Source organism: Aurantiacibacter rhizosphaerae (genome assembly GCF_009807005.1).
Taxonomy (GTDB): Bacteria; Pseudomonadota; Alphaproteobacteria; order Sphingomonadales; family Sphingomonadaceae; genus Alteraurantiacibacter; species Alteraurantiacibacter rhizosphaerae.
The window spans coordinates 395,055-509,238 of the sequence record NZ_WUBR01000001.1; the positions used below are offsets into that span (position 1 = coordinate 395,055).

The following is a 114,184-nucleotide window of genomic DNA, read 5'->3' on the forward strand; positions in this document are numbered from 1 at the left end:
CACCAGCGGATCATCCTTCATTTCCTGCGGCAGGGCATCATAGGCCTGCTGTGCCGCCTCTGTCTGGCCGGCCGCTACAAGAGCGCGAATGAGGCCCGATTGCACCTCCGGCTTGTCAGGCGCCATTTGCGCCAGCTGCATGAATACCGATGCGGCGCGTTCTGCATCGCCATCGGCCAGAACCTGTTCGCCCATGGCCACCAGCTGGTCGATATCGGGCGCCTGCTGTCCCTCTGCCCCCGGCTGGCCATCGGCGGCCCCGGCCTGCACCGGCAGTTTGGAAAGAATTTCGTCCAGCGCCTGCTTCAGCTGCGATTCGGTGCGTGCGGGCGTCAGGTCGGCAACGGGCTGGCCCTGGAACATGGCGTAGACCGTGGGGATGGACTGCACCTGGAACTGGCTGGCGATGAACTTCTGCTCATCCACATTGATCTTTGCCAGGACCACGCCCTTGTCGGCATATTCGGCAGCAACCTTTTCCAGCACCGGCGTCAGCGCCTTGCAGGGGCCGCACCACTCTGCCCAGAAATCCAGGATGACGAGCTTAGTCTGGCTGGGATCAACCACGTCCTTGCGGAATTGCTCGACTGCTTTTTGCTCATCGATGTTAAGGCCCATGCTTGCCAAGTGTCTGCTCCTGCTTTTCGCTAATCACTGTTGCGCTACAATGTGGCGTTTATGTGCCCATTGTGAAGGGCTAACAGGGTGCGCGGCAAGCTTTCTCGCAGACATGCAATTTTGCTCTTGCCCGGTTACAGACTCGCTGCTAACTGCGCCGCTCCCCACCCGGAACAGCTTTTCGGGTGAGCGCCAGTGAGCGGGCGTAGCTCAGGGGTAGAGCACAACCTTGCCAAGGTTGGGGTCGGGCGTTCGAATCGCCTCGCCCGCTCCATTTTCCATCACAGATATGAATCCGTGCTGGTCTGGTAGACTGCCAGACCGGTGTTATGCGCATGCAATTACGGCCCGATGGCGATGCACCGGGCCGAATCATGGGGCAATTTCAAGACGTGGAAAAAAGGCAGTCAGCTTGCCAGCTGCGTCAGACTTCCAGGCCTTTCTCGATCTGGCGTAGCTTCATCCGCGCCATGCCCAGGTTGGATTTCGCCTTGTCCAGCGCAAGATACACGATCAGGCCCTGGCCGCTTTCGGACGATGCCGGCCGGATCATGTGGATCTGTGTGCCAAGCGTGATCAGGATGTCCTCGATGGGTTCATCAATGCCGAGTTCCTTCATGGTGGCGTATTTTGCACGCAAGACATTGGTGTTGCCGGCAGCTGCCACTTCCAAATCCAGCGACTTGCCGCCACCTTGCTCTGTCGCGATCGGCATTCCGGATTCGTAATCAAACAAGGCAACAGCAATCGCGCCATCAATCGCCATGCATTCTTTCAGCTTGTCTTTGTAATTCATGATTTCTTCCCTTCTTTGTTCACGTTTCTCTTTTGGATGATAGCTAAGAATTTGATTTATAAGGTCGCCGCTATTGCTCAGGTCGATGATCTTTTCCTTGACCTTCTCGGTCAGCGACAGCGGCTTCTTTGCCTTCCCGGCAGACGCTTTCTTCCTGATGGGTGATGACAATTCCTCGTCCTCCTCTGTGATCGCGGCGGGACCATTGGACTTGAACGAAATCACCCCGACGACGGCATCGATCAGCACTCCATCGCTCGAACACGGAAGCGCGATGGTGCGGTACGAAATGTCCATCTCGCGTTCGTCGACGAACTCAGCCTCGAAACCCACCGGCGCGCGGTTTGCCACCGGTTCAAGGATATGATCCGTTAGCCGTGAGACGAGCGATCGGCGCGGCACCTTCTCGACCGACAAGGGAAGCTTGGCGCTTGACGAAGGCAGATTGGCTCCGATGGATGTCACCGCACCCAGCAATTCATCATCGAGTTCGATAATCACGCTGTTGTCGGCAAAGGTGCAATCAGGATGGGTGAGCAATTCCTTGGACGATGGCAGCGAGCCACCATCGTTCAGCGAAGTCCACAGATTGTAGGCCTGCATATGCAGTCGCCGTTCCTCGGCGCCACCGTCATCAACCTGCAGGTCATCGCTTGCAGATGCGGTTTGCGTTGAAGAATTGCTCACTGCCGAAATACCCGTCCGATTTGCCAATAGCCACAGCTTCACAGCGGCAAATTAAGCGGTGGTAAACAGATAGGGGTGGGCGACACTTATCTGCAAGTCTTTGAAAACTTTATGATTTCATGGATTTTTACAATTTAGCAAAGTTAACAAGGCTTTTATCGAAACCAATTGTTCATCGAGTTTTCGTATTTCACGAAATTGGCTTTGAAACATGATCTCATCAAGATTGAGAATCGATCGTTTCGCTGGCGGTAATTGATCTACCGATGAGGCAGCAGGAATTGCTGCATTGTATCGGCCAGACCATTGATGCGGCAGCGAATGACGGATAGCGCAGCGCGCATGAAGATCGTCATCATCTCTCGCGGCTATCCCTCTGCCGAGCGTCTTTACAACCATGGGTTCGTTCACCGCCGCGTGCTGGCCTATCGCGCGCTTGGTCATGATGTGACGGTGATCTGGCGGCATCATCGCCCGCATGTCGAGGCGTATGAATTCGATGGCGTTCCGGTGAAGGTGCTCACCCCGGCAGATGCGCTGGCACTGATCCTGCGTGAGCAGCCCGATACGGTTGCCCTGCACGCCCCGGGCGATGATTTTGCCGAGGTGATAGAGAACGTGCCGCCGCATATCCCCGTGAATGGCTGGATATATGGCGCAGAGATCATGCCCTTCTATCAGGTCACCGAAAGGGAGGGGCATAACCGGGAGCGTTGGAACAAGGCCCGCGCCACGTTCGAGCGGCGCATCGCGTACTGGCGATCGCTGGTGGATCGCTGGCCCGCCAATTTCCGCATGGTTTTCGTATCGCAATTTTCCGCAGACGAGGCTTTTCGCGCAGTTGGCTGCGAACTGCCACGCTGGACTGTCTCGCCAAGCCCGGTGGATACGCAATTGTTCCGCCACGAGGAGCGGACGGCGGACCACCGGTTCGAAGTCCTGTCCATCAGGCCGTTCAGCGACTGGCGCTATGCAAATGACCTTTCGGCAAAGGCGATCTGCATGCTGGCCGAACATGAGCTGTTCGATCGCTTCCGCTTTCGCTTCATGGGTGAAGGGCACCTGTTTGACGAGATGGTGGAGCCTGTTCGCCACTTCGCAAATGTGTCGGTCGAAAAGTCCTTCATGACGCAGCAACGTGTGGCCGAACTGCATCGCACGGCAGGCATTTTTCTGTGCCCTACGCGGAATGACGCACAAGGTGTGAGCCGGGACGAGGCAATGTCTTCCGGCCTTGTGCCCGTAACCAATGCCGTTGGCGCGGTGCCGGAATTCGCCGATACGTCATGCGCGTGGCTCGCGCCGGAAGAAGATCATGTCGCTCTGGCGCAAGGATTGCTCACTCTGGCGCAGAAATCGGAGATGTTTCTTGCCAAGTCGCGCGCCGCGGCCTCGCGTATTCGCGAAACCATTGCATTGGACAAAATCATCCCGCGAGAACTGGCTCTTATGACCCCGGAAACTACGACAGACCACTGAATTGACCGCCATAACTATTGTGATATAGGCTCGCCGCTTGGTTGTGATGGCAGGTGGGCATCGCAAAATAAGCGGCCTTTGATCGCGCCCGCCTTATTGAAACTGAATAGAGGAAATACATTGTCTTTCATGCAGGCGCGTCTGTGCGTGGTGGGCCTCGGCTACGTAGGTTTGCCACTGGCCCACTCCTTCGCCAAGAAACTCGAAAATGTCGTGGGCTTTGATGTATCAGAGGGCCGCATTGCTGAATTGCGAGACGGTTTTGATCGAACGGGCGAACTCACCCGAGAGCAGATGGAGGCCACCACTCTGAAGGTCACCTCTGATCCGGCTGCGATAACCGAGGCGGATGTCGTTATCGTTGCAGTGCCTACGCCGGTGGACAAACAGCGCAGGCCCGACCTCTCCATCCTGAAAAGCGCGTGCCAGACCGTGGGTCAGCACATGAAGCGCGGTGCAACCGTGGTGTTTGAATCGACGGTGTTCCCCGGTGCGACAGAGGAAATCTGCGCCCCGATCCTGGCCGAAGCATCCGGCATGACGTCGGGTGTAGACTTCAAGCTGGCCTACAGCCCTGAGCGGATCAATCCCGGCGACAAGGAGCACCCGGTCGAGAAGATCGTGAAGGTCGTGTCGGGCGAGGATGAAGAGACTGCCGAGGCGATGGCCCAACTTTACGGCATCATCATCGATGCGGGCACGCACAAGGCCACTTCGATCAGGGTTGCAGAAGCTGCAAAGGTGCTGGAAAACACCCAGCGCGACATCAACATTGCGTTGATGAACGAACTGGCGCGGATCTGCCGCAAGGCCGGTATTCGCACTGCCGACGTTCTGGAAGCTGCATCCACCAAGTGGAATTTTCTGCCGTTCAAGCCGGGTCTTGTCGGCGGGCACTGCATCGGCGTTGACCCCTATTACCTTACGTCAAAGGCAGAAGAACTGGGCTATCACCCCGAGGTGATCCTGTCCGGCAGGCGCATCAACGATTCCATGCCGCGCTACGTCGCCACCGAGATGCTGCAGATGATCGCTGCTAGCGGCTCTCCCATCCGGGGCTCGCGGGTCGGAGTTCTGGGGGTCACGTTCAAGGAGAATGTGCCCGACGTCAGAAACAGCAAGGTTCTTGAGCTCGTCGACTTTCTCAAGAGCTTCGGCCTCGAAGTGATCGCATACGATCCGATGGCGAATTCAGACGAGGTAAAGGATGAATACGGTCTGGACCTTTCGCCCAAGGAGGGGCTGACCGATCTCGACGCGCTGGTAATCGCTGTAAGGCACGATGCCTTCATGGATGGCCTCGATGCGTGGATCGGTGAAAATCTGAAAGCGGGTGGCGCGCTTGTTGATCTGAAATCGATCCTGTCGCCGAAGGAATACGAGAAAAATTACAATTACTGGTCACTGTAATCGGTTAGAAACAAGTATGTTGATAATTTGTCCGATAGGCACCTGCCGAATTAACACCCCGCTGCGGCGCGCGCGAACAACGCATGATGTCGCGTGGGAGAAATCGCGGAATTACGGCTTTACGCACACTGCGCACGAAGCGCTCCAGCAGCTGCGTTACATGCTGGGTGAGCTTGATATCCCCGAGCAGGTTCGTCAGGTTTCCTTCCGGCATGGCGGCGCCAATGGCGGCAGGACGGAGGGCACGGACATGCCCGACGAAATGCTGACGGTGCCCGATCACTACCTCGTAGAGATTTCATCTGCCAAGAACATCACCCTTGATGGCTATGCCGTGCAGGTGAACTATTTCTACAAGCGGTTCGACGATTTCTTTTCTGACCGGGGGCGGCAGCTCCGATTCGCGCAGTTGGCATCGGAAGAGACGCTCGACGAATTTCATAGCTGGCTCGAAGCGCAGCCATCTTTCGACAGGCTTCCGGAGGAAGATCAACTGATTCTGAAAAGGATCCGTATTGCGAAGGATACCAAGGAGAACATTCATGCCGCCTTGTCCGCGATGCTGGAGTTGGTTCCGCGCGAACGCCTGATCGTGACCACGCACGTGGACGCGCAGGACGTCGCGGGTCGGCATCTTTCATCGCGCCGGCGCCACATTTCAGATGTCGAAGAATGTTGCTATAATCTCGACATCACTTGCTACAATCCCACCGGTCTTATGCGCCGCATGGGGCAGCGCGTTGCTCTTCAGAACGATGGGCGCGATTTAACCCACTTCACCGAAAAATTTTCCGACGCCCTTTTCCGCGATTGGAATGCGCATTTCTTCGGCGCTGATCCGCTCGTCGAAGAGCATGGTTTCAATCTCAAGAAATACGCTCGCGATATCGAGGCCGGAGACGTGTTCAGGGCATCGCGCGAGTTGCGTGCCGCCGTGCGCCAATATCCGGACAACTATCCTCTGCAACTGGAACTGGCTCGCCTTAAATACAGGCTAGGCGACTATGCATCGGCTCTGGAATTTTACGAAGAGCGCGGAAAGGACGGGGTTTTCTCCGACAGCGATCAGGAAGCCTGGCTGGTTTCGACCTATGAGACAGGCGCTTTCAAAAAGGCCTATGAGCTTGGCGAGATGCTTTTGGCGGATGAGGTGGAAACAGACACCATTCATGCGACTGTCGCGCGTGCTGCGGCAGGTATCGGCGAAATCGATAATGCCATCAGCCGTTGGAAACACCTTTTCTTCGAGGGCCAAGCTCCGTTCGAGGCAGCTAGCGAGGTGCTCGACCTGCTTGACCGTCGTTCCAATTCCGCTGTCCGCAAAGACGAGTGGGTGGCACTGGTTCTTGAACGTTATCCCGAGCACGAAGATGCTTTGGCAGTTCTCTGGCGCAGTGCGATCGCAAAGCGCTCGTTCGAGCGGCTAAACTACCTGCTCGGAAAGTCTCAAAATTTCTCGTCAGAACTGGCCATCGAACTCGCGGCGGAATGCTGCGATGCCGAATTGCATGCGTTGGGCGCGAAATTGCTTGTCTCTCAATCCGAATGGGATGCGGAGATTGAAGAAGGTAGCACGGCAGAAACACTCAGGAGCTGGGCAGACGATCGCCGTTCTCGCTGGCTCATTGAGGGTGGCCAGCTTCTTGAGGCAGGAAAGCTTGGCGAAGCAGCCCAACGCATAAGTGCCGCAGGAATCGCTGGTGATGCACGGGCGCGCCAGCCGATGCGCGAGGTCCAAAAGGCGCTGCTGACTTCGGCGCGCGAGGCCTACAAGGCGGCGGAGTACGAAAAGGTCCTGAAGGTTGTAGAAACCGCTCGCCGAGCGCTGGTCGAATTTCGTGAGATGCATCTTCTTGCGGGTCGCTCGAATTACAATCTCGAGAATTACGAAGCCGCAGTTGAACATCTGTTGGAGGAAGTTGCGGGTAAGCCATTCAACGCCCGCATGGCGTGGATTATCGCCAGGGCGGCCATCAATTCCGACCAGTTCGGCGTCGCCATAGACCAGTTGCTCTTAATCGCCGATGACGAGAGTAGTACTGCCGAGGAGCGCGCTGACGCAGTCTCTAGAGCCGAGCGCCTTGTCGGTCGGACCGTGCGCCAGGTGCGCGACCTCACGGCCCAAGAGCGTTTTGGCGATGCTCACCAATTGGTGGGTAAACTTAGCCGCCTCGAAGCCGGGCAGGAGCGCGCTGAAACTGAGCGTAGGCGCCTCGGTTCCGCTCTCAAGAAGCAGATCGCGGTGCTTCATGAATCGCAAACGGACGAACAGTTGGACCTTGCTCGTCTGTTGCTCGAAATCGATCCGGAAAACGAATTTGCGGCCAAGAACGCCGCGCTGGCCGCGCTGCACTCCGGACAATTCGAAACCGCTATTGGGTTCTTCGAAAAACAGCGTCCGTTGACGGATAATAAGCGCCAGGTTGATCGCAATATTGCCAAGTGCCAAGCTTTGCTCGCTCGAAAGGCGGCTTGAATGTTCCATGATCTGAAGAAAAGCGATTTGTTATGAAGTCTCATGCTCTTCAGTCGAAAGGCGAACTTGGCCTCGATGGCGATACCATCAAGACCCTGAAAGAACTGCTGGGCAGGTGCACCAGCTTGCGGGCATCGCAGATCGCGGCGGAACAGGCCCGCCGATTTGAAGAGGTTGCGCGTTTCGACAACGAGGCCATGATCCTGCTGTTGCAGATCAAGGACAAGGCCAAGCTGATCGATGAGACAGGCGACGCCTGGCAGGCGCTGTATGACGAGGATCCGGGCGTCGACATCGTGGTTCGCAATCTCATCAACTCCCACGCCAAGCATCGGCGCGGGGAAGATGCGCTGCACCTGATCAATCGCCACTTCCCGCAAGACACGGATCAGCGCGCTGTCCTGATTCAGCGGGCCAGCATGCTGGAGGCCATCGGGTTTCCAGAGCAATCATACGAAACCTACGAGCGACTGATTCAGGAAGAGCCTGAGGATGATCGCGCGCGGCTGCATTATGCCATACGCCTGGCGAAAGTCGGCCGGCTTGCCGATGCGGTTCGCATCATCGACCCGGTGGCGGAAAAGCTGGAGCAGGACGAGCGCCACGCCAAGACCTTTGCCGACTGGCGGGCCAAGGTGGATGTGCTGCACCGTCTGGCTCCAGAGCGTGATCTGCAGGGCGTCGATTGCCGCATTCTCTCGCTGGAATGCCTGCTGCGCCAGTTCGAGAATCGCGAGATTACCAAGCCGCGCGGCAGGTACAACATCGCGCTCGTGACAGGCGGGCTCGGCGCAGGCGGTGCGGAGCGGCAGTTGTCACGGCTGGCGCGATTGCTGAAATCAGAGCACGGCGATCTGCACAAGGTCTGCGTTGTCGTGAAGACGCTGCTTCTGAATGAGGTGAAGCCGAACGATTTCTTCCTGCCCGATTTGCAGGCCGACGAAATAGAGGTCGTCGAGATCGAGGCGATGGAACCTGTCGCGGCAGCGCGGCAAGTGGATCTGGACGAAGATACAGCGCTGCTGTTCGCGATGCTGCCGCCGCAGGTACATTACGGCGTCACCCGCCTTGCTCCGTATTACCGGAAAAACAAGTTCAATGTCGCGAGCGTGTGGCAGGACGGTGCTACGCTTTACGGTTGCCTCGCCGCTCTGTTCGCTGGTGTGCCCAACATCCAACTGGTGTTCCGCGGTCTTCCGCCCAGCGTGCGCAAGGAGCGGGATCAGCCGGAGTACGAGGTTCTCTTCAAGGGAATGGCCAGGATTCCGGGTGTCACACTGGTGAGCAACAGCAAGCTGGTGGCAGGCGAGTATGCCCGTTGGCTGGAAATTGAAGAAGACAAGGTCGACATTCTCTACAACGCCGTCACCGCCTACTCGACCGAGAACGAGGCAGAGGACGAGGAGAAGTGGCAAAAGTTCGCCGAGCGGACGTTCGATGCCGATACGACCCTAGGCGGCGTTTTCCGCCTGGAAGGGCTGAAGCAACCCAGCCTGTGGGTCAATTTTGCCGCGCATTATTACGAACGTTTCCCCAAATCGCGTTTCATCCTGCTGGGCGATGGCAGGATGCGGGAGACATTGAAGAAGCAGATCGCCAGCCTTGGATTGACAGACAGGTTCCTGCTGGTTGGCCGCACGCGCAGCGTCGGCTTCTGGTATGAGAAGATGGATGTGAAGCTGCTGCTTTCCCAGTTCGAGGGGCTGCCCAACGTATTGATCGAGGCGCAGGCCGCCGGTGTGCCCGTGCTGGCCACGCCGACGGGTGGATCATCCGAATGCTTCGTCGAAGGCGAGACGGGGTATATTCTTGATGACATCCTGGAGCCGGATCTTAACATGGCCGTGGAAAAAGCGCATGAACTCGCCACGCGTTTTCGTGAAGATGCGGGCGGCCAGCCAGGCCGCGCGCGACTTTGTTGGCCAGAGATTTTCCGATGAACAGTCGCTGCGCACATTTCTCCGCATCTGTGAAGCTTGATTTATCTTGCCGGGTCGCGGATGGTCGGAGCTTCGGGGTAATTCAATGAAACGTCTCATGCGTACCATGCTTGTCGCTCTCAGCGTCGGACTGCTGGGTGCCTGCGCCCTGCCCAGGGGCGGCCCCTCCACTTCCGAGGTGGTTGAGAGCAACCAGACCCAGATACAGCTGGTGCCGATCACGCAGTGGCAGGCAGAGGCCGGGGCTGCCGATGCAATGTCCCGGCTGCCAGATACTTTCCGTGCGGTAGGGTCTACTGATTTCCAGACGCTGAGAACCGGCGATATCCTCAGCGTCACCATCAGCGAAGCTTCCGGGAATGGCAGTTTCCCGCAGACGATCGCATCCCCGATCACGATGGACAGCGTGGAGGTTGCTTCAGACGGTGCCATTACCGTGCCTTTCGCGGGCAGGGTTCAGGCAGAGGGGATGACGACGGCTGAACTCACCACCGCCATTCGCCGCCGACTGGTGCGCCAGCTGTACGGCCCGCAGGTTTTCGTTTCGCGCACCGGCTCCACCAGTCGCAGCGTTACGGTGACGGGCGATGTCGTGGAAGGCGGCGCGCTGGAGCTTACTCCGCAAACCTCTAGCCTTTCGGCCGTGATCGGTGCGGCGGGCCTCGTTCGGGAAGAGGGCGCGGAATATGTGGTTGAAGTCCACCGCAACGGCGCGACAGCCGAGGTTGGCCTCAACACGCTATATTCCGATCCGACCTATGACATCGCGCTGATGCCGGGCGATGTCATTTCGCTTCGCCGCGATAGCCGCTTCTACATCATCATGGGCGCCGTGGGCGAAGCTGCGCGCGTGCCGTTGCCACGCAATGATTACATGTTGATGGATGCGCTGGGCAGTGCGCGCGGCCTGGAAGACGCGACGGCCGATCCCACCGGGGTTTTCGTATTCCGCCGCGGCGCGAATGTGGCGAATGCCACCGGGCAGGACGTGATCTACCGCATGAACATGAGCGACCCGTCCAATATCTTCGCGGCCACCAGCTTCCCGCTGCTACCGGGTGACATCGTTTATGTAAGCTTTGCGCCATTCAACCAGACCCAGAAAGTCCTGCGGGCGATTAGCGGCGTATCCAGCCTGGCCAGTTCAGCGACGCGGATCAGATGAGCCCCGCGCAAAATGCGGGGCCTCTGGATGCTGTCTCGATCTGGCTGCGCAAGACCAAGGCAATAATCCAGCGCGAAATCGGCTCACGCTATACGGGCGATGCCATTGGCTATCTCTGGGCCTACATCGTTCCGCTCGCGTGGATTGCCGTTATCTACGTGTTGTTCATCGCGCTCGATCGCCGGGTTCCGATTGACACCGATCTTGGCAGCTTCATCTGTTCTGGCGTCGTGCCCTATCTGTGCGCGCGCTATGCCGTGAACGCCATATTGCGAGCCAGAACCGCCTATCGGCACATCCTGTCCTTCTCCACTGTCAGCCACAATCTGGTGGCGGGCGCAGTATTCCTGCTGGAACTGGGCAACAGCATCCTGGTGTTTCTGACCTTGCTGCTGCTGAATTACGCCCTCTTCGGATTTTTCGAAATGCACGACCCGCTGCTGGCCTTGTGGGGATTTTCGCTGGCTGTGGGCGTCGGCGGGGCCTTTGGCTATCTGATGATGTCGCTATCCACCATCTGGCCGGCCCTTTCACGCGCCACGCCGATCTTCCTGCGGCCGTTCTTCTATATCTCTGGCGTCTTCTACACTGCCAACGAGTTGACGCCGCGCGTGGTGGAATTGCTTTCGTGGAACCCGCTTTTCCACGGCATTGAAGTGCTGCGTAGCGGCCTTTTCGAAGGTTACACCTCGCCGCTGGCCACCAATGCGATGCCGTTGACGTTCATTGCCATCTGTGTCGCGATTGGCTTCATGGTGCAGCGCCGCCGGTTCTCCGGCGAAGGTGCGGACGAGGATGCATCATGGGCGATCTGATGATTGGCTTCGAGAACTGCACCAAGGAATTTCGCCTGGATAATGACCATCGCGTGATCCTGGATGAAGCGACGCTGATGTTCGATCCGAGTGACCGTGTGTGCGTGCTGGGTCTGCCCAGTTCGGGCAAGACCACGATAGCAAATCTGCTGTCCGGCTTCGGTCGGCCTAACGCGGGGCAGGTGCATCGCAGCGGACGGATTTCCTGGCCACTGGGCTTTGCCGGTGCTTTCCATCCATCCATGAGCGGCGCCCGCAATATCGAGATTATCGCCGACCTGGCCGAAGCTCCCAGAAACTGGGTCAGCGCCTATGTCGCGGAATTTTCGGAGCTGGGTGACGATTATTACCGCCCGCTGGAAACATACTCGTCATCCATGCGATCGCGCCTTGGATTTGCCCTCAGCATGGCCATTCCTGCTGACACCTATGTGGTGGATGGAATTGTCGGAACGGGTTCTCCTTCCTATCGCGCAAAGTGCGAAGTTGCCTTTGAGCAGAAACTCGACAATGCAGGGATGTTCTTCGTCACCCAATCGCCGCGCATTGCAGAAAAGTTCGGTCGACGATTTGCCGTGTTGAAGGATGGGGACTTCGTTCTGACCGAAGATTTTAGCGCAGCCGAAAAGGCATTTGAGGAACAGCTGGCGGCGCAGGATGATCTGCGCCTGCTGGTGGAAGGATTTGCCAATGACTGAGTTTGCGGCACAAGAAGCGAGCGAATGCTATGGATAACAAGGCCCGCCTGGAAGCCTGGAAGAAATCGAAATCCATCGGCCGTGGGAAAGAACCGACCGACAAGGGCGGAACGCCCGGATCTCGCAAGAGCGCGCCCGAAACGGATGTCTCCGATCTGCTGGATAGCCCGGCGGATGACATTGGCTCCGATCTGACGGACGACCAGCGCAAGGCGGAAAAAATCGCGCGCAACCGTGCCGCACGCAAGGAAGAATTGCGTCAGCAGGACGAGGAACGGCGTAGGGAAATCGAATCCCTTCTTCCCACGGACGGAGACGTCACGGCGCGCCTTGACGAGTTGAACCGCCGCGAACGCCGCCGCCATACAAAGCGGCTTCGCTCGCTGGCGCTGTTCGGCTTGCTGCCCGTGCTGCTGGCGCTCGCCTATTTCGCGTTCATCAAGGAGAACTACTTCCAGACCGAAGCCTCCTTCGCGATCCAGACCGTGAACTCATCCCCGCAGTCTCCGGCTGCCAGCATTCTCGGCATCGGCGGCGGCGGTGGCGGCATGACGGATGGTTACCGCGTTCGCGAATATCTGCAGTCCGCCGAAGTGATGCAGATCATGGAGAAAGAGCATGGCTATCTGAGCCATTTTCATGGCGAACCCACCGGCAATCCACGGCTGGACCTAGATTTTTATCGCAATCGCATCGGTATTCAGGCCGATCAGCAGGAAGGTATTCTTACGCTGACTGTAGAGGCCGTATCCGCCGAAGACGCGGTGCGATATGCCGATATCCTGCTGGAACTGGCCCGCGCGAAGGTGCGCGACATCTCCCGGTCGATCGATGAGGATCAACTGGCCGACCTGGTTTCGGTGCAAGAGGATGCGCAGGACCAGTTGAACCTTGCCCAGGCCCGCGTGCAGGAAGTGCAGATCCGGCAGGCGGAGCTTGATCCGCGCGTTTCTGCTGAAGGCATCTACACCATCATCAACAACTTGGAAGTGCAACTGGCAGAAGCCGATGCGCAGCGTCAGGCACTGCTTTCGAATGGCCTGACCGAAAGCCCGTTCCTGCCCCGGCTGAATGCCCGTGTGCAGGCGCTGGAAAACCAGATTGCAGAGCAGCAAAAACGGCTGGGAGGTTCGGGTGGCGACACGTCGCTGGGTCGTTCTGTCGCAGCGTTCGAAACCGCCGTTGCAGAGCGCGATGCAGCAGCCGAAACGCTGGCTTCGGCTCGCAGCACAGTGCAGCAGGCGCGCTTGCGAGGGCTGGAGCAGCGCAAATATCTGGTGGTGATCGCGCAGCCCATGCAGCCCGTCGCCCGCGAAGAGAGCCGCTTGCTGGACATCCTGCTTATCCTGGCGGCGGCACTGGTGGCGATCCTGATCGTTGGCCTGGTAATGCTGAGGCGACCCGAACGAGATAGTTTATGAAAGACGCAAGCATGACCGAGCAAGCCGATCAGACGGAGCGGCTTGTCTCCCAGTTCAAGGAAACTGGCAAAATCACCCCGGCGGAGCTTGGCGCAATCGACCTTGATGACAGGGCGAATTACCAGCTTGTGCGCAAGCAGATCGTCCGCCCCTTGATGGAGCAGGACAGGAATCGCGAAGCTGCGGATATCCTGGCCATGCTGATGAAGAGCAGTGCGGCGAAATTTGCCGAAGTGGTAACGCACGCGCGCCTTGTGTGGGAATTCGATCGAGAGCAAGCGAGGCCGCTGTTCGCCGATATTGTCCGCCATCCGGAGGCCGACGCCCCAGACATCAGCGTCGTCTTGACCAGGCTGCTGAAGGCAAAAGAGTTCGACAACGCTGCAGATATGTCTGAAGGGTTCGCCGACTGGCCACGCGATGACCGGATCACCACGCTGGCATTGAAAGCATTTATCCGTGCCAATCGCACAGAACGTGCCTTCGCGCTGCTGGAGGCGCGTGGTGATGAGGACGATATGGAGCAGCTCGCCCTGTGGCTGCAATTGCTGAACAAGCGGGAGCGTTACGAAGACGTTCTGGCACGCGCTCCGGATCTGGACGATCCCTCCGCCAATAGCGCATTGGTGCACATGGAAGTGGGCGATGCCCTGCTGTCCCTCGCCCGCCGGGATGAGGCAATTGAACGCTATGGCCGTGCCCTGCAGCTGGAGCCTGACGATGTCCGCGCGCTGACCCGGCGCGGCGAGACATTGCTGATCAAGAACGATTACCGCGCCGCCCGTATCGATCTGGCCCGCGCGCTGGAGCTGGCCCCGCATCTCAATCACCTGAACGTGTGGCTGGGCCGCGCGCTGAAGGGCGCGGGCGAATATGATCGCGCGGCGGACCTTATGGTGACGGCCTGCCTCAACCAGCCCGACAGCGTGGAATTGCGCCGTGCGGCTGCATCCGCACTGAACCAGGCGGGACGGCAGGAGGCCGCAATGCGGCTGTATGATCACCTGCTGAAATCGCGCGAGGCGGGATTGCCCAGCGATTTTGAATCCGGGCTGGAAGCCTTGTGGGACAGGGTGGATGATCTGCACATTCCCAAGGCCCGGTTCGACTGGGCGTGGCAGTTCCGCGATGCGGACCGCTTTCCCGACCGGGAAGAGTGGGAGCGCCGCGGCAAGTGGGGCCTGCTGGCGGATCGGCTGATTTACGACTGGCTGGAATGCCGGATGGAAGAAGCCGGGCAAGTGCTGGAAAAGGTCTGCGAACTGGACCCGTTGCAGGAACTGGTGCAGCCGCTGGTGGATCAGGGCCGCGGTGTGATCTTCGCATCCGCCCATATCGGGGCGATGTTCACAGGCCCACTGGCCCTGGAACTGCTGGGTTTCGAAAACCGCTGGATGGCCTCCACCCCCGGATTGCCATCGGTGGCCTTCAACCGCCAGCTCATCAGCACCAGCGACCAGACAGAGGCGCAGGTTGCCCGGCAGGCCATGCGGGCGCTGTCGCAAGGCGCGACGCTTACCATCGCCATAGACGGGGCGATGAATGTGGCGGCCCCGCGCATCGATTTCGAAGGGCAGGAGATAACCTATGCAGGTTTTGCCTCCCGCCTCGCTTACAAGCAGAAGGCACCATCGGTGTTTGCCGTGCCGCAGTGGCGTGAAGGCACGATCGAATATCATCTCGCCAAGCTGCCCTATCCCGCAGAAGGGGAAACGCTGGAAGCCTTCACCGCCCGCTGGCGAGAGGCCTATCTGGGTCAGCTGCGCATCGCGCTGTCGGCAGCGCCAGAGAACCTGCGGCTTGCAGGCGGCATATGGCGCCATATCGTTCCGCAGGGGACGGAGTGACGCGGGCCTTCTCCTTCCGCCTTCTGGGCGTTGCATTGCTGACGCTGGCAGCGCTGGCGATCACTTTTCCGTTGCTGTCGACCGCGCGCAATGCACCGCCGCCACAGGCGGGGCAGGGCTGGTGCAGTGAAGGCCTGACGGTGCGCGATGGCCGGGTTGTGGGTGCAAACTATCTTGGCCGGCAGGATGGCTTTGCCGATGCCGCCGGCACCACCGGCGGGCTGGGCCAGAGGCTGTTGCTGGTAACCTCCACCGCCGATGATGCGCGATCTGCGCATGCCGGCACATTGCGACACGCCGTGGAAACGGCGCGCGCGGCGGGTGGGGGATACATCCTGTTCGATCTGCCGCGCGATGCCCAGCCTATCACCCTGCGCACGCCGCTGAGGCTGGGATCGAACGTTACTTTCGACGGCGGCTGCTCCACGCCGCGCATCATTGATCGCAGCGCGGGCTCCGCCATCTATCTGGACGGCGTGCGCAACGTCGTGATCGTGGGTATCACGCTGACCCAGACCGGGTTTGCCGACCAGGACGAGGGCGGCGATTGCATCACGGTGCGCGATGGGGCGGACCGGGTGTGGGTCGCCTATTCCGCGTTCTCCGCCTGCCGGGATGGCATGATCGATGTAACGGCCAAGCACGGTGATCGCCGCGGGCGGGTGACCATATCAGACAATCTGTTCACCGATCATGACAAGGTCATGCTTGTGACGGCCGCCGCACCAGACGGTGCATCCTGCTTTGCCAACGGGGTTGGCAATGCGCAGTTGCAGGTCAGCCTGCTGCGCAATCGCTTTGTCCGCGTGGCGCAGCGCATTCCGCGGGTTGCGGGTAACAGCTTCGTCCATTCCTACGGCAATGATATCGCCTTTGCGCCGCGTCGGCGCAATTCTGGCGAGATGAGCGGATCCTATGGCGGCCTTGCCCGCGATGGCGGACGGCTGCTGTCGCAGGCCAATCGCTATCGTTCGATGACGAATGACAAGGTTCTGCGCGGGCTGGTGGCCGATGGGCCAAGCCAGAAGGGGCGCGGCATCTGCGCAGGGCAGGGCGCGGCCCTGTCTGTGGATGATAAGTTCGGCCCGCGGCTGGAGCGGCGCGAAGGCAATCGCAACCGTGTCTCCGCCCAATCATACAACCTTTCCAACCGGGCTACCGCCTGGCAGGCGGATCGCCCGGTCGGCCCGGCGCTGCGTTAGGAATTGAAGTCCGCGATCACGCGGCGGCGTTCCTCCACATACCATGGCATGGCTGCTTCCAGCCCGGTGACGATGGTGTGCGTGGGATCATAGCCCAGAAGGTCACGACCCTTGTCGATCGATGCGAGGGAATGGCGCACGTCACCCTTGCGGAAATCGGCATGGATCGGATCCTTGTCATAGCCGATCTGGTAATTCGCCAGCTCTTCACGAATGCGGGTGAACAATTCGTTCAGCGTGGTGCGCTGTCCCACTGCGACATTCACCACCTCGTTCTCGCCGCGAAGCTGCGCCAGGCCAGCGCGCAGGTTCGCCTGCACGGCATTGTCGACAAAGCAGAAATCGCGGCTCGTCTCTCCATCGCCGTTGATCGTGATGGACTGGCCGTCGATCATCAGGTCCGTCCATTTCGGGATCACCGCGGCATAGGCGCCTTGCGGGTCCTGACGCGGGCCGAACACGTTGAAATAGCGCAGGCCGACGGAGGAGAAATCATAGGTGCGGCGATAGATATCGGCATAGATCTCGTCGAACAGCTTCGTGGCGGCATAGGGTGACAGTGGATTGCCGATCCGGTCCTCGATCTTGGGAAGCTGCGGCTCGTCACCATAGGTGGAGCTGGACGCGGCGTAGACGAAGCTCTGCACCCCGCCGAGGCGAGAGGCATCGAGCATGTTGAGAAAGCCGGTGACGTTCACATCATGGCTGGTGCGCGGATCTTCGATCGAACGTGGCACCGATCCCAGCGCGGCCTGGTGCAGAACAACGTCCACATCCTTTACCGCGGCGGCGCAGGTATCGAAATCGCGGATGTCGCCTTCGATTAGCGTGAAATTGGCAAAATCATCGCCAACGCAGGATTCCACATGCTTCAGATTATAGGCATGGCCGGTGGCGAAATTGTCCAGCCCGGTCACCGTCTGGCCAAGCTGCAACAGCGATTCCACGAGGTTGGAGCCAATGAACCCGGCAGCACCGGTTACCAGCCAGTGACGGCGGTTTGCGCGCAGCCTGTCGCGCAGCTCGGTCTGGCCCGGACGGTCAAACCAAAATTCCTTCTGCATATTCAAGTCCTTCAGAAATTGTCGTTCCGGTGACAGCCGAATTTACGAATCGTAATCGTCCAGCTCGTCACCCTGCACGTTCACCACGTGCACCAGATTGGTGGCGCCTGCCTGGCCGAAGGGAACGCCCGCCAGCATGGCGATGCGCGCACCTTCCCCTGCAAAACCGTGGCGCAGGGCCATGCGCTTGCCCTTGGCAATCATCTCTTCAAAGCTGCCGATATCCTTGGTGGCCACGGGGTGGCCGCCCCACAGCAGGCATACCCGGCGGGCAACCTGCATGGACGGGGTCAGCACCATAACAGGCACGGCAGGGCGTTCGCGGGAAACGCGACGCGCGCTGCTGCCGGAACTGGTGAACACGGCAATGGCATTGATATTCACCGTGTCGGCAATGGTCATGCAGGCGTGGGAGAGGGCATCGGCCAGCGTGGCGTCGGGCGGGGTATCCAGCATCCGCACACGCTGTTTGTAACCCTCGTCCTTTTCCACCTGGCGGGCGATGGAATCCATCATCAGCACGGCTTCTTCAGGCCAGTCGCCAGCCGCGGTTTCCGCGCTCAGCATCACGGCATCGGCGCCGTCGTACACGGCATTGGCCACGTCGGACACTTCGGCGCGGGTGGGGGCGGGGCTTTCGATCATGGATTCCAGCATCTGCGTGGCCACGATCACCGGCTTGCCCGTCAGCCGCGTCTTGTTGACGATTTTCTTCTGCAGCGGCGGCACTTCCTGCGGCTCCAGTTCCACGCCCAGATCGCCGCGCGCCACCATGATGCCGTCGGCCATCTCGATAATCTCGTCGAGGCGGCGGATGGCCTGCGGCTTTTCAATCTTGGCGCACAGCGCGCCGCGCCCGTTCATCAGCTTGCGCGCCTCGGCAAGGTCGTCAGGCCGTTGCACGAAGCTGAGGCCGATCCAGTCGACGCCCTGCTCCATGGCGAAAGCAAGATCGCGGCGATCCTTGTCCGTCAGGGCAGGGATGGGAATCTCGGCGTCGGGCACATTCACGCCCTTGCGATCCGAAATCACGCCGCCGACTTCTGCCTTGCAGGTAATCTCTCCATTGCTGACCGATTGCACGCGCAGGCGGATCTTGCCGTCGTTCACGAGCAGGCGCTGGCCTTCTTCCACGACGTGGAAGATCTCCGGATGCGGCAGTTCCACACGGGTGGCATCGCCCGGTTCGCCCACCCGGTCAAACTTGAAGGTGGCGCCGTGAGGGATGGTGGCGCGGCCATCCTTGAACGTACCCACGCGCAGCTTTGGCCCCTGCAGATCGGCAAGGATGGCGATGGGCCGGTAGAATTCCTTTTCCAGCTGGCGGATGTTGCGGATGGTGCGGGCGTGCACTTCATGCTCGCCATGGCTCATATTGACGCGGAAGGCATCGGCCCCGGCCTGGAACAGGCGGCGCAATGTATCGATGTCGCTGCAGGCGGGCCCCGTCGTGGCGAGGATCTTGACCTTGCGGCCACGCGGGCCAAGTCTGCTTGTATCGAGCTTTACCATGGCCCACGCCTATGACAGGCGAAGATGACAACACAAGGATATATGATGAGCGATACGCAAGATCCCCTGGATATGCTGCCCGATGATGTGGCCGCCGATGCCTTCCGCCGGCTGGTGCGGCACCTGCAGCATCGCCACGATGCGCAGAATATCGACCTGATGGGCCTCTCCGGCTTTTGCCGCAATTGCCTGGCGGACTGGATTCGCGATGCCGGATATGATGGCAGCAAGGATCAGGCGCGCGAATTGATCCACGGCATGCCGATGGATGAATGGAAGGCCACCCGCCAGACCGAGGCGACGCCGGAGCAGCTTGATCGCATGAAGGCCAGCGTCGCAAAGAACGCCTGATGCGGGCTTTGCACAAAATGGTCCACAGTCTTGCTTGCGCCGACGCGCGCCTGCGCTAACCAGCGGCCAACCGATTCTCACATTCTTACCGGAGCACTATTCCAATGGCTGAAGCCACCGACGACCGCCTGCGCCTGCTGATCGAGCGTATCGAACGCCTTGAAGAGGAAAAGAAGGGCATCGCCGACGACATTCGCGACGTTTACGCAGAAGCCAAGGCCGTGGGTTACGACCCCAAGATCATGCGCCAGATCGTGCGCCTGCGGAAGATGGAACCCAACGACCGTAGCGAGCAGGAAATGATCCTGGATACCTACAAGGCCGCTCTCGGGATGGGTTGAGCCTTTATGGAGGCGGCGTGCGGAACGCCGCCTCCGTCCGGTCCGTTGATTCTGCAAACCCCCTATTTGCAGGATTACCGAAAATGACCGACACTTTGCACAAATCGCAGGACGCCACCTTCAACCAGCCCATCGCGGAAGAGCCGGATATGCCCGGCCATGAAAGCGCGCTGGATCGCAAGCCCGAATGGGAACCGCGCTATCCCGGTTCCGGCCGCATGAAGGGCAAGGTCGCCATCGTGACGGGCGCGGACAGCGGCATCGGCCGTGCCACCGCCGTGCTGTTCGCCCGCGAAGGCGCGAAGGTGGCCATCGCCTATCTCAGCGAGCATGACGACGCCAGGAAAACGCGCGAATTGTGCGAGGCGGAAGGTGCGGAAGTGCTGCTGTCCGCCGGAGATTTGGGCGATCCGAAACACGCGCAGGGCTTCGTCGATGCGGTGATGGAACGCTTTGGCCAGATCGACAGCCTGATCCAGATCGCGGGCGAGCAGCACCCCGATTACGACGTGACTGACATCACGCCGGAGCAATTGCAGCGCACGTTCCAGTCCAACATCTACTCGATGTTCTATCTGGCGCAGGCCGTGCGGCCCCACCTGAAGCGCGGCGCGACCATCGTGAACTGCACCTCCATCACCATGTACCAGGGCGCGCCGATCCTGCTGGATTACTCCGCCACCAAGGGCGCGATCACGGCGTTTACCCGATCGCTGTCCGGCCAGCTTATCGAAGACGGCATCCGCGTGAACGGCGTGGCGCCCGGCCCGATCTGGACGCCGCTCAACCCCTGCGGCGGCATGCCGGAGGAGGAGATGGACGACTGGGGCACCGACACGCCGATGGGCCGCGCGGGCGAGCCCAATGAAGTGGCGCCAGCCTTCCTGTTCCTTGCCTGCGAGGACAGTTCCTACATGTCCGGCCAAGTGCTGCATCCCAATGGCGGGACCGTAGTGAGCGGATAATCAATGCCATGATGTGTTGAAGCAAAAGCGGGGCTGGGCTAGGCCCCGCTTTTACTTTCAGCACCCGTTAGAAGAACCATCATGGCAGGCCATTCCAAATTCAAGAACATCATGCACCGCAAGGGTGCGCAGGATAAGAAGCGTTCGAACCTGTTTTCCAAGCTCAGCCGCGAAATCACCGTGGCGGCGAAGATGGGCACGCCCGATCCTGACATGAACCCGCGCCTGCGCCTCGCCGTCAACACGGCCAAGGCGCAGTCCATGCCGAAGGACAATATCCAGCGCGCCATCGACAAGGCGACCGCCGGTGATGACGAGAACTACGAAGAGGTGCGTTACGAGGGCTATGGCCCCGGCGGCAGCGCCATCATCGTGGAAACCCTGACCGACAACCGCAACCGCACCGCCACCGCTGTGCGCACCGCCTTCAGCAAGCATGGCGGCAATCTGGGCACCGAGGGCAGCGTGCAGCACGGCTTCGAACGGCTGGGCTTCATCGTCTATCCCGCCGATGTCGGCAGCGAAGACAAGGTGCTGGAAGCGGCCATGGAAGCGGGCGCGGAGGACATCACCTCGACCGAGGACGGCCACGAAATCTGGACCGCGGCGGACGACCTGCACCAGGTGGCAGGCGACCTGGAAAAGTCGCTCGGCGAAGCGGAAACCGTGAAGCTGGCGTGGAAGCCCAACATCACCGTCGACATGGACGAGAAGAACGCCGCCACCCTGCTGAAGCTGATCGACGTGCTGGACGACGATGACGACGTGCAGACCGTGTGGGGCAATTACGATATCTCCGACGAGGTGATGGAGAAGATCGAAGGGTAAGCCAACAGGGTGATTATCCTCGGCCTCGACCCATCGCTCAGTTGCACAGGCTGGGGCGTGATCAGGGTTGAGGGCAGCCGCATCTCGCACATCGCCAACGGGCAGATTCCCACATCGCCCAAGGCACCGATGGTACAGCGGCTGGCTGCCCTCCATTCCGGCATCGCCGAAATCATCGCCGCGCACCGGCCCGATCGCGCTGCGGCAGAGGAGGTGTTCGCCAACAAGAACGCGCAGTCCACCATCAAGCTGGCACAGGCGCGCGGCGCTGTGCTGGCCGCGTGCGGCAGTGCGGGGCTGGAGGTGCGCGAACATGCTGCGCGGCTGGTGAAGAAGGCTGTCGTCGGCACCGGCGGCGCGGACAAGGCCCAGGTGCAGGCGATGCTGAAGGTGCTGTTGCCCGGCGCGATGCTTGCCGGGGCAGACGCCGCCGATGCACTGGCCGTGGCCATTGCCGACGCCAATCTGGGCTAGCGCGCCAGCCAATTATCTCATTGAATTGGAACAAGAGCTTGCGGGCATCGTAGTTCCTATGTCCGGGCGTGAGATGGCGCTTTGCGGATCTAATCAATGGAGATCTTCAGATGCGTAAATCCATTCTTCCTGCCGTTCTGACCTGCACCCTTTTGCTGTGCGGTTGCGCTGCGTCCCCCGGTTATGGCGGCAACCCGCTGGGCGGCTTGCTGGGCGGCATCCTTGGCACCAATGATCCGGGCGATCGCGAACTCAGCCAGTTTGAGCGTGCCGCCGTGAGCGCTTGCGGGCGCGAGGCGGATGACAATTCGCGTGACCGTGTGCGTGTGACGCGCGTGGATCAGATCACCCGCGATACGGTGCGCGTGGATGGCAATCTTGAAACGCGTGACACCAGGCGGGACAATTTCACCTGCACATTCCGCAGCGATGGCCGGATCGTGGACTTCCGCATTTTCTGATCGATGTTGCGCGCCGCATGGCACTTGCGAGAGCTGGCGTGAATTGACACCGGGCGGGCCTTGGCTACTCCGGTGCGATGTATCTCGTCGTCTTTCGCAGCCGCAAACGCGCCGATATCGACCGCGCCGCCTATGATGCGCAGGCGCAGGCGATGGAAACGCTGGCGAGGCAGCAGCCGGGCTATCTATCCTTCAAAAGCTACCTTGCCGATGATGGTGAGACGGTTGCGATCTCCGAATGGAGGGACAAGGGCGCTGCCAAGGCATGGGGCCGGGTGGCCGAGCACAATGTAGCGCAGGCAGACGGGCGCGCCCGCTGGTACGGCGAATACACGATCTTTGCATGCGAGAACCCGTCGATCCACCGCTTTCCCTGAACTGTCCTACACCGTGCCCACTGACAAAAGCAGCCGGATGAAACCTGCTAAACAAATTATTCTCACGCCCTTTGAACAGCGGCGCTGACATCCTCGTGTTTTTCGCCCTAGAACAGTGTTCCAGGTGTTCCACATTAACTGCAAAGGCGCGCAAGCATGACCATCCATCTCTACGGTATTCCCAATTGCGACACGGTGAAGAAGGCGCGCAAATGGATGGATGCGCAGGGGCATGAATACACCTTCCACGATTACAAGAAAGAAGGCGCGGATGCGCAAAAGCTGGAACGCTGGGCCGATCGATGTGGCTGGGAAATCCTGCTGAACCGGCGCGGCACCACTTTTCGCAAGCTGGATGATGCGCAGAAGGCGAATATGGACAGGGCGAAAGCCATCGCCCTGATGCGGGAGCACCCCAGCATTATAAAGCGGCCCGTGCTGGAAACGGACGATGGGGACAGCGTGCTGGTGGGCTTCACCCCCAGCGAATGGGAAAACCTGCTGCGGTGATGCGTCCATGATCGCAGCCTTGCTGAACAACTGGAGAAGCGCGTTTCGCGAAACGCTGGAATCCGCATTGGCGGCGGGCATCGCATGGTGGCTGGGCCTGCTGATTTTCGGCGGGGAGCACACCCCGCTGTTTGCCGCGGTCACCGCCGTCGTCTGCCTGGCGCCGGGGCTGCCCAGCCATTCAAAACAGGCACTGGGCCTGCTGGTGGGCGTGATTGCCGGGATTGTGATCGGTGAGTTGGCGCTGGCCGTGGCGGGCGGCGCGCATCCGGTGATACTGGGCGCGGCGGTGTTCCTTTCGATGATGGCGGCGCTGGCATTTAAGGTGCAGCCAATCGTGGGCATTCAGGCAGGCGTTTCCACGGTAATCGTGCTGGTGGAAGGGCAGGACGTACAAAGCTTTTCGCGGGTGGTGGACGCTATGATTGGCGGCATCGTGGCGCTGATCTTCAGCCAGGTGCTGCTGACGCCCAACCCCTTAGCCATCATCCGCCGCGAAGGGGGCAAGGCCATCGAAGCGTTTGAAAACCTGCGCACCGCCCTGGCGAAGCGAGAAGGTGGAGATTGCAGCCGGGAGAAAGTCGATGGCGCCGTGCGCGACATGCAATCGGCTGTGATGGGTCTGGAAGATAATCTGGAATACGTCAGCCGCGTGGCCACGCGGACCCTGCGCGGTCGCTGGCGCAGGGAAAAGATCGAAACGCGTGTGGGCCAGTGGCGCACATTCTCTCGCCGCGCGCAGCTTGCCTTGGGAGACAGCGCCCACCGCATCCTTGCCTCTTCCCGGACGGAAAGCACGCAAGGCGGGCTGGAGGAGGCGGAACACTGGATCGCCGCAGGGCGCGATCTGGTGAAGGGTGAGGACGCGGCATTCAAGGAAATCGCAACACGGGAAAGCGAGAACGCCGATGGCGAAGACTGATCTGGCGCGCGGGGTATGTTTCGCACTGTTCCTTTCAATAACAACGCTTTGCTGCGCAACATCAGTTGCAGCACAGGAGAGCGAAATACTGGTGATTGCCCATCGCGGCGCAAGCGGGGATCGGCCCGAACACACGCTGGCGGCTTATGAACTGGCGATTGAGCAGGGCGCGGATTTTATCGAGATCGATTTGGTGCCGACGCAGGATGGCGTGCTGGTGGCGCGGCACGAGAACGAGATTTCGGGCACCACCGATGTGGGCGAGCGCCCCGAATTCGCGGCCCGTCTCACCACCCGCACGATTGACGGGCAGGAAATGACCGGCTGGTTCACAGAAGATTTCACGCTGGCCGAACTGCGCACTTTGCGGGCAACCGAGCGTTTGCCGGACATCCGCCCGAAAAACGCCCTGTTCGATGGCCTTTACCAGGTGCCGACGCTGACGGAGATTATCACGCTCGTTCGCGCCAAGGAGGCGGAGACGGGCCGGGTGATCGGCATTTATCCCGAGATCAAACACCCATCATACTTTGCCAGCATCGGGCACGATGTTGTCGCCCTGCTGGTGGAGCAGTTGCACGCTGCCGGATATGTGGGCGAAGGCGGCCCGGTGTTTATCCAGAGCTTTGAGGTGGAGCCGCTGAAGCGGTTGAACAGGATGACCGATCTTCCGCTGGTGCAATTGATCGAAGCTGACGGCGTGACCGCAGACGATCCATCCCGCAGCTATGACGAAATGGTTTCTCCGTCAGGTCTGGCCGCTATCGCCGAATATGCCGACGGGATCGGCGCGGCGATACCGCTGCTGCTGAATGAGACTGGCGCTTCCACGGGCGTTTCCAAAAATGCGCATGCCGCCGGACTCGTGGTGCACGGCTGGAGTGCGCGAAAGGAGAACGCCTTTCTTCCCCAAGTGCTGCGCTCCTCTGACGATGATGCCGAGGCTGGCGATCTGTCAGCGCTGATTGCCATGCTGAAAAGCGCCGGGGTGGACGGCGTCTTCACCGATGACCCCGCAAAGCTTAGCCCGGCCGATCCGGGTGCGATCAAGCAGGGCGATGCCGCGCCGTGACGATGTAATTCAGGCTCATGTCGTCCGACAGATGCAGCCCCTTGCCTACGGAAAAGGCGATGCCTTTGGGTTCGCCCATCGAAAGCCCCGCGTCCTCCAGCAGAGTTTCCAGTTCCTCCGGCGTGACAAAGTCTTCCCAGTGATGCGTACCCTTCGGCACCGCGCCCACAGCCTCGGCCGCGCCGATCAGAAGCGTGCGGCTTTTCAGCGTGCGGTTGGGGGTGGAAAGCACCATCAGGCCTTCGGGCGCCAGATGCGCGGCGAGCTGCACGATGAAGGCCTGCTTGTCCTCCACATGCTCGATCACTTCCATGCTGGTGACAAGATCGAAATGGCCGAGACCGGCAGAGCCGAGTTCGCCGGGGATATAGCGGATATCCAGCCCCGCACCGTCCGCATGAGCAGCGGCGGCCTGCGTGTTCTCGGGCGAGGCGTCGACTCCGGTGACTTCGCCGCCAAGGCGCGCCAGTGGTTCGCACAGCAGGCCCGCGCCGCAGCCGACATCCAGCGCGCGCTTTTCCGCCAGCGGTTTCGCCCCCTCGATATCGCCGCCCCAGTGCATGTCTATCGCATCCCGGATAAAGCCCAGGCGCACGGGGTTCAGCTTGTGCAGCATGGCGGAACTGCCCTTGGGATCCCACCATTCGGCGGCCAGCGCGCCGAAGTGCGCGGCCTCCTCCGGACGGATGGTTGCAGGACTGGTTGCAGATGTGACAGTTGCGTCTGGCATGCATGCTCCCTAACAGCGCGCGAGGGTTTCAACCAGACTAACGCATGAGGCACTAAACTTGGCCCGGATCGTGATGAAATTTGGCGGTACGTCGGTCGCAGGGACCGAACGCATACGCCGCGTTGCCAATATCGTGCGCGCTCAGGCCGCTGGCGGTAACGAGGTTGCCGTGGTGGTGAGCGCAATGGCGGGCGAGACGGATCGCCTCGTCAACTTCTGCCGCGAGGCGAATCCGCTGTATGACCCTGCGGAATATGACGTGGTGGTATCCAGCGGCGAACAGGTAACCGCAGGCCTGCTGGCACTCACCCTGCAGGCGATGGGCTGCAAGGCGCGCAGCTGGCTGGGCTGGCAATTGCCGGTGAAGACATTCTCCGCCCATGCCAACGCCCGTGTGGGTGAAATCCATGCGGAGCGGCTGGGCGATTCGATGGCATCGGGCGAGATCGCCGTGATCCCCGGTTTCCAGGGCGTTTCCGATCTGGAGCGTATCACCACCATGGGCCGCGGCGGGTCCGACACCTCTGCCGTGGCCATTGCGGCCGCCGTGGGTGCCGATCGCTGCGATATCTACACCGATGTGGACGGCGTCTACACCACGGACCCGCGCATCGTAGCGCGTGCGCGCAAGATCAAATATGTCTCCTACGAGGAGATGCTGGAGCTGGCTTCCGTCGGCGCGAAGGTGCTGCAGACGCGTTCTGTCAGCCTGGCCATGAAGCATAACGTGCCCGTGCAGGTCCTGTCCTCCTTCGTGGATGAAGGATCGCCTCCTGCCGATACGCTGCCCGGCACGATGATAGTTTCCGAAGCAGAGATGCAGAAAATTCTCGAGGATACGAATATGGAACGCCAGTCCGTAACGGGCATCGCCCATGACAAGAACGAAGCCCGCGTCGTGCTGACCCGCGTGCCGGACAAGCCGGGCGCCGTGGCCGATATCTTCACCCCGCTGGGCGAAGCGGGCATCAATGTGGATATGATCATCCAGAACGTGGGCCGCGACAAGGGCGAGACCGACGTGACCTTCACCGTGCCCCAGGCCGAACTGGCGCGCGCGCAGGCCCTGCTGGAAGACAAGCAGGAAGCTCTTGGCTTCAACCGCATCATCACCGATGTGCGGGTGGCGAAAATCTCCGTCGTGGGCATGGGCATGAAAAGCCACACGGGCGTTGCTGCCACCATGTTCAAATCGCTGGCCGATCGCGGCATCAACGTGCAGGCCATCTCCACCTCGGAAATCAAGGTCTCGGTCCTGATCGACGAGGATGAGACCGAGCTGGCCGTGCGCGTTCTGCACACCGCCTATGGACTGGATAGCCCGGACGATGTCGTATCCGGCGACGACGGCCCTGATGACATCGGGAAGTCTTCCGCCTAAGGGCAGGCGCATGACAAGCTATTCCAGAACGTCTGCGCTGATGGCGCGCGGCAATGAATTCCTCGGCTCTCAGCACGCCATCATGTGCGGCGCGATGAGCTGGGTGTCGGAACGCAAGCTGGTGTCCGCCATCAGCAATGCGGGCGGTTTCGGCGTGATTGCCTGCGGGGCGATGACGCCCGAACTGCTGGATGCCGAAATCGCCGCGACCAAGGCGCTGACGGACAAGCCCTTCGGCGTGAACCTGATCACCATGCACCCGGACCTGTTCGACCTGATCGATGTGTGCGCAAAGCACGAGGTTACGCATGTGGTGCTGGCAGGCGGCCTGCCGCCCAAGGGCAGTGTGGATGCGATCAAGCAGAAGGGTGCCAAGCTCATCTGCTTTGCCCCGATGCTGGCTCTGGGCAAGAAGCTGCTGCGTTCAGGCGCAGATGCGCTGGTGATAGAGGGGATGGAAGCAGGCGGCCACATCGGCCCTGTGTCCACCAGCGTACTGGCGCAGGAAATCCTGCCCGAACTCGCGGCCGAGAACATCGTGTTCGTAGCCGGCGGCATCGGCAAGGGTGACATGATTGCCGGCTATCTGGAAATGGGCGCAGCGGGCGTGCAGCTGGGCACCCGCTTTGCCTGCGCTACGGAGAGCATTGCCCATCCCGATTTCAAGAAAGCCTTCTTCCGCGCCAGTGCCCGCGATGCCGTGGCATCGGTGCAGGTTGATGCGCGCCTGCCGGTGATCCCCGTGCGCGCCCTGAAGAACAAGGGCACGGAGGAATTCACCGCCAAGCAGCGCGAAGTCGCCTCCGTGCTGGACCGCGAGGAAATCGCGATGGCCGAAGCGCAATTGCAGATCGAGCACTATTGGGCAGGCGCATTGCGCCGCGCGGTGATCGATGGCGACGTTGAAAACGGCTCGCTGATGGCAGGCCAGTCTGTCGGCATGGTAAAAGCGGAAGAGCCTGTGGCAGAGATCATCGCGCAACTGATGCAGGAAAGCGAAGCTGCGCTGACACGGCGCAACCGCCTCTGAAGCCACGGCGGCGCGTAACGCTGCCTTCAGGTCAGCCCGCCAGACCCAGCAGCACCTTCACAGTCGTATCGGGATCGTTCTGCATCACGAAATGGTCCGTTGCCGTCTCATGATACTCCCAACCCAAAGACCGCGCCTTCTCCGCAAAATCGATGAAGGGCGTGGGCTGGTATCCGGTGGCGAAGATATAGCATTTCTTCGGGATCGACTGTTCCTCGCCAGAAAAGGGAATGGCTTCCAGCAGTGTGAGCAAGGGATGGAAGCCCACCTTGCCGGGAACATGGGTGAAATCGATTGAGCCGATCGGCGTCACATAGCCGGGCTGGTGGCGCTGCGTATCGACATACCAGTTATGCTCGAAATCGCCGGTAATGTCCCACAGCGACTGGTCGCTCTCGGGCATGAACGCATCGACATAGCAGATCGCCTCTATCTGCCGGGCAAGGCGGCTGGCGACGGCGGAGATCACCATGCCGCCATAGGAATGGCCAGCAAGGATGAATGTCTCCAGCCCCGCTTCGGCAATCTGGCGGCACACATCGTCCACATGATCGGTGAGGGTGATGCCGGGATGCAGTTCGTCCTGCCGGGTGCCAAGGCCGGGCAGGGTGCAATTGAGCGCGCGGTGCCCCTCTGCCTCCAGCCGGGCGGGTACATCGCCCCAGGTGTGGCTGCCGCCCCAGGCGCCGTGAACGAGGACGTATTTGGCCATGCTTGTTTCTCCCGGACATGAAAAGGCCCGCGCATCGTGGTGATGCGCGGGCCGTTTCTCAAGTGGTTTGCAGGTCTCAGGACTTGCGCGACGTACGCCAGCCGGTGGCGTAGGTGTCGGCTGCCATCTTGCCGTAAGGTACGGGAGAGACGATGGCCTTCACGTTGATCTGCTTGTGCGGCTCGACGGTGGTCTTCTCGGTTCCGCCGTTTTCTTCGCCCCAGACAACTTCGAGTTCGGTGCCCAAAGGGATTTCCGGATCGACGGTTGCGAGCGACAGTGCCTTCTTCTCGTTCCAGCTATAGCCGGTGAACATCGACAGGCCGACCGTGTTGCCGCCTGCATCCACGACCTTGTCGTAGTTGGAGTTGGCATAGTTGGCGAGCGGCAGGTCGAAGAACTTGTACTGCTCACCCTCAGGATCGAACATGGAGCCGACGATCTTCTTCATATCGTCCGCATTCCATTCCAGCGTAACCTTCTTGCGCTGGTCTTCCTTGGCGTTCTCGGCGATTTCCTTCAGCGCGTCTGCACCGTGGAAATCATGGTCGAACTTCACGAACGGGCCATAGCCCAACTCGTACGGGTTGAGGTAGTAGTCCTCGATGGTGTCACCGATGAACGAACCGCCGATGGAGCCGGTGGCTTCATAGCTGTCGGCACCCAGCCACTTGCGATAATCTTCCAGCTTGTCGCCGGTGTAGATCGCGGGCAGCGGGCTGGGGATCCAGCCGGATTCCAGCGTGTTCGACGGGTAAGCGCGGCTGCCGACCGGGATCAGGCCGAATTCTTCGCCAGCCTTCAGGATCTCGTCGCGGATATATTCCTGGTCTTCATACGGACCCCAGAGCTCCAAGCCCGGCGAACCGGCCATGCCGTGACGCAGGGTGCGCACGCGCTTGTTGCCGATCTTCATGTCGGACATGTTGAAGAACTTCAGCTTGTCGAGCTTTTCGCCGTTGAGCTTCTCGATCACGTCCCAGGCGCGCGGGCCCTGGATCTGGAAGCGCCACGAAATGCGCTTCACCGGCTTGCCCATCGGGCGGCTGGGCGAACGCGGATCATTGATGATCTCCACGTTGTAACCGCCCTTTTCGGCCTGGTACATCAGCCAGTTGGCAGCAGGTGCGCGGCCGACATAGACGAATTCTTCTTCGGCCAGCCAGAAGATGATGCCGTCACCGATCACGTGGCCATAAGGCGTGGTGGGGACGTACTGCTTGGCCTTGTCGACCTGCCAGCCCTTGGAGGAGTTGATCATCGTGTCTGACAGCAGCTTGTGCGCGTCCGGACCGTTGATGTAGAGATCGAACATGTGGTGCGACTGGTCGAACAGCACGGCGCCGTGCTGCCAAGCCCACTGCTCATCACGCCAGTTGGAAAATTCCGGGGCGACGACGGGGTACACATAGGCACCGATTTGATTGTTGCGCAGCTGACCGACGATATCGCCGTTAGCTTTTGCCAGCACTTGTTCCAGATTGTCGGCCATGATTGGCTCCTCTCCATGGTTGTGAATGAATCACGTATGCGAAATTAGTATGTGTTGCATACAATATTCGGCTACAGGTGCAAGGCGAAACCGCAGCGAAAAGGCAGGAGGTGCATCATGCAGGTGGAAGCGCTTGATCATATCAACATCATTACCGGCGATCTGGACGGAACTGCGCGCTTCTATGAAAGCCTGCTGGGGCTGGAGCGCCGCGATGCACCGCCGCCGCTGACACCGCAGACCGCGCAATGGATGTTCGATGCGCAGGGCCGCGCCATCATTCATATCAATTCGCTGGATTGTGCGCGCACATATGATCGCGACATCACGCCGGGCGATCTGACGGGCGCACTACATCACGTGGCGCTGCGGCTGAGCGGTTATGACGAGATGAAGGCGCGGCTCGATGCGCGCGGCGCTGATTATCAGGAGAATGTGGTCGAGGCGATCGGCCTGCGCCAGATCTTCACCGCAGACCCGAACAACGTGCTGCTGGAGCTGAACTTCTTCGGCGAATAGCAAAAGCCTTCGCCGCACCTGCCACGATCCTCCGGTTCGGGTGGACCATGACAGGTGCGATACGGCGCAGAAACTATGCTATTTCAAGCAGCACATGCTCTTGCGAGGTAGCCTTGGCCCTGCCGATCGAAGACCCGAAGGCAAAGGCAGAGCCCTGCTTCTGCGGTTCAAGATCGACATGCGGATCAACGCCATTGCCGACAGCCCAGATCGCGGCCTGCGTGCGGTTCTGCACCGCCAGCTTGCGCAGGATCGCCTTGACGTGGACCTTCACGGTCGCCTCGCTGATTTCCAGCCGATATGCGATCACCTTGTTGGGGTAACCCATGATCAGGCACCGCAGCGTTTCGATTTCCCTGTCTGACAGGGAGCGAAGGATTTCCGAATCCTCCGTCACCGGCTTGCCGGCCAGTTTACCGAAATCAGGCAGATGCTGCACCAGTGCGCCGGGCAGAACCTTTTCACCCAAGGCAACCAGACGCAGAGATTCAAGGAACGGCTGGTAATCGATTTCCTTGATGATGTAGCCATCGGCGCCTGCGCTGAACACGCTCACCATGGTTTCGAAATCAAAGGCATCGGCCAGCAGCACGATCCGTAACTTGGGCTCCTGCGCACGAAGCGCACGAATATCGCCCTCGATATCGTTCGTCGCACTAATGTCCAGCAGCAGCAGTTCGCTCTCGAAACCTGCCGGATCGTCGAATGGAGCTTCCAGCAGGGCATCACAACTTGGAAAGGTATTCTCCAGCGAAAACCCTTCGTCATTGAGAATACGTTTGAGTCCCTCTTGCGACAGCGAATTCACACATACAAGTGACGTGCGTATAGTTTGGGCAATCATAAGATTAAACCCCCCGTTTTAGTTAAAATATTTCGGACTTGTGGAACTATCTTTTAAACTTGATCAAATTCGCAAAGACATTGTGTCGGAATGCTGCGATCAAGATGCGCCCTAGGTTCCGTCCAGTAAGAAAACTATACGTAAGAGACACATAGAAGTCGAGTCTTAGACAGTCGGCCCGCTGCCTGAAACGAGGGACGCAATGCGAGCGTTCAGACCCGTTTGGGAAACGTTAACAAAATTTATCAATGGTTTCTTAGTCACAGTAATTGCTTGAGGAATCGCTGCGCGGGGATACCGACTTTGGACCGTATCGCGGTCTTCGGGAAGGCGTCAGGCGTCGGCAGACCGTTCTTTAAATGCGATGAGTTGAGCCTTATTCAGCCCAGCCGAGCGGTTTCGAGGGTCAGTCGGACTCATCATAAATCAAGACTGCAGACCGGACGGTAACAATTGATACTTCCACGTGCCGCGAATCAGGTACCTGAATTTGCGGAAGAATTTTGCTGCCTCATGCACATCGGCCTGCTGGGTGTCCCGTTCTGGGCAACTAGGCTGGCACACCGCCGGCGATCGTCGTGCGATACATTTCGCGGCGGAAACCGTCGTAATCGTTCGGCCCCAGGTGCATGGTGGCCGCATTGTCCCACATGCACACCGTGCCCGGCTCCCAACGCAGGCGGCAGGTGAAGGCATGCTGGGTGGCGTGTTGCACCAGATAATCGAGGATGGGCTTGGCCTCGTGTGTGGTCATCCCCTCGATCCCGGTGGAATAGGTTTCGCAGATATACAGCGCTTCCTCTCCCGTAGCCGGATGCGTGCGCACCAGCGGATGATAAGTGCCCTTCTGGCCCTGCTCATGCTTGGCCGGATCGCCAAAGCTGATGGCCCCGCCTTTGCGCAGCTTGTTCTGCGTGGCGTAATTGTTCGCCGCGCTCATATGGACGCGCAGCGGGCGCAGCATGTCACGATAGGTTTCGGACAGGTGATTGAACGCCAGCGCCGTATTCGTCCACGTGGTGTCGCCGCCATAGGGCGGGCCTTCCAGCTGGCGCAGGGTGGTGATGCTGGGCGGTTCGGGGAGGAAGGGGCTGTCTGTATGCCAGCTGCCGCCAAACAGGCTGCGCGTTACCTCGTCCGCTTCCTTGATAATGGGATGCACGTCGCGGTGCCCTTCCACCCCTTGTGTGTAGGCATCCACGGCAAAGGGGCCGAGTCTGCGGGAAAATTCCTCATGCTCTGTATGGGAGAGGTGCTGATCGCGCAGGAACACCATCTTGTGCTTCCACAGTGCCTGCTTCAGGCTTTCAATACCCTCGCCATCCAGATCGGGCAGGCGCACACCGGTAATTTCCGCGCCCATCGCGGCGCCCAGGGGTTCACAGCCGAAATACTCGGACTGGAACGCGTGATTATCGAAATCCCCGCACGGGGCGATGCGCACTTGCCACATTGTCTGGCTCCTGTTCCGCAGTCCCGCCTCTAGTTGAGCGAGATCACCGTCTTGCCGAAGCTGTCCGGGCCCCAGCCATGGGCATAGGCCTTGTCAGCATCCTCGAACGCGAATGTCTTGCCGACGGGGAAGGTCAGGTGATGCTTGTCCACGAAGGCATTGAGTTCGCTGGCCATGCTGGCCGAACCCACGAAGATGCCGCGGATCGATGATCCGGTGAACATCAGCCCGCGCGGTTCTGGCGGGGTGCCATCCGCCAGCACGCCGATCAGAGCGATCTCGGCCAGCGGGGCGCAGGCGTTCATGCTTTGCGCCAGCGTGCCTGTTCCGCCGACTTCCACGATCTTGTTCGCGCCGCCGAACTTTTCCTGCACATAGGCGCCCCATTCGGGCGTATCCTTGTAATTCACCACGTGATCCGCGCCCAGCGCCTTCACCTGCTCCAGCTTTTCATCGGAAGAACTGGTGGCGATCACTTCTGCCCCGGCGGCCTTGGCCAGTTTCAGCGCGATCAGCGAAACACCACCGGAGCCGAGCACCAGCACCTTCTGCCCCGCCTTCAGCGGATTGCCGCCTTCGAACAGCGCGTTCCAAGCCGTGACGCCCGCGCATGGCATGCAGGCGGCCTGCTCCATATCCAGGCTGCGCGCGATGGGGATCACGCCGTGTTCATCCAGCACGACCTTTTCTGCCAGCATGCCCGGCGCCTTGCCATCGCCCAGCGCGGGTACCATTTTCGGCGGGCCGTGCAGCCAGCCCTGGAAAAAGAGGGACTGCACCTCGTCCCCCACGCGCAGCGATTTCACGCCCTCGCCAGTGGCCACCACCTTGCCCGCGCCATCGGACAGGGGAATGGACGGCTGCGTCAGCGCACCGCCGAAATACTTGCCAGATGCAACCGCGAAATCGCGGTAATTGATGGACCATGCAGACGGCGCGACGACAACTTGGCCGGGGCCGGGCTCCGGATCTGGCAGCTCGTCCATATAGAGTTTGTCGAAACCGTCGGAACCTTCAGGCAATAGCCATGCGCGCATTGTTTCTCTCCCTCTGGTGTCAGCGAACCGCAAGCGTACCAAGGATGCCGCCGTCCACTGCCCAGCTTTGCCCAGTAACATGGCTGGCCTCGTCCGACAGCAGGAAAGCGGCGACATTGGCAATTTCTTCCGAAGAGCCGAGCCGATTTTGCGGTACATTGCCGGACAGATGTTCAAGCTGGTCAGGCGGGATGCCATCCATCAGCGGCGTATCGATGAACCCTGGCACGATGCAGTTCACGCGCACGCCATGGGCGGCACCTTCCAGGGCTGCTGCGCGGGACAGGCCCAGCATCGCGTGTTTGCTCATCACATAGGCGACATTCATTGCCATGCCGCGCTCGCTTGCCAGAGAGCCGGTGATGACGATGGAACCCTTGCCGCGCTGCTTCATCGCGCCGATCACCTGGCGCACCGCGCGAAAATGGGCGTGCTGGTTCACCGCCATCAGGCTGTCGTAATTTTCGTCCGAATAATCTTCCAGCGGCGCGAAGGTGCCGCCCGTGCCCGCATTGCAGAACAAACCATTAATCGGGGCGAACGCGGCAGCGCTATCGAGAGCGGCGGCCTGCGCGGCGGCATCCGCCACATCGGCCGCGGCGACGTTTACCGCCTCGCCATGCGCGTCCTTCAGCGCGGCCAGCTTGTCCGCGCTGCGGGCGATCACGGTGACCTTGCCGCCGAGGGCCAGCACCTTTTCTGCCGTGGCCTTGCCGATGCCGGTGGAGGCGCCGGTGATGACGATGTGCTTGCCTGTAAAATTCATGTCTCGCCTCTCCTCTGCTGTGTCTCTGCCGGGACAAGCCCGATGAACCGCGCCCACTTGTCCGCATGCGGCTCTTCGCTGGTGGTGGGTGACCATACGCGCTCCATTATGGCGCGTGCCTCCGGCTCTGGCATGCCTTGCTCTTGGTGCCAGCGATACATGAAGGCCGCGACGCGCCAGTTCATGATGCAATGCACGTGGACCGGGCTGTCTTGCGATTCCAGGGCTTGCCGGAAGGCAATGTAATGGCTTTCTTCCGGCGCATCCCACGGCACGGGAATATGGGCGTAGGCCATGCCAGCGGAGGCCATGGCGGCTGCTGCATCGGGCACTGCTTCGGGATGGTCAGCCATGGCGAGGTAGATGACGCGCTGCGTACCGATGGCCGCCAGCCTGGCGGGATCATCGCTGCCCAGCGCGCCCGATGTCGTGACCCTGTCCGAAAGCCGCAGCCAGTTGCGGACATCAACGGGGTCCGCTGCGCTCACGCCAGCCCCAGCACCTTGGCCGCGTTATCCTTCATGATGCCGGGCATCACCTCGTCCCGGAAGCCCACGTCCTTCGCGGCCTTGATCCACTTGTCAGGATGGATCAGCGGGAAATCGCTGCCGAACAGCATCTTGTGCTTCAGCTGCGTGTTTGCGTAGGTGATCACCTGCTTGGGGAAGTACTTGGGGCTCCATCCGCTCAGGTCGATGAAGACATTGTCCTTGTGCAGCGCCATGGACAGGCTCTGGTCCACCCACGGCCAGCTGGGGTGGGCGAGGATGATCTTCATGTCGGGGAAATCCACCGCCACATCATCCACCAGCATCGGCTCCCCATATTTCAGGCGCATGCCGCCGCCGCCGCGCATTCCTGTGCCCATGCCGGAATGGCCGGTGTGGAAGATGGCGGGCAGCTTGTATTCGTTGATGACCTCGTAAATGGGATAGCCCATGCGATCCGCCGGATGCGCGTTCTGCGCGATGCCGTGGAACTTGAAGCCCTTCACGCCGTGGTTCTCGATCAGGTCCAGCGCCTCGCGCGCGCCGTATTTGCCCTTGTGCGGATCGATGCTGGCGAAGGGGATGCAGATATCGTCGTTCTTGTTGGCGATTTCCGCGACCTCGTAATTGGAAACGCGCTTTGCCCCCATGCCGCTCTCGGCATCGACGGTGAACATGCAGAAGGCGATGTTCGTCTCGCGGTAAAGCTCGATGATTTCGGGCATCTTGGGCCGTTCGCGGGGCGCCTTGAAATAGGCGGAGGCCGCATCGAAGAATTTGCCCATCACCGGGTCTTCGGGATCGTGGCAGGAAACCTCTGCATGCACATGCACGTCAATGGCGCGGACTTTGGTGATATCAACGGGCATATAGGTTCCTGCGTTCGGCTGGTGTGGGACGATCAGCATAACAAGGCCCGCCCCGGCACGATACCGAGGCAGGCCCTGCGTTTCACACAGTGATCAAAGTTTCATGATGACCGACTTGGTTTCGAGATAAGCCTCGATACCCTCGCGGCCCTGTTCGCGGCCGACGCCGCTTTCCTTGAAGCCGCCGAAAGGAACGGCAACGTCGATCATGGCGTGGCAATTCACCCACACCGTGCCCGCCTGCAGCTTGCTGGCGATGCGGTGCGCGGCAGATGCATCCTTGGTCCACACGCCGGCGGCAAGGCCGTATTGCGTGTCGTTGGCATCCTTCACCACCTCGTCCAGATCCTCAAAGCGCTGGGCGACCACGACGGGGCCGAAGATCTCCTCGCGAACGACGCTCATCTGCGGGTTCACATCGGTGAGGATGGTGGGGTTCACGTAATAGCCGCCATCGCTGCTGGGGGCATCGCCGCCCATCAGGACAGAGGCACCGTCACGCTTGCCGGCATCGATATAGCCCATCACGCGCTCGTGCTGTTCCTTCGACACCAGCGGGCCCATGTGGGCATCGGGATCGAGGCTGGGGCGCGGTGCCCAGAACTCTGCGGTGTTGGCCATGCCTTCCACCACTTCGTCAAACACGCTCTTGTGCGCGTAGAGGCGGCTGCCCGCCACGCAGACCTGGCCGGAGTTGAAGAAAATCGCCTGGCTGACGCCCGGAGCGGTTTCCTGGATATCGACATCGGGCATCACCACCACCGGGCTTTTGCCGCCCAGTTCCAGCGTGATGTGCTTCAGCGTATCGGTAACATTGCGGTTGATCAGCTTGCCGATCTCGGTGGAGCCGGTGAAGGCCACCTTGTCGACATCGGGGTGCTTCACCATCCGGTCACCACCGGTGTGGCCATAGCCTGTGATGATGTTGACGACGCCAGCAGGAATACCGGCCTCGTGCACAAGGTCTGCCAGGCGCAGCGCGGTCAGGCTGGTCTGTTCGGCAGGCTTCAGGATGGTGGTGCAACCTGCGGCCAGAGCAGGCGCGATCTTCAGGCAGGCCATCAGCAGCGGGAAGTTCCACGGCACGATCTGCGCGCAAACACCCACCGGTTCCTTCAGCGTGTAGGCGAACATCGTTTCGCCCGGCATGCTGTAGGGATTCATCGTCTCGCCGTTGATCTTGCCGGCCCAGCCAGCGCAGAAACGGATGTGCGCAGCAGCGCCCGGCACGTCGATCGCGCCGGCCATACCCTTGGGCTTGCCAACGTCGATGGCTTCGAGTTCGGCCAGCTCGTCTGCATGCTCCTCGATCAGGTCGGCCAGCTTGGTCATGATCTTCTGGCGGGCGACAGGGGGCATGTTGCGCCAGCGGCCATCATCGAAAGCGGTGCGCGCGGCGGCAACGGCGCGGTCCACGTCCTTGTCGCTGGCTTCCACGATCTTGGAGACGATCTTGCCGGAAGAGGGATCCTCTACGTCGATGGTTTCGCCACCGGAGGAATCCACCCATTCGCCGTTGATATAAAGCTGCGGAGAGCGTTCCAGCGCCTTCTTCGCGGCGGCTGAATACTCACGCTGGGTACGGTCAATCGTAGTCTGTTCGTTCATGCTTGGGGCTCCTATCCCGGGAGAATCAATTATTGTTGTAACGTATAGCAATCTTTTGACCGCTTGGCCACGAATTTCAACCCGCTTCGGCCCCTATCCGCCGCGCTCATCCAGATCCTTGTCCTGGTGGGCGCGGAAAATCACGAATTGGCGGATTGCCTCGATTTCATCGGTCGAAAGGCTCTTGGCAAAGCCCACCATGCCGCGCTGTTCCAGCGCGCCGTCATGCACGATGGCATTCCACACCTGCTCGCTTTGCAACACGGCGCTGCGGCGCAGATCCGGCAGGACGGTGGAGCCTACGGCATTGTCGCCGTGGCACTGGCCACAATAGCGGCCATAGTCATAGCCGCCGCCAGCCACCTGCTCCTCGCTGCCGGAGAAGGTGGGCGGGTCCAGCGGCAGGCGTACCAGTTCCGGCTCTGGCGGCAGTTCGCCACTGGCGCCCAGCTTGAACACCATCAGGCGCGAGATATTCTGCACCGGCCCGCTGAGTTCATTCAGGATGCCGCCGGGTGCCAGCGGCCAGATGCCGCCCCAACCGGCCAGCACGGCCATATATTGCTCTCCATCAATCATATAGGTGATGGGCGGGGCGACCACGCCGGTCTGCGCACGGAAACGCCACAGTTCCGCGCCGTCCGTCACGCTGTATGCGGCAAGGTTGCCTGCCGCCGTGCCCTGGAACACCAGGCCGCCACCGGTTGCCAGCGCGCCGCCATTCCACGGGCCGGGATATTGCACCCGCCAGCGTTCCGACTGGGTTACCGGGTTCCATGCAATCAGTGCACCCTTCGTGCCTGATGCAGTGGCAGCACGCATGGCGGCATCGGCTGGCAGAGCGCCTGCTGCCTGATCTATGCCGACGTTGAAGCCGTAATTGGGATCGGGCTTCCAGTCCTTTTCAGGAACATAGGGGAAGGCAGCCTCTATCGCCGGGATGAACACCAGCCCTTCACCGGGATGGAAGGCCATCGGGTGCCAGTTGTGCCCGCCGCCTGCACCCGGCGTGGAGACAAATGGCACGCCGGTGTCACCATAGCGCGCCTCCGGCACGACGATGGGCCGTCCGGTTTCCATGTCGATGCCACTCGTCCAGTTCTGCGGCACGTAATTATCGGCGCTGATCAGTTCGCCCGTCGCGCGGTCGATCACGTAGAAGAAGCCGTTCTTGGGCGCCTGCATCAACACTTCGCGCACCTCGCCGTCGATCTCCAGATCGGCTAGCATAATGTGCTGCGTGGCGGTGAAATCCCAGGTGTCGCCGGGCGTCGTCTGGTAATGCCACACGTATTCGCCCGTTTCGGGGCGCAGCGCCACGATGCTGGAAAGGTACAGATTGTCGCCGCCGTCGGGGCTGCGATAGGCCTGGTTCCACGGAGATCCGTTGCCAACGCCGATGTACAGCAGATCAAGGTCGGGATCATAGGCCATGGCATCCCACACGGTGCCCCCGCCGCCCAGTTTCCACCACTCGCCGGTCCAGGTGTCGCGCGCGGCGGCAAGGGCAGGGCTTTCGCTGGCAGCTTCCTCCGGCGCGCCGGGCACGGTGTAGAAGCGCCACAGCATCTCTCCCGTCGCCGCGTCATAGGCGCTGACATAGCCGCGCGTGGTGTATTCCGCGCCGCCATTGCCGATGATCACCTTGCCATCGATCACACGCGGCGCGCCGGTGATGGTATAGGCCTTGGACTGATCGACCGTGACCTTGGACCAGATTTCGTTCCCCGTGGCCCGGTCCAGCGCGATCAGCCGCCCGTCCAGCGTGCCTAGGAACAGCATATCCCCCCAGGCCGCAACGCCGCGGTTCACCACGTCGCAGCACGCCTTCGCCGCCGTCGCGCCGGGCACCTGCGGATCATATTCCCACAGGGGCGCGCCGGTGGTGGCGTCATACGCCTTTACCTTGCTCCATGCGGTGGTGACGAAAAGCTGCCCATCGATCACCAGCGGCGTTGCTTCCTGCCCGCGCGCTGTGTCCATATCGGCATACCAGGCAAGACCCAGCTGGCCCACATTGCCGGCGTTGATCATCGCCAGCGGGCTGTAGCGCTGTTCAGCGTAATCGCGGCCATAGGTCAGCCAGTTGGCATTGTTGTTCGCGGCTGAAAGCAGGTCTGCCTTGTCGACGGAGCCGATGGTAGCCGGCACCGCAGTGTCAGTAATCGTTGCAGTCTGCGTCGTCGTGTTCTGCGTCGTGGTGGTCTGGCAGCTTGCCAAGGCAATGCCCATTGCTGCGCTGGCTGCCCACTTGCCCAAATTCATCATCGCCTCTCCCAAAGCACGGCCGCGAGTCCCGCAAGGCCCCAAAGACGATAACTATCGTTAGAATGGTCGCCCACAAGGTCAAGCGTGCCTTTGGATGGTGCAACGCAAAATGATATTGCGCGGATGCAGGGCGCGCGCCTATGGGCATTCTTCGTCAGTCGAGCGCGAGCCCGCGTCATGACCCTGGCTTTGCAATTCTTGCTACTGGCCACGACAGGATTCCCCCATGAGTTTCAAACTACCTTCCCGCGCAGACCACGTCGGTTCGTTCCTGCGTCCCAAATCGGTGATAGAGGCGCGTGACGCCCGCGCCGCCGGAGAGATCGACGCCGCAGCCCTTCGCGAAGCCGAGGATGCCGGCATTGCAGAGCTGGTCAAATGGCAGGAAAGCCTTGGCCTGAAGGCGATCACCGATGGCGAATATCGCCGCAAGTTCTTCCACACCGATTTCCTGCTGCAGCTTTCCGGCGTGGAAGAGACGGGTGGCATCCAGAAGGCGTTCAAGAACGATTCCGGCAAGGAGGTGCAGTTCGCCCCGCCCAAGATGATCATCACCGGCAAGGTGCGCCACGAAAAGCCGATCCAGCGCGCGGATTACGAATTTCTCGCCAGCCAGGTGAGCGCGCCCGGCGCCATGGCCAAGGTGGCAATCCCCAGCCCCACCATGCTCCATTTCCGCGCAGGCCGCGCCGGTATCCCGGAGGAAGCCTATCCCGATATGCAGGGTTTCTATGACGATGTGGCGAAGGCCTATTCGGAAGAGATCGCCGATCTTGCCGATGCAGGCTGCCGCTATGTGCAGTTTGACGATACGAACCTTGCTTACCTGTGTGACACCGGCCACCGCGAGGACGCGAAGAACCGCGGCATGGACCCCGATTCCATCACGCATGACTATGCCAAGCTGATCAACGCCAGCTTCGCCGGTGCCCCTGCCGACATGGTGCGCACCATGCACCTGTGTCGTGGCAATTTCCGTTCCAGCTGGGCGGCAGAGGGCGGATATGACCCGGTTGCTGAAGTCATGTTCAACGAATGCGAACTGGACGCATTCTTCCTGGAATATGACGATGCGCGCTCAGGCGATTTCTCGCCGCTGCGCTTCCTGCCCAAGGGCAAGAGCGTCGTCCTCGGCCTCGTCTCCACCAAGCTGGGAGAGCAGGAGAGCAAGGACGATATCAAGCGCCGCATCGACGAGGCGGCCAAATATACCGATCTCGATCAGCTGGCGCTCAGCCCGCAGTGCGGCTTTGCCAGTACCGTGCACGGCAATGACATCACCACGCAGCAGCAGGCCGACAAGATCCGCCTGTGCGTGGAAGTGGCGGAGGAAGTCTGGGGCTGATCCTCTTATTCCGACAACTGTAAAACAAGGGGGGCGGTTCTTCAGGAGCCGCCCTTTTGCGTCGCGCGGGGCAGGTGGCTGCCGGGTGAACGTGGCTCCAACCTTCCATTAACTATGCTGGGCTATGGTCGGCCATTCCACGGCAGGAGCCTGACAATGGCTGACTTGATTTCCGGTACCCATGCCCGCCCACTTGGCGGCCAATGCGAATGCGGCAGGAACCGCTTCCCCATCAATATCTCCGATATCAGCTGCGAAGGCTGCTGGGCTGAGGCGACGGGCGATTGGGAAGACGCTTACGACTTCCTCCACCTCACCATTGACGAGCGGATCGAAATCAACGGCAAGGTCGTCTCGCTGGATGGGCCCAAGGCCTGGATCCGCTTCTTCGGCGAACTGCATCCTGCGGTGGTGGCGGGGCTGGGCAAGGCCGCCTAGCTGCCTATCCGGAAGACGTTGCGCGCATTGTCTTCCATCAGCATTTTCTTCACTTTCGCGTCGATCGCCATCGTGTCATAGGCGGCAACCTCGTCGTAGCTTTGCTGGTAGGGGTAATCCATCGCGTAGAGCACGCGGTCGGGCCCCAGCACTTCCTGACAGAACTTGATCGCCGGTTCCCACCCAACGCCGCTGGTGGTGATCCAGATGTTGGTTTTGAAATAATGGCTGACGGGGTGCTTCAGCTTCGGCTGGTTGCCGCCGCGCAAGTGGCTGCGCCCGTCGGCATTCCCCTGCATCCAGTCGAAGCGATAGAGGTGCAGCGGCAGGCATTCGCCCATGTGGCCGATGACCAGGCGCAGCTTGGGAAACCGGTCGAAAGCGCCTGAGAAGATCAGGCCCATCGTGTGTAGCCACACATCATGCGGGAAACCCGCCAGCGCGCCGAAGAAGCCGCGTTCCTCGTAATGCGGCGCATTATAGGGTGCGGTGGGATGGATGTAGAGCGCGGCGTCCATCGCTTCCAGCGCCTCAAGGATGGGCCAGTAATCCTGCTCGTCCAGGTAATGCCCCTGGAAATGCGAATTAAGCACCGCGCCATTGAGCTTCAGATCTCCCATCGCCCGCTCGATTTCCTGCACGCTGCCGGCCACGTCACGCGGATCGAAGGCGGCGCAGGCGGAAAAGCGATCCGGATGGTTGCGGCAGGCCTCGGCCGCGATATCGTTAGCCTCGCGTGCCAGCGGTGTGCCTTCGCCGGGCCTCACAACCTGAACACCGGGCGCTGTGAGCAACAGCAACTGCCGGTTGATCGCCAGCTCGTCCATGTGCGAGAGGCGAAGGTCGCCCAGATCCTGTAGCATTTCCTGCAAGCTTGGCATTTTCGAGAACATGCCCGCCATTTTCAGGCTGTCATCATCGGGCGCATCGCCGCTTTCGAGGTATCTGACCTGCGCCTTTACCAGCTCGGGGAAGGTCCATGCCTCTTCCGTCGCGATGCGCTGATAGGGCGCGTTGCGATCCACATGTCCCGCGCGAGGGGCAAGCCCGGTGCGCGTGCGGTGAGACCAATCTTCCTTGAAATGGCCCTTCAGGCCTTTCTCGCTGCCGTCTTCAAGCTTGCCCGACACCATCACGCCTCTCCTAGAACATCGTGTTGTCGTTCAACGCCTCTTCGGGCACCGGCTGGATCACGTCCCAGTGCTCGACAAGGTAGCCGTCGTTCACCCGGTAGATGTCCACCACCGCGCTGCCGCGATCGTCGGGCGCGCGCTTGAAGTGGTAGTGCACCGCCACCAGCGTGCCGTCCGGCCCCTCGTCGCCATAGATCACGCGCTTCACGTCATGCGTCATCTCCGGGTTGGCCTGCATGTGATCGGCCAGCACCGCGATGGTAGGATCGCGGCCCGTGGGCGAATTGGGATCGTGCTGGATGTAATCGGGGTGGACCCAAGCCTCGAACCCGTCGGTCAGGCGGTTCTGGTTGTAGAATACCTCGATGAAGCGTTCGGACACTTGGCGGTCGGTAAGGCTCGCGCGGTCCGAGGTATCCATCGGATCACCCGTCGCCGCCGCCTCTTCGGCAGGCTCCATGTCGGGCGGCCCGGTTCCGGCCTGTTCGCAAGCGGCGAGCGCGAGGCCCGCCGCCAGCACCGTCACCGTCCGCAAGCTCAATTGCCGTACTCGTCTTTCACCATCATATCGGTGAAATGGCCCAACTTGAACGCCTCTCCCAGCACGGGATGGGCAAAGCTCATCTCCACGGCGTGGCGATTGGGCCAGGTGGTGCGCCATTGTTCGGCAGGCAGGATGCGATCAGGGCCCAGCGGATTTTCCGGGTATGCTTTCTCGGCGGGCTGGAGATGCGCGGTGGTCTTGGCCCAGCCGGTCTCGTAATCGCCCTGCCACTGCATCAGGTAATCGAGCTTCTTGATCTTCCAGACACCGTTTTCGCGGACATACTCGTTCTCGTAGATCCCTGCTTCCCAGAATTGCTGCGGCGGGCCTTCGGGCTTCCAGTCCATCGCCTCGTCATGCCAGCCGCCGGCCAGCATCCCGCGAAAACGACCCTTTGCGGTCTTGCGGTCCTCCGCCACGGTGATGACGGGCTGGAGCTGGAAGTGATCCAGCAGCAGGCCATGCACGGGGCCGCGGCGGCCACGGGTGAACAGGTTCTGGAACCATGTGCCGTAAAGACGCATCACGCCTTCGGGTCCGACATATTCGCCCGACAGGAACACCACTACGCCATCATCGGCAAACAGTCCGGCCACTTCCTCAGGCCGGTTGTAATCGATGTAATAGCCATAGGCCATCTGCAGGCGTTGAATGGCGGCCTCGTCTTCCAGGCGATGGACGCTCTTTTCCAAGGCATCCAGGCGTGCATTGACATCACTCATTTCGACTCTCCCAATCGACTTCTTTGTGTGCAACACTAACGATTGATACAATCAATGGAACCCCGTTTAGCGGCAGTGGAGAGGCAAGGATGACAGTGGACCCGGCACAATATCGCGAGGAATGGCAGGGCCGCGTGGCCTTCATCACCGGCGCAGTAACCGGGATCGGCCTTGGCACGGCGCAGGCGTTTGCCGATGCCGGAATGCGCGTGGCCCTGTCCTACCGCAACGAGGATGACCGCGCGGCGACGGAGAAATGGTTTGCCGACAAGGGCTATGAAACGCCGCTGTTCTGCAAGCTGGATGTGACCAACCGCCAGAGATTCGCGCAGGTTGCAGAGGAGGTGGTGGACCATTTCGGAGAGGTGCACGTGCTGGTCAACAATGCCGGCGTATCCGTGTTCGGGCCCACGGACGAGGCCAGCTACGATGATTACGACTGGATCATGGGCGTCAATTTCGGCGGTGTGGTGAACGGGCTTCAAAGCTTCCTGCCGCGCATCAAGGCCAGCGAAGGGCGGCGCCACGTGGTGAACGTGGCCAGCATGGCCGCCTTCCTGCCCGGACCGCAGGCGGGCATCTACACCGCCAGCAAATTCGCCGTGCGCGGGCTTACCGACAGCCTGCGCTATAACCTCGCGCCGCATGGCATCGGCTGCTCGCTATGCTGCCCGGCGCTGACGCGCACCAACGCCTGGGCCAGCGCGCAAAAGCGCCCGGAGGAATTCGCCGATGCCGGTTTCGCCCCGCCAAAGGAGGGCGAACTGGAGCAATTCGGCACCGCTTTCGAGCAGTTCGGCATGGATCCCTACGAGGTCGGTGCGAAAATTCTGCGCGGCATGAGCCAGCAAGACGGCCTGATCCTGACCCACCCGGAGCACGCCATCGACTTCACGCAAGAATTCGCAAAACAGATTGCAGCCCTGCCGGTGGAAGACTGCCCACCCGGCCGCGCCCGCATCGAGGAATTACGACGCCAGGCGGGCCGCGATGCCGAGGCAGGCCTGTCCGTGGCGATGGATGATCTTACTTAGGAAAATGCGACAACGCTTGCACGCCGCATCGTCCACAGTTCGATAGCCGCTACGATCCCGCATTTGTCGCATTTGCTGCTATTGACCGGGAACAGTGCGCCAGACGCTGCGCCGATGTTTGTCAGGAACCAGAGCCATTATGACTGACCGAGACGCCCTGATCAGCCTCGTTATCCCGGTCTATTCGGAAGAAGCAGTCATTCCTGCCCTGCTGGAGCGTATGACGCTCCTCATGGAACAATTGCCGGAACGTGCGGAAGTCGTGCTGGTCAACGATGGCAGTCGTGACAACTCGCTGCAATTGATGACGCGGCTGACCAGCGGTGACGAGCGTTTCCGGGTGGTCAATCTATCGCGCAATTACGGGCATCAGACGGCGGTAACGGCTGGTCTGAATGCCGCGCGCGGCGATGCCGTGATCACGATGGATGCTGATTTGCAAGACCCGCCGGAAGTGGTGCCTCAGCTGGTGCAGAAATGGCGGGAGGGCAATCACATCGTGCTGGCCCGGCGGGAGGCCCGCGCTGGTGAGAGCATTTTCAAACGCGCCACCGCAGCCGCTTTTTATCGCATCATCCGGCGCCTCTCTTCCATCGATATGCCGCTGGACGTGGGCGATTTTCGGCTGCTGGATCGCAAGGTGGTGGATGCCCTTTCGAACATGCCGGAGCAGGATCGCTATTTGCGCGGCATGATCAGCTGGGTTGGCTTTCAGACAGCCGAAGTGCCTTTCGTAAGAGAGGAACGCGCCGCAGGCGAAAGCAAATATCCGCTGCGCGCGATGATCAAGCTTGCGGTGAACGGGTTGCTTGGCTTTTCCGACGTACCGCTTCGTCTGGCGCTATGGTTCGGCATGATCATCTCCATGCTGGCCTTGTTGTTTGGCGTCTACATTTTGATCAGCTGGTTCTTTGGCGGGGAGGTGGTGGAAGGCTGGACCTCCACCGTCCTGATCGTCACCATGCTGGGCGGGCTGCAATTGCTGATGATCGGCGTGGTGGGCCTGTATATCGGGCGCATCCATAACGAGGTGAAGCGAAGGCCGCTGTATTTCGTCGATCCCGATACCGCCGCCCGCGCAGCCGAGGGGCAGCCGCAAGGCGCGCCGGGTCACCACCCGGTGAACAAATTGTCCGGCGGCGATGATGTTGGCGGCGGCGGTGCGTCCCATACCAGCCGCGCTTTTCCATCCAGCGAATAGGGGTAGCGGCCCGCCTTCAAGTCAATCGCGTCTCCGGGTCGCAGGGTGCGTCCGCCAAGCTTGACCGGCCCGGGGCTCTCGATCCGGTAGCGGCCACCGATCAGCAGTTCCATCGTGCTGCTTCCCGTCATGCTCTTGGCTGGTAGAAACAGTGGCCCCCAGTAGCGCGCGTAATTGTCACGCAGGCTGCGCACATCCTCTGCCAGCAGGCCCGTGGGCGATTGCTCGGATTCCTCAGGAGACATTGCGTCCACCGCCAGAGAGGTGCGGGTTTCCAGCATGAAGCGTGGCTGATGCTCTGCAATCACCTGCCGCATGATCGGCTGCCCCACCGCGCGGTAATCCTTCATGCCCCATGCACTCATGAAAATGCCCTGCTTGGGGTAGGAGGACACCATCGAGGCATGATCGATATAGGGAACTGCTTGCGGGAAAATCGCGTGCACCAGCGCCAGCGTGGCGCGCTGTTCGGCTAACTTCCCGTCCAGCCGCGCAAAGAATGAAAGCGCGGCAAATCCCACCATCATGGCGATAACGGCAAAGCCCGCGACGGGCCGGGCGCCTTCCCTCACATTCTCCATCAATTTGTGAAAGCCGAAGCCTGCAACAACGCATAGCGGCGCGATGATGAAGGGGTGATAATAGGGGTAAACCTCGCTGTAGATCAGCGGCACCATTGCAGGCAGGATGAACGCTGCCAGCGCCACTTGCTCTGCCCGGTGCCGGGGCCGCTTCCACGCGATCAGCGCTCCCACCCCGCAGGCGAAGAGGAACCACATGCCCACATTGCGCAAGAGCACGGGCAGGGCGAAGACTTTGGCGATGGTGTAATCGCCCGTCAGCAGGGTGGCCCCGCCGGTGCGCCCGATGAAGGCCACGGCCGATGCCTTATCCTGCAATCCGCTGGCGTGCAGCAACAGGATGGTAGCGAACACCAGCAGCGAAACAGCCGCTCCTGCCAGCAGGATACGTGAAGAGCGCCAAGGGTCCCGGTCCGTAAATGACGCCGTCAGCAGCAATATACCGATGGTGGGAACGAAGAAGACAGACTTTATCGTCAGGACCCCGCCAATCGCCATCAGCATGCCGACGCCAATCGTCGTCTTCATGCCCAGCGCAGGCCGCGTGGCCAGCGCGGCGGCAGACATCATCGCGGCGGTGGCCAGCGTGTCGGTTCGAAAGTCCGTGCCATACAGCAGTGAATAGCCGAATGTGTTGAAGGCCAGCACCGCGACCAGCGCACTTTCAACTGGCATGAAGCGGCGGCTGGCATGGTATATCGCCCAGCTGGTGATCCCGGCGCACAGCAGGGCGATAAAGCGCGCGCCGATCACCTGATCAACCTCGTTACCGGAGATATAGGGAAGCCAGCGGAAGAGGTGGATGAAGCCCGTCTGGAAAATCTCCGTCATCTCCCCCCGGCGGTAGTCATACACCATGGAGAGGTTGAGAAACTCGTCCCAGTTGGGCGCCAGGTGCGTCACCACATGCAGGCGCGCCACAGCTGCCAAGCCAAGGCACCAGATCAGCGCCAGGCATAGCATGCTGTATTTGCGATCCGCGAAAATCACGCTGCGCAGCGCAACGAAGGAAATGATATTCACCGGCACCGCTGCCAGCAGGCCTGCCCAATAGTAATTCAGGCCGAAAAACGCGATGGCATCGATGGCCACGATATTGGCCAGATACAGCAGGCTCCACAGGCCAAGAAATGGCAGGAAGCGGCCTTTCAACTGCGCCTTGAAGGCGACCTTGCCCTGCAGCACGAAACCCGTGGCGATACCCACCAGCAAGGCGACAAGGCTGGCCAGCTGATATGAAAGGCCCAGCGACAGACCCCCGGCATAAACGGCATAGGAAAGGCCCGTGTTGGCCGCGCCCACAACCAGGAAACGCAGCAGGCGGCCACGCTCCTCCGCAAAATCCAGACGGGCTGTCGTCAGCGCCAATTGCGCGCCTTTGCATAAAAGCGGAAGGCCAGTTTCTGCGCCGTTACGAAGTGGCAGGTCAGCGCCAGTCGCGTGTCCTGCAAGGCACTGCGCGCGCCAACATGCTTTGCGGCAAGGCGGCGATATTCGCCCACTGTGCTGCCCAGCAGGCGCCAGGTCGTGTTATCGGCGCTGTAGCGATTGGCGATCAGCGGCGTGTCGATGTGCCATGCATCGCCAGCAGCGCCCAGCGCCCACGAAAGATCAATATCCATCGCATAGAGAAACTGCTCGTCATACCGCAGGTTGCCCAGAGCACTGGTGCGGATGGCCAGCGGAATGCCGAAGAGGTTACGGCCCGTTTGCAGGCATCGCCGCCCGATTTCATCCGGGTTGAAACGCCCTGATCGGCCAAAGCTGCGCCGTGCCAACTGCTGCCCTGCTTCATCGACATAGAGCATGTCGCAATAGACGGTGGCGATGTCGGGATTGTCCGCCATCGCCTTTCGCGCAAGACGAAGCGCGTCGGGATGGGCGAGGTAATCGTCGTGACACAGCAGCATGTATGCCGGGCTGTCGACATCATCCAGCAAGGCGTTGAAATGATCACGCATTGGCAGCGTTTGCGCGCGGCGCACCACGCGCAGCGGCAGGCGCGCCGCCCACCGTTCGAGTATTGCAGGCGTATCGTCGGTGGAGGCGTTGTCGCTCACCAGCACCTCGACCCCTTCCAGGTCCTGCGCCGCAATCGATTCCAGCGCCGCTTCCAGGAAGCGGGCGCCGTTGTAAACGGGAATGGCTACCGTGAAATCGGCCATGACCCTCCCTCAGCCGCGGCGGCGCAGATATCCTTCGCGCGCGACAGAGACCTGCAACTTGTCGTGAATGCGCGCATCCGTTTCAAACGCGTCGCTCTCTTCCCGATAGGCGCGCACGGCGGTGAGTGGGTTGTTTCCCTTGCCCCATGGCCTGTCACCAATCGCCGCGTCGGGCAGGTTCTCCACCAGCGTATCAAACACCACGCAATAGCTGCCCGGCGTCGTCATCGGGGCATAGGCGCGCAGTTCTTCCAGCACGTGATCATGCGTGTGATTGCTGTCGAGGCACACGAGCACTTTGGCCGCATCCCCCACCATATCGCGCACCTGGTCCACAACTTCGGTATCGATGCTGGAGCCTTGGACAAGCTCGATGCGCTTCGCCATCGCGTGCGCCTCGATCGCGTCTCGATTGGGTTGGCGGATATCGATATCAATGCCGATCACGCGGCCATCGGAGTTTCCGCCACAATTCGCCACCAGTTCCATCATGCTGGCATAAAAGATCAGTGATCCCCCGCGCGCCACACCGGTTTCCACGATGACGTCCGGCTGGATCTTCCAGATCAGTTCCTGCATCGCCACGATATCCTGCGGATACTGGATGATGGGCAGACCCAGCCAATCGAAATTATATGAATAGCCAAGTTCCTGCGCCTTGCCGAGCCATTGATCGGTAAGCCCCGCCATATCGGCATCATTGCCAAGACGGGTGACGAGGTCGGCGCGTCGCTGTTCGAAAGCTTTGTCTGTCATGGCATCCCTATGCGCGGCAGTGGTGAAGTTATGGTAAACAATGCGTTGACCAATAGCTGACGGCGTCTTCCAGCCCGCGGCGAAGGCCGATGCGCGGGATGAAGCCGAGTTCTTCGGTCTGGCGGCGAGTGTCGGGGACCAGAACGGGCGCTTCGCCCGGTCTGTCTGGCAGGGCGCCAAGTTGCACCAACTCGGGCTTGCCCGTAATCTCGCCCAGCATCGAGGCGACCTGTCCGATGGTGGCGGGCTGGCCGCTGCCAAGATTTACCACGCCCTTCACGTCCGATGCTGCCAGCATGGCAATCGCCTCCCCCATGTCGCGCACATCCATGAAATCGCGCAACTGTGTGCCGGAAGAGCATTGTGCGGCGATCCCGCTCAGCAGCGCGCAGGCAACATTGGGGACAAGCCGCCGCGCGTCCTCCCCCTCTCCATAGGCCAGGAAAATGCGCACCCACGCATGGCTGACGTCCAGTGTTTGCAAGTGGTGAAGCAGCGCCAGCTTCGCCTGCCCGTATAGCGTTGCCGGCGCGCCAGGTGCGATCGGCTGGCTCTCGCAAAGCGGTTCGACAAAGGCATCAGGATATTCCGCGCAGGTGCCACATGCCACGATGCGCTGTCCGCCATGCGCGGCAAAGGCGTTGAACAGGGCAACCCCTGCTTCAAGCCATTGCAGATTGTCCTGCGCTTCCCAGAACTGTCCATGCTGCGTATTCCAGGCGCAATGCACCAGCGTGTGGGGACGAACCTTTTGGATCAGCGCCTCACACGCCGCGGGCTCGCGCAGATCGACGCCGTGCCATGTGCCCGTCGTTAGGGCCTTTTCCCCGCGCGATGTGAAGTGCAGTTCTGCATCAGCGGGCAAATGGCGGCACACCTGCCGGCCGATAAAGCCGCTTGCCCCGGTTACCAGAATGCGGCGCGTACCCATGTCAGATACTGTCGAATTGCGCGACGAGAGGCAGGTTGCGATCCCGTTCTGACATCACTTCAGGCTGCATTGGCCAAGGAACCGCGATGTCGGGGTCGTCCCACCTGACGCCGCGCTCTACGTTGGCGCGATGTGGGCGGCTAAACTGGTATAATACGTCGCATTCTGATTGCAGCGTCATGAAGCCATGCGCCACGCCCCGCGGAAGATAGAGCGCGTTGCCGCGATCCGCATCCAGTTCGCGCGTGATATGCGCAAGGTAGGTGGCAGAGCCGGGACGCAGATCAACCGCGACATCGAAGATGCGACCACGGATGCAGCGTACCAGCTTGGCCTCTCCCTCATGCTCTGGCCCCTCATGCTCTGGAATGACATGCAGTCCGCGCAGGGTGGCGGGCGCGCGATTGCGAGAGATGCCGCTTTGCGCTTCCACCGGTTCCAGCCCGTGATCACGCCATTCATCGGCGCAATAGGCGCGTTGGAAACTGCCGCGTTCGTCGGTGAAGATATCGCTGTCGATATCGAACACGCCGGGTATCGCGGTTTCTTCAAACCGCATCAGAATATTTCGATCTGCGGGATTGCGACGACAAACTGCGCGCCCCATTCGCGGGCGTCCTGCAATTGCAGGGCGATCTCGTCGCGCAGGTTCCACGGCAGGATCAGGATGTAATCGGGCCGCGCCTCCATCAGTGCATCGGGGTGGCGCACCGGGATATTCACGCCCGGCAGCAGATGGCCCTGCTTCACCGGGCTGAGATCGACGGTAAAGCCCAGCAATTCAGGGCCGATGCCGCAATAATTCAGCATCGTGCTGCCCTTCGCAGGCGCACCATAGCCCAGCACCGTCTTGCCCTCGCGCCGAGCATTGATGAGGAAGCTGAGGAGATCGAACTTGCGCTGCTCCACCTCCGCCGCGAAACCGCGATAGGTATCTGCCACCTCAAGTTTCGCGGCTTTCTCATCACGGCGGACCTTGGCCAGACCTTCCGCCCGCGCAGCATCGGCAATATCCGCGCCCTTGTGGCAGGCGAATACGCGTAAGGAGCCGCCATGTGTGGGAAGCTCCTCCACACCGTAAACTTCCAGACCTGCGTCACCCAGCATGGCTTCCACCGCCAACAGCGAGAGGTAGGAAAAATGCTCATGATAGATCGTGTCAAACTGGCAGGATTCCAGCATCCGCAACAGGTGCGGAAATTCGATGGTGAAAGTGCCCCCCGGCTTCAGGATATGCGGTACACCGGCAAGGAAATCGCGGGGATCGGGCACATGGGCCAGCACATTGTTGGCGGCGATCAGGTCTGCCGCGATCCCCTTCGCCGCCAACTGCTGAGCCAGAGCAAGTCCGAAGAAATCGATGACTGTATCAATGCCGTGCTGTTCTTTCGCGCGCTTGGCCGTGTTGGCAGTGGGATCGATGCCCAGCACATTCACCCCGGCCTGTTTGAAGTACTGCAGCAAATAGCCATCATTGCTCGCCAGTTCGACCACCAGGCTCTGGTAATCCAGGCGCAATCCATCGATCATCGCCGATGCATAGGCTGATGAATGCTCTAGCCAGCTGCTGGAATAGGAGGAGAAGTAGACGTAATCCTCGGTAAAGTGCTCCGGCGTTTGCACGTCGGTCAACTGCACCAGCCAGCATTTCTCGCAGACCATCGCGTTGAGCGGATAGACCATCTGGCCAAGGTTCTGCGCGGTGTTTTCGTCACGCAATTCGTTGGAGACGGGTGACATGCCAAGATCGGCCACCACCACTTCCAGCGGGGTCTGGCAATTGCGGCACAGGCTGGTCATGCGGTTGCTTCCATCGTTTCCATGTCTTCGATCTGGCGGGTGGTGAAATTCCACATGTCCGCCCCTTCTGCATAGGCCCGATACCACGCGATGGCCTGCTCGACGCCCTGCTCCAGCGACAGGCGAGGGCGCCAGCCCAGCCCGGAGCGCGCCTTGCTGCAATCGAGCGAAAGAAACTGTTCTTCAAAAATGCGCTGGTCGGGCTCAACTTCGATGCTGGCGCCCGTGCCCCAGCTTTGCGCCATCAGCTGTGCAAGTTCACCCACGGGGCGGCAATCATTGAGGGCGGGGCCGAAGTTCCAACCGCCAGCAAATTCCTCGCCGTCTGAAACAAGCCGCTCAGCCAGCGTCAGGTACCCGTGGAGCGGTTCCAGCACGTGTTGCCAGGGCCTCGTGGAATTGGGGTTGCGCAACACCAGCGGCTGGCCTTTTTCAAAAGTACGGACGGCATCGGGCACAAGCCTGTCCTGCGCCCAGTCGCCTCCGCCAAAGATATTGCCCGCGCGCACACTGGCAACGCCGATATCCTGCGCATGCAGGTAGGAATGCCGCCATGCGTCCACGATGAATTCGCTGGCCGCCTTGCTGGCGCTGTATGGCTCTCGCCCGCCAAGCTCGCTGTCTTCGGTATAGGGCTCTTGACGATCCAGATTGCGATAGACCTTGTCCGTCGTCACCACGATGATCGCCTTGACGGACGGCACATGCCGCGCCGCTTCCAGGAGATTGGCCGTGCCCATCACGTTGGTCGATACCGTTTCCATAGGCTCTGCGTGCGCACGCCGCACCAATGGCTGTGCAGCCAGATGGAACACAACCGATGGCGCGGCAGACTGCATCGCTGCTGTCAGCGCATCCAGATCGCGCACGTCGCCGAATTTTGATGTGGCCAGCCGCTCGCCAAGCCCGGTCGCGTCGAAGAAGCTAGGATCGGTGGGCAGGGGCAGCGCATAGCCATGAACGCGCGCGCCGCGATGCATCAGGTAGGCGCAAAGCCAGCCGCCCATAAAGCCCGTATGCCCTGTCACGAAGACCGGGCGATCCTGCCAGAAATTGTCGATCACCGCCATATTTTCCACGGTGCGCGATCATCGCGCCAGTACTGATCCAGCAGCTGTTTTTCGCGCAGTGTATCCATGCACTGCCAGAAGCCGTCATGGCGATAGACCGACAGATGGCCTTCACGTGCCAGTGGCTGCAAGACGCCTGCTTCCAGCGTTATCGTGTCATCGTCAGGCAAGTCCTCGAAGATGGAGCGGCTGAAAACGAAGAAGCCACCGTTGATCCAGCCTTTGCCAGTCTGCGGCTTCTCCTCGAACGATGTGACGGAATCGCCGTGCAACCCCAGTTCGCCAAATCGCGACGACGGGCGCACAGCCGTGACGGTGGCCAGCTTCCCAGATGCGTTGTGGTGGGCCAGCAAGCGGTCAAGATCCACGTCGCACAATCCATCGCCATATGTGGCCATGAACACATCGTCCTTCAGGTGCTTCAAAGCCTGCTTCAGGCGCGATCCGGTCTGGGTGGGAATTCCTGTGTCCTGGATGGTGACGGTCCAGTCCATATCGGCTTGCGGTTCGTCCAGCAGGGTGACGTTGCCCTTCGCCATATCCACCAGGATATCGCTGGCGTTGTATTTGTAGTTGATGAAATAGTCTTTGATCAGGTGACCCTTGTAACCGGTGCACAATACGAAATCGGAATGCCCGAAATGCCGGTAATAGCGCATCAGGTGCCACAACATCGGCTTCTCACCGATTTCCACCATGGGTTTCGGCTTCGAAACCGTCTCTTCATTCAAGCGGGTACCCAGTCCCCCGCACAATAGCGCCACTTGCATAAACGTCCCCGTTAACCGTCACTGCGAATGAACGATCTTGGTTAATTATTTCGCAACAACCGCTTTCCGGCATCACTGTAAAGCTTTCGTTCCAACTTCTCTCAATGCTATGCCTTCGTTTTTGGCAGGAGAGTGAAACGATGTGCACACAGGATCAGGCCGCGAACATGGGTTCGATCAACCGTCGCCAGTTCGGCGCATTGGCCGGAGCCGGGGCGGTCGCCGCATGCGCGCCGATGGCAGAGGGCAGCGTTGCTGCAGGCGGGTTGGTGGAGAACACCGTCACTTTCGCTGCGCCCGGCGGCACTTTTGACGGGGTGTTCATCCATCCTGCCAGCGGAGCGCATCCTGCCGTGATCCTGTGGCCCGATATCGCGGGCCTGCGCCCGGCCAAGGTCCAGATGGGGCGGCGGCTGGCAGAGGCGGGCTATGCCGTGCTGGTGGCCAACCCCTATTATCGCAGCGTGGCGGGCCAGCAGTTCGAGGATTTCGACGACTGGCGCAACAATGATGGCTGGAACAAGGTGACCCCCTGGCGCGAGGCGAATACGCCGGAGGCCGTGCAGGAAACGGCGCGCGCCGTGGTGGCATGGCTGGATGCGCAGGACGCGGTGGATACCACGCGCGGCATCGGCAACCAGGGCTATTGCATGACCGGATCGTGGACGATCCTTACCGCCGCCGCCGTGCCTTCGCGGGTGAAAGCGGCCGGCAGTTTCCACGGCGGCGGGCTGGTGGGCGAGGGTGCACTGTCGCCTGTAAACCTGCTGGACGACATGGCCGCCGATGCAGAGGCGCTGATCGCCATTGCGCAGGACGATGATGCCGAAAATCCCGAAGCCAAGACCGCGCTGCGTGCCGCTGCCGAGGCTGCCGCGGCGGATATCGACGTGGAGGTCTACGCCGGAGACCACGGCTGGACCGTGCTCGACAGCCCGGTTTACAACCAGGCCGAGGCGGAACGCGCCTGGGCGGAACTGCTGGAGATGTATTCAGACACCCTGTGATCGCTGATCACGCGATGCGCTGCTATTTCTCTTCGATCCAGTCGCGCGCGATGCTGCGGCTGGCCAGCAACATCAGGATGCCTGCAACAAAGTAGAGCGGCAGGGCGGTGAGTATCGATATCCGTAAGGATTCGTCGCCATAGACAGGTGCATAGAGGTCTGAAATCACGCCCAGCGCATAGATCCCGCCGCCAAGGCCGATCAGGTTGTTGATGAGCAGGAAAATGGCCGATGCGGTTGCCCTAGCGCGCGGTTCCACGAGGTGTTGGACCGCCGTCAGCACGGGGCCGAACCATACGTAGTTCAGGCCTTGCGGGATCAGGAACAGCAGGAAGGCCAGCGTCAGGCTGTCGGTCATCACGCCAGCGGCATAGATTGGCGCGCCGATGATGAAGGCGATGGCTGGCAGGCGGGGATACCATTTCCTGTCGCCGCCCAGCCTGTCTGCCAAAGTGCCGCCCGCCAGCATGCCGGTTACGCCGCCAATAAGCAGCACGCCGCCGGAAAACAGCGCCGCGCCCCACAGGTCCAGTTCGAAACTGCGGATCAGGAAGCTGGGTTTCCAGAAGCCGATGCCATAGCCGAGCATTGAGCTGAAAGCGGCGCCAAAAGCCATGAACCAGAAGGAGGGCTTCTTTGCCAGGATGAGGAATACCGCCGTGATCGAAAGGGCGGGCTGCGCAGGCGTTTCCGCGCTATCCACGCGCGGAACATCCTTCACCAGCAGTTTGAATGCCGGTGCAATCAGGATGCCCAGGCCTCCCATCACGAAGAAGGCGACGCGCCAATCGATTGTGGATGCGATCCAGCCGCCGCCCATCACGCCCACGGCGCTGCCGATGGGGATGCCTAGCGAATAGATCGCCAGCGCGGTGGCCCGGCGGCGCGGCGGGAAATAGTCGCCAATTATGGCATAGCTTGGCGCCACGCCGCCTGCCTCGCCAATGCCCACGCCAACGCGGGCGAGGAAGATCTGCATGAAATTCTGCGCGACCCCGCATAGCGCGGTGAACGCGCTCCAGAACACCAGCGCGATCGTAATCACCATGCTGCGGCTGGTGCGGTCTGCAACGGCAGAAAGCGGGACGGCGAGTGTGGAATAGAGCACCGCAAAGGCGAGCCCGCCCAGCAGGCCCATCTGGCTGTCCGACAGGCCAAGGTCAGCTTGGATGGGTGTTGCCAGGATCGACAACATCATCCGGTCAAGGAAGTTGAAGATATAGACGAGGAGCAGCATGGCCAGAACGACACTGGCTTTTGCCGGAAGCACCCGGCCTGTTGCGTCAGCTGGTTGCGTCATCCTGCAAGGTTCCTGTCAATTGTCCAGTCGGGGACCGGGTCGCTGAACCCGGCCCCCTCTCGCCCCGCATCGCACACCCCGAGAGATGGAGTGGAGTGCAACGTTACGGAGCGGATTCGTGTCATGCGAAAGGCGGCTCGTCTGCCCAGCTCATATCGGGCAAATCGTCCGACACGGTGGCAGGGTACTGGGCGGCGCGCTTTTCCTTGAAGGCTGCGATGCCCTCACGCACATCGGTGGAGCGCCCACGCGAGGCGAACACGCGGCTGTCGATCCGATGCATGTCCATCGGGTGGGCCATCGTCTGCCCCTGCCACAGCAACTGTCGCGCAAGTGCCACTGAAACGGGCGCTGATGCAGACGTCATTTCCAGCGCCTTCTCCTTCGCTGCATCGAGGAGATCGTCCGGTGCATGCAGCGATTGAACCAGGCCTGCGTCAAGCGCTTCCTGCGCATCGAAAACGCGGCCGGAATAGACCCAGTCCAGCGCCTTTGCCATGCCGACGATGCGCGGCAGGAACCAGCCGGAGCATGCTTCGGGCGTAACCCCGCGCCGCGAGAATACGAAGCCGTAGCGCGAATCTTCTGCCGCCATGCGCCAGTCCATCGGCAGCTGCATGGTCGCGCCAATCCCCACGGCAGCGCCATTGGATGCGGCCAGAACGGGCTTCAGGCTGCGGAAAATGCGCAGCGTAACCATGCCGCCACCGTCGCGGTTCACTCCGCCGATATCCTCCCTGCCTTCGCGCTTGTCATAATCGAAGGTGTCGCCGCCGCTGCCAAGGTCGGCCCCGGCGCAAAAGGCGCGGCCCGATCCTGTCAGGATCACCGCGCGAACAGCGTCATCGGCATCGGTCAGATCGAACAGGGCAAGCAGGTCCCTTATCATCGCGGGGTTGAAGGTGTTCATCTTGTCCGGACGGTTGAACGTCGCCACCGCCAGGCCATTGTCGATTTCAAGGTCGAGCGTCTGAAAATCAGGCATCAAGTTCCTCCCCATAGAGAGCGCGGGCATCGGCATCGTAATCAGGATAGCTCGCCTTCAGCGTTGCGAGGTTGAGCAGCATCGTTGCCGCCGGATCATCCTTGCCGGAGCGGAAAATGCGATATTCCACCCACAGTGATTCCGTTTTGCGGCTGCCGGTGCGCGCGATGACTTCGCGGGTTATTTGAAAGGTCTCGCCAACGCGCAGTGGCCCATCGTGCAGGCGGATTTCCTGATCGGCGAAAAGACCCACGCTGGGCCGCTTCACCGCGAAGGGCTGTTGATCGGCAATGGAATTGGCGAGGACCGAGATCATCTCGAACGGCAATTCACGCTCGAACCGGAGGTTGGGCTCCGTGATGACCGCCAGCTTTTCGGCAAGGCTGAACGGATAGAGGTCCCCCATACTGACATCGCGTTGCACACCAGCGGCAATGCGGGAGGTTCGGGCGCCAATCGGCACATCTGCAACCAGCACCGGATTGGCCAGCGGCTCCAGCTTTGCAAGCCGCGCGCGCAAGGCGCTTTGCGGCGGTTCTTCGCCAACGGACATGGAGCCGGTCAGGACCTCGGTCCCATCCTCCTTCTCCATGCGGATCGCGGCGTAGTCAGGCCGTTCCTCGCTGAGAGTGGCGATGGCGCGCACTGCCTCGCCCTCGAAAACCGGTGCGCGGTAATGGGCCGATATGCAGCCCGACCGTCGCCATTCGTCGCCCCAGACGCTCTCGGCAAGCGGCTCGAACTGGGTGAAATGGGTCGGCCCCTCGATCGTCCCGCCTGAAAAGCCGAGCTCCTTCGCCGTGCCGTCATCATGAATGGAAGCGTTGCCCGACACCGATTGCTGGCTCAGCATCTGGCGGGGGCGACGGTATGGCCCGGTATGCACACCGCCTTCGCGGCGGACACGGGTGGCGAAACCTGTCACCCCAGCAGCCCCGGCAGGCGCTCACCCGAGATGCTGCGCGCGTCATGCATGATGCGGTCCAGCAACTCCTTGACGGTGGGCACATCGTGGATCAGCCCCTGCGCCATTCCGGCCCAATAGAGGCCGTCATCGAGGTTGCCTTCCTCCATCACGTTCTTGCCGCGCGCCCCGGCGACGAGGTGGGCCACGTCCTGGAATTCGGCCTCCGGCCTGGACAGCAGATCCACCACCTCGTCAGAGACGCTGTTCTTGCCCACCCGCGCGGTGTTGTGAAGATTGCGGAAGATCAAATTGGTGTCGCGTTCTGTGCTGGCGACGATCCGCTCCTTCACATTGCCGTGGATCTGGCATTCCTGCGTGGCGAGGAAGCGGGTGCCCATGTTCACCCCTTCCGCCCCCAGCGCCAGCGCGGCAACCAGGCCGCGCCCGTCGGCAATGCCGCCGCTGGCGATGATCGGTATATCCAGAGCATCGGCAGCGGCAGGGATCAGGATCAGTCCGCCGATATCGTCTTCACCCGGATGGCCTGCACATTCGAACCCGTCGATGGAGATAACGTCCACCCCCATCCGCTGGGCAGAAAGGGCATGGCGCACGGCGGTGCATTTGTGGATCACCTTTACGCCGTTGTTCTTGAAATCCTCGACATGCTCCTGCGGGCGGTGGCCAGCAGTTTCGACAATGGTGATGCCCGCCTCGATGATCGCCTGCCGGTATTCTGCGTAAGGCGGCGGCTTCATGGTTGGCAGGATAGTGAGATTGACGCCGAACGGCTTGTCCGTCCGATCCCGCGTTGCCGCGATTTCCTTCGTCAGATCCTCTGGTGTCGCCTGCGTCAGCGCGGTCAGCACAGCAAGTCCGCCAGCCTCCGCCACGGCGGCAACCAGCGGCGCACGGCCCACCCATTGCATGCCGCCCATCATGATCGGAAATTCAACACCGAACATATCGGTAAAGCGGTTTCGCATGCTCTCTCCCTCGCACGAATCGCGAAGCCCCATCATTGAGCATGAACGCCGCCGTGGCAACGGTGAATTACAATTTCTGAAAAGAGGGAATGGTGATATTCCCTGCAATCACGCGATTGCCGAATATGAAGTACGTCAATCCATGGTCACGACGACCTTGCCCACCGCCTTGCGCTCCGCCAGCCTGCGGATCGCTTCGCCGCCCTTGGCCAGAGGATAGGTAGCGTCGATGCGGGGGGTGATCGTGCCGTCCTGCCACCAGCGCATCAGCTGCGCGACATGCTCCGCATTGCGCTGCGGTTCGCGGGCCACGAAGCCGCCCCAGAATATGCCGCGCACGTCGCAGCTTTTCAGCAGGGTCAGGTTGAGCGGCAGCTTGGGAATGCCCGCGGGGAAACCGACGACGAGGTAACGCCCCTCCCACGCGATGCAGCGCAGCGCAGGCTCACAATAATCCCCGCCCACGGGATCGTAGATGACATCGGCGCCATCTGGCCCGACAGCTTCTTTGAAAGCCGCGGAAAGGGCCTTGCTCTGCTCCTTGTCAAACGGCGCGCGGCCATAGATAAGCGTTGTATCCGCGCCAGCCGCGCGGGCTGCCTCGGCCTTTTCCTCGCTGGATACCGCGGCCACCACGCGCGCGCCCATGGCCTTGCCGATTTCCACCGCCGCCAGCCCCACGCCGCCTGCCGCACCCAGCACAAGCAACGTCTGCCCATCGCCCAGATCGCCGCGATCCTTCAGCGCGTGGATCGTGGTGGCATAGGTCATCAGCAGGGCCGAACCGGCCACCGGATCTGCACCTTCGGGCATGCGGAAGGCGCGCCGGGAATCGATGACGATTTGCTCTGCCAAGCCGCCATAGCTGGGAACGGCAATCAGCCTGTCACCCACGTTCCAGCCTTCAATGCCATCGCCAACAGCAGTCACTTCGCCTGCAATTTCCGCGCCCGGTGCGAAGGGGCGGGGAGGACGCAACTGGTACTTGTCCTCGATAATCAGGACATCGGGATAGTTGATCGCGCAGGCGAGCACCCGCACCGCCAGTTCGCCCTTGCCGGGGTCTGGCGCGTCGATGTCAGTAAGTTCCAGCGTTTCAGGGCCGCCGGGCCCGGTCGAGAGGAGAGCCTTGATGATCTTTACTCCGTCAGGATGGTGAGGGTTCTAGCAAGCGCGATGCGAGTGCCTGCTTGACGTTTTCGTCGATGCCGATGGCTGTGAAGAAGGACGCAAGGGATCCGTATTCGCCATCGATGCCGGCAAAGGCGCTTTGCAGAAAAGCGGGCCGTGCCGATCGCATCACGGCGATCGCTTCGGGCGGAAACTTGTCGCGCATCGCGTTCTTCGCGCGTTCACCGCCATCGCGGCCAATGAATAGAGAGCGGGCCATGTCATCCTCGCTGGCCACGATCCGGTCGGTCATCGCGTAATCGTCCAGAACCAGATCGCGCGGCACGTCCAGCGCGCTCAGGATCAGGGCCGCCGCCATTCCCGTGCGATCCTTGCCGGCGGAGCAGTGGATGATGCAGGGCATCTCGCCCTCGGCAATGCGGCGTATGATATCGGCAAAGGCGTGCGCCATCGTGCGCGGCAATTCCGCATAGAATTCCAGCATCAGCGATTCTGCACCAGCGGCGGTTTGCGGATAGTCCATGGCCATGTCCACCAGCCGCCGCTTGTGGCCAGGGGGCCAGGAGTGAATGTCCAGATGCGGGGCCGTCCACGCCGTGGGGTCCGCCTCACGCTCGCGCGGGGCGCGCAAGTCGAAGATCGTCGCGATGCCAGCCTCGTCCAGCATGGCGATGTCAGCCTGCGTCAGTTGCGAAAGGCGGTTGGAGCGAAACAGGCTTCCTCGCCTGACGTGCCTTCCATCGGCTGTCGGGTAGCCGCCAAAGTCGCGGAAGTTTTGGGCGCCCTCCAGCTTCACCATGCGTCCGATATCTTCGGGCGTCAGCGTCATCCTGTGCCCAGGATTTCTGCGGGATCGGCGAACATGCCGCGCGTCAGGCACGATGCATAAATCCGGATCGCGGTCTTGCGGTCCATCGTGGCGGCCCAGTTGCGCAGATCATATGCGGAGTTGAGCATGGCGGCGATCGTCTGGCTGGCAATCAGCGGATTCACCACGCGGACAGATCTCTCCTGCGCGCCTTCCACCAGTGTATTGCCAAATCGCAGCGCGGCCTCATCCGATTTTGCCAGCACTTCGTTGCGCACATCGGCGGGCAGGGCTTGCAGGGCGGATGTTCGAGTAAGCGGGAATTCCCCTTCGAACTGCAGGTCGATCAGGTAATTCATGATCGCCTCAAGATGCTTCCATTGTGTCTCGCCCGTTTCGCCTGCAGCGGTCTGCACCGCGGTCAGCCGACTGAAGGTGCGGCGGAAACACTCCAGCACAAGGTCATCCTTTGTGTCGAGGTGATGGTAGAAGCTGCCCTTCGTCACCTGCAGCTCATCAACGATGCGCGTGACCGACGCACCGCGATATCCGCTCTCATTGATCAGCCGGGTCGCCACGCCAAGGAAGTTGGGCGCCCCGCGCTCCTCATCGCCCAGCGGTTCTCCATCGGCGTTGCGGGCGAGATCAATTGGCGCCCAAGTGGTTTCAGGCAGGGCCAGACCATGATCGAACAGGTCGAAAAGCTGGCGCAGCACGCGCGCGAATTCGTCCACCGGGAAGCGGGCCAGCCACACCGGCATCCAGAAAATCGTTTCCTGCAACAGGTGGGTGCGAGCAGTCAGCAGGGGTTTCTGCTCTGCGGAAAAATCGCCCCACAGCGCGCGGGTTGCGCGGAACAGGTCGACATATTGTTCCAGCAACGGCTCACGAATGGCATCGTCCAGCGTGCGCACTTCGGATAGCGTGGCGATGGGAACAGCGGTGCCCGCGATAACATCCGCGCGCAGGTTTATGTGTAATTCCAGCAGACGGCGAACCCGCGCACGCGGAGTCTGCTCCTTCGCCGCCTCGTCCACGAACTCGCGTAGACGGCCGATTGCACGCTCGAAAACCGCGGCTGCCAGCACGTCCTTTCGCGGGAAGTAATAGGTCACGCTGGTGGTGCTTAACTCGACAGCCTTGGAGACCGCCTGCAGCGTGGTGGCCTTCGCGCCGTGCTCGTTGATCAGAACCGTCGCTGCATCCAACAGGGCATCGCGCTTGCGCTGGTAGCGCGCGCCGCGTTGCGCCTTCGGTTTGCCGCGGGCGGGGGCAGTAACTTTCGCTTCCATGGCGCTCCCATGCCGCAAAGAACCCCTTTCGCCAAGCAAAAGGATAATCGGTTTTGGGTTGTCCTCTTCCAAGTTTCGAACGTATGGTATCTTCAAATGGGAGAATTGGCGGCGTGAACGACAAAATCGACGATACAAAATTCGCTGACCTCGATGGCGGGCGTCTGGGGAGTTGGATTGCGGCGCATTCGGGCATTGCTGGTCCGCTGGAATCGGTGACGAAGTTCTCCGGCGGGCAATCTAACCCGACCTACCGCATTTCCTGCGGCGGGCGCAGTTACGTGTTGCGGCGCAAGCCGTTCGGCAAGATCCTGCCGTCGGCCCATGCGGTGGAGCGCGAATATCGCCTGATCAGCGCGCTCCATCCGCTCGGCCTGCCGGTCGCGCAGCCTTTTGCGCTGTGCGAGGATGAGGCAGTGATCGGTGCGCCGTTCTATATCATGAGCATGGTTGAAGGGCGGGTGTTCTGGGATGGCACCTTGCTCCAGTGCGACAGGCAGGAAAGGACCGCGATCTACCTTGAACTGGTGGACGTGCTGGCAAAGCTTCACGCCGTGGATCCGCAGGAGGCGGGCCTTGGCGATTACGGCGCGCCGGGCAATTATTTCGAGCGGCAGGTAAACCGCTGGACCAAGCAGTACCGCGCCGCCCAGACTGACGAATTGCCCGCCGTGGAGCGGCTGATCGAATTCCTGCCCGATACCGTGCCGGAGCAGGAGCGCACCAGCGTGATCCACGGCGATTACCGGATCGATAACCTGATCTATGCCCCTGATGCGCCGCAGGCGCGCGCGGTGCTGGATTGGGAGCTTTCCACCTTGGGCGATCCGCTGGCCGATTTCACCTATCTCGCCATGAACTGGGCACTGCCGCGCACGCGGGAGAACGCGCAGATCGGCGGGGTGGACCTGGCTGAACTCGGCATCCCCTCGCTGGAGGAGATTACCCGGCGTTATTGCGATGCCACGGGACGCAGCAGCGTGCCCGATATGAACTGGTATTTCGCCTACAACCTCTTCCGCCTCGTGGGCATTCTGCAGGGCATCAAGAAGCGCATCATCGATGGCAATGCCTCCAGCAAGGATGCGCAGGCAAAGGCCGCCATGGTGGAGCCGCTGGCTGCCGCCGCGCTGAATTTTGCCAAAAAGGCCGGGGCCTGATTTCAAACCGTTTCAAGGAGTTAACGACATGTCTCTGTTCGATTGCACCGGCAAAATCGCCGTCATCACCGGATCATCGCGCGGGATAGGCCGCGCCATTGCGGAGGAGTTGGCCGATCACGGCGCGCGCGTCGTCATCTCCAGCCGCAAGCAGGACGCCTGCGAGGAAGTGGCAAAGGCCATCAACGAAAAGCACGGCGAAACCCGCGCCATCGCCATCGCGGCGAGTATTTCGGAAAAGGACGCGTTGGAGCGTCTGGTGGCGCAAACGCACGAGAAGCTGGGCCCGATAGACATCCTCGTCTGCAATGCCGCCAGCAACCCCTATTACGGATCGCTGGACGGGATCAGCGATGAACAGTTCCGCAAGATCCTGGACAACAATGTCCTCTCCAACCATTGGCTGGTGCAGCTTGCCCTGCCGGATATGCGGGCCAGCGGCGGCGGCGCGATCGTGGTGGTTTCCAGCATCGGCGGCCTGCGCGGATCCGCGATGATCGGGGCCTATAACATCTCGAAAGCCGCGGATTTCCAGCTGGTGCGCAACTACGCCGTGGAAGTCGGCAAGGACAATATTCGCATCAATGCCATCGCGCCGGGCGTGGTGAAGACGGACTTTGCCCGCGCCCTGTGGGAAGACCAGAAAACCCACGATCGCACCGCTGCTGCCACCCCGATGAAACGGCTCGGAGAACCGCGTGATATTGCAGGCGCCGCCGTCTATCTTTCCAGCGATGCGGGCGCCTGGATGACCGGGCAGATGATGGTGATCGATGGCGGCGTCACCATCGGGGCGGGGATCTGATGGGGCAGCTTTCGGGCAAGATTGCCTGCATCACCGGGGCGGCATCCGGCATCGGCAGGGCCAGTGCGCTGCTGTTTGCGGCAGAGGGCGCGAAAGTGGTGCTGTTTGACCGTTCGGACGCTGTTGCCGAGGTGGCGGAGGCGGTGAAGGACACTGGCGGCCAGGCCATCGCGGTGACCGGCGATGCCGCGGACGAGGCTGACATTGCCGCGCTGGTGAAGCAGGCGCAGGAGGCCTTTGGCGGGCTGCATGTCTTCTTCGCCAATGCCGGGATTACCGGCACCGCGCGTGGCGGGTTTTTCGACAGCGATGCCGCCAATTGGGCGGAAGTCCTACGTGTGAACGTGGTGGGCCCATTCTGCGCGGTAAAGCACGCCGCGCCGGTTATTCGTGACAGCGGGGGCGGGGCCATCGTCTGCACGGCCTCTGTCGCGGGCCTGCGGTCTGGGGCAGGGCCGGCGCCCTATTCCGCATCCAAGGCGGGCGTCATCAATCTGGTGCAGACCGCGGCCCAGCAGCTGGCGGGCACGGGTGTGCGCATCAATGGCATCTGCCCCGGCCTGATCGAAACCGGCATGACCGCGCCGCTTTACGAGAATGCGCGGGCCAAGGGGCTGGAGGACAAGATCGGCCTGCTCAATCCGCTGGGCAGAGGCGGGGAGCCCGAAGAGATCGCCAAGGTCGCGCTGTTCCTTGCCTCTGATGCGGCCAGCTATGTGCATGGCCAGATCACCGTGGTGGACGGCGGACTATCCACTTCCCACCCGGTCAGCCGGCCGCCCGGCCTCAAACACGCCTGAAAACCTCCTGCAAAGGCAGGGGGACAGCAAGGGCCCGATTTAGGACAGCAGCGGACAGCGAAACGATCCCGCCGGTCGGCAAGGGGTGAAGGCCGATGGGCGTCAACCATGCCACATTCGCCGTTCAAACAGTTTCGGCAAACCGCTTGTCTGAAAACACGGTATGCAATAGAGCTTTTTGGCAAGAGGAGTCGCGCGGGCCAAATTCGGGCTGCGCGCCAAACCAGTCTGAATGGGAGCCAGCATGTCCAAAATCACCACGCAACGCGAAGGCGAAGTCTTCGTCATCACCCTGAACAATCCGCCCGTGAACGCCTTCTCCACCGAAGTGCGCAACGCGATGGCCGCCGCCGTGGAAGAGGCTGCGGGTGATGACAGCGTGAAGGCCGTGGTGATCCGGGCAGAAGGGCGCATGTTCTCCGGCGGGGCGGACATCACCGAATTCGGCAAGCAGCCGGTGCATCCCACCCTGCCCGAACTGATCGACAGTATCGAGGATCTGGCAAAGCCCGTGGTCGTGGCGCTGAACGGCACCGCGCTGGGCGGCGGCTGTGAGATTGCGCTGGGCTGTAATTACCGCATCGGCATTCCCGCCACCAAGATCGGCCTGCCCGAAGTGAAGATCGGCATCCTTCCCGGCGCGGGCGGCACGCAGCGCCTGCCGCGCGTGGTGGGCGTGGAAGAAGCGCTGCCCATCATCGTGACGGGCAATCCCATCCCGGCGAAGAAGGCCGAGGCCATCGGCCTGCTCGACAAGATCGTGGCGCCGGAAACCTTGCGAGACGAGGCCATCGCCTTCGCCCGCGAAGTTGCCGCTCGCAGCGAACATCCCGTCTCCAGCCAGCGGACCGACAGGATTCATGACCATGACGCAGGCGTGTTCGATGCCTTCCGCCAGAAGCACGCGCGCCGCCTGAAAGGGCTGGAAGCGCCCGCCAAGTGCATCGAGGCGGTCGAGCTGTCGACCAGGCTGCCTTACGAGGAAGGCATCGCCAAGGAACGCGAGTTCTTCATGGAGCTGGTGATGGGAGACCAGTCAAAGGCGCTGCGCCACGTGTTCTTTGCAGAGCGGCAGGCGGGCAAGATCGACGGCATGCCGAAGGACACAGCGCCTCTCCCCATCCGCAAGGTGGGCATCATCGGCGCGGGCACGATGGGCGGCGGTATCGCGATGAACTTCCTCTCCGCCGGATATGACGTCACCATGGTGGAGCGGGAGCAGGAGGCGCTGGACCGAGGCGTCGGCATCATCCGCAAGAATTACGACGCCACCGCGCGCAAGGGCCGGATGAGCGCAGAGCAGGTGGAAGCGGCCTTGGGCCACCTCACCACTTCGCTCGATTACCAGGATTTCGCGGATTGCGACCTGGTGATCGAGGCGGTGTTCGAGCTGATGGCCATCAAGAAGGACGTGTTCGGCAAGCTGGACACGATCTGCAAGCCCGATGCGATCATGGCGTCGAACACCAGCTATCTGGATGTGAACGAAATCGCCGCCTGCACATCGCGGCCGGAGCAGGTGGTGGGCCTGCACTTCTTCTCGCCCGCCAATATCATGCGGCTGCTGGAGGTTGTGCGCGGCGACAAGACCAGCGCGGCTGTGATGGCCACTGCGATGGATCTGGCGAAAAAAATCGGCAAGGTCGCGGTGGTATCGGGCGTGTGCCACGGCTTCATCGGCAATCGCATGTTGGCCAAGCGGCAGGAACAGGCGAGCGACCTGTTGATGGAAGGCGCGCGCCCTGCGCAGGTGGACAAGGTGCTGACCGATTTCGGCTTCCCGATGGGTCCGTTCCAAATGTCTGATCTGGCTGGGCTGGACATCGGCTGGGACCCGGAAAAGACCAGCAGCTCCACCGTGCGCGAAGTGCTGTGTGAACGCGGGCGGCGCGGGCAGAAAACCGGCAAGGGCTTCTACGATTACGACGAGAACCGCCAGCGCACGCCGTCTGACGAGGTTGACGCGGTGATTGCCGAATTCGCCGCGAAATCGGGCAAGGAGCAGCGCGATATCTCGGACGAGGAAATCCGCGAGCGGCTGCTCTACCCGATGGTGAACGAGGGCGCGCTGATACTGGAAGAGGGCATTGCGCAGCGTGCCAGCGACATCGATACCGTGTGGATCAACGGCTATGGCTGGCCGCCCTACACCGGCGGTCCGATGTTCTGGGCCGACACGATCGGCCTCGACACGGTGCTGGCCGGGTTGGAAAAGCACGGCATGGAGGCAAGCCAGCTGCTGCGCGACAAGGCGGCCAAGGGCGAGCGTTTCAATGGCTGACGAGCTGGAGACTTTCCGCCGCGAGGTGCGTGACTGGCTTGAAGCGAACTGCCCGTCCGAGATGCGCACACCGATGCGCAGCGAGAAGGACGTGTGCTGGGGCGGGCGGAACTTTACCTTTGCAAGCGATGCGCAGAAGCAATGGCTGGAGGTGATGGCGCAGCGCGGCTGGACCGTGCCCGACTGGCCGAAGGAATATGGCGGCGGCGGACTGTCGCCTGCGGAGGCCAAGGTGTTGAAGCAGGAGATGGCGGCGCTGGGTTGCCGTGTGCCGCTGCAAAGCTTCGGCATCTCCATGCTCGGCCCGGCGCTGCTGGAATACGGCACCGAAGAACAGAAGCTGGAGCACCTGCCGAAAATCGCGCGCGGCGAAATCCGCTGGTGCCAGGGCTATAGCGAGCCCAATGCCGGTTCAGACCTCGCCAGCCTTGCCACCAGTGCAGAGGACAAGGGCGATCATTTCCTGGTGAATGGGCAGAAGGTGTGGACCAGCTATGCCGATCAGGCCGACTGGATCTTCTGCCTTGTTCGCACAGACACTTCGCAAAAGCAGGGCGGCATTTCCTTCCTGCTGTTCGATATGGAATCGGAAGGCGTTTCAACCAAGCCGATCCTGCTGATCAGCGGCTCCTCGCCGTTCTGTGAGACCTTCTTCGACGATGTGAAGGTGCCCAAGGACCAGGTGCTGGGCGAGATCAATCAGGGCTGGACGGTGGCGAAATACCTGCTGGGCCATGAGCGGGAGATGATCTCCGGCATGGGCGGGCGGGCGCAGGGGCCGTCGCTTTCCGAATACGCTCTCGGCAAGCTGGGGCGCGATGAACAGGGGCGGCTGGACGACCCCGTGCTGCGTGCTCGCATCGCCATGTTTGAAGTGCGCAGCCACGCCTTTGCGGCGATGAGCGAGCGTTTCATGGACCGGCTGAAGGCAGGCCGTATCCATCCCGCGCAGCCCAGCATGATGAAATACTACGGCACCGAGCTGAACAAGGATCGCCACGAATTACTTATGGCGGCAGGCGGCAGCGACGCGCTGGAATGGGAGAGTGAAAGCTCCGGCGAGGGCAAAGCGGCGCGCGCGTGGCTGCGCACCAAGGCCAATTCCATCGAAGGCGGGACGAGCGAGATCCAGCTCAACATCATCGCCAAGCGTATACTTGAACTGCCGGAGGGCTGACATGCCGCTTTTCCTTGACGAGACACAGGAAACCCTCGCCGACACCGTGCGGCCCTTCATGGCGGGCGAAGCGCCCGTCGCGCACCTGCGCGCCTTGCGCGATGCGGACGATCCGGCGGGCTTCTCGCGCGACCTGTGGCGGCAATTCGGCGAAATGGGCTTTACCGGCGTGCTGGTGGACGAGGCCGATGGCGGGCTTGGCATGGGCCATGTAGAGGCGGGCATCGTGCTGGAAGAGATCGGCCGCAACCTCACGCCATCGCCGTTCCTCGGCACGGCGGTGGGCGCGGTGGAGGCGCTTCGCGCAGCCGATGCGGCGCTGAAACAGGCGTGGCTTCCCGGCATCGTTTCGGGCGAGACCGTGGCGGCGCTGGCGCTGGATGAAAGCGCGCGCCATCGTCCGCAAAGCGTGGCTTTGAAGGCAGAGCGACAGGGCAACGGCTTCCGCCTTACGGGCACCAAGCAGTTCGTGGCATTCGGGCACGAGGCGGACATGCTGATCGTTTCCGCGCGCTCATCCGGCGATGTGGCGGACGAGGACGGCGTGACGCTGTTCGCCGTGCCCCGATCACAGCCCGGTGTAAGTGTGGTGTCCGCGCGCCTGGCCGACAGCAGCTTTGCCGCACGCGTGGAATTTGACGGCGTGGAGCTGGATGGCAGCGCGGTGATCGGCGAGGTGGACGATGGGCGCGCCACCCTCAACCGCATCCTCTCTGGCGTGCGCGCCGGGGCATCCTCCGAAATGGTGGGCGTTGCCGAAGGAGCCAGCGCGATGACGCTGGATTACATCAAGCAGCGCAAGCAATTTGGCCGCATCATCGGCAGCTACCAGGCGCTGCAACACCGCGCCGCGCATCTTTACAGCGAAATGGAAGTCGCCCGCGCCGCCACGCTGAAGGCGCAGCAATCGCTAGATGCGGGCAGCGCAGATGAGGACCGCGATGCCTCCGTTGCCAAGGCGATGGCGGGCATGGCCAGCAGCCTTGCCGTGCGTGAAGCGGTGCAGATGCACGGCGGTATCGGCATGACCGATGAATACGATGTCGGCTTCTTCATGAAGCGCCAGCGCGTGCTGGCAGAGATGTTCGGCGATGCAGACTTCCATGCGGACCGGCTGGCCCGCATGGAAGGGTACTGAAAACGCCTCGCGGGTTACGCCGCCTGCATCAGCGCGATATAGCGTGACAGGTGCTCGTCCTCGTCACCCAACACGTGGCCCAGCATCACCATCCGCTTCGCATAATGCGATAGCGGCAGTTCCCATGTCATGCCGATGCCGCCGTGGATCTGGATGGCTTCCTCAGCCGCCAGATTGCCGACATGGCCGAGAGTGTATTTCGCCGCAGCGGAAAAGCGATCGCGCTCAGGCTTGTCGAAATAGGCCGCCGCGTTGATGGAGGCCGAACGCGCCTGCTCGATCTCCAGCGCCAGCGTGGCCATGCGGTGCTGCAAGGCCTGGAACTTGCCGATGGGAATGCCGAACTGCTTGCGCGTGCGCATGTATTCCAGCGTCTGTTCGCGCAGCTGATCCATGATCGCAACGCCCTCCCATGACAGGGCGACGATGCCTGCGGCCTCGGCTGCCGCGATGTCTTCAGCGGTTACGCCTGCAAGCAGCTTTGCCGGGGTGCCTGACAGGTGGAGCTCACCCCCTGCACCGCCATCCACCATCTTGTAATCGGATACGGTCACGCCTTCGCCGCCCGCTTCCACCAGGAACGCCTTGTCATCTGCGGTAACCACGATCAGGTCCGCCGCGCCGATATAGCCGACCACGCCTTTCGTGCCGGTGAGTGTCCAGTCCTCGCCAGAGCCGCTGGCGGTGACGTCGCTTTCCTCGCCCGTTTCGGCATCATGCGCAGGCTGGTGCGCGAAGGTGACGATTTTCTCGCCGCCGATCACGCTTTCCAGCGCGTCCGTCTCTCCAGCAGCGGCCAGCAGGCGGCCGGCCATCAGCGTTTCCAGGAACGGCCCCGTCGCGATGGCGCGGCCTACCTCGCCAAACACCGTGCCGATATCGAAACCCGTGCCGCCAAAGCCGCCAACATCTTCGGAAAACAGCGCGCCCAGCACACCCAGTTCGGCCAGCTCGTTCCACAGATCGCGGTCAAAACCTGTATCGGTTTCAATCACCTTGAGACGTTTTTCCCAGTCGAAATTTTTGGCAAGAAAGCGCGACATCGTGTCGCTAAGCATCTGCCGGTCTTCACCGATTGCAAAATCCATGTCGATCAGAGCTCCAGAATGGCTTTGGTGATGATCTCGCGCTGCACCTCGTTGGAGCCGCCGAAGATCGAAAGTTTGCGATTGTTGAAATATTGGGAGGAAACAGGGCCAACCCACTCCGGGCCGACGGGCGTGCCGTTATATCCCTCTTCCATGCTTTCGCTGACGAAGGGCTGGGCATAGCGGCCAGCGGCACGGCGCATCAGCGCGCCGATTTCCTGCCGGATTTCCGTACCGCGGATTTTCAGCATGGAGCTTTCGGCCACGGGAACGCCGCCCTTGCCGGCTGCATCCAGCACGCGAAGATTGGTGGTCTTCATGTTCTCAAGGTCGATCTCCAGCCGCGCCAGACGCTGCGCAAACAGCGGATCGTCGGCCAGCAGCACGCCGTTCTTCTTCGTGGTGCGGGCGATGTGCTTCAATCGCTCTATCGCGGCCATGCTGGCCCCGATCCCGGCGATATTGGTGCGCTCGTAAGTCAGCAGGAACTTGGCGTAGGTCCAGCCCTTGTTCTCTTCGCCCACCAGGTTTTCTACCGGCACCTTCACATCGGTGAAGAACACTTCGTTCACCTCGGCATCGCCATCCAGCAGCTTGATCGGGCGGACCTCGATACCGGGCGTATCCATATCGATCAGCAGGAAGGAAATACCCTCCTGCTTCTTGCCGCTGCTGTCCGTGCGCACCAGGCAGAAGATCCAGTCGGCATATTGGCCCAGCGTCGTCCAGGTCTTCTGGCCGTTGACGATGTAGTGATCGCCTTCCCGCACCGCACTTGTCTTCAGGCTGGCGAGATCCGATCCGGCGCCCGGCTCCGAATAGCCCTGGCACCACCAGTCCGTGCCATCCAGAATGCGCGGCAGGTAATGCTGGCGCTGTTCCTCGCTGCCGTATTTGATCAGCACGGGCGCGAGCATGGAAAGGCCGAAGGGCACGATGCGCGGGGCGTGGGCCATGGCGGTTTCGGTCTCGAAGATGAACTTCTGCATCACGGACCAGTTCGTGCCGCCGTACTGCTCCGGCCAATGCGGGGCGAGCCAGCCCTTTTCATTCAGGATGGCGTGCCATTCTTCCATGTCCTGCTTGGTCAGACGCTTTCCCTGGCGCACCTTGTCGGAAAGGCGGGCGGGCAGTTTTTCCTTCAGAAAGGCGCGGACTTCATCGCGGAAATCCTGTTCTTCTTGGGTGAATTCAAGGTTCATTGTTCTTCTCGCTCAGGGCAAAATCAGGATGGAATTTCGAACAGGCCAGCAGCGCCCATGCCGCCCGCAACGCACATGGAAACCACGGCGAAACGATCCCCGCGGCGACGCGCTTCCAGCAGCACGGCGCCCACCAGGCGCGATCCCGTCATGCCGAAGGGGTGGCCGATGGCGATGGCGCCGCCGTTGACGTTGAGTTTTTCAGCATCGATGCCGAGGTGATCGCGGCAGTAGAGCGCCTGGCTGGCAAAGGCCTCGTTGATTTCCCACAGGCCGATATCGCCTACCGAAAGGCCAGCGCGGTCCAGCAATTTGGGAATGGCGAAGACGGGGCCGATGCCCATTTCGTCGGGCGCGCAGCCTGCCGCCTGAAAGCCGCGGAAGATGCCCAGCACCTCGCGCCCCTCGGCCTCTGCCGTGGCACGGTCCATCAGCACCTGCGCCGCCGCGCCATCGGAAAGCTGGCTGGCGTTGCCCGCCGTGATGTGCTGGCCTTCCTTCACCTTTGCGCCATTCTTGAAGACGGGGTTCAGACCCGCCAGCGCCTCGTATGTGGTGCCTGCGCGAATGCCTTCGTCCGCCTCCAGCGTCACCGTTTCGCGGCCCGTTTCGCTGCCATCCTTGGCGCGGATCACCTTTTCTGTGGTGAGCGGCACGATCTCGTCGGCAAGCCGTCCGGCCTCTGTCGCGGCGGCGGCGCGCTGCTGGCTTTGCGCGGCAAAGTGGTCCTGCGCCTCGCGCGATACGTCGTAGCGGTCGGCCACGATCTCTGCCGTTTCGATCATCGCCATGTAAGCGTCGGGCTCATGCTCCAGCACATTGGGTGATCGCCACGAGGGATCGACAATGCCCGGCACCATGGTGAGTGAGATGGATTCGCACCCGCCCGCCACCAGCACATCGGCATCGCCCGCCATGATGCTGCGCGCGGCCAGCGCCACGGTGGTGAGGCCCGATGCGCATTTGCGATCCAGCGTCATGCCGGGAACGTCCTGCGGCAATTTGCTGCCGAACACGCTCATCCGGCCAAGGTTGTAGAACTGCGGCCCGTACTGGTTGCCGCAGCCCCAGTAGAGATCCTGCACGCGATCGGGTTCGATGCCGGATCGATCGAGCGCGGCGTCGATCACGTGGGCGGCCAGCCTGTCGGGCATGGTGGCGTTGAACGCGCCGCGATGGGCCTTGCCGATGGGCGTACGGGCGGTGGAAACGATGGCGGCTTCGCGTGTCATGTGTTTGCTCCTGCGCCGGAAGGCACCGGCCCGCGCGGGGCGCCGGGCTTTGCCTTCAGGTCTGTGTATTTGGCGAATTCGTTGCGGGCGATGGCACGGTTGTGCACCTCGTCAGGACCGTCTGCGAAGCGCAGGGTGCGGATGCTGGCCCATGTCGCGGCAAGATCGTGATCGCTGCTCACCCCGCCGCCGCCATGCGCCTGGATCGCGTCATCCAAGATGGCGAGGGCCATGTTGGGGGCCTGCACCTTGATCATGGCGATCTCGTTCTTCGCAGCCTTGTTGCCGGCGCGGTCCATCATGTCGGCGGCCTTGAGGCAAAGGAGGCGGCTCATCTCGATATCGATGCGGGCGCGGGCGACGCGCTCTTCCCACACGCTCTGCTGGTAGATGAACTTGCCGAAGGCCACGCGATTGGTGAGGCGGCGGCACATGGCCTCCAGCGCCTCTTCCGCGACACCGATGGTGCGCATGCAGTGATGGATGCGCCCCGGCCCGAGGCGACCCTGCGCGATTTCGAAGCCGCGCCCCTCGCCCAGCAAGATCGCGTCGGCGGGCAGGCGCACGTTGTTCAGGCTGATTTCCGCGTGGCCGTGGGGCGCATGGTCATAGCCATAGACGGTCAGCATGCGTTCGATGGTCACGCCCTGCGTATCCATCGGCAGCAGGATCATCGACTGGCTGCCATGGCGAGAGCCTCCGGGATCGGACTTGCCCATCACGATGGCGACCTTGCAGCGCGGATCGCCCGCGCCGCTCGACCACCACTTGCGGCCATTGATCACCCACTCGTTGCCGTCCCGGATGATGCTGGCCTCGATATTGGTGGCGTCGGAGGAGGCGACGTCCGGCTCCGTCATCAGGAAGGCGGAGCGGATTTCGCCGTTCATCAGCGGGGTGAGCCAACGGTCCTTCTGCTCCCGTGAGCCATAGCGGTGCAGCACTTCCATATTGCCGGTGTCGGGCGCGGAGCAGTTGAACACCTCGCTGGCCCATGAAACGCGGCCCATTTCCTCTGCGCACAGAGCATACTCAAGGTTCGAAAGCTGCTCGCCCTGGAATGCAAACGAATCGTCCACATGCTCCTGCCCAGAATGTGGCGGCATGAACAGATTCCACAGGCCATCCTCCCGCGCGGCAGGCTTCAATTCCTCGATCACGGGGTTGGGTGCCCAGCGGTCTCCTTTGGCCGCTGCCGCCTTGTAATCAGCCGTGCGCGGCCTGATTCGCTCATCAATGAAGTGCTTGACCCGGTCGCGCATGGCGCGCTGACGGTCGCTTAGATCAAAATCCACGTTCTGCCTGTCCTCTCCACGGCACCGATCGTTCGAAGTCCCCTTCAGATGCACCTTTTTGTGGCATATGTCTACATACGCATTTTTCAGCTTTTGAAAAATCGACTTGGCAAAGCGGTTCGTTTCAGCGAGTTTGCGATTCGAAAAGTCATGCCAGTTGGAGAGCATTGTGAAAGCAGCCGTATTGCGCGCGGTAGGAGAGCCGCTGCAGATCGAAGATGTCGCCATTTCAAAGCCCGGCCCGCACGAGGTGCTGATCCGCGCTTCGGCCACCGGGGTCTGCCATTCAGACCTGCATTTCGTGGAAGGCCATTACCCCACCGCGCTGCCCACGGTGCTGGGCCATGAATGCGCTGGCGTGGTGGAACAAGTGGGCAGCGAGGTGCGCAACCTTGCGCCGGGCGATCACGTGGTCACCTGCCTCTCCGCCTTTTGCGGCCATTGCGAATTCTGCGTGGGCGGCCACCTGTCGCTGTGTAACGAGCCTGATACCCAGCGCGCCAAGGATGCCGAACCGCGCCTGGGCAGCGCCGATGCATCGATGGCGCAATTCCTCAACCTGTCGGCCTTTGCCGAGCAATTGCTGATCCACGAGAATGCCTGCGTAAGAATCCGCAAGGACATGCCGCTGGATCGCGCCGCGCTGCTGGGCTGCGCCACGATCACCGCCTATGGCTCCGTCGTGCGCACGGCCGAAGTCAGGCCGGGGCAGAGCGTGGCCGTGATCGGCTGCGGCGGCGTGGGCCTTTCCACCATCAATGCAGCCCAGATCGCCGGGGCCGGACGGATCATCGCTATCGACATGGTGGCGGGCAAGGAACAGCTCGCCCGCGATTTCGGCGCGACCGATTTCATCGATGCGTCGGAAGGCGATGTGTGGAAGAAGGTGCTGGGCCTCACCAATGGCGGGGTGGACCACGCCTTCGAAGCCATCGGCAGGGCAGACACCGCGTCCGATGCCTTCCGCATGTTGCGCCGCCGGGGCACCGCCACCGTGATCGGCATGATCCCCGTGGGCCAGAAGATCCAGATCAACGGATACGAGCTGTTGCAGGAAAAGCAGCTGCGCGGATCGATGATGGGATCGAACCAATTCCCCGTCGACATCCCGCGCCTGGTGGATTTCTACATGGCCGGAAAGCTGAAGCTGGACGAGCTGATCTCCCGCCGCATCCAGCTGTCACAGGTGAACGAGGCGTTCGAAGAGATGAAGACCGGCACCATCGCGCGCTCCGTCATCACCTTCGAGTGATGGGGGAGCGCGGCTGAGGCCATGAGGTCTAGTTCAGTGCAGAAAATCGTTCGATATCGGCAATCCTGCCCGACACGACGAGTTCGTAGTCTGGAAAGATGAGCGTGTCGGGGACGGCGTGAATGAAGTCCTCCGTCCCCCGCTTCACTCCAACCACGGTCACGGCGAATTTCCGGCGGCAGTCGCTGGTGACCAGCGGAAGCCCGACGATCGCCTCTGGCGCCTTCAACCTTGCAATGGCAAACTCGTCGCCAAATCCTATGAAGTCGAGCAGGCGCTCGTTCAGCAGATGGGCGACGCGTTCTCCCATTTTCTGCTCGGGAAAAACGACGTGGGTTGCACCGGTCCTTTCAAGAATGCGGGCGTGCTTGTCATTCGTGGCTTTCGCCCAGATGTTGGTCAGCCCAAGGTCAGACAAGGCCAGCACGGTCAGCACGCTGGCTTCGATATCGGTGCCGATGGCGACGACTGCGGCCTCGAAGTCCTCCACGCCAAGGCTCTTGAGACACAGGTGGTCGGTGCAATCGGCCTGAACGACCTTGGTCAGTTGTGGCGCGAATTCCTGCACCAGGGCCGCTTCGCTATCTGCGCCCAGCACTTCGTGCCCCATTCGCTCCAGGGTAAGGGCCACCGCCCCGCCAAACCGGCCCAGGCCGATAACAAGCACGGGTTTGCGTTTCTTAGCCGACAATGACATTCTCCTCGGGATAGCGATAGCTGCGGTCGCGCGCTTCAAGGGCAAGAGCCGTGGCAACGGTGATGGTGCCTACGCGGCCCACGAACATCAAGGCGATGATGACAAGTTGGCCGGTGGGCGGCAGATCGGCCGTAATTCCGGTCGACAAACCCACCGTTGCGAATGCGGATATCGTTTCAAACAATATGTCCTGCAGGGCAAGTTCGCTGATCGAAGCGATATAGGTGGTGGATGCGAGGATGAGTGCCGCGGCCATCACTGCGACAGATAGCGATTGGCGTTCCAAGGCAGAGCCGAACCGGCGATTGAAAATGCCCGCGTCCCGCCGTCCCCTCACTTCCGAAAGGACGATGGCAAAGATCACGAAGAAGGTGGTGACCTTGATGCCGCCTGCCGTGCCCGCGCTTCCGCCACCGATGAACATCAGCAGATAGTTCACCATGAGCGTCTCATCGTGAAAGCCGCCTACATCGAGGCTGTTGAAGCCGGCGGTTCGCGGCATCACCGAATGGAAGGCCGCGTTGAGGACCTTGGAGCCGATAGCCATCGGCCCCAGGGTCGCCGGATTGTTCCACTCAGCGACAAGGATGCTTACGAAGCCGAACAGCAGAAGGGCACCCGTGCCAGCGACGGTGATTTTCGTGTGTAGCGACCACCTCCTCCACGAAAAGCCGTTGGCGCGAATATCCTGCATCACCGGGAAGCCGAGGGCGGTCAGGATAACTGCACACATGATCGGGCCGAGGATGTAGACATCGTTCTGGTAACCCATCACGCTGTCCGAATGCGTGGAGAAGCCCGCGTTGTTGAAGGCGCTGACCGCGTGGAACAGGCCGTCCCATGCCGCTTCGGCTGGTGTCATTCCGTGGAAAAGCCACATGCGCGTTGCCAGGGCAATTGCCACCACCCCTTCCACGATGATCGTTATCGCCAGAACCAGCTTGAGCACGGAAACAGCGTCTCCGCTTTCGAGGCGGCTGCGTTCAACCTGTGTCGCCATGCGCTGGCGCAGGCCGAAACCACGGCCAGCCATGAGGCCGAACATGGTCGCCGCCGTCATGATGCCGAAGCCGCCGATCTGGAAGAGCACCAGTATCGTTACCTGCCCGAATACAGACCAGTAGGTGGGCGTATCGACGACGATAAGGCCCGTCACCGAAACTGCCGAGGTCGAGGTGAAAAATGCAGTCAGAATGGGCGCGCTTGTTTCCTGCGCAGTGGCAAAGGGCAGACTGAGGAGAAGGGTGCCGACCGCGATAGCGCACAGGAAGAGTGCTGGAATAAGGCGAATCGGATTGCGAAGCCCGAGCATGGCGCGGCTTTGCTTATTCAGAGGGCTGCGTAAAGCAGAACGTCCGCGATCGGGGCTTGCGCAAACCGGTTGGTTTTCTTCCTGTCTAGCAAGCAGAAGCCATTGCGTTGAGGCGGGCGACTAAAACAGGGCGCGCAAATCCTTCTTCAAAATCTTGCCGTTGGCATTCCTCGGCAGCATTTCATCGGTGAAAACGATGCGCACCGGCACCTTGAAATGCGCCAGCCGCTGGCCGACCCATTGCTGCAATTCCTCCTCGCTCGCGCTCTGCCCCTTCGAGAGGTGGACGACGGCGGCGGGTTCTTCCCCCAGTTGCTGGTGCGGCAGGCCGATCACGGCGGCGTCGGTTACGGCGGGGTGTTCGTAGAGGACGTTCTCCACCTCGCTGGAATAGATGTTCTCGCCGCCGCGGATCACCATGTCCTTTGCGCGGTCGACGATATAGCAGAAGCCTTCCTCGTCCAGCCGCGCCAGGTCGCCCGTGCGCATCCAGCCATCGATGAAGCTTTCCGCCGTCGCGTCCGGGCGGTTCCAGTATCCCTTCGCGATCATCGGGCCATAGGCGTAGAGTTCGCCCACTTCGCCCACGGGCAGTTCCTCGGTCCCGTCGGCGGACATGATTTTCAGGTCTGCCACCGCCACTGCCGGGCCGCAGCTGTCGGGCCGGTTGAGATAGTCCTCCGCCACATGGCCCGTCACCGTGGCCATCGTTTCCGTCATGCCCCAGCCGCTGCCCGGTTCGCAGCCGAATTCCTCGCGGATGCGGCGCACCAGTTCAGGCGCGGCGGGCGCGCCGCCATAGGTGATGAGTTCAAGGCTGGAGAGGTCGTAATTCTTGCGCGCCGGGTGATCGAGCAATTGCCACGCGATGGTCGGCACGCCGCCTGTCAGGTTAACGCCCTCACGCTCGATAATGCCCATCGCCTCTTCGGCGTTCCAGTGGTGCATGAACACCATCGCGTGCCCGCTGACGAAATAGCCGACCATGGCGGCCGAACACGCCGTTACGTGGAACAGCGGGATCACCAGCAGCACCGTCTTGCGCTCTGGCGCGGGCGGCATCTCGCCGCGGCGCAGCGGCGCGAAGGCGAGGTTGTACTTGCTGGAGAGCACATTGGTGCACAGGCTGCGATGCGAACCCAGCGCCCCCTTGGGCGCGCCGGTGGTGCCGCTGGTGTAGAAGATCGTCGCGTCGTCGTCTGGCGCTATCTCGGCCTCCGGCAGGTCCCGATCCGGCAGATCGGCCCATGCATCGGTGTGGCCGAGAATATCTTCCAGCCGCTCAGCGCCTTTCACCGGCTCCGCCGCGCGCGACACGATGCGGATTTCGGGGAGGGGGGCGCTGTCTTCGTTACTGTTCAGGCGGTCCCACCGCTCGATATCGCAGATGATCGCCTTGCTGCCCGAATCACTGAGGCCGAAGGCCAGCTCCTGCGCCGTCCACCAGGCGTTGATGGGCACACAGATCGCGCCGATGGAAGTGATGGCGAAGAAGGCGACGGGCCATTCCGGCAAATTGCGCATGGCCAGCGCCACGCGGTCCCCCTTGCGCACGCCGGCATCGCGCAGGTGGTGCGCCAGGGCGGCGGTCGCCCGGAACCAGCTGTCGTACGAAACGCGCTCTTCATTATAGACGGTGCACAAGGCATCGCCATGATCGCATGCCGCCAGCGCAATGGCGCGCAGGGAGGCAGGGGCATTCTTCCAGACGCGAGTCGGTCTGCCGTCTATGGCCACCGTTTCCATCTCGAACGGCTGGCCGGGTGCCGTCAGCATTGCGCGCACTTTCGCGCGGCTTGCCGCCGGCCAGTTGTCCGGCAGCGACCATCCGCCACCCTTGGCGGTGTCCGGGGAATTGGGCATTGGCATGTCTCTCCTTGGCCACAAGGATAGGCACGCCTGCACCCGAATCGCAAGAGGCGAAGTCCGAATACTGAAAATGCGGTATGATGATGGGTGGTGCGCGAGCCCGGCAGAAGTCAGCGCGATCTTTTGGCAGGGCGTGCTTTGCTGCAGGCGGCGAAAAAGCGGGCCTTCTTTCTGTTCGGCGCCACCAAATGAGCTTCGTCAGGCGGTATGGGCGTGTGGCAGGGGCAGGCGCGTAACGCCCGAAACGCGCCAGTTCTTACCACGCTCTTCTCGGCATCTGCGACGGTAGCGACCGATTCAGAAGTTACGGCTGCACCAGATCAAACCGCCCTTCCGCACCCCGTTATGACCGGTGCCGCGCCCGTTATGCGCCTTCGTTATCGGGCGTTCGGCGGGCGAATTGACCGTGTTCCAAGGCGTAAAACGACAAAAAGATACCCGATATTCAAATTACTTGATTCTTGTTTTTAAAAAGACCACACATGGCGACATAGAAGATGAGATGGCCATACCGCCATTTACAAGGGGAGGGTGAAAGAGCCGGTGTAACGGCTGTCCCGAACCGAGGTGTGCGCCATACTCTCCGAAGAAAAATGGAGATGGAGAGAGCCATGAAGCCGGTTTTACGTCAGTCGATTGCCTATGGTGCGCTTGCTTGCGCGCTGCTTGGCGCACCTACAGTTGCCCTCGCGCAGGATGCGGTTGAGGCGCAGGAAGACGATACCAACGACAATGTGATCGTGGTGACGGCCCAGGGCCGCGCGCAATCGCTTTCCGATGTTCCGATTGCCGTATCGGCCATTTCGGGAGAGATGCTGGAGCAATCCGGCACCACCGATATTCGCGAACTGAACCAGATTGCGCCATCACTATTGGTGTCCTCCACGGGCAATGAAGCCAACGGATCGGCAAGAATTCGTGGTATTGGTACGGTGGGTGACAACGCTGGCCTCGAAAGCTCGGTCGCGGTTTTCATCGATGGGGTTTACCGTTCGCGCTCTGGCAATGCACTGTCTGAGCTTGGCCCGATCGAGCGGGTGGAAATCCTGCGCGGACCGCAGGGCACGCTGGGTGGCCGCAACTCCACCGCTGGCCTGATCAACATCTATACCGCCCCGCCGGAATTCGACCTCAGCGGCTATGGCGCTTTCACTTACGGCAATTACGATGCGATGCGCCTGGAGGCGGGCCTGAACGTGCCGCTGAGCGACAAGGTGGCAGCCCGCGTGGACGGCGTGTATTTCAAGCGCGACGGTTTCTATAACGATGTGACCAACGGCGTGGAGGTCAACGACCGCGACCGTTACCTGTTCAGGACGCAGGCCCTGTTCGAGCCGAACAGCGATCTCAGCTTCCGCCTGATCTTCGACTATTCCAAGAAAGACGAGGCGTGCTGCGCGGCCACATTCGTGCAGCCGGACTTCGCGCCGCTGGCGGTGGTGAGCCCCGATCTTGACCCCTATACCAAACCGCAGGAGGGCAATCCGGCGCTCACCAGCACGAGCAATCCGATCGTCAATGTCCTGCTGGGCCTGGGCCAGGATCCGCGGGCGTTGAGCCAGAGCACCTTCGACCGCGATATCTACGTAACCCCCGGCCGCAGCTATGATGGCGAGACCGAGGACTGGGGTCTTTCGGGTGAACTCAACTGGGACTTTGGCGGTGTCAGGCTGACCTCGATCACGGGTTATCGCGAATATAACAACTTCCAGGGGTCGGACACGGATTATACCACCGTCGATATCCTCTATCGCGCACCGAATGAATTTGGCGGGGCGCGAGCCTTCGAGACTTTCACCCAGGAAATCCGCCTGAACGGCACGGCTTTCAACGACAGGCTGGATTGGCTGGTTGGCGGCTATTACGCCAATGAAAGCCTGCGCTCGCAGGATAACCTGCGCTTCGGCACGCAGTACGGCACATTCGTAAGCTGCCGTATCGCGCTGGCCATCAACCCGGCGCTGGCCAATCCGGCGGCGGACAATTGCCTCGGCCCGGCAGTCGCCTTCCTGGATGGAACGGTGGGCAATCCGGCCTTCGGTCCGGCTACCCCGCTGATCATTGCCGGGATCAACAATCTGTCACAGGTCAGCGATGTTGGCGGTACGGGCGATGTTTACGATCAGGAAAGCCAGAACTTCGCCGTCTTCACGCATAATATCGTGCATCTGACGGACACGGTCGATCTGACGCTGGGCCTTCGTTACACCAACGAAAGCAAGGATTTCGACGCGACCTTCGGCAATGACAACACCATCTGCCCGGCAAACCGGCAGCTGCTGTCACCGCTGTTGCAGGTGCCCGCGCTGGCGGGGCTGGCAGGTGGCCTCATCTCGCTATCATGCCAGGGCAATTCGACTTCCGAACTGGATGGCGTTTCGCTGTCGGATTCGCGGGACGAGAATGAGCTGACCGGCACGGCAGTCCTCTCGTGGCAGCCCAATCCGGATCTGCTGGTCTACGGCAGCTATTCTCGCGGCTATAAGGCGGGCGGCTTCAACCTTGACCGTTCGGGCCTTGCCATTCCGCTGTTCCTGAACGTCAACGCTCTCGATCCCTCGGGCCTGCAGTTCGAGGAAGAGACGGTGGACGCTTTCGAAATCGGCCTGAAATATGCGACCCGGCCATTCTCCGTCAGCGTTGCCGCGTTCCATCAGGAGTTCTCCAACTTCCAGCTGAACACCTTCAACGGTTCTGTCTTCCTGGTGCAGAATGTGAATTCCTGCGGCACGTCGCTTGGCGGCGCGGATATGGATGGTGATCCCACCACCGGCGCCTGCAACCCGGATGATGTGCAGCCCGGCGTCGTCGCGCAGGGTATTGAACTGGAAACGGTGATCAACCCTGTAAGGGACCTGTCCTTGACCTTCGGCATGACCTACGCCGATACCAAGTATAAGGACAATCTGATCGGCGATGACACCGGCGCCCCGCTCGATCCCGCGCTGCGCCTGTTGCCGGGAGACAATCTGTCCAACGCGCCCAAGACGACGGTGACCGGATCGATCGCATTCACACCTGAACTGGGCACGTCGGGCCTTGAGGGGCTGGTGTTCCTCAACGCACGTTCCACCAGCGCCTATAACACCGGATCGGACCTGCTCTATGGCAAGGAACAGGAAGGCTACATCACGGTGAATGGCCGTATCGGGATCTCCGGCAATGACCGTGCGTGGTCACTGGAGCTGTGGGCCAACAACCTGTTCGACAAGGATTACACGCAGGTTGCGTTCAACACGCCGTTCGTTGCGCCTCAGCAAACCTATTCGGCATATCTTGCAGAGCCGCGTACCTATGGGATCACCGTGCGCGCCGGTTTCTAGCGTTTAACGCCTTGCAATCTTCACGAAGGGCCGGGAAATGCTCCCGGCCCTTCTGTTTTGCAGATTACGAGAAAAGGAACGCCCTTGATTACCTTTGCAGACATGCTGACGCTGAAACCCGTTGGAGAGGGCAGCTGGATAGGCGAACCCGGATCGGGCGTCGGCAAACGCCTGTTTGGCGGGCATGCACTCGCCCAGGCCCTGATGGCTGCGTGCGAGGCCGAGGGCAGCGGGAAATTGCCGCATTCGCTGCACGCGAATTTCTTGGCTCCAGGCATGGCTGCCGATCCTGTGCGCTATGATGTGACGCAGCTTGGCGCGGGGCGCAGCTTCTCGCGTTACCGCGTGGATGCCGTGCAGGGCGACAGGCAGGTGCTGACCATGACGGTTTCCGCGCAGCTGGAAGAGGGCGGCCTGTCCCATGCCGACACCGCGCCCGACGTGGGCGATCTGGCCAGCGCGCGCCATGCGCTGGAGCGTTGGCAGGAGAGCCAGGGCGATATCGAGAGGCTGCCGGTGATCGGTGACCTTGGGCTGCGCCCCATAGAGATCATACCCGCCGATGCGCCATCCCTGTTCGGCGATGCGCCGCATCCGCCAAGCTCTGCCGTGTGGATGCGATCTCGCGATGAAATCGGCGATGTGCCCGGCATGTCTCGCGCGCAGCTGGCCTATGCGTCGGACATCCTTTTCCTCAGAAACGCGCTGCTGCCGCACGGGGTGCGGCCGGGCGACAGCAGGGTTCAGATATCCAGCCTGGATCACGCGATCTGGTTTCACACAACGCCTGATTTCAGCCAGTGGCACCTGCTGGCGGGGCACAGCCCATGGGCAGGCAATGCCCGCGGCCTTAGCAAGGGGCATTTCTTTGCCGAAGACGGAACGCTGGTTGCCACCGTCATGCAGGAAAACCTGATGCGCGTGGTGGACGCGTAACCGCCTGAGAGAATCGGCAAATCCGGCTAAGCCCGCGCCGCGTCAGCGATGAAATGGCGCGCGGCGGCGGCGGACTGCGGCACCATTTCTGGTCTTGGCGGGCAGCGTGCAATCCACTCATCGCGCGTGGCGCACATATTCTTCCTTCTATCCGTTTCTGCCTGCAATTCAGCGTCGATGCGATTGCAGCACGCGGGCATTCGGCGCAGCGGAATTGCGGGGGCGTGAAGAACGCTTGGAAGGATTATTTGGATGAAAACCCTCAAAACTATTACCGCTGGCGCATTGCTGCTGACCGCAGTCGGCGTCTCCGCGCAGGATGCGGCGAGTGAGCTTGATCCGGCACATATGGATGCCGAAACCACGCAGCCAGAGGCGGGGCAACCAGAGGCGGGGCAACCAGAGGCTGCAATGCCAGCGGACGCGGCGCAGCCTGCAGCACCGGCCCCGGCGGCGCAGGACAATTTCAGCGATGAGCAGATCACCGCTTTCGTCGAAGCTGCGATGGAAATCCGCGGCATGGGAAAAGACGAATCCGTGGACGACGCTGCGCGCCAGGCAAAGGCCGAGGCTATTTTGACAGAACACGGCATCGATCCTGCAACCTACAACGCCATTGGCGTGGCCGCGCAGACCGATCCCGCCGTTGCCGAACGTATCCAGCTCGCCATCGCGGAGGTAAGCGAAAACGGCGATAGCTGACGCCGCGAGACGAGATCGCTTGTGACCGGGGCTTCGCCATCATCGAATGGCGGGGCCCCTTGTCGTCAGGCGTACCAATAGGCCGTGCCGCGCATTTCCAGGCTGATCCGCGGCGCTGCGTCTGGCGGGGCGAGGGGATTGTCGAATGCGCCGTGCGGCATCAGTTGCGCGCAGTCGGGATCGCTTTCGCTTGTCTTGAACACCAGCGCTTCGCCGCGATGCATGTTCGAATAATAGAACCAGCGATGCGCCGGATTGTGGGCCAACAGATAGTTGGGAAAACCCCATTCGGGCGAGCCATCCAGCGGATCGAAAATCGCCCGGCACGGCAACAGGTCGCCGTCTTGCAGGCTGGTGAAATCGCATAATCCCAAGGGCACGTCCTGCGGCGGATCGCTGAGTACGCGCCATACGTTGTACTGCGCGCTGCGGATGACTTCGCGGCCCTCTGGCGCTGCCTGCGCGCGGGCGGCGGCGGCAGGCTCCTTTGCCATATCGACATGGATGAAGCGGGCGGGGTGGGAATTGTCGTGATCGGCGTTTGTGCCCGCCTTTTCAGAGAAGCGCAGGATGCCCATCGGCGTCATCGCCACGTGGTCGCATCCGGTCAGGGCGGTCAACAACTCGACGATTTCGCCTGAATGGGTGCGCATCACTTCGTCAAGATCGGTGAGGTCGGCAACGGCGCTGGCATGCTCCACCAGAGTGAAGCCTTCGACGTCCAGCGAACATTTGCGCCCGCGTGCATCGGTTATCGCGACCTCCACCGCGGCGAGCGGGACGAAATCCTTTTCATGGGCATTGGCATAAAAATACGGGCGCTTCTCGGTGCGTTCGCAATATCCGATCTGCGCCCGTAGATTTGTCATTTTACGCGCCCCAATTTACTCTGCGAATTCCTCGGTGTCGATCGTGGGGCGGATCGCATCGTGATAGCGGTGGCCGTGAACCGTGGAGTGGTTCACGATCTCTCCAGCCTTGGCGATGGCATCTGCCGGAATGTCCACCGTGGCCGCGTGAAAGTTTTCTTTCATATGCGCGATGCTGGTGGTGCCGGGAATTGCGTGGCAATTGTCACCCTGTTCCAGCACCCAGCGATTGGCGAGCTGTGCCGGCGTTACGCCAACGTCCTTCGCCAGGGCTTCCAGCTGCTGGATCACGGCAAGGTTCTTCGGCCAGTTCTCCGCATTGAAACGCGGCATCTTGGTGCGCAGGTCCTTGTCCTCCAGCGTCGCCGGATCGCGCAGTTCGCCGCCGAAGGCACCGCGCCCGGTGCTGCTGAAGGCGACCAAGGCAATGCCCAGTTCCTTGCAGGTGTCGAGCACGCCGAGTTCCACATTGCGGGTCCATAGCGAATATTCGGGCTGCACGGCGGCCACGGGATGGACAGCGTGGGCTTCCCGGATATGCGCGGCGTTCCACTCGGACACGCCATAGGCGCCGATCTTGCCTGCCTCCATCGCCCGCACCATCGCGCCCACGCTGTCCGCAATCGGCACCTTGGGATCGAAGCGGTGCATGTAGAACAGGTCGATGTGGTCGGTTTTCAAACGGGCCAGAGACTTGTCGAGGTTTTCTGCAATGCTGTCCGGCGCGCAGGAGACGCCGCGATTTGCGCCGTCCACCACGATGCCACACTTGCTGGCCAGCAGGAATTCGTTCCGCCGATGCATCACCGCATCCGCCAGCAATTCCTCATTATCGCCGCCGCCATAGATGTTGGCGGTGTCGAGGTGATCATAGCCAAGGTCCAGCGCCTCGTTCAGCAGCCTGACCTTCACGTCATGGTCTGGCGGGGTGGCATAGGCCCAGGACAGGTTCATGCAGCCCAGCCCGATGGGATGGACGGCACGGCCTGCCAGTTGTCGTTTTGCGAGGGCTGCCATTACGACCAGCCGTCCTGCTGTTCCAGGCTCTCGGCCAGTTCGCCGATCACGCGGTAGCAATCCAGCACCTGCGCAACCGAGCTGTTGGGCTCACGCCCTTCGCGGATGGCGGAGATGAATTCGCGGTCCTGCAGTTCGATGCCGTTGTTGGAAGGCACATCCACCACGGAAAGGTCGATGGCTTCCTCGCGCCCGTCCACCAGATCGTCATAACGCGCGATATAGGTCGCGGTGTCGCCGATGTAGCGGAAGAAGGTGCCCAGCGGCCCGTCATTGTTGAACGAGAGTGCCAGGGTGAGGATCTGGCCCTTGTCGGTCTTCATCTGGATGGACTGGTCCATCGCGATGCCCAGATCGGGATGCTTGGGGCCCTGCAGAATGTTGGCCTTCACCACCTTCGCACCAGTCATGTACTGGAAGATGTCGATGGTGTGGGCAGAGTGGTGCCACAGCAAGTGGTCCGTCCAGCTGCGCGGCTCGCCCTTGGCGTTCTTGTTCTCGCGGCGGAAGAAGAAGGTTTCGACATCCATCGAAAGGATGTTGAATTCGCCCGCGTCGATGCGGTTCTTCACATACTGGTGGCTGGGGTTGAAGCGGCGCGTGTGGCCCGCCATGCAGACAAGGCCGGTTTCCTTCTGCTTGGCATCCACGGCCTTGGCATCGGCCCAGCTGTCGGCCATCGGGATTTCGACTTCGACATGCTTGCCGGCGTCCATTGCCTTGATCGCCTGATCGGCGTGCATCTGCGTAGGCGTGCAGAGGATCACGGCGTCGACTTCGTCGATCTCCAGCATTTCTTCGTAATTGGTGGTGGCGTGGCCGATGCCGTATTTGTCGGCCATGGCCTGCGTCTTGTCCTGCGTGCGGCCAACCAGGCTGACGACTTCGACATCGTCGATGTTCTTCAGTCCGTCGAGGTGCTTTTCACCAAAGGCGCCGCCACCGGCGAGTGCGATTTTCATGAGGGTTCTCCCTAAAGAGATTTGCGAGGGGGGTTCACATAATCAAAGGGCACCTGCGGCCATTGTTCCGCAAGGTGCCCTTTTAAAGTCAGGCTTCGGCGAAGGATCCGCCGCTCAGCACCTTGCGGGGCTCAAGCGGTTCGCCCGCCGTTTCCTCCGGCTGGAGGATCAGCGCGCCGAGCGCGGTGTTGGATGCCGGGATGTGGTAGAAATTATACAGGTCACGCACCTTGTCACCAAGGGCGCCGCGCATGATCAGCCACATGACCAGCTCGATGCCTTCGCTGCCCGCTTCGCGCAGATATTCAATATGCGGCTTCTGGGCGAGCAGTTCGGGATCGTTGATCAGCTTGTCGATGAAATCGAGATCGAACTCCTTGTTGATCAGGCCTGCGCGCGGGCCCTGCAACTGGTGACTCATGCCGCCCGTGCCCCAGACGTGGACGTTCAGGTCTTCGGGGAAGCTCTCGATCGCGGCCTTGATACTGTCACCCAGTGCAAAGCAGCGCGCGCCCGATGGCGGCGGGTAGGTGACGACGTTCACCGGCAGCGGGATAACCTTGCACGGCCATTCCGCAGGATCGCCAAACATCATGGTGAGCGGGATGGTGCAGCCGTGATCAACGTCCATGTCGTTCATGATGCACATGTCGAAATCATCCAGGATCAGGCTTTGCGCGATGTGCCATGCAAGATCGGGATGGCCGATCACGTCCGGCACGGGGCGCGGGCCCCATCCTTCGTCTGCGGGCGTGAATTTCTCCGCGCAGCCGATGGCGAAAGTGGGGATGATGTTCTGATCGAAGGCGGAGGCATGGTCATTATAAACTAGCACGACCACGTCGGGCATGTTTTCGGGCTTGGCGATCCAGTCCTTGATCGCCTTGTACCCTTCGAACACGGGGCCCCAGTAATCATCGCCGGCCTTGCCGGTTTCGATCGCCGCGCCCAGCGCGGGAATGTGGCTGGAGGTGATGCCTGTTGTAACGCGGGCCATATCAGTACTTCCCCTTGATAGAGCGCTGGCCTTCGGGCGAGCGACCGCCTGCCAGCATCATTTTTGCATAGTCTTCCTGGCTCATCCCGGTCATCGAACCGGCGGCGAACTGGAAGCTTTTCTTGTCGGTGCTGAACAGCTTGGCGAGGTAATAGATATTGCCGCCGCAATCGATCATCGCGTTGTAATCGCGGTCCATCACGGCCTTCTTCGCCTCGTCGGAAATTTCCCACTCGTCGAGATAGGCTTTCTCGTCAGCCAGGAAACGTTCGCGGTTTTCCGCCTTCATCAGGCTCATGGCGAACTGGTTCAGATGGTAACCCTTGCGCGCCCGCTGTGCGGTGAACACGCGGGTGCCGGGAATATCCTCCATCTCGGCAAGATATTCGTGGATGTTGATCCGCTCTTTCTTCTTCTCAGTCATTTTCAGGCTTCCTCGATGTCTTTCCATTCGTATTCCAGCGGTGCCTCACGAAAGGCGAAGCGATCGATGTGCCGCTCTATCACGCCGCGCATATGCTCGTTGCGATCCTGCTCTGCCGTCGTCAGCGTGATGGCGATGCCGCCGGGACGGGCCAGCATCACCGCGCTCTCAAGATCGGAGAACGGGAAGGTGCCCATGCCATCACCCTCGTCATAGCTGGTGGCGTGCTTGTGCCCCCAGTGCTTGACGAGCTGCTGGATATAACGCTCCGGCTTTTCGCACTTGGCGAAGCCCTGGGCGATGGCGGGCGTATCGCTCATTACAGCCCCTTTTCCTTCAGGATGCCGTCCAGCCGCGAGTAGACCTTGCGGGCATTGCCTTCGAAAATCATGTGCTTTTCTTCCGCAGAGATATCCAGCGCATCGACATAGCGCTTGGTATCGTCGAAATAATGGCCGGTCTGCGGATCGATGCCGCGCACCGCGCCCACCATTTCGCTGCCGAACAGGATGTTCTTGTTCTTGATCACATCGGCCAGCAGATCGATGCCGGGCTGGTGATAAACGCAGGTGTCGAAGAACACGTTGTTCATCAGGTGGCTCTCGATATCGGGCTGCTTCAGCATATCGGCCAGGCCGCGATACCGACCCCAGTGATAGGGCACCGCGCCGCCGCCGTGCGGGATGATCAGCTTCAGATCGGGGAAGCGGCTGAAGAGATCTCCCTGCAGCAATTGCATGAAGGCCACCGTGTCTGCGGCCAGGTAGTAGCCGCCTGTGGCGTGCATGGAAGGATTGCAGCTGCCCGATACGTGGATCATCGCCGGCACGCCCAGTTCGCACATCGTTTCATAGATGGGGAACCAGTATTCATCGGTCAGCGGCGGGTGGGTGAAGTGGCCGCCGCCGGGATCGGGGTTGAGATTGCAGACAACGAAGTTCAGCTCCTCAACACAGCGGCGCAGTTCCTTCACGCTTTCCGACATGTCCGATTTCGGGCTTTGCGGCAGCATGCAGCCGCCGATGAAGGTATCGGGGAACAGCTGCGTGACGCGGTAGATCAGATCATTGCACCGCCGCGCCCATTCGCTGGCCACGGCCTGATCCCCCACATGCGGTGCCATGGCGCTGGCCCGCGGAGAGAAGATGGTGAAATCGGCGCCGCGTTCCTTGATCAGGCGAAGCTGATTATCCTCGATCGTCTGGCGAATCTCGTCATCGGAGATGTCTGGATAGGGCGGGGGCGTGGTGCCTTCGTTAAAGGCCTTCTTCTGCTCTTCGCGCCAGGCATCGTGCCCTTTGGGCAGGACGGTGTAATGGCCATGACAATCGATAATCAGCGACATGCCTAGTTCTCTCCTCTGAAATCCGGAGTCGCCCGGATTGCCTTGATCTTAGCAGAAAGCGTTTCTGGCGGCGGCGTAAGGTCCAGATTGCCGAGGCTGGAGTGCCAGGCCACGGTCTGGTCGCTCATCGCGGCAGAGGTGCCCATTGCGCGCAGCATTTCTGCCGCCTCGATCATTTCTGCCGAGCGGCGACCGCCGTGGATCAGCATGCGATCGAGGTTGTAATTCGCCCGCTCTGCCCAGGGCAGGTTCTTCTCGCTGGCATCCAGCGAATCGAACACCTCGTCCAGCACGCCGGCCTGGCTGGCGGCCAGCACCAGTTCTGCGGTCAGCGCTTCCACGCCTTTCACCATGATGGAACGGCACAGCTTGATCGCGCTGGCGCGGCCCACGGTCTTGCCCACGGCGCGCGCATCGGTGAAGCCCAGCGTTTCCAGCACATCCACGGCCTTGTCCGCCTTGTTGCCGGATACCAGCAGCGGCACGTCCAGCCCCTTGTCGACAGGCGCCATGATGGCAACATCGACATAGCGAACGTTGACGGCCTCGATCGCCTCTGCCGCCATCGCCTTGGTTTGCGGGGCGACGGAATTCATATCCAGCCACATGGCTTCCTGCGGCAAATAGGGCGCATATTCGCGCGCAGCGTCCAGCGCCTGATCAGCGGTGACGAGCGAGAGAATCACGTCGCAGGTGGCCAGCACCTCTCCGCAATCCTCGCCCAGTCCCACGCCGCACTTGGCCAGGGCAGCACGGCGTTCTGCCAGCATGTCCCAGCCCTTCGCGCCTTCCCACTGGGCAGCGCGCATAAAGGTTTCCCCGGCTTCACCGAAGCCGATAAGTGCCACATTTGGCGTCATGGTTTTCGTTTCTTGCGCAGACATCGCTCTCGACGTCGCCTCCTATCAATTGTAAGTGTTACATACAAGTTTGCGTGTAGACCCTCGCTGCAGTGCCTCTGCGTAGCTTGACGCAAGGCGGGGGAGGGGTTCACGCGAGGCAAAGCATATTGAGAGGAGAATCGCCAGTCATGGGTGTCGTTGTTCAGAATATCGAACGTGCCGATCCGGAAGTCGTAAAGGCGCTTGGCGCGTGCGGCGTGGCCACCGTTCACGAATCGCAAGGCCGCACGGGTCTGCTCGCCAGCTACATGCGCCCGATCTATACAGGCGCGCGCATCGGCGCCTCTGCCGTGACGATTTCGGTGCCGCCGGGCGACAATTACATGGTCCATGCCGCGATCGAGCAGTGCCAGGAGGGCGACGTTCTGGTCATCGCGCCAACATCCCCTTGCGAGGATGGCTATTTCGGAGACCTGCTGGCCACATCGGCACAGGCGCGCGGCGTGAAGGGCCTGATCATCGATGCCGGCGTTCGCGATCTGCGCGATCTGCAGGAAATGGATTTCCCCGTCTGGTCAAAGCGCGTGTTCGCGCAAGGCACGATCAAGGCATCGCTGGGCAGCGTGAACGTGGACGTGGTGTGCGCAGGCGCCTTCATCCGCCCCGGTGACATCATCGTGGCCGATGACGACGGCGTGTGCGTCACGCGGCGGGAGGACGCGGAGGAGGTGCTGAAGAAAGCACAGGCCCGCGAAGCCAACGAAGAAGAGAAGCGCCAGAAGCTGGCCGACGGCGTGCTGGGCCTCGACATGTACGGCTTCCGCCAGAAGCTGACCGACATGGGCCTAAAGTGGGTTTGACCCGATGAAACAAGCACCTGTCATGTGGATGCGCGGGGGCACGTCGAAAGGCGGCTACTTCCTCAGCACCGACCTTCCCGCCGATACCGACGAGCGCGCCCAGTTCCTGCTGGGCGTGATGGGCAGCCCCGATCCGCGCCAGATAGATGGCATGGGCGGGGCGGACCCGCTCACCAGCAAGGTTGCCGTGGTGAAAAAGTCTCAGCGCGACGGCGTGGATGTCGATTACCTGTTCCTGCAGGTGTTCGTCGATCAGGCCATCGTCACCGATGCGCAGAACTGCGGCAACATCCTTGCAGGCGTCGGCCCCTTCGCCATCGAGCGCGGCCTCGTTTTGGCGCGCGGCGATGTGACGGACGTTACCATCTACATGGAAAACACCGGCCAGATCGCCGTCGCCAGCGTCCAGACGCCGGGCGGCACCGTGAACTACTCAGGCGATGCCAGGATCGACGGCGTGCCCGGCAGCCATGCGCCCATCCCGGTGGAGTTTCGCGATACGGCAGGCTCCAGCTGCGGCGCTTTGCTGCCCACCGGCAATGCGCTGGACGAGATCAATGGTGTGCCCTGCACGCTGATCGACAACGGCATGCCCTGTATCGTCTTCAAGGCGGAGGATGTTGGCGCGACCGGCTACGAAACGCGAGAGGAAATGGAGGCCGATGCCTTCGCCCCCATACGCGAGAAGATCGAGGCGATCAGGCTTGCGGCGGGCGAACGCATGAACCTTGGCGATGTGACGGAGAAATCCGTGCCCAAGATGACGCTGGTCGCCCCGCCCAGGAACGGCGGCGCTGTCACCACGCGCGTGTTCATTCCGCACCGTGCGCACGCCAGCATCGGCGTGCTGGGAGCCGTTACCGCCGCTACCGCCTGCCTCGTTGAGGGATCACCCGCTGCCGAAGTGGCCGAGATCCCCGAAGGCCCTGAAAAAACCATGAGCATCGAGCATCCCAGTGGGGAGACGACCTGCGTGATGAAAGTCGATGCCAATGGCGATGTTACTAGCGCCGCGCTGCTGCGCACCGCGCGCAAGCTGATGGATGGAACAGTCTATGCCTGATCGTATTACCAGCTGGCACCCCAGCCCCAGCAAGCCCGCCTACACACCGCCCCCCGGCGCGGTGGATGCACATTGCCACGTGTTTGGCCCGATGGCTGAGTTCCCCTTCAGCCCTAAGGCGAAATATCTGCCGGAGGATGCAGGGCCGGACAAGCTGTTCGCCCTGCGCGATCATCTTGGCTTTTCGAAAAACGTGATTGTGCAGGCCAGCTGCCACGGCACGGACAATTCCGCCACGCTGGATGCCATTGCCAAGTCGGACGGGAAGGCTCGCGGTGTCGCCGTGGTCGATCCCGATACCTCGGACGCCGATCTGGCGAAGCTGCACGACGGCGGCATTCGCGGCATCCGCTTCAATTTCCTGAAGCGGCTGGTGGACAATGCGCCCAAGGACAAGTTTCTTGAGGTCGCCAACCGCCTTCCCGAAGGCTGGCACGTGGTCATCTATTTCGAGGCTGATATCCTTGAGGAAATGAAGCCCTTCATGGCCGCCATCCCCGTGCCCATCGTGATTGACCACATGGGCCGCCCCGATGTGACGCAGGGGCCTGACGGTCCGGACATGCGCGCCTTCCGCGCCCTGCTGGATAGCCGCGAGGATATCTGGTTCAAGCCCACCTGCCCGGACAGGCTGGATGCCATCAAGGAAGGCGGCAGGGGCGATCCTTGGGACAATTTCGCCGCCGCCGTCGCGCCGCTGGTGGCGGACTATCCCGATCGCTGCATCTGGGGCACCGACTGGCCGCATCCCAACATGGCGGACGAGGTGCCAGACGATGGCCACCTGGTCGACATGATCCCCCGCATCGCGCCGACAGACGAACTGCAGCAGAAGCTCTTGGTAGAAAACCCGAACCGGCTATACTGGTCTGATTGACAAGGTCGGCGTTTCAGACTGGCCATGATGGAGAGAGACATGGCCGGAAAAGAGCGCCGCCTGGAAAAGGCGTTGTGCGACTGGTTCGCCGACAGCGAAATACTCGACACCACAATCGGCGGATTGCTGCGCGATCAGGCGGCGGCCAATGGGTCGCGCGATGCGCTGCTGGAAGGCCTGCCCGATGGCACCGTGGGACGCCGCTGGACCTATGCAGAGCTGCTGAACGATGCGGAACGGCTGGCCAAGGGGCTGGCTACGCGGTTCCAGCCGGGAGAGCGTGTGGCCGTGTGGGCGCCCAACGTGCCGGAATGGGTGCTGGTGGAATATGCCGCCGCGCTGGCCGGATTGACGGTGGTGACGGTAAACCCTGCCTATCAGAAGCGAGAGTTGTCCTACGTGCTGCAGCAAAGCACGTCTGCCGCATTGTTCCTGGTGAACGAGTTTCGCGGTAACCCGATGGCGAAAATCGCCGCAGAGGCGGCAGAAGACCTGCCGGCCCTGCGCGAGATTATCGACATAGGTGACGAGGGCGCGCTGTTTACCGATCCCTCGGGCACGCTGCCGCAGGTGGACACCAATGATCCTGCGCAAATCCAGTACACCAGCGGCACCACCGGCTTTCCCAAGGGCGTGGTGCTGTCCCATCGCAACCTCACCAACAACGCCCGCCTGTTCGTGGAAGTGGGCGAATTGCCGCACGGGCTGGGCGCATTGGGCCTGACGCCGCTGTTTCACACCATGGGCTGTTCGATGGGCGTGCTGGGCGCGCTGCAATCGGGCGGCGCCTATTGCCCGCTGCTGGCCTTCGATCCCGGCGCGGCGCTGGATCTGATCGAAGCAGAGAAGCTCGCCTGGACGATCTGCGTGCCCACCATGGCGGTGGCGATGGTGGCGGCGCAAAAGCAGAAGCTGCGTGATCTTTCCTCCCTGCAGCGCATCGGCATGGGCGGCGCGATGGTTGCGCCCGAATTGGCGCGCAATGTTCGCGATGTGCTGGGGGCGGATACGCTGGTGGCTTACGGCCAGACAGAGAGCAGCCCGCTAATCACCACCGGCAGGCCGAGCGACGATTTCGAAAGGATCAGCACCACCATCGGCCAGCCTGCGTTGGGGTGCGAAGTGGGCATCTTCAATCCCGAAACGGATGAAGTGGTGGGTTGCGGCGATGTGGGCGAGATCCGCTGTCGCTCCGCCTCCACCATGCTGGGCTATAATGACGATCCCGAAGCAACCGCCGCCACGGTTGACGCGCAAGGCTGGCTGCATACCGGCGACCTGGGGACGATGGATGATCAGGGCTATGTGAAGATTACCGGCCGCGTGAAGGAGATGATCATCCGCGGCGGTGAGAACCTCTTCCCCGCAGAAATCGAGAACGTGTTGCTGGAACATCCCGATGTTGCCGAATGCGCCGTTGTGGGCGTGCCGGACGATGTGCTGGGCGAAGCTGTTGCCGCATTCGTGCGGATGGAGGAGGGCGCGATCTTCGATCCCGAAACCCTGCGCGCCCATTGCCGGTCACAGATCAGCCCGCAGAAATGCCCGGCGCACTGGCAGCAGGTTACCGAATGGCCGCTGACGGGATCGGGCAAGATCCGCAAGTTCAAGCTGCGCGACCAATGGATTGCGGATCACGCCGCCTAGTCTTCGGGCGGCTTTTCCTTGTCCCGGCGGCGGGTGCGCCACAGCGCTCCGCCGCCCACCAGGCCGAATGCACCCAGCAGCGCCAGCGCCCCGACCCACGCAATCGCCAGCCCCAGGGCGCCGGTGATCGCCATCAGGAAATGGACCAGGAATTCCAGGACGCTTTGCATCAGGGTTTGAGCCTTTGGATCATGGCTGACCTTAACGCTTTGCGGCCCGTGCGGCTATGGGGGAAGAATGACTATACTCTGCATCGGCCGCGCCACATTCGATCTGGGCTATGCCTGTCCTGCCTTTCCGGTGGAGGACGGGAAGCTGTCGGCCACGCATTTCTGGGCAGGGGCGGGCGGTTCCGCGCTCAACGGCGCGATCACCGCGCGGGCGCTGGGCAGCAAGGTGCGGTTGTTCACATTGCTGGGCGCAGGCAGCTTTGCCGACAGCGTTCGGGCAGAGCTGCAAAGCTTCGATGTGCCGGCGCGGGATTTTGCCAGATCGGGCGCGCAGGTGCTGCCCGTTTCCAGCATCATCGTGGTGCCCGACGGTGGAACGCGCACGATCATCGATCAGCAGCCGGAACAGGTGCTGGACGGCAAACTGCCGACCGCATCATCCCTCGACGGGGTCAGCGTGCTCTATTGCGATGGCTTCCTGCCCGAAATCGCCGTGCCGCTGGCCGCCGCCGCGCGCGAACGCGGCATCCCCGTGGTGCTGGATGGCGGATCGTGGAAGCCGTGGACCGCCGATCTGATCGCGCATGTCGATCATGCCGTGGTCTCCGAACGCTTCCACCCGCCGCAGCAGGGAGAGGCCGATATCCTCGATGCGGTGCGCGCGCTCGGCCCCTCGGCTGTCGCCATCACCCGCGGGGCCGCAGCGATTTTCTGGAGTGATGGCACGGCCAGCGGCGACATTACGCCGCCTGCGGTGGAGGCGATCGACACGCTTGGCGCGGGCGATATCTTCCACGGTGCCTATTGCCACTTCCTGTCAGCAGGGGAGGGCATGCGCGACGCCCTCACCCATGCTGCAGAGGTGGCCGCCCAAAGCTGCCGCCATTATGGCACGCGCGAATGGATCGCGGCGCGTTAGGCGTTCAGCCTTCCATCACCATGCGCACGAAATCCACCGTCTGGCGCGTGGCAGCGGCAAATTCGGTGGCAGTGGCCTGGAAACTGCCGAACTGCGCGAATTCGTGCGGCTTCATGCCTTCATACTCATAGGCCTGGCGGAAGGCGGGCAGCTTCATCAGCTTCTCGATGCTGGCCTTGTTCGGCTCCCGCTCGATCGCCTTGGGATCGAAAGGCGCGAGCTCGTTCTCCACTTCCATCAGCTGTTTGATGTATCCCGGCGGGCAGGTGTAAACCATGTCGCTGCCGGCATAATCGGAGATGTGGCGCGAAACGGTGTTGCCGTCCTTGTCCTTCTCCACCCGCATCGAACATTGCAGCATCTTGGACGGGTGATCGATATCTTTCCCATGCCAGTAGGCGCGCTTCAGCACGGCTTCCTCGCCATCGCGAATTTCGTCCAGCGACAGTTCGATCCCGCGCTGTTCGGCCTCTTTCTTCCAATCGCTCTTCTCGCCAAGACGGCTGGACATGTGGGTGATGACGCTGCGCCACTTGCTCAGGTCAACACCTGCTGCCTTCGCGCGCAGCAGGCCGGCGGAAACCGCCGCGCGGCATCGCACATATTGCGGCACGGTAAAGCTGGTGGTGTTGTTGGTGGCAATGCCGCGCGCGGTCAGCTCCTCCAGCACCTCGTATCCTTCCTTGGAGCCGGGCAGCTTCACCATCACATTGTCGCCCATTTCGGCAATCGACAGTCCCTGTTCCAGCATGGCATCCCCATCGCTGACGAAGCGCGGATCGACCTGGCCCGAAAGCATGCCGTATTTGTAGCCGGATTTTTCGAACAGGGGATGGATCGCATCCGCGCCCAGCTTCACCAGGTGCAGATACATCTTCCAGTACACGCCTTCGACATCCAGCGAAGGATTGTCGGCGGCGATATCCTTCACCAGCTTGGTCCAGCCTTCTGGGTCCAGCTGCACGGCCTGCAGGCTGAGCGGCGGATTGGTGGTGACGCCGCGAAAGCCCATCTCGGCAGGCGCATCGGGATTATAGAGGCGGGTAAGCTGATCGTCCCATTCATCCGCCTTGCCATCGGGCGCGGCGGCCAGGGTTTCTTCCTTCCAGCTGGGGTAGACCAGCGGCGAACTGTCCCACCAGATTTCCGCATCGGGATTGGTATCGGCGAGCTTTTCGAGGACATGCTTGGTCATGGGAAGTCTCCAGTATCTTTGGCAAAGCCCTTCGCACTGGCAGGCAGGCATAGTCAAATGCTGCCATCCGGGATTGCGGTTTTTTGCTGCTTTTATGCCGGTTGGTGGCACTCAGACGGGCGTTGCCGGACGCAATCGGTGACTTTGTCCGACCGAATCACTTCCGCTGCCCGTTTGCCGATCAGGCCCGCCTTTCGGTGAAGCGTCCGTGCTTGCGATAGCGCACCATCCAGCGATCCAGGAACAGCGACAGCGGCTTTGCCGTCACGCCCAGCTTTGTCAGCCCCGGCGTGCCCTTGCTGGCCACGCTGCCTTCTTCCAGCATCGCCAGCTGATCTGAATTGATCGGCGTCATGGGCAGGCTGGCGAATATCTTGGCCAACGGCTTTGGCATGGGCAACAGCGTGCGATCGCGCCCCTGGCTATCGGCGATCATCTGGTTGATCTGCATCATGCTGAGCTTTTCAGGACCGGCCGCTTCATACACCTTGCCGCCATGCTGGCCCGGATCTTCCAGCGCGGCAGCAATGCCGGCGGCCACGTCGTCCACCCACACAAGCTGAAACTCGCTTTCGGCACCGAACACCGGCAGAACCGGCATCATCTTCACCAGGTCCGCAAACATCGGTATCAGCCCGTCATCCTCACCAAACACGACAGATGGGCGGATGATGGTGGCCTTGGGAAAGGCTTCCAGCACCTGCCGCTCGCCATCACCCTTTGTGCGATAATATCCGGTTTCGGCATCCGGATCGGCCCCGATGGCAGAGATATAGACGAAGCTGCCCACGCCGTTTTGCGCAGCCACTTGTGCGGCATAGCCTGCGCCGTCCGCCTGCAAGGCCTGCTGATTGCCGTCGAATGTGCCGATCAGATACACGACCGCATCAGAACCCCTGATGCAGGCCTCGACGCTGCGCTTATCCATCGCGTTGCAACGGGCAAACTGCAGCTGGCCCAGATTGGCAAGCGGCTTCAGCTTGAAGGCTTTCTCCGGCTCACGCGCCGCGATCCGCACGCGTGCCCCGCACTGCAACAGGTCCTGCGCAACGTGGCTGCCGATAAAGCCGTTTCCGCCAATAAGGGTAACCAGCTTGCCGTTAAGCGGTGAAGTGCGTGCCATGTGCGCGTCATATCCTTCGCGAAGGGTTGTTCGTTCGGCTCGCCCTTTGCCCGAAAGGAGCGCGCCCTTCAATGCCTGCTTGGGCCCGTGGTGGAGGGAATTTCCGCTGGCGGGCGGATTTTTTGTCACCGATGCGATAGGATGCGTTGACACCATGCCCCACCTGCCTTATCGGCGCGCTCCTACCCGGCGACATGCGGCACAGGCCGCACACGCCAAGGTGCCCAGATGGCGGAATTGGTAGACGCGCTAGCTTCAGGTGCTAGTACTCGCAAGGGTGTGGAGGTTCGAGTCCTCTTCTGGGCACCATTTGTTCTCATCAGAACGTTCCAAAACATTGCAGAAATGGCGGAATTCTGCCATTCTTGACCTCTAGCGCAGAAAGCGAGGTCTTGTTTTGTTCCGCTTTGTTCCAACGTCTGTGGGGGCCTCGGCTGGGGGCTCCAGCTCAAAAGGCCCCAACTTCCAAAAAAGTGAGGCCCCCAAATGAGCCTCAATGTGCAGGAAATCAAAGGCTTCCGGGCTGCCGACAAGTCGTACAAGAAATACGACTCGCGGGGGCTGTTGCTTCTCGTGAAGCCGAACGGCTCCAAGCTCTGGTATTTCAAGTACCGCTTCGGCGGGAAGGAAAAGAAGCTGCCCATCGGCGCATTCCCAGAGGTCAGTTTGTCGCAAGCGCGCCAGCTTCGCGACCGGGCGCGGCTCAAGGTTTCGGATGGCATCGATCCAATGCTGGAGCGGAAGCGAAAGAAGGCCAGGATCAAGCTGGGTGCGGAGAACACCTTCGAGGTCATCGCCAACAAGTACATCGACGAGAAGATGGTGCCCGAAGGCAGGGCGGAGGCCACGCTGCGCAAGGCGCGCTGGTTCCTCGAACTGCTCAAGCCCGCAATCGGCAATATGCCAATCAACGACGTCGATCCGCAATTGATGTTGGCGGCGCTCAAGAAACTCGAAGCCAAAGGCAATCTCGAAACTGCGAAGAAATGCCGATCCTTCGCCAGCCGGGTGTTCCGGTATGGAGCCGCGCTTGGCCAGTGCCATACCGATCCGACCTCGATCCTTCAGGGCGCGCTGGTCACGCCAAAAGCACGGCACTACGCGGCGATCCTTGAGCCTGAGAAGTTGGGCGGGCTACTCCGCGCTATCGATGATTTCGAATGCTACCCGGCGACGAAATTTGCGTTGAAGATCGCACCACATGTCTTTGTGCGGCCCGGTGAGCTTCGCCATGGCGAGTGGCACGAGATTGATTGGGACAAGGCCACCTGGACAATACCGGAAGGCAAGATGAAGGCGCGGCGGGCCCATGTGGTGCCGCTATCACGCCAGGTGCTGGAACTGTTTCGAGAGCTGAGATCGATTACCGGCAGCAAGGGCTACATCTTCCCGGCGTTCCATACGCGTCAACGTCCCATGAGCGAGAATACGATCAATGCGGCATTTCGGCGTATGGGCTTCACCAAAGATGAAGTGACGGCTCATGGTTTGCGCTCAACGGCTTCGACTATGCTCAACGAAAGCGGGCTTTGGCATCCGGATGCGATCGAGCGCGCGCTCGCCCATGGCGACAGCAACGCCATTCGCGGCGTCTACAATCGTGGCAATTATTGGGACGAGCGGGTGAAGATGGCGCAATGGTGGAGCGACTACCTCGATGAACTTCGGCAACGTTGCATGCTTCAGGCCCCACCATCGGTTTGAGGAATGTCGGTACTGCTACGGCGATCAACCTCTATGACCTTCTTCAAATCGGCCAGATGGGTCTTTGTGAAATAGATCGTTTCGTCATTTTGCGCCAAGATTACTTCAAGCTCTTCGCCATCCAGATCGCAAAAGAGATCGAGCAACATATCATCGGTGCCATTCGCGAATTTGAATTTCGCTGCATCAGTTGGGCATAGCGCCAGATAGTTCTGATGATAGCGCTTTTGCAGCGAAGGCAGGAACTCGACCCGTTCGAAATATGCGTTCCCGTCGTCAAGTCGGAAGGGCATGGGAAGCTTGCATACCTGACAGAACAGCTCGCCGTCATTGGTATATTGCTGCCGCAAATATTGCCCAGCTTCGTCTTTCACATCGTCACGGCCAATCGACACACTTCGCGTGCGCATTTCGGTTTTGCGCTCGGTGGCTGTTGCTGCAAGCTCACCCACTTTCTCGGCACGTCGGGAGGGGTTGCGTGGTTCGTTCTCGGGTAACTCCAAACTCGCCTTGCGCTCTATTTCCTCAAAGAATGCGCGCCGCTCTTCAGGAGCGAGCCCTGCGAACTTTCTCGCATCGGCAAGCGCTACCTCGTCTTCAAATCCAAGCTCGGCTGCAATAGCCTTTCGCTTCTTTGCAAGCTCAGTTCGCTTTTCGGCTTCAGTCCCGAACCCAACGGCAGCGAGCCATTCTTTTCCAACGTCGTAGGGAAATCCTGATGGCAGAAGGTCCGCCCTGGCATCACAAGGCTTGGTGAACTGGCCATCGGATTGAGGTACCCACTTTGCATTCCTCAACTGATGGACCAGGGTCGAAGGCTTTAATCGAGTGTTGTATTGCCGGTTTGGTCGAAATCGAGCCTTCAGCACATTGGACGGCGAGGCAGACATGGTGTTCCAAATCACTTTCGCCTTCTCTACATCAATATCTTTCAAGGCATTCTTTAGCCCGCGCAGCACATAGTCTTCGTCAATGCCTGTATGAGTCTTCCTAACTCCGTACTGGTAGTAATCGGCCTTGAGCTCATCGCGTTGAGGGTGGTTGTCTACTGTAATCTTAACGGGTCGAATTTCCGTTATTGCGCCGAGAGATTTTGCAAATTTCGCGAGCCTTGAACTTGAAATTTTATCCTGAGCGTAACGGTCTGCGAGGGGGAACGGCTCATTTTTGCAGTGGTCTCCAAAGAATGCTCTTAGCCCAGTTTCCGCGAATGGATCATCTAGGAATACCGAGCCGGGCCTGGCCCACCGACCATCGGGGATCTCAAAGATGTGGGCATCTCTAAAAATCGTCGCCGCACTCGAATCCGCTTCGACTAGCTTGACGAAGCGCATGAGATCTTTGGGGTTGGGGTCGATCGAGCCTCGGGAATATCGTTCGTTCAATATAGCCCTGACCAATTCTTTCTCATCAATCTCCTTTACGCCGATTTCTTCCAGGAACTTACGGGCATTCAATTGCTGTGATTTGCTCTTCCCGGATTGGTAGAGGTCAGCTCGAACGATTGGAAAACCGTCTTCCTGATCGTCATCAGAAGCGAAGTAGCTTCCCTTCCCCTTTGCAAGCGTACCATCTTGCAGGCGGACTATCGGGCAGTCCTCAATGTCATAGAAGCCTGAATCTTCTCCCAGTTGGCGGTAGAGGAATGAATATAGCTGCTGGAGCCACTCATCTGATTTTGAAGACAGCCAGTCCTTCACCTCCTCATTTGGTTCTTGCCAATAGCTACCCTCCAGTTCGCCGAGCACATTCACGAGATCATCAACATCCCAATCGCGGATTTCTAGGCTGGATAGCATTCGATCAGCATTGCTGCTCTTTTGCGGTGCATTGGCCGCCCATTTCGGCTCGACTTCGAGCCCCACAAGAACAGATAGATCATGCTCGGAGATAACGCTCTTGATAGCAGCCTTGGACTGAAACAGCGTCTTTGCGGGCGCATGTGATCGGTCGTGCGTTGGAGTGAGAGCTTCGTTATTCAACTCATTGATGATTGCTTCCCTAATCTCCTCGTAGCGCTTCGGAATTGCATCCTGCTTGTTTGGCAAAACCCCAAGCGTTTCTGCATTCAACAGCCCCAGATCGCGGATTCTGTGAAGCGAGTTGGCACAAAGGCGAGCGAGCTGTGAAAACAACGGTTCATTCGCCGGCGTTTCCTTGACACTCGCCCGGCTCAACTCCGGGACGAAGGGGGCGTGAAGATGGAACCTGAGACCTGAGGTTTCCTTTTCGGCAGGAAAGAACACCGACACCTGACCAATCTCTGCGGGCAAAATCCTCATCTGCTTTGCGAGCGGCTTCGCCTCATCAAATGAAGCGCTTTCTGCCATGAACCGCAAAGGAAATGCGACGGATACGCTCTGGTTCTTGAGCTCCTCTACCTCTTGATCGAACCGAAGAAAGTGGCTGCTGTTTGTTGCTTCGCCACCTACCTGCCGCAGAATTTCGATGTGATGGGTAGAATGCTGTAGCCTTAAGACCTCTCCCTTCTCAGCGCCCTCAATTTCCCATCCGACACTCTCCAGATTAGAAAGGAAGAGGAGTGAGGTTTCACTAAGCCCGGTCAGACCTACTTGAATCTCGGCAAAGGCTCGATCGGCGGGCTTTTTCGGGTTGTTGAAAGGGAATTCGAACCGAGTCTTGCTGCCTAGATTAGGTGCTCCTTTGATCTCAATCGGAAGGACTAAGCTTTCAATCCGGAAAGAGAAGGTCGGCGAAAAGATCCTCGGAGTTTCGGAGTAAGCAAAGACAGCCTTAAATCCTACGCCAAAGCGACCTATAGCCTCCTCGTCAGATGCCTTCGTTCCCTTCCCGATGTTGGTGATTCCTTCGATATCACCTTTATCGAACGGTCGACCGTTATGTTCAAAAACAAGCTTCTCAGAGCTGAGCGAAAACACGGCTTCTGTCGCGCCGGTATCCTGGGCATTCTGCAACAGCTCGAAAAGGAAATGAGCCTGGTCGGGATAAAGCTCCTCAACAATAAGCCTAATACCAGAGTATTCTTTACTTTCGAGTACGTCTGCTAGCTTCTGGCGGCGTTCTCGTATTTCATCAATCACAGTCATGAGGCACGCACGCGGATCGTACCGAACATGACAGGCGCGGCTCTGACATCGCCGGTCGATCCGGCCTGTTTGAGCTCAGCGAGACGACGTTCAAAGTCAGCGTTGGCGCGCGCCATCTCACCCTGTTTCATGACGCGAATTTTGTCGTTGGTCGCCTTGGCGAGTTGGTCTTCCAAGGTCTTCACTCTTGCGCGGTGACTTGCCGACAGACTTTGAATGCGATGGTCTGCAAGCTGCTGATTGGCCGCGATATGGTCGGCCTGTGCCGCCGCCCACTTTGCATGATGGCGCTGGTCAAGATCGTCGAAGGCGGACGCGCAATCAGGATTGCCTTCCGTTACCTCGCTAGCGCTTGGGAGAGCCTTCATCAGTCCTTTCTCGAGCTCGGCGTTATCGGCGACGACGACAAGCTGCTCGTCCGGCCTTATGCCATGCATCGCCCACCTATAGAGCGCAAAGCGATGTTCTCCGACTGGAAGGTCAGCCGCGACTTCAAGGCTGCAACGCAGCGGTTCGGTAACTTCGAGCCATCTAGCCGCCTGGCGGACAAGGGGATGAAGAACGGACAAATGGACAGCGGTCGGGTCGTCAGACGCAGTCTTTTGGTCGAACGTGACAGGTAAATTCGGCGCGCCTCCTTTCAGCCATTTCTCCCAATGACGAGACACTGGATCGACGCTCCGCTTCAGTGTCCGGAAGTCTTCAAGCAAGGCGTTGCGGGCGGTTTGGCTCAAGCGCAGGTTTTTGAGCGGTTTGTCACCCTGAATATACTCGGAGCTCTCACCGAGCCTTGCCGCCAGATAGGTGGCGACGCACCTCTGGATCGCTGATGGCGACAACCAGGAACTTTCGGCGGCCTCGATTTGGTCTTGCCATGACTGGCTGGGGACATTGAGGCCAAAGAGCTCTGCCTCTTTGGCCTCAAGCTCTTGCTCTTCCCTGATCCGACGGATTCCGTTGTCCGAAAGCTGCTGGAGCCGCGCGGCACGCTCTTCTTCGGAAAGGACAAAATTTTCCGCGATGTCGTGGATTTCCTGCGTGATCTCTCCGAGGATTTCCTCGCTGCCGCCAACCGCATGTTCAAAGACACCAATGCGCATAAGGCATCGCTGGTAGATGTCGGCATCGACCGTTCCAGGCGTGACGAGATTGACGATGCTGATTGTTTCGCTTTCCTGCCCGTAGCGGTCGATACGGCCTATCCGCTGTTCCACACGCATGGGATTCCACGGCAGATCATAATTCACGAGATAGTCGCAGAATTGAAAGTCGAGACCTTCGCATCCAACTTCGGATGAAAGAAGGATGTCGATGGCATCCGGATCGTCTTTGGGAAGCGAGAAGCGCTTGCGAAGGGAGGCGCGCTCCTCATCGTGAATGTCGCCATGGATAACCCCGAAACGCAGGCCCGCTGCCTCGGTGTGCCTCGCTAGGTACGAAAGTGTATGTCTAAAGGTGCTGAAGACGAGCGCCTTGTTATTCACGAGAGCGGACTTCTCTTTCAGCGTTTTGATAAATGCCTCGATCTTCCTGTCTTCGGGATCGAGATTCTGCGCCACCCTGATCAGCTCCTCGATTTCGGACCTGATGCCATCGAGAAAGCTCATGTCCATTTCATCGTCGCGATCGGTGGTTTCGATCAGCTCCAACTGATCGAGTTTCCGGTCGAGCATGTCAGAGAGGAACGGTGCAAGTCCGTAGAGGCAGCTTGCAGCTTGGCGCCGTATGGTCGTCATCATGAATTTGACGTTTTGTTGCCCGTGGCAACGCGCGAGAATACGCGCAATGACGCTCAGCAACCCATCATGTAGTGCGCGCTGATCTTCGGTAAACTCGACGGTGAGCGTGACCGGTTTCCTTGTTGTGAATTCGCCAATATCACGCCGGCGGGTACGGTTTATGACCGAACTGAAGGTGTAGAGCTCTTCCAGCTGCCTGGTCAGGGCGACGCGATCGGCATCGCCCAAATCCGCTTCCTGGAGCTGGTCAAAGGCGGCTTGAAAACTCGGCATCTCGGAAAGGAAGAGCGATCCCCAGTCGGTCCTTGCCGCTGCTTCGAGCTGCTCGATGGCGCTGCCTTGCCAGCCATCACCCTTCTCGCGGCAGAGCCTTATCGACTCGTTAATGAACCTGTTGGGCGCGGCCATCTGCTCGAAGCTGGCATGGTCAATCACCAGATCGGGACGCAGCACATTCAGCAACGTGAAAAGGTCGTCACTGCCGAGCTGCACCGGAGTGGCCGTCATAAGAATGACAGCCCGCGCATTGTCGCAAAAATATCGGACACCTTGATGCAGGAAGGTATCCGAGTTCCGGATGTGGTGCGCCTCATCGACGATCACGAGATCGAAAGCTGGAGCCGGATCAAGTGAAAGCAGCCCCTTATCCTTGCGTGACTTCTTGCCCGCCGGTCCAAAAATCAGGTCGGAATCGAATAGCGAAAATGGAAGGATCGCCTTTTCGTATTGCTCCGGCCACTCGCCCTCTAGGTCCGTTTCATGCAAGCAGTGGCGCAGAAGCGGGCCGTCTAGAGGTGAAAAATTCTCGTCGAAGCGCTTCATTTCGGCTTGCCATTTTTTCTCGGCGACAAGCGCCTTCGGGCAGATGACGAGAATGGAGCTGATGTCCATCCTTGCCCGAAGCTCTTTGATTATCAGACCGGCCTCGATGGTCTTACCAACACCAACTTCATCGGCAATCAGCAAGCGCGGCCTGTCCGAGCGGATCAGCTTCAAGACAGGACGATACTGGTAGGGCACAAAATTTACGCGGCCTGACCGCAGGGAAAACAGGTTTGCGGTCGAGGGAGATAAAAGCTGCAACGCTGTCATATGCGCATGCAGCTCTTCGGTAGTAACCAGGTCGGGCTCTGATCCGCCCTCATCCAAGGCTTGAAGCTGGCTCTCGTAGTATGTGGCCTTTAAGCCATCCTGAAAAACACGGTAACGGACCTCCGCGCCGCCGAGTACTACTTCGAGGATCGGGAGCCGCGCTGTAGTATCGGATCGTAATGTGACCAGATCGCCGGCTTCAAAGAGATGCGCTTTGCGCGTTGGTTCAGGTTCGGCGTCCGGTTTCATTTCCTCCGTTGGGTCTTCCTGTGCCGGTTTGGTTTGCCCTTCGGTCATAGCGCCGAGCGCTGAACCCATAAGTGCTTCAACGGCTTCTATTGATTGAGGAGCGGCCCCGATAAGCCGAAGCAATCGCCCCAACGTGTCAGCATCCCTATATACTTCGGCAGGAGGCGTATCTTCAGCTGATAAATGAGCCCATTTATTTCTTATTGTTTGAAGCTCTTTGATCCAATTCCGCCCTTCACGCGGAAGAGCGAACCGATCTGATAGCTCGAACCAGTTCTGATCGAAAATGCGCAGCAGTGCAGCGAGATCGAACTGTTGCAGTGAAGATTGTCGCCTTTCACTAGCAATACGCTGCTGATGGAAACTTAGCTTATTGATTACATGACTTTGCCACCAGTCATCAGAACAAGAAGGGAGCTTCAGTTCGAGAAATCTCGCCAGTTCGCCGGTAGCGAGGCCTAGTTCTTTGTGCATGCGGTCGAGCACCCCCTTCAGCGCGAGCGTAGTTTCTCAAGTCATTATGGCCAAGCTCAAATGCTGGTTCTTTTGCCAATTTCGGCAATGCGCTCAGTAGCATGTTCAGCCATTGGCTTCTGCGGATCTGAGTGTGATGCCATCCGAAGGCCGGGCGCTAAGCGCCCGGTTCCTTCTTCTCGTCGTCCAGCGGCGTGCGAAGGACGATCCGGCCATAGATCGGCACCACTTCCAGCTGGAGCGAAATCCCCTTGCGGTCGCGGTGGAACCATGCGGCTCCGATCCGAGTCCAGAAACCCTTGTCGCCTTTGTTGGCGACATGCCAGGCGAGGAAGTCCGGCGGATTGGTCTCCTGGGCGGATGCGGTATTGCTGCGTGCCATGATGATGTCCTTTCGTGTCTGGTGGCTCGTTGCGCCAAGCAAGAAGGCCGCACGGCCAAGGGCAGAATTCATGTCCAACACGGGTGAGCGGAGCGAACCGGCGCGGGCCGGGCATTGAAGGCTGACCGGGTGCGGCCAGTGAGGGTGCTCAAGAACGAACCCGCCTGATCGAAAGGCATGCAAACGCATCGCAAACCGTCACGCTTGCGCCCTGGATCAGTCTCGCCCAAACCTTCGCCATGGCAATCGAGGGCAGTTCACGGAAACGCTGGAGCGAAGAAGAGACGGTGCTGGCGCTGTATCTCTACTTCCAGCTGCCGTTCGGAAAGCTGCACTCGGGCAATCCGGAAATCCAGGAGCTTGCCGCTGCGCTCGGGCGCACGAACAGCTCGGTCGCCATGAAGCTTTGCAATTTCGCCAGCCTTGATCCCAAAATCATCGACAGCGGTCGCAAGGGTCTGGATGGTGCGTCCAAGCTGGATCGCGCCACCTATGCGGAATTCGGGCAGGATTGGACCGGTCTCGTCTCGCGGGCGGAAGGCTTGTGGAGTGCCCAGGTCGGCCAGTTCGAGCAACCACCGCCGTCATCGCGTCTGAACGAGAAACGCAGCGAATTCCGGTTCGAGCCCTATCAAGGCGAGTCCACAACGCAGGCGCTTGTGAACCAGCGCGTCGGCCAGGATTTCTTCCGCCGCGCGGTACTCGCCAATTACGATGAGACCTGCTGCATCACCGGTATCGCCGATCCGCGCCTGCTCACGGCAAGCCATATCAAGCCATGGGGCAAGGACAGCGAGAACCGGCACAACCCCGCCAATGGCCTGCTGCTGTCAGCGACACTCGACCGCGCCTTCGATCGCGGGCTCATCACGGTAGATAGCCAACGGCGCATACGCGTCTCGCGGGAACTGCGAGAAAGCCAAAGCCGCGAGACGCGCGACTATTTCCAGCAATTCGAGAACGCAACGTTGAGGTCGGCAATCCGGTTCGATCCCGAACCGGTATTTCTCGATTGGCACAACGAGCACTGCTTTGTCGATCAACGCGCCGCCTGACGTGTCAGGCGGCGCGCGGACTGCCTCCCTCAATACTCGCGGGCCAGCATTATGGTGAGCACCCACCGGGTAACGGCAGGATTGGCGGGGTCGTCGCTGCCAAACCGCAATTCGCGGTCGTAAGCATCAATCTTCCAGAACACGGTTTCGGCAGGCCGCACCGGTCGCGTGGTTGTCCAGCGGCCTTCGCCATCCAGATAGATCGCCCCGAAATCGCGTTCTCCATAAGGATCGTTTTCAGGCGTGAAGGCGTCGAATGTCTCGACCAGCTCGCGCACCCGCGACTGATCCTCCTCCGACAAGGCCCGGAATCCCTCGGTTGCCACGGCAACGCAGGCAAGGCCCATCGCCTGCCGCGCCCGATCATTGAGCCGGGCAATCCGCTCGTTATTGGGAAGGGTGCTAGCAGTCATTGCACTACCCTCCCGCCAAGTTCGCACAGCTCGACCAACTCGCCAAAATCCTCGCGCTCGCCCAGTTCCTCGGCCAGTCGCCGCACGGTCCCGAACGGCAAGCCATTCTCGTTAGCCAGCATCCGCAACCAGTCCTCGCGGCACTCCGCCCCGCAAGCGCGATAGTTCAAGATCAGGTCACCCATTTTCTGTCCTCCTTCGGCTGAAAGCCGCATCCGACACGCGGCATGCGGCCTGCCTTCCGGCGAGGATGGGAGGGGGAGGGAAAACCGGAATCGATGCCCTGGCGCGGGCCAACGGGCACAGCCCGCCACACGGGGGCGTCTATTTCCGGTTTCGGGAACGAGAGGGCAAAGCCCTTGGTGTTCCCGCCAAGGATCGCCATTCGATCCAGAAGACATCGGCACCCTTGCAACGGCGCGAAGCCGACGGAGGTCCTGCGCGCGCGATCAGTGCGCCAGCGGGCCTCCGGCAATGAGAGAGGCAAGAGTGCCTGCGGGTTAGCTCAGGAATGCCGCGCCCTTAGGAGCGCAGAATGCGCGGGATAGAGCGCGTCCTCCAGAAATTCCCGCTCTGCTTGAAACTGCTCCTGATCGTCACCCGAACGGGCCGGGACTACAGGCCCGGTCCGCGCAAGCGGATAGAGCAGGTTGCCCGACAGGGCAGCTCATATCGGAGTGCAGCTATACCCCTCCTTGACGGTTTTGGGGGAAGTCACAGTCACCAAAGAAGCTTACAAGAAGACTGCAGTTGCCTTCACGCACTTTCGAAGGCACCAAGTAACACTAAGAACTTAATTTGGTTGGCAGAGATGTCTGGCGCTTGCCGGTTTCGAACGCCTACTGGGGGCACCGTGCCAGGCACATTTTACGATCAACCAATCCTGAATTCGCCATACGCGGCCCCGTCCTTTCATCACCCTCTCGATGATCACGGGCAACCGATCGAGCAGCCTGCGGTTTCCGGCCGGCGGCCATCGCGGTTTATCGTCCCCGTTCCGAAGTCACGAAAGAGTGCAAGTTCCGCTCAAGCGTCGTTGGAGCTCGAAACCTATACCGAGTACGGCTTGGTCAACGAGATCAGAGGCTATGTCGATGCGTGGAGAAAGCTCCCAAACCCAGCAGACTGGGGTGTGGAACCTGCAACACAGCGCCTGCTGGACTATTGGAGAAATCACAATTTTTCGGCCATCCGCCCCTTTTTCTGCCAAGTCGAAGCTGTTGAAACAATAATCTGGCTGACAGAAGTCGCGCCCAAGAGAGCCGCGACCAAGGGCCTACTCGATCAGCTGGTCAAAGCTAACGAGGAAGCAAATCCGGACCTTTTCCGGCTTGCCATGAAGATGGCCACTGGCAGCGGAAAAACGACGGTTATGGCCATGCTCATCGCCTGGCAGACCGTAAACGCAGTCAGGAAACCAACTTCCAAGAACTTCAGCCGGGCCTTCCTCATTGTGGCGCCTGGCATCACGATCCGAGACCGATTGCGGGTGTTGTTGCCGTCCGATCCGCAGAACTATTACGAAACCCGCGAGCTAATCCCGCCCGAACTTGTCGGCGAGGTACGCAAAGCCGAGATCGTGATAACCAACTATCACGCATTCAAGCATCGCGAGACGCTCCAGATTCCGAAGGTCGCAAAGGGTCTCTTGCAGGGCAATGAACCCGAACCAATCCGCACGCTAGAAAGCGATGCTGCAATGCTGGAACGTGCTTGCGGCGACTTGCTCAGCTTCCGGCACGTGAATGTCATCAATGATGAGGCCCACCATTGCTACCGGCACAAGGTTGGGGGCGAAGTGGAGAAGCTGACTGGGGACGAAAAGAAGGAAGCTGACGAGAACGAAGAAGCGGCGCGATTGTGGATCAATGGAATTGAAGCTCTTAAGCGCAAGGTCGGGGTCCGTGCAGTTTATGATCTTTCCGCCACTCCTTTTTTCCTGAGGGGATCGGGTTACCCGGAGGGTTTTCTGTTTCCCTGGGTCGTCTCGGACTTCAGTCTGATGGATGCGATCGAATGCGGGATCGTGAAACTGCCTCGCGTGCCGGTCGCGGACAATGTCCCGCAGACAGACAGTCTCATTTACCGCGACCTGTGGAAGCATGTTGGCAAGGACCTGCCAAAGAGCGCGAGTGCAGCCGGAAAGCTAAGCCCGCTGGATTTGTCGCGCCAAGCTCCAGAACTCATTACCGCGCTTTACGCGCTCTATAGTCACTATGAGCAGACATACGATCTGTGGGACCGGGAAGGGATCGATGTTCCTCCAGTCTTCATCGTCGTTTGCCAGAATACTGCAATCTCAAGACTGGTGTTCGAGTGGATAGCCGGTTTTGAGCGCGATGCCGAAGATGAGAGCGGAGAGCGCCTCGCGGCGCACCATGGTCATTTAGAGCATTTCCGCAATTATGACGAGCACGGCGGACGCTTGGCTCGTCCACGCACACTGCTGATCGACTCCCGTCAGATCGAAGCGGGAGATGCGCTGGACAAGGGCTTTCGCGATGCAGCCGAGGCTGAGATTGACCTGTTCAAGCGTGAGCTTGCTCAGCGCGAAGGGGCAGGTAACCCTGATGACGTAAGCGATTCAGATCTCCTGCGCGAAGTGATGAACACCGTCGGAAGGAAGGGAAGGCTCGGCGAACAGATCCGATGCGTGGTTTCTGTTTCGATGCTCACGGAAGGATGGGACACGAACACGGTCACGCATATCCTCGGTGTTCGCGCATTTGGCACCCAGCTGCTTTGCGAGCAGGTTGTCGGTCGTGGCTTGCGCAGGCAGTCCTATGAACTGAACGAACACGGACTGTTCGATGTCGAATACGCCGACGTCATGGGCATCCCGTTCGACTTCACTGGCAAGCCCCAAACGGCAACGCCGGTTAAGCCGAAGCCCGTCACGCGTGTTCATGCGATGCGCGAGCGAAGTGAGCTTGAGATCGAGTATCCGCGTGTCAGTGGTTACCGGAAGGATTTGCCCAACGAAAAGCTCGTTGCGGAATTCAACGAGGACAGTCGGCTCACGATCACGCCTGCCGATATCGGACCAACCAAGGTCTTCATGGAAGGCATTGTCGGTGAAGGCGTTGTCATCACGCCAACCGTGCTTGAATCCCTTCGTCCCTCGGAGATCAGTTTCAATCTAGCCAAGCACCTTCTGTACAATGTCTTCCGCGACGAAGACGGAATTCCGAAGCAACATTTGTTTCCGCAGATTCAACGGATCGCGCGGCGGTGGATCGATGCTGGCTACCTCGTCCCCCAGGGGGTTCCGATCGGAGCAATCCTCTATCAGCACTTGCTCGCGCGAGCCTCGGAGAAGATCGACGCTGCTTGCAACCGAGGGGCGGGCGACGATGTGAAGATCAAGGCTGTCCTCGACAGCTACAACCCAAAGGGTTCGACCCGTTTCGTGAACTTCATCACCTCCAAACCGTGCCAGGCGACAGCGGCCCGCCCGCCGAGAAGCCATATCAGTCATGTCGTGCTGGACAGCGATTGGGAGGGTGAGCTGGCCAACGTGCTCGAAAGCCATCCGAAGGTTCTGGCCTTCGCGAAGAACCAGGGTTTGGGATTTGAAGTGCCCTATCTGTGTGGCGGTGTTGCGCGGAGGTATGTGCCTGACTTCCTCGTAAGGTTGGAGGCAGAGAGCGGCGAACCGATCAATCTCGTGCTCGAAGTGAAGGGTTACCGGGGAGAGGATGCCGTCGCGAAGAAGGAGACGATGGAAACGCTCTGGGTTCCTGGCGTTAACCAGCTCGGCGGTTTCGGACGCTGGCACTTTGCAGAATTCTGCAATTGGGCCTCGATGGAAGAAGATTTTGCCAGCCTAGTCGATCAAGTGACCTCTGCGGCAACAAGTGCGGCAGGAGGTGTAGGTGTCTGAAGCTGCGAAATA

Annotated in this window: 103 protein-coding genes and 2 tRNA genes (2 of these 105 only partly in view); 49 read left to right on the forward strand and 56 right to left on the reverse strand. The window is 60.8% G+C overall.

The annotated features are described in order from the left end of the window. Positions 1-618, reverse strand: the 5' portion of a protein-coding gene (locus GRF63_RS01890; RefSeq protein WP_160484320.1) for a tetratricopeptide repeat protein. 321 nt of this gene lie to the left of the window's left edge; the window shows 618 of its 939 coding nt (coding positions 1-618); its start codon is at positions 616-618; its stop codon lies off the left edge, out of view. 199 nt (positions 619-817) lie between these two features. Here GRF63_RS01890 and GRF63_RS01895 point away from each other — a divergent pair. Continuing rightward, positions 818-892 (forward strand) — tRNA-Gly (locus tag GRF63_RS01895). Between the two features lie 150 nt (positions 893-1,042). Here the strand turns inward: GRF63_RS01895 and GRF63_RS16485 are convergent. Beyond that, positions 1,043-2,101, reverse strand: coding sequence for a hypothetical protein (locus GRF63_RS16485; RefSeq protein WP_237392252.1), 1,059 nt, complete (start codon positions 2,099-2,101; stop codon positions 1,043-1,045). A 321-nt stretch (positions 2,102-2,422) separates the two neighbouring features. Here GRF63_RS16485 and GRF63_RS01905 point away from each other — a divergent pair, with 321 nt between their 5' ends. The 10 genes from GRF63_RS01905 to GRF63_RS01950 all read left to right on the forward strand — a co-directional run bounded on the left by GRF63_RS01905 (position 2,423) and on the right by GRF63_RS01950 (position 16,554). Beyond that, complete coding sequence (locus tag GRF63_RS01905; protein WP_160484321.1) at positions 2,423-3,580, forward strand: glycosyltransferase family 4 protein; 1,158 nt, start codon at positions 2,423-2,425, stop codon at positions 3,578-3,580. 129 nt (positions 3,581-3,709) lie between these two features. After that, entirely contained in the window at positions 3,710-4,990 is a 1,281-nt protein-coding gene (locus tag GRF63_RS01910) for a nucleotide sugar dehydrogenase (RefSeq protein ID WP_160484322.1), read from the forward strand. A 160-nt stretch (positions 4,991-5,150) separates the two neighbouring features. Next, positions 5,151-7,466 carry a tetratricopeptide repeat protein gene (locus tag GRF63_RS01915; RefSeq protein WP_160484323.1) on the forward strand — a complete coding sequence of 772 codons (2,316 nt, stop codon included), beginning with the start codon at positions 5,151-5,153 and terminating at the stop codon, positions 7,464-7,466. Between the two features lie 32 nt (positions 7,467-7,498). Beyond that, complete coding sequence (locus GRF63_RS01920) at positions 7,499-9,406, forward strand: glycosyltransferase (RefSeq protein ID WP_160484324.1); 1,908 nt, start codon at positions 7,499-7,501, stop codon at positions 9,404-9,406. 97 nt (positions 9,407-9,503) lie between these two features. Further along, the gene (locus GRF63_RS01925; protein WP_160484325.1) at positions 9,504-10,571 is read left to right on the forward strand and encodes a polysaccharide biosynthesis/export family protein; all 1,068 of its coding nucleotides are present in this window, start codon (positions 9,504-9,506) and stop codon (positions 10,569-10,571) included. Beyond that, positions 10,568-11,386, forward strand: a complete 819-nt coding sequence (locus GRF63_RS01930) for an ABC transporter permease (protein WP_160484326.1) — start codon at positions 10,568-10,570, stop codon at positions 11,384-11,386. Before GRF63_RS01925 ends, GRF63_RS01930 begins: the two co-directional genes overlap by 4 nt. After that, the gene (locus tag GRF63_RS01935) at positions 11,374-12,084 is read left to right on the forward strand and encodes a P-loop NTPase family protein (RefSeq protein ID WP_160484327.1); all 711 of its coding nucleotides are present in this window, start codon (positions 11,374-11,376) and stop codon (positions 12,082-12,084) included. Before GRF63_RS01930 ends, GRF63_RS01935 begins: the two co-directional genes overlap by 13 nt. A 29-nt stretch (positions 12,085-12,113) precedes the next feature. Then, positions 12,114-13,505 (forward strand): KpsE/RkpR family capsule polysaccharide export protein, encoded by a 1,392-nt coding sequence (locus tag GRF63_RS01940; protein ID WP_160484328.1) that lies wholly within the window; start codon positions 12,114-12,116, stop codon positions 13,503-13,505. A gap of 11 nt (positions 13,506-13,516) precedes the next feature. Next, positions 13,517-15,352, forward strand: a complete 1,836-nt coding sequence (locus GRF63_RS01945; protein ID WP_160484329.1) for a Vi polysaccharide transport protein VexE — start codon at positions 13,517-13,519, stop codon at positions 15,350-15,352. Continuing rightward, positions 15,319-16,554 carry a pectate lyase family protein gene (locus GRF63_RS01950; RefSeq protein WP_160484330.1) on the forward strand — a complete coding sequence of 412 codons (1,236 nt, stop codon included), beginning with the start codon at positions 15,319-15,321 and terminating at the stop codon, positions 16,552-16,554. The genes GRF63_RS01945 and GRF63_RS01950 overlap by 34 nt, the downstream gene beginning before the upstream one ends. Here GRF63_RS01950 and GRF63_RS01955 read toward each other — a convergent pair. Further along, positions 16,551-17,618 (reverse strand): SDR family oxidoreductase, encoded by a 1,068-nt coding sequence (locus GRF63_RS01955; protein ID WP_160484331.1) that lies wholly within the window; start codon positions 17,616-17,618, stop codon positions 16,551-16,553. The two genes, GRF63_RS01950 and GRF63_RS01955, sit on opposite strands and share 4 nt — an antisense overlap. A gap of 42 nt (positions 17,619-17,660) precedes the next feature. Beyond that, complete coding sequence (pyk, locus tag GRF63_RS01960) at positions 17,661-19,130, reverse strand: pyruvate kinase (RefSeq protein ID WP_160484332.1); 1,470 nt, start codon at positions 19,128-19,130, stop codon at positions 17,661-17,663. 45 nt (positions 19,131-19,175) lie between these two features. Here pyk and GRF63_RS01965 point away from each other — a divergent pair, with 45 nt between their 5' ends. The 10 genes from GRF63_RS01965 (at position 19,176) to GRF63_RS02010 (ending at position 25,431) form a co-directional block, all read left to right on the forward strand. Continuing rightward, positions 19,176-19,481, forward strand: a complete 306-nt coding sequence (locus tag GRF63_RS01965) for a DUF1244 domain-containing protein (RefSeq protein WP_160484333.1) — start codon at positions 19,176-19,178, stop codon at positions 19,479-19,481. Positions 19,482-19,585: 104 nt separating this feature from the next. Next, positions 19,586-19,822 carry a DUF2312 domain-containing protein gene (locus GRF63_RS01970; RefSeq protein ID WP_160484334.1) on the forward strand — a complete coding sequence of 79 codons (237 nt, stop codon included), beginning with the start codon at positions 19,586-19,588 and terminating at the stop codon, positions 19,820-19,822. Positions 19,823-19,905: 83 nt separating this feature from the next. Further along, positions 19,906-20,787, forward strand: coding sequence for an SDR family oxidoreductase (locus tag GRF63_RS01975; protein ID WP_202131537.1), 882 nt, complete (start codon positions 19,906-19,908; stop codon positions 20,785-20,787). An 81-nt stretch (positions 20,788-20,868) separates the two neighbouring features. Further along, positions 20,869-21,615: a YebC/PmpR family DNA-binding transcriptional regulator gene (locus tag GRF63_RS01980; RefSeq protein ID WP_160484335.1), complete on the forward strand. Its 747-nt coding sequence runs from the start codon at positions 20,869-20,871 to the stop codon at positions 21,613-21,615. A gap of 9 nt (positions 21,616-21,624) precedes the next feature. Further along, positions 21,625-22,089 (forward strand): crossover junction endodeoxyribonuclease RuvC, encoded by a 465-nt coding sequence (gene ruvC, locus GRF63_RS01985; RefSeq protein ID WP_160484336.1) that lies wholly within the window; start codon positions 21,625-21,627, stop codon positions 22,087-22,089. A 110-nt stretch (positions 22,090-22,199) separates the two neighbouring features. Beyond that, positions 22,200-22,550, forward strand: a complete 351-nt coding sequence (locus GRF63_RS01990) for a hypothetical protein (protein ID WP_202131538.1) — start codon at positions 22,200-22,202, stop codon at positions 22,548-22,550. Positions 22,551-22,627: 77 nt separating this feature from the next. After that, the gene (locus GRF63_RS01995) at positions 22,628-22,927 is read left to right on the forward strand and encodes an antibiotic biosynthesis monooxygenase family protein (protein ID WP_160484337.1); all 300 of its coding nucleotides are present in this window, start codon (positions 22,628-22,630) and stop codon (positions 22,925-22,927) included. Between the two features lie 156 nt (positions 22,928-23,083). Further along, a complete protein-coding gene (locus GRF63_RS02000; RefSeq protein ID WP_160484338.1) occupies positions 23,084-23,437 on the forward strand; it encodes an ArsC family reductase in 354 nt (117 codons plus the stop codon). Positions 23,438-23,444: 7 nt separating this feature from the next. Then, entirely contained in the window at positions 23,445-24,359 is a 915-nt protein-coding gene (locus GRF63_RS02005) for an FUSC family protein (RefSeq protein ID WP_160484339.1), read from the forward strand. After that, positions 24,346-25,431, forward strand: coding sequence for a glycerophosphodiester phosphodiesterase (locus GRF63_RS02010; RefSeq protein ID WP_160484340.1), 1,086 nt, complete (start codon positions 24,346-24,348; stop codon positions 25,429-25,431). Before GRF63_RS02005 ends, GRF63_RS02010 begins: the two co-directional genes overlap by 14 nt. Here GRF63_RS02010 and ubiG read toward each other — a convergent pair. Then, positions 25,406-26,161, reverse strand: a complete 756-nt coding sequence (gene ubiG / locus GRF63_RS02015; protein WP_160484341.1) for a bifunctional 2-polyprenyl-6-hydroxyphenol methylase/3-demethylubiquinol 3-O-methyltransferase UbiG — start codon at positions 26,159-26,161, stop codon at positions 25,406-25,408. The two genes, GRF63_RS02010 and ubiG, sit on opposite strands and share 26 nt — an antisense overlap. 58 nt (positions 26,162-26,219) lie before the next feature. Between ubiG and GRF63_RS02020 the strand changes: the two genes are divergently transcribed. Both GRF63_RS02020 and GRF63_RS02025 read left to right on the forward strand, forming a co-directional pair. Continuing rightward, entirely contained in the window at positions 26,220-27,542 is a 1,323-nt protein-coding gene (locus tag GRF63_RS02020) for an aspartate kinase (RefSeq protein ID WP_160484342.1), read from the forward strand. 10 nt (positions 27,543-27,552) lie between these two features. Continuing rightward, entirely contained in the window at positions 27,553-28,572 is a 1,020-nt protein-coding gene (locus tag GRF63_RS02025; protein ID WP_160484343.1) for an NAD(P)H-dependent flavin oxidoreductase, read from the forward strand. A gap of 31 nt (positions 28,573-28,603) precedes the next feature. On the opposite strand, the gene GRF63_RS02030 is transcribed toward GRF63_RS02025, so the two are convergent. Continuing rightward, positions 28,604-29,284, reverse strand: a complete 681-nt coding sequence (locus tag GRF63_RS02030) for an alpha/beta fold hydrolase (protein ID WP_160484344.1) — start codon at positions 29,282-29,284, stop codon at positions 28,604-28,606. 76 nt (positions 29,285-29,360) lie between these two features. Continuing rightward, a complete protein-coding gene (gene ligM, locus GRF63_RS02035; protein ID WP_160484345.1) occupies positions 29,361-30,776 on the reverse strand; it encodes a vanillate/3-O-methylgallate O-demethylase in 1,416 nt (471 codons plus the stop codon). A 117-nt stretch (positions 30,777-30,893) separates the two neighbouring features. On the opposite strand from ligM, the gene GRF63_RS02040 reads away from it, so the two are divergent. Further along, entirely contained in the window at positions 30,894-31,295 is a 402-nt protein-coding gene (locus tag GRF63_RS02040) for a VOC family protein (protein ID WP_160484346.1), read from the forward strand. Positions 31,296-31,368: 73 nt separating this feature from the next. On the opposite strand, the gene GRF63_RS02045 is transcribed toward GRF63_RS02040, so the two are convergent. From GRF63_RS02045 to GRF63_RS02080, 8 genes are all read right to left on the reverse strand, one after another. Further along, positions 31,369-32,103: a LuxR C-terminal-related transcriptional regulator gene (locus GRF63_RS02045; RefSeq protein WP_160484347.1), complete on the reverse strand. Its 735-nt coding sequence runs from the start codon at positions 32,101-32,103 to the stop codon at positions 31,369-31,371. A gap of 586 nt (positions 32,104-32,689) precedes the next feature. Beyond that, positions 32,690-33,592: a TauD/TfdA dioxygenase family protein gene (locus tag GRF63_RS02050; protein ID WP_160484348.1), complete on the reverse strand. Its 903-nt coding sequence runs from the start codon at positions 33,590-33,592 to the stop codon at positions 32,690-32,692. A 29-nt stretch (positions 33,593-33,621) separates the two neighbouring features. Further along, positions 33,622-34,629 carry a zinc-dependent alcohol dehydrogenase family protein gene (locus GRF63_RS02055; RefSeq protein WP_160484349.1) on the reverse strand — a complete coding sequence of 336 codons (1,008 nt, stop codon included), beginning with the start codon at positions 34,627-34,629 and terminating at the stop codon, positions 33,622-33,624. Between the two features lie 19 nt (positions 34,630-34,648). Next, entirely contained in the window at positions 34,649-35,395 is a 747-nt protein-coding gene (locus GRF63_RS02060) for an SDR family NAD(P)-dependent oxidoreductase (RefSeq protein ID WP_160484350.1), read from the reverse strand. Continuing rightward, positions 35,392-35,883 (reverse strand): beta-lactamase hydrolase domain-containing protein, encoded by a 492-nt coding sequence (locus GRF63_RS02065; protein WP_160484351.1) that lies wholly within the window; start codon positions 35,881-35,883, stop codon positions 35,392-35,394. The genes GRF63_RS02060 and GRF63_RS02065 overlap by 4 nt, the downstream gene beginning before the upstream one ends. Further along, on the reverse strand, positions 35,880-36,752 hold the full coding sequence (locus GRF63_RS02070; protein ID WP_160484352.1) for an amidohydrolase family protein: 873 nt from the start codon (positions 36,750-36,752) through the stop codon (positions 35,880-35,882). Before GRF63_RS02070 ends, GRF63_RS02065 begins: the two co-directional genes overlap by 4 nt. A gap of 93 nt (positions 36,753-36,845) precedes the next feature. Then, positions 36,846-38,360 carry an aldehyde dehydrogenase family protein gene (locus GRF63_RS02075; protein ID WP_160484353.1) on the reverse strand — a complete coding sequence of 505 codons (1,515 nt, stop codon included), beginning with the start codon at positions 38,358-38,360 and terminating at the stop codon, positions 36,846-36,848. Positions 38,361-38,453: 93 nt separating this feature from the next. Beyond that, the gene (locus GRF63_RS02080; RefSeq protein WP_419865948.1) at positions 38,454-40,625 is read right to left on the reverse strand and encodes a PQQ-dependent dehydrogenase, methanol/ethanol family; all 2,172 of its coding nucleotides are present in this window, start codon (positions 40,623-40,625) and stop codon (positions 38,454-38,456) included. Positions 40,626-40,854: 229 nt separating this feature from the next. Here GRF63_RS02080 and GRF63_RS02085 point away from each other — a divergent pair, with 229 nt between their 5' ends. Next, a complete protein-coding gene (locus GRF63_RS02085) occupies positions 40,855-41,973 on the forward strand; it encodes a 5-methyltetrahydropteroyltriglutamate--homocysteine S-methyltransferase (protein WP_160484354.1) in 1,119 nt (372 codons plus the stop codon). A 156-nt stretch (positions 41,974-42,129) separates the two neighbouring features. Beyond that, positions 42,130-42,411 (forward strand): hypothetical protein, encoded by a 282-nt coding sequence (locus tag GRF63_RS02090; RefSeq protein ID WP_160484355.1) that lies wholly within the window; start codon positions 42,130-42,132, stop codon positions 42,409-42,411. On the opposite strand, the gene GRF63_RS02095 is transcribed toward GRF63_RS02090, so the two are convergent. The 3 genes from GRF63_RS02095 to GRF63_RS02105 are packed head-to-tail and all read right to left on the reverse strand — an operon-like array spanning position 42,408 to position 44,810. Continuing rightward, entirely contained in the window at positions 42,408-43,544 is a 1,137-nt protein-coding gene (locus tag GRF63_RS02095) for an amidohydrolase family protein (RefSeq protein ID WP_160484356.1), read from the reverse strand. The genes GRF63_RS02090 and GRF63_RS02095 overlap by 4 nt on opposite strands. Before the next feature lie 10 nt (positions 43,545-43,554). Continuing rightward, the gene (locus tag GRF63_RS02100; protein ID WP_160484357.1) at positions 43,555-44,085 is read right to left on the reverse strand and encodes a nuclear transport factor 2 family protein; all 531 of its coding nucleotides are present in this window, start codon (positions 44,083-44,085) and stop codon (positions 43,555-43,557) included. Beyond that, positions 44,082-44,810 carry a nuclear transport factor 2 family protein gene (locus tag GRF63_RS02105; protein ID WP_160484358.1) on the reverse strand — a complete coding sequence of 243 codons (729 nt, stop codon included), beginning with the start codon at positions 44,808-44,810 and terminating at the stop codon, positions 44,082-44,084. The genes GRF63_RS02100 and GRF63_RS02105 overlap by 4 nt, the downstream gene beginning before the upstream one ends. A gap of 89 nt (positions 44,811-44,899) precedes the next feature. On the opposite strand from GRF63_RS02105, the gene GRF63_RS02110 reads away from it, so the two are divergent. Continuing rightward, positions 44,900-45,844 carry an SDR family oxidoreductase gene (locus tag GRF63_RS02110; RefSeq protein WP_160484359.1) on the forward strand — a complete coding sequence of 315 codons (945 nt, stop codon included), beginning with the start codon at positions 44,900-44,902 and terminating at the stop codon, positions 45,842-45,844. 139 nt (positions 45,845-45,983) lie between these two features. Continuing rightward, on the forward strand, positions 45,984-47,045 hold the full coding sequence (locus GRF63_RS02115; protein WP_160484360.1) for a glycosyltransferase family 2 protein: 1,062 nt from the start codon (positions 45,984-45,986) through the stop codon (positions 47,043-47,045). On the opposite strand, the gene GRF63_RS02120 is transcribed toward GRF63_RS02115, so the two are convergent. The 8 genes from GRF63_RS02120 to rfbF are packed head-to-tail and all read right to left on the reverse strand — an operon-like array spanning position 46,955 to position 55,118. Next, positions 46,955-48,994 carry a GtrA family protein gene (locus GRF63_RS02120; protein WP_160484361.1) on the reverse strand — a complete coding sequence of 680 codons (2,040 nt, stop codon included), beginning with the start codon at positions 48,992-48,994 and terminating at the stop codon, positions 46,955-46,957. The two genes, GRF63_RS02115 and GRF63_RS02120, sit on opposite strands and share 91 nt — an antisense overlap. Continuing rightward, positions 48,985-49,791, reverse strand: a complete 807-nt coding sequence (locus tag GRF63_RS02125) for a glycosyltransferase (protein WP_160484362.1) — start codon at positions 49,789-49,791, stop codon at positions 48,985-48,987. The genes GRF63_RS02120 and GRF63_RS02125 overlap by 10 nt, the downstream gene beginning before the upstream one ends. Before the next feature lie 9 nt (positions 49,792-49,800). Continuing rightward, positions 49,801-50,547, reverse strand: coding sequence for a cephalosporin hydroxylase family protein (locus GRF63_RS02130; RefSeq protein WP_160484363.1), 747 nt, complete (start codon positions 50,545-50,547; stop codon positions 49,801-49,803). A 28-nt stretch (positions 50,548-50,575) separates the two neighbouring features. Continuing rightward, positions 50,576-51,478 carry an NAD-dependent epimerase/dehydratase family protein gene (locus tag GRF63_RS02135; RefSeq protein ID WP_160484364.1) on the reverse strand — a complete coding sequence of 301 codons (903 nt, stop codon included), beginning with the start codon at positions 51,476-51,478 and terminating at the stop codon, positions 50,576-50,578. Position 51,479: 1 nt separating this feature from the next. After that, entirely contained in the window at positions 51,480-52,037 is a 558-nt protein-coding gene (locus tag GRF63_RS02140) for a dTDP-4-dehydrorhamnose 3,5-epimerase family protein (RefSeq protein WP_160484365.1), read from the reverse strand. Then, on the reverse strand, positions 52,037-53,278 hold the full coding sequence (locus GRF63_RS02145) for a class I SAM-dependent methyltransferase (protein WP_160484366.1): 1,242 nt from the start codon (positions 53,276-53,278) through the stop codon (positions 52,037-52,039). Before GRF63_RS02145 ends, GRF63_RS02140 begins: the two co-directional genes overlap by 1 nt. Continuing rightward, positions 53,275-54,348 carry a CDP-glucose 4,6-dehydratase gene (gene rfbG / locus GRF63_RS02150; protein ID WP_160485338.1) on the reverse strand — a complete coding sequence of 358 codons (1,074 nt, stop codon included), beginning with the start codon at positions 54,346-54,348 and terminating at the stop codon, positions 53,275-53,277. Before rfbG ends, GRF63_RS02145 begins: the two co-directional genes overlap by 4 nt. Then, entirely contained in the window at positions 54,339-55,118 is a 780-nt protein-coding gene (gene rfbF / locus GRF63_RS02155) for a glucose-1-phosphate cytidylyltransferase (protein ID WP_160484367.1), read from the reverse strand. Before rfbF ends, rfbG begins: the two co-directional genes overlap by 10 nt. 140 nt (positions 55,119-55,258) lie before the next feature. On the opposite strand from rfbF, the gene GRF63_RS02160 reads away from it, so the two are divergent. Beyond that, positions 55,259-56,125: a dienelactone hydrolase family protein gene (locus GRF63_RS02160; protein WP_160484368.1), complete on the forward strand. Its 867-nt coding sequence runs from the start codon at positions 55,259-55,261 to the stop codon at positions 56,123-56,125. A gap of 22 nt (positions 56,126-56,147) precedes the next feature. Here GRF63_RS02160 and GRF63_RS02165 read toward each other — a convergent pair whose 3' ends face one another. The 7 genes from GRF63_RS02165 to GRF63_RS02195 form a co-directional block, all read right to left on the reverse strand. Next, positions 56,148-57,425, reverse strand: coding sequence for a spinster family MFS transporter (locus tag GRF63_RS02165; protein WP_160484369.1), 1,278 nt, complete (start codon positions 57,423-57,425; stop codon positions 56,148-56,150). A 121-nt stretch (positions 57,426-57,546) separates the two neighbouring features. Continuing rightward, complete coding sequence (locus GRF63_RS02170; RefSeq protein WP_202131540.1) at positions 57,547-58,410, reverse strand: crotonase/enoyl-CoA hydratase family protein; 864 nt, start codon at positions 58,408-58,410, stop codon at positions 57,547-57,549. Next, entirely contained in the window at positions 58,403-59,335 is a 933-nt protein-coding gene (locus tag GRF63_RS02175; RefSeq protein WP_160484371.1) for a hotdog family protein, read from the reverse strand. Before GRF63_RS02175 ends, GRF63_RS02170 begins: the two co-directional genes overlap by 8 nt. Continuing rightward, positions 59,332-60,303 carry an NAD(P)H-dependent flavin oxidoreductase gene (locus tag GRF63_RS02180; protein WP_202131541.1) on the reverse strand — a complete coding sequence of 324 codons (972 nt, stop codon included), beginning with the start codon at positions 60,301-60,303 and terminating at the stop codon, positions 59,332-59,334. The genes GRF63_RS02175 and GRF63_RS02180 overlap by 4 nt, the downstream gene beginning before the upstream one ends. A 135-nt stretch (positions 60,304-60,438) precedes the next feature. After that, positions 60,439-61,437, reverse strand: coding sequence for a zinc-binding dehydrogenase (locus tag GRF63_RS02185; protein ID WP_160485340.1), 999 nt, complete (start codon positions 61,435-61,437; stop codon positions 60,439-60,441). Between the two features lie 13 nt (positions 61,438-61,450). Continuing rightward, complete coding sequence (locus tag GRF63_RS02190; protein ID WP_160484372.1) at positions 61,451-62,263, reverse strand: tyrosine-protein phosphatase; 813 nt, start codon at positions 62,261-62,263, stop codon at positions 61,451-61,453. After that, positions 62,260-63,534: a TetR/AcrR family transcriptional regulator gene (locus GRF63_RS02195; protein ID WP_160484373.1), complete on the reverse strand. Its 1,275-nt coding sequence runs from the start codon at positions 63,532-63,534 to the stop codon at positions 62,260-62,262. Before GRF63_RS02195 ends, GRF63_RS02190 begins: the two co-directional genes overlap by 4 nt. Positions 63,535-63,647: 113 nt before the next feature. Between GRF63_RS02195 and GRF63_RS02200 the strand changes: the two genes are divergently transcribed. The 6 genes from GRF63_RS02200 (at position 63,648) to GRF63_RS02225 (ending at position 70,895) form a co-directional block, all read left to right on the forward strand. Further along, positions 63,648-64,694 carry a phosphotransferase family protein gene (locus GRF63_RS02200; protein WP_337189594.1) on the forward strand — a complete coding sequence of 349 codons (1,047 nt, stop codon included), beginning with the start codon at positions 63,648-63,650 and terminating at the stop codon, positions 64,692-64,694. A 28-nt stretch (positions 64,695-64,722) separates the two neighbouring features. After that, the gene (locus tag GRF63_RS02205; RefSeq protein ID WP_160484375.1) at positions 64,723-65,499 is read left to right on the forward strand and encodes an SDR family oxidoreductase; all 777 of its coding nucleotides are present in this window, start codon (positions 64,723-64,725) and stop codon (positions 65,497-65,499) included. After that, entirely contained in the window at positions 65,499-66,299 is an 801-nt protein-coding gene (locus GRF63_RS02210) for an SDR family NAD(P)-dependent oxidoreductase (protein WP_160484376.1), read from the forward strand. The genes GRF63_RS02205 and GRF63_RS02210 overlap by 1 nt, the downstream gene beginning before the upstream one ends. 244 nt (positions 66,300-66,543) lie before the next feature. Further along, positions 66,544-68,580, forward strand: a complete 2,037-nt coding sequence (locus tag GRF63_RS02215) for a 3-hydroxyacyl-CoA dehydrogenase NAD-binding domain-containing protein (protein WP_160484377.1) — start codon at positions 66,544-66,546, stop codon at positions 68,578-68,580. Continuing rightward, entirely contained in the window at positions 68,573-69,757 is a 1,185-nt protein-coding gene (locus GRF63_RS02220) for an acyl-CoA dehydrogenase family protein (protein WP_160484378.1), read from the forward strand. Before GRF63_RS02215 ends, GRF63_RS02220 begins: the two co-directional genes overlap by 8 nt. A gap of 1 nt (position 69,758) precedes the next feature. Beyond that, positions 69,759-70,895: an acyl-CoA dehydrogenase family protein gene (locus GRF63_RS02225; RefSeq protein WP_160484379.1), complete on the forward strand. Its 1,137-nt coding sequence runs from the start codon at positions 69,759-69,761 to the stop codon at positions 70,893-70,895. Between the two features lie 14 nt (positions 70,896-70,909). Here GRF63_RS02225 and GRF63_RS02230 read toward each other — a convergent pair whose 3' ends face one another. The 4 genes from GRF63_RS02230 to GRF63_RS02245 are packed head-to-tail and all read right to left on the reverse strand — an operon-like array spanning position 70,910 to position 75,712. Continuing rightward, positions 70,910-71,983 carry an acyl-CoA dehydrogenase family protein gene (locus GRF63_RS02230; protein ID WP_160484380.1) on the reverse strand — a complete coding sequence of 358 codons (1,074 nt, stop codon included), beginning with the start codon at positions 71,981-71,983 and terminating at the stop codon, positions 70,910-70,912. Positions 71,984-71,988: 5 nt separating this feature from the next. Continuing rightward, on the reverse strand, positions 71,989-73,185 hold the full coding sequence (locus GRF63_RS02235) for an acyl-CoA dehydrogenase family protein (RefSeq protein WP_160484381.1): 1,197 nt from the start codon (positions 73,183-73,185) through the stop codon (positions 71,989-71,991). Between the two features lie 23 nt (positions 73,186-73,208). Continuing rightward, complete coding sequence (locus GRF63_RS02240) at positions 73,209-74,417, reverse strand: thiolase family protein (RefSeq protein ID WP_160484382.1); 1,209 nt, start codon at positions 74,415-74,417, stop codon at positions 73,209-73,211. After that, positions 74,414-75,712, reverse strand: a complete 1,299-nt coding sequence (locus GRF63_RS02245) for an acyl-CoA dehydrogenase family protein (RefSeq protein WP_160484383.1) — start codon at positions 75,710-75,712, stop codon at positions 74,414-74,416. The genes GRF63_RS02240 and GRF63_RS02245 overlap by 4 nt, the downstream gene beginning before the upstream one ends. 169 nt (positions 75,713-75,881) lie before the next feature. On the opposite strand from GRF63_RS02245, the gene GRF63_RS02250 reads away from it, so the two are divergent. Further along, the gene (locus GRF63_RS02250) at positions 75,882-76,964 is read left to right on the forward strand and encodes a zinc-binding dehydrogenase (RefSeq protein ID WP_160484384.1); all 1,083 of its coding nucleotides are present in this window, start codon (positions 75,882-75,884) and stop codon (positions 76,962-76,964) included. A gap of 28 nt (positions 76,965-76,992) precedes the next feature. Here GRF63_RS02250 and GRF63_RS02255 read toward each other — a convergent pair whose 3' ends face one another. The 3 genes from GRF63_RS02255 to GRF63_RS02265 all read right to left on the reverse strand — a co-directional run bounded on the left by GRF63_RS02255 (position 76,993) and on the right by GRF63_RS02265 (position 80,836). Continuing rightward, complete coding sequence (locus GRF63_RS02255; protein WP_337189595.1) at positions 76,993-77,631, reverse strand: potassium channel family protein; 639 nt, start codon at positions 77,629-77,631, stop codon at positions 76,993-76,995. Between the two features lie 13 nt (positions 77,632-77,644). Then, positions 77,645-78,973 carry a TrkH family potassium uptake protein gene (locus tag GRF63_RS02260; RefSeq protein ID WP_160484386.1) on the reverse strand — a complete coding sequence of 443 codons (1,329 nt, stop codon included), beginning with the start codon at positions 78,971-78,973 and terminating at the stop codon, positions 77,645-77,647. 120 nt (positions 78,974-79,093) lie between these two features. Then, the gene (locus GRF63_RS02265) at positions 79,094-80,836 is read right to left on the reverse strand and encodes a class I adenylate-forming enzyme family protein (protein ID WP_202131544.1); all 1,743 of its coding nucleotides are present in this window, start codon (positions 80,834-80,836) and stop codon (positions 79,094-79,096) included. A 617-nt stretch (positions 80,837-81,453) separates the two neighbouring features. Here GRF63_RS02265 and GRF63_RS02270 point away from each other — a divergent pair. From GRF63_RS02270 to GRF63_RS02280, 3 genes are all read left to right on the forward strand, one after another. Beyond that, the gene (locus tag GRF63_RS02270) at positions 81,454-84,165 is read left to right on the forward strand and encodes a TonB-dependent receptor (protein WP_160484388.1); all 2,712 of its coding nucleotides are present in this window, start codon (positions 81,454-81,456) and stop codon (positions 84,163-84,165) included. An 84-nt stretch (positions 84,166-84,249) separates the two neighbouring features. Then, positions 84,250-85,101 carry an acyl-CoA thioesterase gene (locus tag GRF63_RS02275; RefSeq protein WP_237392255.1) on the forward strand — a complete coding sequence of 284 codons (852 nt, stop codon included), beginning with the start codon at positions 84,250-84,252 and terminating at the stop codon, positions 85,099-85,101. Between the two features lie 252 nt (positions 85,102-85,353). Next, positions 85,354-85,803 carry a DUF4168 domain-containing protein gene (locus tag GRF63_RS02280; RefSeq protein ID WP_160484389.1) on the forward strand — a complete coding sequence of 150 codons (450 nt, stop codon included), beginning with the start codon at positions 85,354-85,356 and terminating at the stop codon, positions 85,801-85,803. Positions 85,804-85,868: 65 nt separating this feature from the next. On the opposite strand, the gene GRF63_RS02285 is transcribed toward GRF63_RS02280, so the two are convergent. From GRF63_RS02285 to GRF63_RS02320, 8 genes are all read right to left on the reverse strand, one after another. Continuing rightward, positions 85,869-86,672 (reverse strand): CmcJ/NvfI family oxidoreductase, encoded by an 804-nt coding sequence (locus GRF63_RS02285; protein ID WP_160484390.1) that lies wholly within the window; start codon positions 86,670-86,672, stop codon positions 85,869-85,871. Positions 86,673-86,687: 15 nt separating this feature from the next. Beyond that, the gene (locus tag GRF63_RS02290; protein ID WP_160484391.1) at positions 86,688-87,689 is read right to left on the reverse strand and encodes an aldo/keto reductase; all 1,002 of its coding nucleotides are present in this window, start codon (positions 87,687-87,689) and stop codon (positions 86,688-86,690) included. Further along, on the reverse strand, positions 87,689-88,651 hold the full coding sequence (locus GRF63_RS02295) for a Gfo/Idh/MocA family oxidoreductase (RefSeq protein ID WP_160484392.1): 963 nt from the start codon (positions 88,649-88,651) through the stop codon (positions 87,689-87,691). The genes GRF63_RS02290 and GRF63_RS02295 overlap by 1 nt, the downstream gene beginning before the upstream one ends. A gap of 88 nt (positions 88,652-88,739) precedes the next feature. Then, positions 88,740-89,648 carry a class III extradiol dioxygenase subunit beta gene (locus GRF63_RS02300; RefSeq protein WP_160484393.1) on the reverse strand — a complete coding sequence of 303 codons (909 nt, stop codon included), beginning with the start codon at positions 89,646-89,648 and terminating at the stop codon, positions 88,740-88,742. 1 nt (position 89,649) lies between these two features. Beyond that, on the reverse strand, positions 89,650-90,072 hold the full coding sequence (gene ligA, locus GRF63_RS02305) for a protocatechuate 4,5-dioxygenase subunit alpha (RefSeq protein ID WP_160484394.1): 423 nt from the start codon (positions 90,070-90,072) through the stop codon (positions 89,650-89,652). Positions 90,073-90,074: 2 nt separating this feature from the next. Further along, a complete protein-coding gene (locus tag GRF63_RS02310) occupies positions 90,075-90,392 on the reverse strand; it encodes a DUF2218 domain-containing protein (RefSeq protein WP_160484395.1) in 318 nt (105 codons plus the stop codon). Further along, positions 90,392-91,417, reverse strand: coding sequence for an amidohydrolase family protein (locus tag GRF63_RS02315; protein ID WP_160484396.1), 1,026 nt, complete (start codon positions 91,415-91,417; stop codon positions 90,392-90,394). Before GRF63_RS02315 ends, GRF63_RS02310 begins: the two co-directional genes overlap by 1 nt. A 2-nt stretch (positions 91,418-91,419) precedes the next feature. Then, positions 91,420-92,277 carry an NAD(P)-dependent oxidoreductase gene (locus tag GRF63_RS02320; protein ID WP_160484397.1) on the reverse strand — a complete coding sequence of 286 codons (858 nt, stop codon included), beginning with the start codon at positions 92,275-92,277 and terminating at the stop codon, positions 91,420-91,422. 170 nt (positions 92,278-92,447) lie between these two features. On the opposite strand from GRF63_RS02320, the gene ligK reads away from it, so the two are divergent. The 4 genes from ligK to GRF63_RS02340 are packed head-to-tail and all read left to right on the forward strand — an operon-like array spanning position 92,448 to position 96,706. Beyond that, complete coding sequence (ligK, locus tag GRF63_RS02325) at positions 92,448-93,119, forward strand: 4-carboxy-4-hydroxy-2-oxoadipate aldolase/oxaloacetate decarboxylase (protein ID WP_160484398.1); 672 nt, start codon at positions 92,448-92,450, stop codon at positions 93,117-93,119. Between the two features lie 4 nt (positions 93,120-93,123). Next, positions 93,124-94,182, forward strand: coding sequence for a 4-oxalomesaconate tautomerase (locus GRF63_RS02330; RefSeq protein ID WP_160484399.1), 1,059 nt, complete (start codon positions 93,124-93,126; stop codon positions 94,180-94,182). Beyond that, positions 94,175-95,059 carry an amidohydrolase family protein gene (locus tag GRF63_RS02335; protein WP_160484400.1) on the forward strand — a complete coding sequence of 295 codons (885 nt, stop codon included), beginning with the start codon at positions 94,175-94,177 and terminating at the stop codon, positions 95,057-95,059. Before GRF63_RS02330 ends, GRF63_RS02335 begins: the two co-directional genes overlap by 8 nt. A gap of 39 nt (positions 95,060-95,098) precedes the next feature. Further along, on the forward strand, positions 95,099-96,706 hold the full coding sequence (locus tag GRF63_RS02340) for an AMP-binding protein (RefSeq protein WP_160484401.1): 1,608 nt from the start codon (positions 95,099-95,101) through the stop codon (positions 96,704-96,706). On the opposite strand, the gene GRF63_RS02345 is transcribed toward GRF63_RS02340, so the two are convergent. Then, positions 96,703-96,876, reverse strand: a complete 174-nt coding sequence (locus GRF63_RS02345; protein WP_160484402.1) for a hypothetical protein — start codon at positions 96,874-96,876, stop codon at positions 96,703-96,705. The two genes, GRF63_RS02340 and GRF63_RS02345, sit on opposite strands and share 4 nt — an antisense overlap. Before the next feature lie 67 nt (positions 96,877-96,943). Between GRF63_RS02345 and GRF63_RS02350 the strand changes: the two genes are divergently transcribed. Next, entirely contained in the window at positions 96,944-97,795 is an 852-nt protein-coding gene (locus GRF63_RS02350; protein ID WP_160484403.1) for a PfkB family carbohydrate kinase, read from the forward strand. Positions 97,796-97,799: 4 nt separating this feature from the next. On the opposite strand, the gene GRF63_RS02355 is transcribed toward GRF63_RS02350, so the two are convergent. Both GRF63_RS02355 and GRF63_RS02360 read right to left on the reverse strand, forming a co-directional pair. Next, complete coding sequence (locus GRF63_RS02355) at positions 97,800-98,990, reverse strand: transaldolase family protein (protein ID WP_160484404.1); 1,191 nt, start codon at positions 98,988-98,990, stop codon at positions 97,800-97,802. A gap of 181 nt (positions 98,991-99,171) precedes the next feature. Continuing rightward, complete coding sequence (locus GRF63_RS02360; RefSeq protein WP_160484405.1) at positions 99,172-100,113, reverse strand: complex I NDUFA9 subunit family protein; 942 nt, start codon at positions 100,111-100,113, stop codon at positions 99,172-99,174. A gap of 222 nt (positions 100,114-100,335) precedes the next feature. Here GRF63_RS02360 and GRF63_RS02365 point away from each other — a divergent pair. Next, positions 100,336-100,422: transfer RNA gene (locus GRF63_RS02365), tRNA-Leu, on the forward strand. Between the two features lie 177 nt (positions 100,423-100,599). Then, complete coding sequence (locus GRF63_RS02370; RefSeq protein WP_160484406.1) at positions 100,600-101,817, forward strand: tyrosine-type recombinase/integrase; 1,218 nt, start codon at positions 100,600-100,602, stop codon at positions 101,815-101,817. Here GRF63_RS02370 and GRF63_RS02375 read toward each other — a convergent pair. The 3 genes from GRF63_RS02375 to GRF63_RS02385 form a co-directional block, all read right to left on the reverse strand. Then, a complete protein-coding gene (locus GRF63_RS02375; protein WP_160484407.1) occupies positions 101,796-104,885 on the reverse strand; it encodes a sacsin N-terminal ATP-binding-like domain-containing protein in 3,090 nt (1,029 codons plus the stop codon). The genes GRF63_RS02370 and GRF63_RS02375 overlap by 22 nt on opposite strands. Then, entirely contained in the window at positions 104,882-108,439 is a 3,558-nt protein-coding gene (locus GRF63_RS02380) for a DEAD/DEAH box helicase (protein WP_160484408.1), read from the reverse strand. The genes GRF63_RS02375 and GRF63_RS02380 overlap by 4 nt, the downstream gene beginning before the upstream one ends. 157 nt (positions 108,440-108,596) lie before the next feature. Beyond that, complete coding sequence (locus tag GRF63_RS02385; RefSeq protein ID WP_160484409.1) at positions 108,597-108,821, reverse strand: hypothetical protein; 225 nt, start codon at positions 108,819-108,821, stop codon at positions 108,597-108,599. 239 nt (positions 108,822-109,060) lie between these two features. Between GRF63_RS02385 and GRF63_RS02390 the strand changes: the two genes are divergently transcribed. Further along, on the forward strand, positions 109,061-109,876 hold the full coding sequence (locus GRF63_RS02390; protein ID WP_160484410.1) for an HNH endonuclease: 816 nt from the start codon (positions 109,061-109,063) through the stop codon (positions 109,874-109,876). Positions 109,877-109,905: 29 nt separating this feature from the next. Here GRF63_RS02390 and GRF63_RS02395 read toward each other — a convergent pair whose 3' ends face one another. Then, on the reverse strand, positions 109,906-110,289 hold the full coding sequence (locus tag GRF63_RS02395; RefSeq protein WP_160484411.1) for a DUF3768 domain-containing protein: 384 nt from the start codon (positions 110,287-110,289) through the stop codon (positions 109,906-109,908). Then, entirely contained in the window at positions 110,286-110,474 is a 189-nt protein-coding gene (locus tag GRF63_RS02400) for a hypothetical protein (protein ID WP_160484412.1), read from the reverse strand. Before GRF63_RS02400 ends, GRF63_RS02395 begins: the two co-directional genes overlap by 4 nt. 668 nt (positions 110,475-111,142) lie before the next feature. On the opposite strand from GRF63_RS02400, the gene GRF63_RS02405 reads away from it, so the two are divergent. Together GRF63_RS02405 and GRF63_RS02410 are read left to right on the forward strand one after the other, a co-directional pair. Beyond that, positions 111,143-114,172, forward strand: a complete 3,030-nt coding sequence (locus GRF63_RS02405) for a BPTD_3080 family restriction endonuclease (RefSeq protein WP_419865941.1) — start codon at positions 111,143-111,145, stop codon at positions 114,170-114,172. Beyond that, a protein-coding gene (locus GRF63_RS02410) for a hypothetical protein (protein ID WP_160484413.1) crosses the window boundary here: on the forward strand, positions 114,165-114,184 show its beginning. 895 nt of this gene lie beyond the right edge of the window; only the first 20 of its 915 coding nucleotides appear in the window; the start codon lies at positions 114,165-114,167; its stop codon lies off the right edge, out of view. The genes GRF63_RS02405 and GRF63_RS02410 overlap by 8 nt, the downstream gene beginning before the upstream one ends.

Bases quoted from the DNA above. Each gene is read 5' to 3' on its own strand.
- GRF63_RS02195 (WP_160484373.1), bottom strand. From the start codon at position 63,534: ATGGAAGCGAAAGTTACTGCCCCCGCCCGCGGCAAACCGAAGGCGCAA.
- GRF63_RS02060 (WP_160484350.1), bottom strand. From the start codon at position 35,395: ATGAATTTTACAGGCAAGCACATCGTCATCACCGGCGCCTCCACCGGC.
- GRF63_RS01920 (WP_160484324.1), top strand. From the start codon at position 7,499: ATGAAGTCTCATGCTCTTCAGTCGAAAGGCGAACTTGGCCTCGATGGC.
- ubiG (WP_160484341.1), bottom strand. From the start codon at position 26,161: ATGCCAGACGCAACTGTCACATCTGCAACCAGTCCTGCAACCATCCGT.
- GRF63_RS02030 (WP_160484344.1), bottom strand. From the start codon at position 29,284: ATGGCCAAATACGTCCTCGTTCACGGCGCCTGGGGCGGCAGCCACACC.
- GRF63_RS01955 (WP_160484331.1), bottom strand. From the start codon at position 17,618: ATGCAGAAGGAATTTTGGTTTGACCGTCCGGGCCAGACCGAGCTGCGC.
- GRF63_RS02400 (WP_160484412.1), bottom strand. From the start codon at position 110,474: ATGGGTGACCTGATCTTGAACTATCGCGCTTGCGGGGCGGAGTGCCGC.
- GRF63_RS02140 (WP_160484365.1), bottom strand. From the start codon at position 52,037: ATGCGGTTTGAAGAAACCGCGATACCCGGCGTGTTCGATATCGACAGC.
- GRF63_RS02005 (WP_160484339.1), top strand. From the start codon at position 23,445: ATGATCGCAGCCTTGCTGAACAACTGGAGAAGCGCGTTTCGCGAAACG.
- GRF63_RS02380 (WP_160484408.1), bottom strand. From the start codon at position 108,439: ATGCACAAAGAACTAGGCCTCGCTACCGGCGAACTGGCGAGATTTCTC.
- GRF63_RS02105 (WP_160484358.1), bottom strand. From the start codon at position 44,810: ATGAGTGATGTCAATGCACGCCTGGATGCCTTGGAAAAGAGCGTCCAT.
- GRF63_RS01975 (WP_202131537.1), top strand. From the start codon at position 19,906: ATGACCGACACTTTGCACAAATCGCAGGACGCCACCTTCAACCAGCCC.
- GRF63_RS01945 (WP_160484329.1), top strand. From the start codon at position 13,517: ATGACCGAGCAAGCCGATCAGACGGAGCGGCTTGTCTCCCAGTTCAAG.
- GRF63_RS02070 (WP_160484352.1), bottom strand. From the start codon at position 36,752: ATGCCCGTTGATATCACCAAAGTCCGCGCCATTGACGTGCATGTGCAT.
- ligA (WP_160484394.1), bottom strand. From the start codon at position 90,072: ATGACTGAGAAGAAGAAAGAGCGGATCAACATCCACGAATATCTTGCC.
- GRF63_RS02135 (WP_160484364.1), bottom strand. From the start codon at position 51,478: ATGGGTACGCGCCGCATTCTGGTAACCGGGGCAAGCGGCTTTATCGGC.
- GRF63_RS02335 (WP_160484400.1), top strand. From the start codon at position 94,175: ATGCCTGATCGTATTACCAGCTGGCACCCCAGCCCCAGCAAGCCCGCC.
- GRF63_RS02375 (WP_160484407.1), bottom strand. From the start codon at position 104,885: ATGACTGTGATTGATGAAATACGAGAACGCCGCCAGAAGCTAGCAGAC.
- GRF63_RS01950 (WP_160484330.1), top strand. From the start codon at position 15,319: ATGGCGCCATATCGTTCCGCAGGGGACGGAGTGACGCGGGCCTTCTCC.
- GRF63_RS02330 (WP_160484399.1), top strand. From the start codon at position 93,124: ATGAAACAAGCACCTGTCATGTGGATGCGCGGGGGCACGTCGAAAGGC.
- GRF63_RS02240 (WP_160484382.1), bottom strand. From the start codon at position 74,417: ATGACACGCGAAGCCGCCATCGTTTCCACCGCCCGTACGCCCATCGGC.
- GRF63_RS02010 (WP_160484340.1), top strand. From the start codon at position 24,346: ATGGCGAAGACTGATCTGGCGCGCGGGGTATGTTTCGCACTGTTCCTT.
- GRF63_RS01965 (WP_160484333.1), top strand. From the start codon at position 19,176: ATGAGCGATACGCAAGATCCCCTGGATATGCTGCCCGATGATGTGGCC.
- GRF63_RS02125 (WP_160484362.1), bottom strand. From the start codon at position 49,791: ATGGCCGATTTCACGGTAGCCATTCCCGTTTACAACGGCGCCCGCTTC.
- GRF63_RS02215 (WP_160484377.1), top strand. From the start codon at position 66,544: ATGTCCAAAATCACCACGCAACGCGAAGGCGAAGTCTTCGTCATCACC.
- GRF63_RS01905 (WP_160484321.1), top strand. From the start codon at position 2,423: ATGACGGATAGCGCAGCGCGCATGAAGATCGTCATCATCTCTCGCGGC.
- GRF63_RS02260 (WP_160484386.1), bottom strand. From the start codon at position 78,973: ATGCTCGGGCTTCGCAATCCGATTCGCCTTATTCCAGCACTCTTCCTG.
- GRF63_RS02095 (WP_160484356.1), bottom strand. From the start codon at position 43,544: ATGGTGTCGGGCAAGCTTGAAGACGGCAGCGAGAAAGGCCTGAAGGGC.
- GRF63_RS02160 (WP_160484368.1), top strand. From the start codon at position 55,259: ATGTGCACACAGGATCAGGCCGCGAACATGGGTTCGATCAACCGTCGC.
- GRF63_RS02320 (WP_160484397.1), bottom strand. From the start codon at position 92,277: ATGACGCCAAATGTGGCACTTATCGGCTTCGGTGAAGCCGGGGAAACC.
- GRF63_RS02190 (WP_160484372.1), bottom strand. From the start codon at position 62,263: ATGACGCTGACGCCCGAAGATATCGGACGCATGGTGAAGCTGGAGGGC.
- GRF63_RS01930 (WP_160484326.1), top strand. From the start codon at position 10,568: ATGAGCCCCGCGCAAAATGCGGGGCCTCTGGATGCTGTCTCGATCTGG.
- GRF63_RS02355 (WP_160484404.1), bottom strand. From the start codon at position 98,990: ATGACCAAGCATGTCCTCGAAAAGCTCGCCGATACCAATCCCGATGCG.
- GRF63_RS02360 (WP_160484405.1), bottom strand. From the start codon at position 100,113: ATGGCACGCACTTCACCGCTTAACGGCAAGCTGGTTACCCTTATTGGC.
- GRF63_RS02220 (WP_160484378.1), top strand. From the start codon at position 68,573: ATGGCTGACGAGCTGGAGACTTTCCGCCGCGAGGTGCGTGACTGGCTT.
- GRF63_RS02110 (WP_160484359.1), top strand. From the start codon at position 44,900: ATGACAGTGGACCCGGCACAATATCGCGAGGAATGGCAGGGCCGCGTG.
- GRF63_RS02315 (WP_160484396.1), bottom strand. From the start codon at position 91,417: ATGTCGCTGATTATCGATTGTCATGGCCATTACACCGTCCTGCCCAAA.
- GRF63_RS02285 (WP_160484390.1), bottom strand. From the start codon at position 86,672: ATGACAAATCTACGGGCGCAGATCGGATATTGCGAACGCACCGAGAAG.
- GRF63_RS02050 (WP_160484348.1), bottom strand. From the start codon at position 33,592: ATGTGGCAAGTGCGCATCGCCCCGTGCGGGGATTTCGATAATCACGCG.
- rfbF (WP_160484367.1), bottom strand. From the start codon at position 55,118: ATGCAAGTGGCGCTATTGTGCGGGGGACTGGGTACCCGCTTGAATGAA.
- GRF63_RS02300 (WP_160484393.1), bottom strand. From the start codon at position 89,648: ATGGCCCGCGTTACAACAGGCATCACCTCCAGCCACATTCCCGCGCTG.
- rfbG (WP_160485338.1), bottom strand. From the start codon at position 54,348: ATGGCGGTGATCGACAATTTCTGGCAGGATCGCCCGGTCTTCGTGACA.
- GRF63_RS02235 (WP_160484381.1), bottom strand. From the start codon at position 73,185: ATGAACCTTGAATTCACCCAAGAAGAACAGGATTTCCGCGATGAAGTC.
- GRF63_RS01940 (WP_160484328.1), top strand. From the start codon at position 12,114: ATGGATAACAAGGCCCGCCTGGAAGCCTGGAAGAAATCGAAATCCATC.
- pyk (WP_160484332.1), bottom strand. From the start codon at position 19,130: ATGGTAAAGCTCGATACAAGCAGACTTGGCCCGCGTGGCCGCAAGGTC.
- GRF63_RS01935 (WP_160484327.1), top strand. From the start codon at position 11,374: ATGGGCGATCTGATGATTGGCTTCGAGAACTGCACCAAGGAATTTCGC.
- GRF63_RS01970 (WP_160484334.1), top strand. From the start codon at position 19,586: ATGGCTGAAGCCACCGACGACCGCCTGCGCCTGCTGATCGAGCGTATC.
- GRF63_RS02310 (WP_160484395.1), bottom strand. From the start codon at position 90,392: ATGAGCGATACGCCCGCCATCGCCCAGGGCTTCGCCAAGTGCGAAAAG.
- GRF63_RS02210 (WP_160484376.1), top strand. From the start codon at position 65,499: ATGGGGCAGCTTTCGGGCAAGATTGCCTGCATCACCGGGGCGGCATCC.
- ligM (WP_160484345.1), bottom strand. From the start codon at position 30,776: ATGGCCGACAATCTGGAACAAGTGCTGGCAAAAGCTAACGGCGATATC.
- GRF63_RS02390 (WP_160484410.1), top strand. From the start codon at position 109,061: ATGGCAATCGAGGGCAGTTCACGGAAACGCTGGAGCGAAGAAGAGACG.
- GRF63_RS02170 (WP_202131540.1), bottom strand. From the start codon at position 58,410: ATGCCTGATTTTCAGACGCTCGACCTTGAAATCGACAATGGCCTGGCG.
- GRF63_RS02370 (WP_160484406.1), top strand. From the start codon at position 100,600: ATGAGCCTCAATGTGCAGGAAATCAAAGGCTTCCGGGCTGCCGACAAG.
- ligK (WP_160484398.1), top strand. From the start codon at position 92,448: ATGGGTGTCGTTGTTCAGAATATCGAACGTGCCGATCCGGAAGTCGTA.
- GRF63_RS02055 (WP_160484349.1), bottom strand. From the start codon at position 34,629: ATGCGCGCATGGCTATTGCCTGAAGGTTCCGACGGTTTCGACAAACTC.
- GRF63_RS02040 (WP_160484346.1), top strand. From the start codon at position 30,894: ATGCAGGTGGAAGCGCTTGATCATATCAACATCATTACCGGCGATCTG.
- GRF63_RS02130 (WP_160484363.1), bottom strand. From the start codon at position 50,547: ATGACAGACAAAGCTTTCGAACAGCGACGCGCCGACCTCGTCACCCGT.
- GRF63_RS02270 (WP_160484388.1), top strand. From the start codon at position 81,454: ATGAAGCCGGTTTTACGTCAGTCGATTGCCTATGGTGCGCTTGCTTGC.
- GRF63_RS02265 (WP_202131544.1), bottom strand. From the start codon at position 80,836: ATGCCCAATTCCCCGGACACCGCCAAGGGTGGCGGATGGTCGCTGCCG.
- GRF63_RS01915 (WP_160484323.1), top strand. From the start codon at position 5,151: ATGCTGGGTGAGCTTGATATCCCCGAGCAGGTTCGTCAGGTTTCCTTC.
- GRF63_RS02280 (WP_160484389.1), top strand. From the start codon at position 85,354: ATGAAAACCCTCAAAACTATTACCGCTGGCGCATTGCTGCTGACCGCA.
- GRF63_RS02385 (WP_160484409.1), bottom strand. From the start codon at position 108,821: ATGGCACGCAGCAATACCGCATCCGCCCAGGAGACCAATCCGCCGGAC.
- GRF63_RS02115 (WP_160484360.1), top strand. From the start codon at position 45,984: ATGACTGACCGAGACGCCCTGATCAGCCTCGTTATCCCGGTCTATTCG.
- GRF63_RS02165 (WP_160484369.1), bottom strand. From the start codon at position 57,425: ATGACGCAACCAGCTGACGCAACAGGCCGGGTGCTTCCGGCAAAAGCC.
- GRF63_RS02085 (WP_160484354.1), top strand. From the start codon at position 40,855: ATGAGTTTCAAACTACCTTCCCGCGCAGACCACGTCGGTTCGTTCCTG.
- GRF63_RS02225 (WP_160484379.1), top strand. From the start codon at position 69,759: ATGCCGCTTTTCCTTGACGAGACACAGGAAACCCTCGCCGACACCGTG.
- GRF63_RS02075 (WP_160484353.1), bottom strand. From the start codon at position 38,360: ATGAACGAACAGACTACGATTGACCGTACCCAGCGTGAGTATTCAGCC.
- GRF63_RS02000 (WP_160484338.1), top strand. From the start codon at position 23,084: ATGACCATCCATCTCTACGGTATTCCCAATTGCGACACGGTGAAGAAG.
- GRF63_RS02080 (WP_419865948.1), bottom strand. From the start codon at position 40,625: ATGAATTTGGGCAAGTGGGCAGCCAGCGCAGCAATGGGCATTGCCTTG.
- GRF63_RS01980 (WP_160484335.1), top strand. From the start codon at position 20,869: ATGGCAGGCCATTCCAAATTCAAGAACATCATGCACCGCAAGGGTGCG.
- GRF63_RS02350 (WP_160484403.1), top strand. From the start codon at position 96,944: ATGACTATACTCTGCATCGGCCGCGCCACATTCGATCTGGGCTATGCC.
- GRF63_RS02295 (WP_160484392.1), bottom strand. From the start codon at position 88,651: ATGAAAATCGCACTCGCCGGTGGCGGCGCCTTTGGTGAAAAGCACCTC.
- GRF63_RS01925 (WP_160484325.1), top strand. From the start codon at position 9,504: ATGCGTACCATGCTTGTCGCTCTCAGCGTCGGACTGCTGGGTGCCTGC.
- GRF63_RS02340 (WP_160484401.1), top strand. From the start codon at position 95,099: ATGGCCGGAAAAGAGCGCCGCCTGGAAAAGGCGTTGTGCGACTGGTTC.
- GRF63_RS01995 (WP_160484337.1), top strand. From the start codon at position 22,628: ATGTATCTCGTCGTCTTTCGCAGCCGCAAACGCGCCGATATCGACCGC.
- GRF63_RS02345 (WP_160484402.1), bottom strand. From the start codon at position 96,876: ATGCAAAGCGTCCTGGAATTCCTGGTCCATTTCCTGATGGCGATCACC.
- GRF63_RS02090 (WP_160484355.1), top strand. From the start codon at position 42,130: ATGGCTGACTTGATTTCCGGTACCCATGCCCGCCCACTTGGCGGCCAA.
- GRF63_RS01990 (WP_202131538.1), top strand. From the start codon at position 22,200: ATGCGTAAATCCATTCTTCCTGCCGTTCTGACCTGCACCCTTTTGCTG.
- GRF63_RS02230 (WP_160484380.1), bottom strand. From the start codon at position 71,983: ATGGATTTTGCAATCGGTGAAGACCGGCAGATGCTTAGCGACACGATG.
- GRF63_RS02290 (WP_160484391.1), bottom strand. From the start codon at position 87,689: ATGGCAGCCCTCGCAAAACGACAACTGGCAGGCCGTGCCGTCCATCCC.
- GRF63_RS02145 (WP_160484366.1), bottom strand. From the start codon at position 53,278: ATGACCAGCCTGTGCCGCAATTGCCAGACCCCGCTGGAAGTGGTGGTG.
- GRF63_RS02205 (WP_160484375.1), top strand. From the start codon at position 64,723: ATGTCTCTGTTCGATTGCACCGGCAAAATCGCCGTCATCACCGGATCA.
- GRF63_RS01910 (WP_160484322.1), top strand. From the start codon at position 3,710: ATGCAGGCGCGTCTGTGCGTGGTGGGCCTCGGCTACGTAGGTTTGCCA.
- GRF63_RS02395 (WP_160484411.1), bottom strand. From the start codon at position 110,289: ATGACTGCTAGCACCCTTCCCAATAACGAGCGGATTGCCCGGCTCAAT.
- GRF63_RS02025 (WP_160484343.1), top strand. From the start codon at position 27,553: ATGACAAGCTATTCCAGAACGTCTGCGCTGATGGCGCGCGGCAATGAA.
- GRF63_RS02180 (WP_202131541.1), bottom strand. From the start codon at position 60,303: ATGCGAAACCGCTTTACCGATATGTTCGGTGTTGAATTTCCGATCATG.